This is a genomic window from Clostridium chauvoei (genome assembly GCF_002327185.1).
GTDB classification, from domain to species: Bacteria; Bacillota; Clostridia; order Clostridiales; family Clostridiaceae; genus Clostridium; species Clostridium chauvoei.
The window spans coordinates 2,133,846-2,249,188 of record NZ_CP018624.1; the positions used below are offsets into that span (position 1 = coordinate 2,133,846).

Consider the following 115,343-nt stretch of genomic DNA (forward strand, 5'->3'; position numbering starts at 1 on the left):
CTTTTGGAATATCAGCGTCTTCTCTTTGTCCAATTGCCTTATTCATTGTTTTTTTCAAACTAACATCTGGAACATCTACATATCCTTCTCTTACACCTTCATTTACTTCTTCTTGAACTACTTTTCCTTCAAATACTTTTGGATTCAATTCTTCTGCAAAGGTATTTGAAACTGGTAGTATACTAATACTTAACATTAAATATGTAAGTATTTTAAGTAATAATTTTTTCGTCATATACGCTCTCCTTTTTCGTTAAATTTTACTACAATTTATTAATTAACATTTTTTCAAACTGTTTGTTAACAATTAATTAATAAATTGTTAATTAATTGTTATTATATCCTATTTTCTGTTTTTTTTAAAGAATCTTTTTGAAAAATCGACATTTTTTTTAAGCATATATAACTTATTGGTAGTATTTATCTCTTTTTTTTAGATTTTCTATTTAATTATTTTACATACTTTAACCAAATCAAATATATCAATTATTCCATCTAAATTTAAATCATATTCGCTTTTCCATTCTTTATCTTTAGATGTTAAATTATATTTTAAAGATATTAACGCTAAATCTTCTATATCTACTATCTTATCCTTATTTAAATCCTCTTTTTTGAAGTTACTTTTTACAATAACATCTGTATCTACATTTAATATATTTCTACCTACTTTTATTGCATAAGTAAACTTTGTCTTACCTTCTTTATTAGCTTTTAACTTATAGTTAAGCTTTCCATCATATATTTCCAAAACATTAATAGAGTCTATAATTTCTTTATTCTCAATTAAAAATTCTCCATCAATTGATGTAATATCTGATTTATCACCTACTAATTTAAAACTTGCTTCTACCTCTTCTCCCTCGTTAACTTCTATATTTTTATTTGCTTTAACTCCTATCATACCCTTTGTTAAAGCTCCATCACCTTCTGCTGCTCCAACTTCTACTGAAGACTTTGTTATATCCCAATAGCTATTTTTTACAACACTTTCTTTTTCATAATTTCTTGCTGCTATTCCACCAATTTTGTTTCCTGATGTAATTTCTAATTTTCCTGAAAAAATTGTATTTTCAATAGTTCCAAAATAATTATTAGCAGCTATTCCTCCAATATAATCTCCACCTATAACATCACAAGTAGAAATACTATTTATTATTTTACCTGAATTATTTTCAGTTAATCCCCCGATATAATCCTTATCTGCTGATATTTTCCCGCTAATTTTAACATTTTCTATTATTCCATTATTATTTTCAGAAACTCCACCTACTAAACGATTCCCTACTATATTTACATTGCTAAAGTTTAAATTTTTAACTACAGCACCTTTATAAATAATATTAAATATTCCAATACACTCTTCTGCTTGTCTATTTATATTTATATTTTTAATTGTGTGTCCATCTCCATCTAAAACACCTTTAAACTCCTTAATAGGTGAAAAGTTTGTTATTTCTGACATATCTATATCTGCTGCTAATTTATAATAAGCATTTGAATTATTTCTTATGTTATTAAACTGCTCTGCTGTTGTTATTATAAATGGCTTTTCTTTTGAACCATCACCGTCTATCTTAGGAAACTTTACTTTAAAATCTAATTTCCCTTCATTAGTAAATTTAATATCATATATTTCTATTCCACTATTTGATCCATTTTGGAAGTATAAAGTTTCATCATCAAAATTTAATCTACTTGAAGCTTTTCCTATTTTAGTTTCGCCAAGGCTTGGACTAATTATTGCTTCATCTATATTTCCATCAGCTAATTCTGGTGATGTAACACCTGGTCTGAAAACATAAATGTGATCTGGATAACCCATTTTATTTCCTTCAAAAATACCTACTGACTCATCTATTCTATAAGCTAATAACCCTGGATTATTTATATTTAGCACTGAATCCCACTTATCATCACCTTTTCTAAACTCTACTACGAAGTATTGATTTTTGATAATGGTGATTTAATTTTATATGCTATTGTATCTCCTTTAATTTTTGAATTTGATGGACTTAACCTATATTCACCATCTGAAGTAATCTCTGGTATCACTGTTTCTGTTCCATCATATGTAAGTCTTGTATATGCTAAAGGCAATTGTGGATTTTTAGCTGTACCAGCCATTATATCCCACTTTCCAACTGGGTTTGAAGAATTACTACTATATCTATATAAATCTGGGAAAAAGAATGTATGTAAAAATTCATGAACAACTACTCCAACTAACCTCATATACTTGCCCATAACTCCTGTATTTTCTGTACCCTGGGTTAAAACATTATATTCTGTTATGCTTTTTCCATTAATATATGTAGTATTACTCATTGTGCTTTTATGTGGCCATAATAAATCACCATGTCCTTCTGGTAATCCCTTTATTACATAAGTTACATTATCTATAGAACCATCCTTGTTAAAATCAAGTTTATCTCCATCAACATTAACTTGTGATACAATGCTCCTAGCAGCATCTGATAACAATTCATTTTCTCTAGTAAATCTCTCCCCATCATCTTTATATCCAATTGGGTTAGTAGATGATTTTCTTTTATAATACTCTCTAGAATTTGGTGCTTCATAAGAGTAATGCTTGTTATCTTTATCTACAGGATAAAAAGTAGTGTTTGATTTTACTCTTCCATAAGTTAAGTCTGATAAATATTCTTTTAAAGATATATCGTTTCCATTGTAAATATCATTTATAACAGAAAAGCTTTTATCATTTACAAACTCTTTTTCACCTTTAAATCTAACAAATATAACAATATTATTTATTTCATCTGGAATGTTATATGTACTTTGATATGTTGGCTTGTCCATTCCTGCTGAATAAACATCAATTCCTAACATACTTCCTTCAACTTTATATTCTATTTCCTGCGCATAAATAATTGACTGACTAAAAATATTTATGCTAATAATAATAACTGTGAAAAATGACCAAAAATTTTTAATATATTTATTTCTATCCATATTATTCCCCCTAATTTTTACTTATTATTAATTAATACTATTATCGTTTACTCCCCTCTCATCTTAACATTTAGTATTCAATATTTTATATTTTTTTGTTAATTATATTAAAAATTTAATTATAATTTTCGTTATAATTTATGTTATTCATATTTTATACAACTTTTTTGTACTTTTTTTATAATTTTAATAGAAAAAAATATAAAATTATACTATAATTAAAATATACATATCTATGAATTTCATTTCTCGACAATTAACGCTCTAAAATGACTATTTATAGATAAATTACATACTAAAAAATTTAGGTAATATGCCTATTTTTTAATAATTAATTTAAAAGGGGGACAATCTGTGAAATTAAAAACACTAAAAAATTTCAAAAAACTTTCATTTTTACTATGCATTACAATTCTGTTTCAATTATGTGGTTTAGGGGTTATTAAAACTCATGCTGCTACACAAACAAAAGTTACATATACTATAAATGGTGAAGCTAAAGTTGGTAACATAATTGATATTATTGTAAATGTATCTGATGTTACTAACTTATATGCTGGATCTATAGACTTTGTTTACGATGAATCTTTATTAAAGGTTCAAAGTATTTCTAAAGGAAACATATTTGGAAATAATAATGCTCAAGAACCTATTAATCAAGTTAAAAATGGACAAGCAAATCTAGCTTTCACTTTAACTGGTGCAAATAATGGGGTTTCTGGAAATGGTACTCTTGCTGTAATAAAAGCAGAAGTATTAAAAGAAGGTACTGTAAACTTAAAAACATCTAACTCTAATGAGGGTATAGATTTAAATGGAAATACAACTAGAGTTAAATTAGTTAATTCTGATGAACATGCTATTGATTATAACTCTGAAGATACTAACATAAACTTAAAAGCACTTAATAGCTTTGATACTTTAACACCTGGTGTTTATAGCAACTCTAATTCTAATTTTAATTATACTTCTAATTGGACTAACGTTCCTGACTCTCAAGCTTATACTAATACAACTAACGAATCTATGTCTTTCACTTTCGAAGGTACTGGTTTTGCTTGGAATTCTGTTGTAGCTCCTAATAGAGGTATCGCTGATATTTATATTGATAATCAACTTGTTAAAACTGTTGATACTTACTCACAAGAGGTTGTTGCAGATTTTAGATCTTTCGAAATTAGTAACTTAAACTACAGTAAACATACTGCTAAAATAGTTGCTACTGGCAATAAATCTGAAGCTTCTTCAGATTTCTATATTTCAATTAAATCTATTGAAGTTTTTGCTAAAGAACAAAATACATCTTTAACTGTAGGATCATATAGTAATACAGCTGCAGGATTAAACTACACTTCTAACTGGAATAATGTTCCTGACTCTCAAGCTTATACTAATACAGCTAGCGAATCTATGTCTTTCACTTTTGAAGGTACTGGCTTTGCATGGTATTCTGTTGTAGCTCCTAATAGAGGTATTGCTGATGTTTATATAGATGATCAATTTGTTAAGAGTGTTGATACTTACTCTCAAGATGTTATTGCAGATTTCAAAGCCTTTGAAATTAGTAATTTAAATAATAGTAAACATACTGCTAAAATAGTTGCTTCTAATAGAAAGAATGATGCTTCTTCAGATTTCTATATTTCAATTAAATCTATAGATGTTTTTGATAAAATTCAATCTTTACCTCTAACTGTAGGTTTACATACTAATATGGATGCTGGATTAAATTATACTTCTAATTGGAATAACGTTCCTGATTCTCAAGCTTATACTAATACTTCTAACGAAGTTATGTCTTTCTCTTTTGAAGGTACTGGCTTTGCATGGTATTCTGTTGTAGCTCCTAATAGAGGTATTGCTGATGTTTATGTTGATAATAATCTTGTTAAAAGTGTTGATACTTACTCTCAAGATGTTATTGCAGATTTCAAAGCGTTCGAAGTTAATAACTTAGATAATGGTAATCATAACGTTAGAATAATTGTTACTAATAATAAAAACCAATATTCAAGTGACTATTATATTTCTATTAAATCTATTGAAGTTTTTGATAAAGCTCAATCTTTACCTTTAACTGTAGGTTTATATGATAATACTACTGACAGATTAAATTATACTTCTAATTGGAATAACATTCCTAACTCTCAAGCTTATACTAATATGCCTAATGAATCTATGTCTTTCAATTTTGAAGGTACTGGTTTTGCTTGGTATTCTGTTGTAGCTTCTAATAGAGGTATTGCTAATATTTATATAGATGGTCAACTTGTTAAGAGTGTTGATACTTACTCTCAAGATGTTGTTGAAAATTCTAAAGTTTTTGAAGTTAGCAACTTAGATTATAGTAATCACACTGCTAAAATAGTTGTTACTGGTAATAAGAATGATAATTCTTCAGATAGTTATCTTTCTATTAAATCTATTGAAGTTTTTGATAAGAATTTAAATAATTATTTAAAATCTGGTATATATAACAACGCTTCTCCAGATTTAAACTTCTCCTCTAATTGGACTAATGTTCCTGATTCTCAAGCCTATACTAATATAGCTGGCGAATCTCTAACTTTCGAATTTGAAGGTACTGGTTTTGCTTGGGATTCTATCGTAGCTCCTAATAGAGGTATTGCTAACATTTATATTGATGACGTATTAGTTAAAACTGTTGATACTTATTCAGAAAATGTTGTTTTAGATTCAAGAGTTTTTGAAGTTAGTAATTTAGAATATAAAATTCACACTGCTAAAATAGTTGTTACAGGTAATAAATCTGAATCTTCTTCAGACTCATTTATTTCTGTTCATAATATTGAAGTATTTGAACAATTACAATTACAATCACCTACTTTAAAGGCTGGATTATATTTAAATGATAATGAAGCTTTTAATTATACTTCTAACTGGACTAATGTAGCTGGTTCTCAAGCTTATACTAATACATCTAATGAATCTATTTATTTCAATTTTGAAGGTACTGGTTTTGCTTGGAATTCTGTTGTAGCTCCTAATAGAGGTGTAGCTTATCTTTATATTGATGGTAAGTTTATCCAAGCTATTGATACTTATTCAGAAAATGTTATATCAGACTTTAAAGTATTTGAAATTAATAATTTAGAAAATAAGAAACATACAGTAGAAATATATGTTCCTGGTGAAAAATCAGATTCTTCATCAGACTCATTTGTTTCTCTTCAATCTATTAACGTTCTAAATTAACACTAAAAAACACCTACAAATGTTATTTCTAAACATTTGTAGGTGTTTTATAATACCTTTTATTAAATAGTTTAATTATATCCTTTAGGATTTTTACTTTGCCATCTCCATGCATCTTCACAAATTTCTTTAATCCCTTTTTCTGCATTCCAATTTAACTCTTCATTTGCTTTACTCGGATTCGCATAACATGTAGCTATATCTCCAGGTCTTCTTCCAACTATTCTATAAGGTACTTCTACTCCACTAGCTTTTGAAAATGCTTCTACTAGTTCTAGTACACTATATCCTTTTCCAGTCCCTAAATTGTATGTTACAAGTCCTGGATTTTCATTTAGCTTTTCTAAAGCTTTTATATGTCCCTTAGCTAAATCTACAACATGAATATAGTCTCTTACTCCTGTTCCATCTACAGTATCATAGTCATTTCCAAATACACTAAGCTCTTTCAACTCTCCTACCGCTACCTTAGTTATGTACGGCATTAAATTATTTGGTATTCCACTTGGATCCTCTCCTATAAGCCCACTTTCATGTGCTCCAACAGGATTGAAATACCTTAAAATAGCTATGTTAAGTGAATCATCTGCTTTATATAAATCTCTTAACATATCTTCTACCATAAGCTTAGTTCTACCATATGGATTAGTTGCTGAAAGAGGTGCGTCTTCAGGTATTGGCATTATTTTTGACTCTCCATATACTGTTGCTGAAGAACTAAATACAAAATTCTTAACATTATACTTTTTCATAAGTTTTAACAGTATTAATGTACTAGTTAAATTATTATGATAATATTCAAGAGGTATAAAAACCGATTCTCCTACTGCCTTTAAAGCTGCAAAATGAATAACTGAATCTATATTATTTTCTTTAAATATATTATCAACAGATTCTTCTTCTAGTAAATCTACTTCGTAAAATTTAGGTTCTCTTCCCGTTATTTCTTTAATTTTATCTTTAACAACTATATTACTATTATATAAGTTGTCTACAATAATAACCTCATGTCCTTCATTTAAAAGTTCTATCGTAGTATGACTACCTATATATCCCATTCCACCTGAAATTAAAATCGCCATATTCTCCCTCCCATCTACTAATTATTTAACATTAAACTCATTTATAATTGCATCAACTATATATTTGCTAGAATTACCATCTCCATATGGATTAGATGCCTCAGACATACTTTTATATAATTCTAAATTTGTTAATAATTCTTTTGTTAAATTATATATAGTCTCATTTTCTACTCCTGCTAACTTTAAAGTTCCAGCTTCTACCCCTTCTGGTCTCTCCGTTGTATCTCTAAGTACTAAAACAGGTTTTCCAAGTGAAGGTGCTTCTTCTTGTATTCCTCCACTATCAGTCATTATTATGTGTGCTTTATTTAAAAAGTTATGAAAATCTATTACTTCTAAAGGCTCTATTATATGAACTCTTTTATTTTCACTAAAAATATCATTAGCTATTTTCCTTACTAATGGATTCATATGTATGGGATATACAACTTGAACATCACTAAATTCATCTAGAATTCTTTTAATTGCAGTAAACATATTATTCATATTTTGCCCTAAATTTTCTCTTCTATGAGCTGTTAAAAGAATCATCTTATCATTCCCTAATGACTCTATAAGTGGATGTTTATAATTCTTATCTACTGTAGTCTTCAATGCATCTATTGCTGTATTCCCAGTAACATATATGCTATTCTCATTTTTCCCTTCTTTAATAAGGTTTAACTTAGATGTATTTGTTGGTGCAAAATGCATATCTGCTATAATTCCTGTAACCTGTCTATTTACCTCTTCAGGATAAGGTGAATATTTATCATATGTTCTAAGTCCAGCTTCTACATGACCTACCTTAACTTGATTATAAAAAGCTGCAAAACTTCCTGCTAATGTAGTTGTAGTATCTCCATGAACTAAAACTATATCTGGTTTAACTTCTTTTATAACAACATCTAAATTTTGTAATGCTCTTGTTGTTATATCAACTAACGTCTGTCCTTTTTTCATAATATTTAAATCATAATCTGCTTTAATATTAAAAGTATCCATTACCTGATCTAACATTTCTCTATGTTGTGCTGTTACACAAACTATACTTTCTATTTCTTCTCTTGATTCTAGTTCTTTAACAAGAGGAGCCATTTTAATAGCCTCTGGTCTTGTACCAAAGATAGACATCACTTTAATCTTTTTCATTATTTTCTCCCCTTTCTTCTTTAAAATAATTATAATTTATATTTAATAATTTTCTTCTCTATAGTTTTATTTATTATAGTTGCTAATATTATAGTAATAATTAAATTTAATACTACAAATAATAAATAGTTATCTATATACTGATAATATTTACCTAAAAATAATAGAACTATAAAATGAATTGAATATATACTATAAGATATCCCTCCTATAAAGTTAAATATCTTATTATTCACTAATATATTTTTTCTATTTCCTTTGGAACATAGTATATAAATAAATATGCATGCAAATCCAAATAGAAGGACTAAGTCAATTTTCCCTATTGAAAATCTACTAAATATATTATAAAAAGTCCATCTAGATATGAAGGCTACTAACCCAATAATCAATAATATATACTTATATATGTTTCTTTTATTTACTTTTTCTATTATTATATGTTGATTTTTAGCTATCCACATACCCATTAAGAAAATATGTAAAACTCCTATTATTGGAAGCAACTTAGATATAACAAATGAAGCTATTAATACTAAAGTACTATTATACTTTTTCATTAATATTATAAAAATAGGTAATACAATAACTATTCTCATTTCATAAACCATTGTCCATATAGGAGGATTTATTAAATCTGTATTAAACTTTCCTATTATAAATATTTGATTTATAAATTCTTTTATTGTAAGTTTATTTGTCCAGAATTTTACAAACCATTCATTAAAATACTCTACATTGCTTCTAGTATATAACATATTACATAAAATAAATCCAATAAGTATAGCTATAAAATAAACTGGATATATTCTTAAAAATCTATTATATATATATTTGAAGTATTCCTTCGTTGTCATTTTTATATTAAATTCAAAATACTTAATTGATGCAAAATAACCACTAAATACAAAAAATACTATTACTGCTGCATGTCCATCCCATAATATATGTATCGGAGTCTTAGCTAAGTCTATATTTGCTAACATTAAAGCAAATGGTAGACATCCTAACACATGAGAAAAAACTACCATTAATGCTGCTATACCCCTTATACCTTCAATTTCTTTTATTCTTTTCAATATTTAATACCTACACTTTCTAAATTATTTTAACTTAATCATTTTTAATTTAAATACAGAAATATATAAATACCCCAAAAATACTGGTGTAGCTGTAAAAATAACAAAAATAATATTTTCAAGATAATTATCTATTCTTAATAATTTATTACTAAAGAATTTTATTGTTAACCAAATAATAAATAAAACTAGATTGTTTATTATTAACTTTATTGTGAATTTATTTTCTATTCTATTTATAAATTTTTCTTTTTATTTACATAAACAGAAATAATAAAAAATATTGCATATGCACTAGTTGTTGATAATGCTGCTCCATATATATTTAATTTAGTTATTAAACATATATTTAATACTATATTTATAAAAAGCATATTGTAATAACATTAGTTATTTTCATAGACTTTAACTTAAATTCATAAATTTTAAAATTATACAATCCATAATTAAATAAAAATATTCCTAAAAGTGTTATTGGTATTACTAAACTACCTACATCATAGGATTTAGATATAAAAATATTACTGGTATTTTTATGAAAAAGTGTTATATACATAATTATTGGGATAAATAATAATATACTTGATTTTTTTATTTGTAATAACATATTTTTAAGCTCTTCTATTTGATTTTTTTCATAAAGATTTATCATTAACGTATGAGCTGCTGTCATAATAGGCCCAAATAATACCATTGTTATATTTTCGCTTATCATATAATTTGATGTATATATTCCAACTCCAGAGTTTCCTAATATATATTTAATAATATATCTATCACCTATTTTTAATCCCATAGAACCTATTCCAGTAAGTATTATGGGAAACCCATATTTAAGCATTTCCATTAATATTTTTTTAATTTATCCTTTGTTATTTTAATTTCATCATTAGCTATTATTTTTGATTTATTTATTTCTCTTATTAGATATATTATTGCAATTATATTTGTTATAACTTTTGATATTACAATCATCCAAAAACTTTTAAAGTTTATTAATAATCCTATACTGATAACACAGTTTATAACGGATTGAAATAAACTTACTTTTAAAAAAAGTCCTGAATTTAGTTTAGCTCTTAATATAGATGTTAATATTAAAAAAACACCACTTGTTAGTACATAAAGTGCACCTATAATTAATTCGTCTAAAACGTTATATCTAATACATACCTTTTGTATTACAAAAAGCACAACAAATGCCAAAATTAAAGTATTTATAACCTTAACAATTTTCATTAAAATAGGTGTTGTTCCTTCTTTTTCATAGATAGGCATAAATCTCATTATCCCTTGTCCTATCCACTCAAATAAAAACATACTTATAATTGTATATGTTGATATTACAATATTATATTCACCAAACTCATCTGTTTTTAATATAGCTGTATATATGTACACTGCTAATAAATTCATTATTAATGGGACAAAGTTAGAAATGAAATAACTAACAAAATCCTTTTGTAATTTTTTAGAACTATTAATCATAGTTAATTAAATTCCTCCAGATATTTTTTAAATGTGTTAATATCTTTATTAAAAATATTTTTTTCTTTTATTTCTTTAATAACTTCTTCTGAAAATCTTTTCTTAATAACTTTTCCTTTTACTCCAACGATAATAGAATAATGTTCATAATTACCCTTGGTTACTACTGATCCCGCTCCAACAATACATCCATCTCCAATATTAACTCCTGGTAATATTGTTACTCCTCTTCCTATCCAAACATCATTTCCTATCTTTATATCCTCTATAATATGGTCTTTTTTTGAAGTATCGTAAATAAATTCAGTTGGATAAGTTATAAGATTATTCATGTTATGATTGTTCGTAACCATATAAACATCTGGTGCAATAGAACAAAACTTACCTATTGTAACTTTTCCAAGTCCAACAATTTGAGTAGGTCCACTTATTGTGCTAAAATCACCTAATTTAAAGCTCTTAACACCTATATTTACATTTTCATATATTCTTGAATTTTCGCCTAATTTAACTTCTTCTTTTATATCAACCTTAGCTTTATATGATACATAAGAATTTTTAAAAATTTTTTTATAAATATATACCTTACGTAATTTTTTAAAAAAACTTGGAATTATTATTTGTTTTATATCATTTATATAAAACTTAGTAAAATCTATATTTTTCATAAACTTCTCCCTTTTAATGATAATTCTAAATTTACTTTATAATTAAACCCTTATATAAATTTATATGCTTTTCTACAATTACATCATTATTATAATCACAAAATACAGATTCTCTTATTTTTTCTTTATCTATTTTATTATCTATTATCCAATTTACTCCTTGTAGTAACTCTTTAACATCTTTTTCTTTTGCAAGATAACCATTTTTCTTATGTTTAACTAAGTCTGAGATTCCACCGATATTAAATGCAACTACTGGAAGTCCACAAGCAAGAGATTCCATAACTACATTAGGTAAGTTATCTTCTAAACTTGGATACAATAATATATCACAATCATTATATAAATTCGCTAACTTCTCTTGTGATTTTATTTCCCCTATAGCTGTACAATTAACACCTAAATTTTTTATTTCTTCAATATCAGATGTTCCAAAAACTACAAATTGCATTTTATCTAATAGTTCTTTATTATCTCTCTTAAGTTTTTTTATAAATTCTATTATTATAGAATAGCCTTTATATTCAACACCTTTAGGATCTACAGCTCCAAATAGAACTTTAATTTTATTTGATTCTAACTCCTTAAATGAATTATTAGATTTTATATCGAAAATATCAAAGTCTAATGTATTTCCTATTACATAACTTTTTTTGCTATTGCAAACATTACTCTCTTTTAACTGCTTATTTATCCAATTACTTGGACATATAAAAGCTAGATCTAAATCTCTATAAATATCTTCTTTACGTTTATTTATATAGTAAGATATATCTTTTAATTTATTGGAATTTAACATTCTACAATTTCCACAACCTGTTTTATAATTTTCACACTTATACTTAACATGACATCCACCTGTAAATGGTAGACTATCATGACATGTATAAACTATAGGTTTATTTAGTTTTTTTAACGATTTTAAATCTATAAAGCTTCCACTTATCCAATGAAGATGAATTATATCCGCATCTTTTAATTCTTTAATTTTACTTATGTCATAACCAGAAGTTAAAGAATATAAAAGATTTTCTTTATCTTTATAAATTTTTAATATTAATTTATCTAATATAATATTTAAACTTCGTTTTAATTTCATAAACTTAGTATAACTTGTATATTTTATAGCTCTATCTATATTATTAGTTTCTCTTAATGTTATTAAATATGAATCAATACCTTTATTTAACATTGATTTATGTAATCTAGTTACAGCAGATGAATTAGAGATTCCTGTACTTAAATGTGCTACTTTCATTATTTCTCCTTAATTAAATTTAATAATTTAATGCTTTCAATTTCCCAATTATACTTTTCTATATGTAACTTATAATTAGTATTTCTTATTTCATTAATATTATATTTGCATAATTCAATTATTTTTTCGCTTAAATCTATATGATTTCCACTTTCATATATAACTCCAACTTTATTTTCATTTACAAATCTTTTTAATGGTATGGCATCTGTGGCTATAACTGCTAACCTCCAGGACATATATTCATATATTTTATTTGCCATAGTTGTATCTGTCATGGCTGTACGTCTATGAGGTACTACCCCAATATCATATTTGCTAACATAATTTTTTATTTCGCTATACTTTATAGCGCCCTCAAAAAACACTTTATTTTCTAGCTTTAAATCTTTAACAAGAGCTTCTAATTTATTTCTTTCTTTTCCATCACCTAAAATAAATAATTTATATTTATCTTCTATCAATGCCATAGCTCTAATTAAATCACTTGTTCCTCTAAGATTATCATCATCTAATGCTCCTATATAACATAAATTTATTCCTTCATGCTCAATAGAATTAAATTTTTCATTAATTGGAGGAACATTATATATTTCCATCATCTTATCTCTATTAATATTTTTATTTGCTATTCTATCTGTATTTTCTTCTATTACATTTATAGTAACCTTTGATTGGTTAACACAATAGTTTTCTAGATTCTCTAAATATCCCATCTTGTCTATAAGTTTGAAAATCTTTTTATCATATCTTGGGAAAAATCTTATGAATTCTGGATAATTTTCTGCATTATCAAAAATAACTTCTATATTATATTTTTTTCCTAATTTTATAGCTAATTTAGCTAATGGAAGATTTCTTACTATAATTAAATTAGGTTTTATTTCTTTTATTTTATTTTCAATGAATATTCTCCAAAAAACATTTAAATGTAATGGTTCACTTAAGTATCTCTTATTGCTCCATTTTATAGGGAATCTATGGATTTTGTAATTATCTTCTTCTATAAATTCTTCTTCTTTATTTTTTTTAGTATTTCTACAAAGTAAATGCACTTCATTAAATTCAGATAATGATTTCACAAACTTTTCTACTCTTATATCCCAAGGATATTCAGTTTGCCATATATATAATATTTTTTTCATACTAATCCTCCAAGATTATAAATTAAATTGTTGATATGAATTATGTTATTCTTTAATTATTAAGTTCATATAATCACTACTTAAATTTTTAAATGTAGCTATCTTTTTATAATTTCTTTGATTTTCTATATATCTACTTCTTATTTCCTCATAATTATCAATAACAAAATTTATTTTTTCATTAAGATCTATTACATTTTCACATTGGTATAATATACCTATATCATTACTTTTAACTGTTTCTCCAAGTTGAGCTATATCAGGTGCTATTAAAACTTTTTCGTAGTTTATAGCTTCTGTTAAAATACCACTTTGCCCACCAAAAATTTTTCTATATGGTAATACTACAACGTCTGAAATCTTATAATATTTATCCATTTCTTCATCACTTATATATTTCATGTCTAAAATACAATTTATATTTTTATTCTTTGATATTTTTTCACATATATATTCTTTTGAAAAATATTCTTCTTTACCTGCAATTATTAAATTAATTTTTTTATCTATATTTTTAATTGCTTCAATTAAAATATCTATACCCTTATCATATCTAGTTCCACCAAAATATAAAATTGTTATATCTTCATTTAATTTATTATAAGAAAGCTCTTTAAATTTATTATTTTCTATAATAGGATAATTAGTTGAATTAATATTATTAGTTTTTAATTCTAATCTACTTTCCATAGAATTTTTTATGTAATCTCCATGAACTATAATTTTAAATCCTGTACTTGATATTAAATGTCTTATTATTTTATACTTTATATTTTGTTTAGGAATCCAATGTATTGTCCCTGTTAATTTATACTTATTTCCCCAAAATAAAATACTTATAGGGATAAGCATATAGTCTAAAGTAAAAAAGTGAATTCTACTTATATTATTATTCTTACAGTATTTTTTCACTTTTCTTATGTTAATTAAAAAATCAAGTATCCTTTTGAACTTATTATTTGATACTCTTTTTCCTTCTATATGTTCTATTTTACTTTTTTTTAATTTATATTTCTTTTCATCATCTAAGTCTATACTATAATATACTTTTTCTATTCCATTCATATTCATCATAGTAAAATAGTCATAATCCCAGTGATGACCTACAATATTATAGTCATAAAATAACACTTTCTCCATTTACTTTCTCCTTATTATTAAAACATAGAAAAATTGAGATCCATATTAACATAGGTATAAATGCCATAAAATCTGATTGAATTATATTATATAAATTTAATAATAATATAACTGTAAATTCCCTATTATATTTTACTTTATTAAATAAACCTATAATGCTTATTAACATAAATAAACATCCTAATATCCCAGTCTCAACCATAAATCTACTATACATATTAAAAGAACTTAGCCATTCTCTATTATATACACTTACTAATTCATAATTTCCCATATAATTTTTATTAACTGATTTTATATTATCTCTATATGCATAAATGTAATTTCCAATTCCATATCCAAAAGGTTTTTCCTTTAATGAATATGGCCCAATTAGTGAATAAGATAATCTACATTCTGTTGATAAATCTTTTTTCCCTGAATCTTTATCAAATATAATTGCTATTCTCTCCTGTACATTTTCAATTTGACCGAAAACCTGATCAGGTTTTATAACAAACATAATTAGAATTGATAAAATAATTATATATGAACCTATAAATATTTTAGTTAGACTTATTTTCTTTATTATCTCTTTATAATATATAAACGTTAATACAACTATTCCTGCTGCTATATCAAAAACAATTCTTGTGGATCCTGATAAAATTCCTAAAATTATAAAAGCACAAATATATATATTATCACTCTTCTTTTTTTTCTCTATTAGTAATAAATATGGGATTATAATTAATAATATATATCTTCCTATAAATGATGGCTCTCCAAAATTCATAGATATTCTTCCCCAAAGTAAATACTCTGTATCAAGAGTTATTTTATCTAAAATATTAAAAATAAAGTTTAACTTCATAACATGAATATAAAAGAATTGTATTATCCCAAAAAATACAGATATCTTTATTCCATTGATAGCTAATTTTAAAATCTTTTTATAATCTTTTTTTACTTGTAGATATAACTTTATACTAAAATATCCTATAAAAGTTAATATAAATTCATTTATAAATTTATTTAACCCTAAACTAGAAAATGAATTACGATAATTGGTTATTATTGTGAATATAATCATAAAAAGTGCGTACATTATAATACTTAATTCGAATTTCTTTATTTTTAACTTTATCATATTATCTAAATTAGCTATAAAAAATAACCCTATAAATATGTATGATAATGGCATTGATGATAAACTTATTCCCAATTTATGAAATGGAAAGGCATCAAATGTTATCAATATAAATGCTAATTTAATTAAAATTTCAGCTCTCATCACATCTCCTACTTTATATTATAAAATTTAATATGTTCTTCTATCATATTATCTATTTTAAATTTATTAATTTCAGCTTTATATTCAACCTTAAATCTACAATTTAAAACTGATTCTGTTATACTATCACTAGATTTTACCGGTATATATTTTTTATACTTATAATCACATAGTATTTCATGAATTCCGCCTACACATGTTGTAATTATAAATAATTTATTAGTTAAAGCTTCTAATATCACTAATGGAAAACCCTCTGTAAAAGATGGATTAACTAAAACATCACAAAACCTCATGTATTTATAAACATTATCTTGATGTCCTTTAAAATCTATATATTTATTTAAATTTAATTCATTAGTTAAGTCCTGTAACCTTTTTTTATCCTCACCATCCCCAACTATAAGTAATTTATATTTTGGGTCAGTCTCAACTATAGTTTTCATTGCTCTTATTAAATAATCTACACCTTTTATTGGATCTAATCTTCCAACAAAAAGTAAATATACTATATCTTCTTCTTTTTCAATATCAACTGATTCATTGGATAATCTTTCTATTTTCTCTATATCTAAGCCATTATATATAACAATTTTACTTTTTAACTTATATATAATTTTTTCTATCTTGTTTAAGCCATTTTCTACAGCTTTACTAACACAAATTACTTTGCTTGATAATAATATAGATATCATGTTTAAGACTTTATGATGAGATTTTCTATCTGCAGTTAACCTATGAATTGTTATTATACTTTTTGCTTTAGTAAACTTAGTTGCTACTGTTCCAAAAAATTTAGCTATAGCTCCATGAGAATGTAATATATCTATTTTATTACCTCTTATAACTTTTATTAACTCTATAAAAGTTGATAATTTAAATTTATTCTCCCCATTTAATTCTATATATTCTATTCCTTGTTCCTTACATACTTCTTTTAGAGGTGCATCTTCTTTCATCCACACACAAATCTTAGTATTAAACCCTTTATTCTTAAGCCCATTTACTAAATTTAATACTACTTTTTCTCCGCCTCCAATTCCACCTCTCCATAAGAAATATAATATATTCATCTAATCACCTACATTTTTAATAATTTTTGCTGGGTTTCCAGCTATAACCACACCTTTAGGAAACTCCCCTGAAACTATACTTCCTGCTCCAACTACAGATCCATCACCAATCTTAGTCCCTTTTAGTATTATAGAGTTACATCCAATGAAACAATCTTTTCCAATAACTATTTCTCTAGTTCCAATCTTATCTTTATCATCTATATTTCTTGCTTCCACTTCTATCGGATGAAAATCATTATCTAATATTTTTACATTTCCCCCAATTAAAGTGTTATCTCCAATAGTTATCGCCTTTCTTGCATATATTGTTGCACCTGAAATTCCAACATTATTTCCTATATTTATCTTTGCTTCTTTTGTTCTTGTAACTATTATAGTTCTTTGACTTAATCCAATTAAATTTGAAAGAAAACTGCTCTTTATAGTGCAGTTTTCTCCTATATTTAGTTGTGACTCTTTTTTCTTAAAAATTACTGGAACTCCATAGAGATTTAATTTTTTCCCGAAATTAACTTTGTTTAATCTCAATATCATTTTAAAGTAGTTACTTTTAAACATAGTCACCTCTTAACCTTATTTATAATTTTCTAAGAACCATTCATAAGCCATCTTAATACCTTGATTTAAGCTAACCTTATGTTTCCATCCTAGTCCATTTAATTTTTCAACTGTTGTAAGTTTTCTTGGTGTTCCATCTGGCATATTTGTATTAAATACTAATTCACCTTCAAAACCTACAGCTTCTTTAACTGTTTCTGCTAATTGTCTTATAGAAACCTCTTCTCCTGTTCCTATATTTACATGTTGTTCTCCATCGTAGTTTTCCATTAAGAATACACATGCATCTGCCATATCATCTACGTATAAGAACTCTCTTAATGGTGTACCTGTTCCCCATATCTCAACTGTTTCGCTATTATTTATTTTAGCTTCGTGGAACTTTCTTATTAAAGCTGGTAATACGTGTGAATTCTTTAGGTCAAAGTTATCGTTTGGTCCATAAAGATTTGTTGGCATACAGCTTATAAAGTTATCTCCATATTGTCTCTTGAAGAACTTACACATTTCAAGTCCTGCTATTTTAGCTACTGCATAAGCTTCATTTGTTTCTTCTAAAGCTCCTGTTAAAAGATAATCTTCTTTTATTGGTTGTGGAGCCATTTTAGGATATATACAAGTACTTCCTAAGAATAATAGCTTTTTAACCTTTAAATCGTGTGCTGATTTTATAACATTGTTTTGAATCATTAAGTTTTCGTATATAAAGTCTGCTGGATATGTATTGTTTGCATTTATTCCACCAACTTTAGCTGCTGCTAAAAATACATATTCAGGTTTTTCTTCTTCAAAAAATCTTCTTACTTCATTTTGATTTGTTAAATCTAATTCTTTATGTGTTTTGCAAATTATATTTTTAAAACCTTTTGCTTCTAAATTTCTAACTATTGCTGAACCTACTAATCCTCTATGTCCTGCAACATAAATCTTGCTTTCTTTATGCATATCTCTAAACACCGTCCTTTAAATAATTAATTATCTTATTTCCTATATTTTCATAGTCATTAGTAAAATCATTTTCCTTATAATTAGGTTTAAATTTTTCTAATCTCTTTAATATTTTTTCTATATCGAAATTTTCATAACTTACTTCTAAAGCTAAATTTCTTTCTTTTAATTTCTTTATTGTGTTTCTATCTTCTGCTACTGTATCTCTTGATAAAACAGCTATTTTACTTCTACCTATTAAAGCTTCCGCTATTGTACCAAACCCAGCTTTTGTTATTATATAATTACAAGCCATTAAGTATTCATGAGTATTTTTAGTTTCTTTAGGTAAGTACTTTACATTATCCCCAATTAAATTTATACCTTCTGTTGCTATAAAGTAATAATCTAAACTACTTACATCTATATTGTCATTTAAACTTACAGATCTTCCTACACTTATAAAAACTAATGGTTTATCGTACTTACTTTTTATTTTATTAATTTTTTCTTTATTAAAATCTCTACAAACTACTCCTACCTCTTCATACTCTTTAATATAGCTTTTCATATTATCAATATATAACTTATATAGTAGAGTTTTATCTGCTAAATAATAACACTCTTCATATTTATCAATTATATCTTTCTCTAAATATTCTTTATAAATATCTACCCAAGTGAAATTTGAAATTAACATACTTTTTATATTAACTTTTTTGCAAGCTTTAAAAATCCAAGGTACTATATCACTTACTACTAAATCTACATTTTTATAATGTAGAAACTCTGATTCTTTTCTAATATTTTCTTCAAAGCTATCTATATATAATTGAACTTTTTCTTTAAGCTTATATGAGTCTATTTCTAAACTTCCTTCTTTCAAAATAAGTCCAACATCCATAGGTGAAAAATAATACTCTATTCTATTACTAAATTCCTCTAAAGAATTTTTCAAAAATTCTCCTTGAAATACTCCAGTTTTTATTATTATATTTATCTCTTTATTAGCACCAAGAATATACCTAATAATAGGTATATTCCTTGATGCATGACCAAATCCATGGTCTGATATATAAAAAGCAATTTTTTTATTTTTAGTCATTTGTAACTGCAGCTTCTGCTTTTTTTATAAATTCTTGTGAACCTATTCCAGCGATTTCTCTCATATCGCCATCTACCATCATTGATACTAGGCTCTTGAAGCTAACTTTTCTTTCCCATCCTAATTCTTTTTCTGCTTTTCTTGAATCTCCCCATAGAAGTTCAACTTCTGCTGGTCTAAAGTATCTTGGGTTAACATCTACTAATAATTCACCTGTAGCTTTGTTATATCCCTTTTCATCTACTCCAGTACCCTTCCATTCTATTTCTACTCCTACTTCTTCAAATGCAAGTTCAACAAATTCTCTTACTGTATGAGTTTCGTTAGTTGCAAGTACATAGTCTTGTGGCTTTTCTTGTTGAAGCATTAACCACATACCTTCTACGTAGTCTCCTGCAAATCCCCAGTCTCTCTTTGCATCTAAGTTTCCAAGGCTTAACTTTTCTTGCTTTCCTGCCATTATTGAAGCTACTGCTCTTGTTATCTTTCTAGTAACAAAAGTTTCTCCTCTTCTTGGTGATTCGTGGTTGAATAATATTCCGTTACAAGCAAACATATCATAGCTTTCTCTATAGTTTACTGTTATCCAATATGAATAAAGCTTAGCTACACCGTATGGACTCTTTGGATAGAATGGAGTCTTTTCACTTTGTGGAGCTGTATCAGGAAGTCCTCCGAATAATTCTGAAGTTGAAGCTTGATAGAATTTACACTTAACGCCTGTTTCTCTTATTGCATCTAGTAATCTTAAAGTACCTGTTCCTGTAGCTTCTGCTGTATATTCTGGAACTTCAAAGCTTACTGCAACGTGACTTTGTGCTGCTAAGTTGTATATTTCTTCTGGATTAATTTTTTCTATTAATCTATTTAAGTTACTTGAATCTGTTAAATCTCCATAGTGTAAGAACAGTTTCTTGTTTCCTATTTCAGGATTTTCAAATAAGTGATCTATTCTTGATGTATTTATAGTACTATGTCTTCTTATTATTCCGTGTACTTCATAACCTTTTTCTAATAATAATTCTGCTAAGTATGATCCATCTTGTCCTGTTATTCCTGTAATTAACGCTTTTTTCATAATCTAACTCCTTTATAACTCTAAAATATTATTTTTGTATTTTTCCATAGACACATCTCTAGTTAAATTCTTTTCTAGATACTCTCGTCCCTTTGGCCCCATAGCCTTTATATTATTTTTTTCTTTAACTATGTAATTTATGTTGTTAAAAATACCCTTATAATCGCCTGGTTCTGCACATATTCCACATCCAGCTTCTTCTATTATCAATCTTGCTTCTGAACCTTCTTCTAGTACTCCAAGAACTGGCTTACCTACAGCCATTACTCCATAAAGTTTGCTTGGTACAGATACTCCTTTTATGCCTTTTGCATTTACTACCCAATGTATATCTGCTGAATTTAAAGAATATATTAAATCTTCTTTAGGCTGATATGGTATAAATTTTACATTTTCTAATTTATTATCTATAGCATATTTTTCTATCTTCTCTTTTACTGTTCCATCACCAATAAATGCAAAAACTATATCTTTTTCATCTTTAAATTCTGCAATAACTTTAATTATATTTTCTAAGTCATAATATAATCCTATATTTCCTGAGTACATAATTATAAATTTATCTTCTAACTCATACTTTTTCTTAAATTCTATAATTTTTTTATTATTGCTATCTAAAGGATATGTTGTTTTTTCATCTATCCAGTTATTTATAAATACATTCCTTGGAACATTTTTCCCATTAAATCTATTTTTTAAAGTCTCTTGCATATCACGGCCAACAACTATAACTTTATCTGACATCTTGCAACTAAATTTATCTAACATCATAGTAAAGTTTAAAATAAATTTATTTTTAGCATAACCTATAGCCATAGTTTGCTCTGGGTTAAAGTCTTGGATATTATAAATTAACTTTCCGCCTTTAAACCATTTTCCTATTACTCCAAGGATTCCTCCTAATACTGGTGGTTGAGAAATAGTATATATATAATCTTGTTTTCCTATTTTGAATGTAGCTATTATAGAGTTTAAGAAATATGCTAATAAGTTTTTAACTCTACTTATCTTATTACTCTTTTGGAATTCAGGTACTCTAACTCTAACTACCTTTATTCCATTAAAATCTTCATGATAAATTCTATTAGTCTTATACTTTTCTGAAACTTTCCCATCATAGCTTGGAACTACACATATTACAGTTATATTGAAAGTATCTTTTAAACTATCTGATAACTCTGTAAGTATTTGTCCAGTTGATGCAACATCAGGATAAAAATAATGTGCATATATTAATAAATTTTTCTTATCTTGCATATCTTAATTCCTTTATTTGAGAAACTTTTTCTTTACTGCCTACTATTATTTGTCCATCATTTTCTATAACGTAAATACCACTTAATCCATCTATTATTATGTTTTGATTAGGTGCTATTACTAAATTGTCTTTTCCGCCCACACTACTTATATTTCCAACATGAATATTTCCCATAGTGTCTCTTTCTCTATATCTTTCAATAGCCTCCCAGCTTCCAACATCATCCCAACCTATTTCACTTGGAACTACATATATTTCATTAGACTTTTCTAAAATTCCGTAATCTATTGATGTTGAATCTGTTTTTTTATAATTATCAACTATATATTCTTGTAAGTCTTCTTCTTTTATATTCTCTATTTCTTTTAAAGCTTCATAAGTATTAGGTAAGTATGCTTTTATCTCTTTTAATATGTTTTCTATGTTCCATAAAAACATTCCACCATTCCATAAATATGAACCTTGCTTTAAATACTCTTTAGCTTTTTCTAAATTAGGTTTTTCTACAAAGGAATTTACTTTTATAACTTTATGCTCATTAACTTCTACTTCCTCTGTTCCGTAGTTTATATATCCATAACCTGTTTCTGGTCTATCTGGTTTCATTCCTAAAGTAACTATTGCATTCTTATTTTCATTTAAATAGCTATCTGCAGCTTTTACAATGTCTCTAAATTTTTCTTCATCTCTTATTAAGTGATCTGAAGGTAAAACTACCATATTGGCATCTTTGTAATATCTCTTTATAACTAATGATGATAAAGCTATACAAGGAGCTGTATTTCTTCCTTCTGGTTCAACTATTATATTTCTTTCTGGAAGATTTGGAAGTTGTTCTCTTACTAAATCTACATACATAGCCCCAGTACATACAAACACTCTTTCCATAGGAATAATAGGAAGGATTCTATTTACTGTCATTTGAATCATAGTTTCTTCCTCTATAAGGTTTAAAAATTGCTTTGGTTTTTCTTCTGTAGATAAAGGCCAAAATCTTGTTCCCTTACCCCCTGCCATAATTACAGCACATAACATAATATCTCTCCTTCCTTTTAACATGCATTATCATCTCCAAATAATACAAAAAATGTTTTAAATATAAGCTTTATATCTAATAAAAGACATCTCGTTTCCACATATTTAATGTCTAGCTTCATCCAATCTTCAAAATCAATATTATTTCTTCCTGATACTTGCCAGTAGCATGTAAGCCCTGGTTTTACTTCTAATCTTTTCATCATCCAAGGTTCAAACTCTTTTACTTCTTGTGGAAGGCTTGGTCTAGGTCCTACTAAACTCATTTCTCCCTTTAGGATATTGATTAATTGTGGTAATTCATCTATGCTTGTTTTCCTTATAAACTTTCCTATCTTAGTAATTCTAGGATCATTTTTCATCTTAAACATTGGACCTGACATTTCATTTTGCTCTGCAAGTTTCTTTTTAAGTTCTTCTGCATTTACAACCATTGATCTAAACTTGTACATATTGAATTCTTTACCATTTAAACCAACTCTTTTTTGTGAAAATATTATAGGTCCTTTTGATTCTAACTTTATTAAAGTAGCTATTACTATTAAAATTGGGCTAAGTAAAATCAAACCACTTAAAGAAGCAATTATATCTAGTCCCCTTTTAGATGCTTCATATAAATATCTTCTCTCTTTAATATTTTGAAGCACTATCTTATCCTCCTTAAGATTTAGCCTTTCCAAATTTCCTCACTCCCTCCCTAGTAATTAAAATATTTTTTATTATTTCCTAAAAATTCCAAATAAGCCTTTTTTCTTAGGCTTTATTTGTTCTCCGAAAAATTCTACTTCTTCATTATTTAATAATTTTTCCCCATTGTTCCTTAATGCTCTTAAATAAGAATCATCTATTTTTTTTATTATTTTTATTCCTTCACTTATATCCGTATTTCTCTTTTCGTCTCTATGAGCATCTGAACCTATAAAGCTATATATTTTATTTTCAAGAAAAGTTTCTGCTAATTTTTTAACATCTTTACCAAACTTACCTTCTATACTTCCTGAATTAAGTTGAAATAAATATCCTTCTCTTATGAACCTATTTATCAATCTAGGTTCTCTTATAAATTTTATATATCTTTCAGGATGTGCTATTACTGGCACTATCCCTTTTATTTGAAGTTCATATAAATTATCTAATATTTCTGTTGTTGAAAAATCTCTAATTGGAAATTCTATCAACATATATCTAGAACCATTTATTGTCCCTATTAAACCTTCGTTATAATAATCCAGAATTTTTTCTGTATAATATACTTCTTGCCCTAAATATATTGATAGGTTTATATTATTTTTTTCAGCTAATTCCTTAATTTTCTTTAAGTTGTTTTTTAATTCCCCTTGTGCAATTTCATAATGTCCCCTTAAAAAATGTGGTGTGGCAACTATTTTACTAGTGCCACATTTAACAGCTTGTCTTAGCATATTCAAAGTCATCTCTTCTGACTTTGACCCATCATCTACTCCCCATAAAATATGTGAATGTATATCTACCATATATTATCCTTCTCCGTAGTAATAATAGTACTTATTATGGCTAGCATCTACCCCGTTTAGAACTGTACCAATTATGTTAGCATTTACTTTTTTTAATAAGTTTACTGCGTTATGTACTGAATCTCTCTTAGTTTTTTCAGATCTGATAACAAGAATTGTTCCATCTGCTTTTGTTGATAAAATTTGTGAATCTGTTACGGCTTGTACTGGTGGAGTATCTAAGATTATATAATCAAATTGCTTTTTTAATTCTTCTAGTAGTGCTGTCATAGCTTTTGAGTTTAACATTTCTGATGGGTTTGGCGGTATTTTTCCTGCGGTTAATATTATTAAGTTATCTCCGTGCTTTTGTGCTGCTGCATATAACTTTTCTTTTCCTATTAATACATCTGATAAACCTATTACATTAGATATCTTAAATTTTCTATGTACTGACGGTTTTCTTAAATCACAATCTATTAATATTACTTTTTTATCACCTTGAGCTAAGGATATTGCAAGATTTCCTGATGTAGTTGATTTACCTTCTCCTGGTTCTGAGCTAGTTACAACTATTACTTTATATTCCTTATCAAAAGATGAATATTGTAAATTGGTTCTTAAAGTTCTATAGCTTTCTGCTGCTATAGATTTAGGATCTTTTTCTACTATAAACATAAACTCTCTCCTTTACTTTCTATCTATATTTGGAATAACTCCAATTACAGGTACCCCTAGTTCTTTTTCTAACTGTTCTTTATTTTTAAAAGTATTGTCTAAGAATTCTAATAAGAAACATAAACCTATACCTACTAAAAATCCTAGTGCAAAAGCTATTATTATGTTCATTTTTTTATTTGGGCTTATTGGTTTTTCAGGTAGTTCTACCTTTTCTATTACTTTTGTATTTCCATTTGGAACTAAATCTTTAGAAGTATTAATAAATTCCTTTGTAATAGCTTCTATAACATCTCTTGTTTCTTCTTTATCTTTTCCTTTAAATTTTATTTGAAGAATTTGTGTATCTGCTACAGGTAGTACTATTAAATTTTGTAGTATAGTATCTTCCTTTAAATTTAAGCTACTATTTTTTAAAGCTCTTCCTATAAGGTCTTTGGTCTTTATAGCTTCAGAGTATGTTTTCATAAGCTTTTGATACATAGCTACATCGCTTTGATCATAGTTTTGATTTTCTCCCTCTTCCTTACCTATAAATATCTTCGTGTTAGCCTCATACCTTGGCTTTATTATAAAAAAACTTATAATTCCTGATAAAAGTGTAGCTACTATTGTACATAAAATTACTAACTTCCATCTTTTTTTAATTGCTTGAAATAATTCTTCAATACTTATAACTCTTTCTTCCAATGTTATCCTCCATTATGTTTTATTTAGAATCAATCTATCTCTCCAAAGAATTAATATCTAGTATAACTCCAATTACAGGTAAACCTAATTCTTTTTCTATTTCCTCTTTACCTCTAAATGAATTGTTCATAAATTCTTTTAATAAAACTATTCCGGCACCTAACCCTAAGCTTAAAACAATAGATAATCCTATATTTAAAACTTTATTAGGGCTTACTGGTTTTTTAGGAATTTGTGCACTTTCTAAAACTTGTATATTACCTTTTTGAACTATATCCTCTGATAATTTAATAAATTCATCTTTAATAGAGTTTATTAAATTATATCCATCAGTAGGTGATGTGCTTTTATACTTTATTTCTAGTATTTGTGTATCTGCTACTGGAACTATTGTTAAGTTATTAAGAACCTCTGCTGGCTTTATATCTATATTTGCTTTTTTTATTGCAGCATTTGCTAAATCCTTAGTCTTAATAACTTCTGAATAAGTCTTAAGTAACTTTTGATACATATGTACTTCACTTTCGTTATATCCCTCTTTTTTAGTTTCCTCTTTTCCTATAAATAATTTAACCTGTGTTTCATATGTAGGTTTAATTAAAAAGAAAGTTGTGGTTGAGGATATTAATGTAATAGTTAGTACTGTTATAACTATTGTTTTCCATCCTCTTCTTATAGCTGTCAATATTCGTTGAAAATTTACGTCTTTTTCCATTTTCCCCTCACTTATCCCCTTTTTCTTTCATAAGCATAAAAATTATATCATATTTTTTATTTTATTAAAAATAAAAATTCAAATTATGAATTTTAAAATTTTTATTTTTTCACTTTCGTATGCTTATTTGAAATTTTTTATTTAATATGATTAAATTCAAGATTATAATATCATTTTTAGCTTATCTTTTCAATTGCCTCAATTCTTTTTTATTGCATTAATTGTAAATTTTTTGTAATTATCTTTGTCGATTTTTCTTTTACGATTTTGTAATCATAATTCATAAAACTTTAATTTTTTTAATAAATTTTCAATATTTACGCTTATAGCTCCTACATATTTTTTAATATTTCATATGAAAAATTATCTAAATTCACGCAAAAAAGGGATTTGAGTGTAAATGTTTACTCAAATCCCTTGTTTTTTTGATTATTTTATATTTTCACGTAAAACCCTTGTAACTCTTTGTTTTAACTTATATGCATCTATATATGACATTTTTCTAATATCTGCATAACGAGTTAATGGTTTCTCATTTAGGAAAACTATTTTAAATAGAAGTTTCTCTTCATACGATAGATTTTTTACTATCTTTATTAGTATTTTAATAAGATCTTTTTCTAATATCTCTTCTTCTATACTAGCCCTATTTTCTGCCACTTCTACCATAACAACTTTTTCATACTTTTCCTTAACATTTCTCCTTCTTTTTAAATCTATCATTTGATTTTGTATAGATTTTTTTATATATCCTAAAAGCTTATCCCCTCTATTTATATCAATTTTTTCTATAACATTAAGTATAACCATAACACAAATTTGTTCTATATCTTCCTTATCATAATCTATTAATTCAACTGACCTGTAAGTTTTAATTATAAGTGGTTTACACGCCATTATAATTAACTCTTTTGCTTTTTTATCGCCTAACTTTGCTCTCTTTAATAAATCCCTCATTTTCCAACCTTCCTTTATCTTATTTAAAGAACAGACGTTCTTTAAATATATTGTATCAAATTTTTATGCTTTTTGTATTATTTTTTCTATATTTTACAATTTATTCATTTATAAGTTTCTATAAAGCAAAAAAAGATATCTACAACTTAATAGTCATAGATATCTTTATAACTGAATTATACTTAAACTAAGTTAACTTCTGTAACTTCTTTAACTATAACTTCAGCCTTTTCTTTAGATGCTAAAGCTCCATATTCTGTTTCAATAACATTGTTTGCTACTATATTATCCATTAAAGCATTGATGTTATCTTCATTTATTTCAGGATTAACATCTCTTACAGATAATTTAAAAGTTTTTTCTACTGGATCTTTAAACGACATTACTATAGTAGTTGTTGTAGCCATACCCTTCCCCTCCTTTCTTTATTTTTTTACTTAAAGCTATATCCCTTTTGAGATTTTAAAGATTTGTTCTTTTCTTACTGTCTCAACGCTATGAGCTAGTAATTTTTCAATGCCATCAGATAGTTCAACTAATTGGTCATCAGTAGCTGATTCTGCAATGTTCTTAAAGCTTTGAGTCTTTGTTTTCTTTTCTCCAACAAGATAACTAAGCTTTAATGAGTTTTTTACTAATTCTGAAGTAGCTGCCATATTATCACCTCCTATACTTAATAAATATGCAGCTTTTGATTTTTTTGAGGGATTTTTATAAAAATTTTTCAAAATTTTTTTCGTATTTTTTTACTATTTTTCTTAAAACCTCCTACCAAGTGCGTATTTATTATATAGAGAGTCTTTTTTAGACTCTACATATAATAAATAAAGGGGTGCTTGATTTATGGATTTTTTAGAATTATTAATTCTTGCTAAGAAGGGAAATAAAATTGCAATGGAGGCAATAATAAAGTTATATCGTAATTTAATACTTAAAGAATCTAGAAGAGTTCATTTAAATGATTATACTTTAGATGATATTATTCAAATTGGAAATCTTAATATAATTAATGCAATTAATAAATTTAATTTAGATAAAGATATAGAAAGCTTTCCTTCCTATGTCTTTTGGGCTATACGTAATGGCTATGGTTATCTTTATAGAAGGGAAGCTAATAATAATAATGTATCTATAAGTTTAAATAGTGTTTCTGATGAAGGTTCTGAACTTTGTGATTTATTACCCTCTTGTGATGATGTTGAAAATGATTTTATATCTAGAAATGATTTATTAAATTTAAGTTTAGCCTTATGTGAGCTTGACCCTCAAGAGCTTGAATTAATAACTTTTCTTTATTTAGGTGATAAGAAAAACACATTAACTAATTATTGTAAAGAAACCTCTAAGGATTACTATAATTGTACTTGTATTAAAAAACGTAGTTTAGAAAAACTTAAGAACTTCCTTTCATCAAAATTATCTGAATAAATTTTTTAAATTCTACGTTCTTTTGTTATAATATAAATTAGATAATATTGTTAATAGAAACTTTATATATGACTTTTGTCTATATGTTGTTTTATAAATTAAATTACTACATTTTGAAAGATATGATATTTTAGGGAGGATATTTTTATGAGTAAATATAAATTAGTCTGTATAGATATGGATGGAACTCTACTTGATGATGATCATAGAGTTAGTGATGAAAATAAATTAGCTCTTAAAGAAGCTAATGACAAAGGAGTAAAAATTGCAATTACTACTGGTAGAATTTTTTGTTCGGCTAAGTTCTACTCTGATATGATAGGTGTAGATGCACCAATAATAGCTTCTAATGGTGCTTATGTAAGAGAAAAATCTTCAAATGAACCTATTTTTGCAAACCCTTTATCCTCAGATATTTTACATGAAGTATATGACATAATAAAACATTATGGACTTCACACCAATTTTAATACTTTTGATACTGTTTTAAGAGAAACTGAAGTACCTTTTAATCATGCTTATGCTAAGATGAATAGAGTTCTTCCAGATGATCAAAAAATTAAATTTGTTATAGAAAAAGACTTAACTAATGCTATAAATAGATTTGATGGACAAATTCTAAAAGCTATTACTATTGAAGAAAATTATGTGGATAAACTTTTTAAAGCTAAGGAAGAACTTAAAAATAAATTTAAAAATGACCTTCATATAGTTAGTTCAAGTCCTTATAACTTCGAATTAATGTTAGGAACATCTTCAAAAGGTAATGCTGTATCAAAGTTAGCTGAAAGCTTTAACCTTTCACCAGAGAATGTAATTTGTATAGGTGACTCTGAAAATGACTTATCAATGATAAAATATGCAGGTCTTGGTGTAGCAATGGGTAATGGCCTCGATATGGTAAAAAAAGAAGCCAATTATATAACTGATACTAATTTAAATAGTGGAGTTGCTAAGGTAATAAGAAAATTCGTACTTTAAAATTATTATTATAATAAGAAAAAAATCCGTTTGTATAAAAGAATGTTTTAACACATCTAAAATACATACGGATTTTTTATATTATCTTTTTAGACTAAAGATTTCTACTAATACTATCTACAATAAGTTTAGCCATTTGTTGTTGCTTAGCATTATTTGCTAAGTTTTTAGCTTCTTCTGGATTTGAAATAAATCCACATTCAACTAAAACTGATGGCATTAATGTATTTTTAACTACATAAAAATCTTCATCTTTTAATCCTCTGTTATTTATTCCCATCGTACTAGTTACAGTATTAACTATATCTGATCCAACTGCTCTACTAATAGCAATCTTTTCTTGTAATGATAATGTTTTGTTTCCTTCTCCTGCTCTCATATTTACTTCTCTACCGTCAGCTAACGTTGCTCCACCTGAAAGTGGCGCTGCTGTACTGTAGTATACTTCCATACCTGTAGCGGAATGAGGTACTATTCCTACTGTATTTTGGTGAATACTTACAAAGAAATCTGCATTTAAGCTATTTGCAATATTAACTCTCTTTTTTAAACTTTCTCTCATTTCTAGTGTTTCTCTATCTGTTGGTTTTCTAGTCATAACAACTTCAAAGCCTCTGCTTTCAAGCTCAGCTTGTACCTTAACTGCAACTTGCATGTTTAGGTCTCTTTCTGAATATGTTACTCCATTATGAGTTGCATAAGCTCCATCATCTCCACCGAAATTATGTCCTGCGTCTACAACTACTAATTTTCTATTTCTAACTACAACATCTACATATCTAAAATCATCGTATACTTTCTTAGATAATCTATGCTTAGCATGAACTACTAATCTATATGCACCTTCTGATTCTGGTGTAAATACAGCTTGATTAATTTCATCGAAATCTTTAACTGTTATCCATTCTCCAGTTGCATCATTTTTTACTATGAATTTATATAATGTATCTGCAGCTTGGTCTGCTGATGCAGACATTGTTATTTGTTTTCCAACACTTGAAACTCCTGTTGCATTGAAAGATGTTAACTTTGACTCTGAAACACTTACTACTACATCTCTATAATCAAAATCATCATAGCTATTTTCTGAAGTAGCGTGCTTTGTATGAACAACAACTCTATAGTTTCCTGGTCTTACAAAATTAAAGTTAGCTTTATTTCTAGCACTATAATCTTGAATAGTAAACCAGTTTCCTGTTGAATCTTCTCTAAGCATAAACTTAAATTCTGAATTAGCTTCTGTAGCTTCTGCCTTTAAGCTTATATTTGATCCTACAAAATTTTCACCAGTAACTTCAAAGGATTTTAGCTTTGTTTTTATTATTGAAGCTTTTACAGTTATATCTGTAAACTTGAAATCATCATAAGCCTTTTTTGAACCCTTATGTTTTATATGCACTACAAATCTATAATCTCCTGATTTAAGAGGTTTATAATCAGCAGTTGTCTTAGCGCTGAAATCTTGTACGTCTACCCATTTCCCTTCGCTATCTCTAACTATAAATTTGTAAAGTGTATCTGCTGCTGGTTGAGCTTTTGCTGTCATTGTCATAGTTGAACCTGCAATTTTGTCTCCTGTTACAGTAAATGATTCTATTTTTGATGTTAAATCTTCTCCTGTAACTTTTAAATCAGTATAAGTATAATCATCATATGCTTTTGCTGATGTCTTATGCTTAACGTGTACTACATATCTATATTCACCTGCTAATTGTGGTGTATATTTAACAGTATTTTTATTACTGTAATCTTGTATGTCTGTCCACTTTCCATTCGGATCTTTCACTATAAATTTATATAGTGTATCTGCTTCTGGAGTTCCTGTTGCTGTTAGTGTCATTTCTGCTCCTGCAACTTTCTCTCCAGTTACATCGAATTTCTTTACTGTTGAAACATTTCCTTTAACTGTTAAATCAGTATAAGTATAATCATCGTATGCTTTTCCTGATGTTTTATGCTTTACATGCACTACATATCTATATTCACCTGATAATTGTGGTGTATATTTAATTGTATTAATAGCGCTAAAATCTTGTATGTCTGTCCATTTTCCAGTTGGATCTTTGATTATAAACTTATATAAAGTATCTTCTGATGGAGTTCCTTTTGCTGTTAAAGTCATTTCTGTTCCAGCAATTCTTTCTCCAGTTACTGTAAACCCAGTAACCTTTGAATCTGCTCCAATTAACTTCATATCAGTATATGTATAATCATCGTATTCTCTTCCTGAATTTTGATGTTTTACATGTACAACATATCTATACTCTCCTGATGTAGGAGCCTTGTATTGTGCAGTATTCTTATTACTATAATCTTGTACTGTTATCCACTTTCCATTACCGTCTCTTACTATAAACTTATATAATGTACTTGCAGATGGATCTGCTGTTGCTGTCATTGTCATAGTTGAACCTGCGAATTTATCGCCTGTTACATTAAAACTTTTTAAAGTTGATTTTGCATCTTTTGCTACTATTACATCTACATCTTTATAAGTAAATGTGTCATAAGCCGCTGTTGAAGTCTTATGTTTAACATGAACTACATATCTATATACACCTGCTTTTTTAGGAGTATATTTAACAGTATTATTTGAACTGTAATCTTGTATATCTGTCCATGCTCCACTTGGATCTTTAACTATAAATTTATATAGTGTATCTACTTCAGGCTTAGCACTAGCAATAAATGTAACTTCTCCATTAACAACATTGTTTCCTTTTATCGTTAAATCAGTTACATTTGATACGCCTTTTACAGTTTTGTCTACATAAGTATAATCATCATATACTTCTGAAGAATTTTTGTGCTTAATATGCATTACAAATCTATATTCTCCCGCAGTTTCAGGCACAAAATTAACTTTAGTATTATTACTAAAGTCTTGAACTGTTATCCATTCCCCTGCTGGCGTTTTCACTATAAATTTGTATAGGCTGTCTGCTGATGGTTCTGCTTTTCCTGTTAATGTAACGTTTGAACCAGTTTTTAATTCTCCTGTTACATTAAATTGAGAAACTCTTGAAGCATCTACAACTACTTCACGCTTAAGCTCATTAACTATTCTTAATATGCTATAACCATAGCTTTGAGCTACTGCCCACCCTTTACCTTTAGGATTTTCTTTTATTCCTAAGTGTTCTACATATTTTGCACAGCCTCTTTCAACATATCCGAACCTTGTATCTACACATTCAAGTTTTAATGGTTCAGTTGAAGCATAGGCTTTTAAATGCTGAACTACTGCTCTAATTCCAATTTGTATGCTAGGGAAAGATTCTCCTGGTGCTCCATTACCTACAGCTCCTAACCCTGCGAAATTGTTTTGTTCTTCTTTAACGTCTCCACCGAATTTTAAGTATCCAGTTTCTAACATTATTTGAGCAAATAGTATATCTGCATTAATACCTTCAGTTGCTGCTTCTTCTAATGTCCAATCAACAAAATTAGTAATGTAGCTTAAAGACTTGCTTGAATTTTTCTTTTGTAAAAAAGAAATCATTTGTGATCTCTTAGCAACTCCCTCTGACATAATTACTGTTTTTGCATTGTTTACATTAATTATTGTAGAAGCTTCTTTTGTAACTCCCTTTATATCTGTTGCAACTACTTTTACAGTATGTGCTCCATTAGATATTCCGGTAACTTCTTTAGTAAAACCACTTTGTGAAGAGTTTGGATAATTTGGATATTTTTTTGAAATATCATTTCTTCGAACTCCATAAGTAGCTTGTCCAACAGATTGGTTGTCAACAAAAACTTCAACCTCTGATACATTATTACTACTTAAAGCCCATCCCTTAACAAAAAATGAATCTGTTAAGTTATGATCTACTAATGGATTTTCTAAGCTAATAATCATATCATTAGTTACTGGTTGCATTACTGTTTTTGCTTCCACTACTCCTGAACCACTTAGTTCTGTAGCTTGTTCTTCAGTATTACTTTTTTCTAATACTGAATCCTCCCCTTGACCATCTGTCTTCTCTAAACTCGGTTCCTTTTCTGTTTTAACATCATTACTTACTTTATTAGTCTCTTCTTTAATATTAGTTCCTTCTGTTACTGTATTTTGCATAACTGCATTTACATTTACAACTGGCATAATAATATTAAATATAAATACTAATACTGTTAAAAGTGTTAAATTTTTGATTTTTTTCACTTTCTATCTGCCTCCTTTGGTTTAGAAGAAAGTAAAAAACAAAACAAATTATCATATAAAACACCATTTTAATGGGATTTACATTTTAATTATACATTCTACCATAAATTATAGCAATAAAATTCAACTATATATTTACATAAATTTTTAAATTTAAATATAAATTTTACAACTTTATTACTTATTGTAAAAAGATGTTTTCATATGCCTTATATCTATAACAAAAGTCTTTTTACATTCATTAAATTTCACCCTATTATTAACAAAATATATAGGTATATTTTCCCTATTTTGATATATGTAATCTAATTAAATAAAGGGGCTATTCCTTTATTTAAATAGCCCCTTTTTTCATAATATATTTTGTGAAAACTATAAGTTAACTATATCATTTACAAATCTTAAAGTTTCTTTAGCCATTGTCCCATTTAGTAAAAATGAATATAGTAAATCATAATCATCTTCTATGGAAGCATTTCTTAAGTATTCTAGTAATTTTTCATAAGATACAATATGATACCTCTCTATATTTATAAGCTCTAAAAGTTTACTTTTGTCAGCTGAAGATATATTTTTTTCATTTTCTATTTTTCTTAATTTATCTATAGTCATAGTAACTTTTTCTTTTTCAGCTTCAATATTTTTAATTAAATCATCAATATTAGATTTTTTTTTAACTTTTCCGTCAAAGCCCTCTAATCCTAATTTCATCAATTTAGCATTTTCATTAGCAATATCATCTATTAATGATACTATAGTTTTTTCATTAATGTTTTTTTCTTCTATAGCAAATGTACTTCTAAACGGAGTTAACATAACTATTATAATAATAAAAATTAAAATTTTATATCTTTTACATCTCTTCATATTAGATACCACCTTTTAAAAACCGTTCTAAATTTGTTAGATTATCAAGACCAGTAGATTTATAAAATGTATACTTAGCAAAATAAATATACTCTTCTCTTGAAGTATCACTTTCTATAAAAGAAATTAAATTTTCACATGCTAGTTTATAATGGGATACTCCTATTAATAGTTTAACTTTATTTGGATCATAATTATTTGTATTATTATTTTCTGCTCTTAGATCCATTAATAAATCCCTTTCAAATTTGTTAATCTTATTGTATTCATATTTGATATTCTTTTTTCTATCATCCTTTAAATTTAACGCCTTGTTTTTATAAGCTAACTCTGCAAAAAAAGATATGTTTTTGTCTATTGATTTAAATTCATCAATCTTATTTAAAATTTCATTCTCCTCTTTAGTTAATGATGGATTAACAATAGTTAAATCTTCGGCAAAACAACTACATTCAAAAATAATAGATATAAACATGGCTAATAGAATAGTAGTTAATTTTTTCATAATATCCAGTCTCCTTTTGGTGCATTTAATAGTATTTTAACCGAAGCTATTTAATTTATTCTATTCACCTTAAAGCTCAAAAAAATCTCAAGAGAATGAAAATTATATTTCTCTTGAGATTTTAACTAATACTTTATTTATTCTTTTTTCTTAAAGCGCTTCCAGCTCCTATAGCTAATAATCCCATTAATGCTACAGCTACTGCTGGTGTACCACCTGTATTAGGTAGGTTACCCTTTGAATTATTTGAAGAATTTCCGTTGCTAGGTTTTCCTTGGTTTTGGTTATTTCCTGCAGTCCCTGTATTTACTTGTTCCTTTTCTACTAAACCTTCAATTGCTTTAATTATATTGTCTATAGCCTTTTGAACATCTTCATCTGTAACATTTTCATTTTCTATAAGTTTTTCTGCATTTTCTACAGCTTCCTTAAGAGCTTTTAATGATTCAGATGTATATTTGTCTTCTCCATTTATTATTTCTTTAGCTTTTTCAATAATATCTTTTAATGAAGTTAAATCAGCTTTTTTAACTAAAGCTTTACTCGCATCATTAATAGTTTTTATCGCAGCATCAATTTCTTCCTTTGTAGCATTTGAATTTGCTACAACCTTCTTTCCTTCTTCTATAGCTGAAAGGAAAGCTTTTGCAGAATCTTTAGTGTATGAATCTAAGTTAATTTTTTCTCCTTCTTCTATGGCTTTTCTTAACTCTGTAACATCTACTAAATTCTTTAATGCTGTTTCTAAATTATTATGAGTTTCTAAAATTTCTTCCTTTGTAGCATCTTCATTTTCTATTACCTTCTTAGCTAATTGTAGTTTTTCTTCTACTACAGTCCAAGTTGATTCTGTATAATTTACTTTTTCTAAAGCTTCTGTTTTACTTATTAAATCTTCTAGCTTTTCCTTACTTGGTTTTAATCTTAAATCTAAGAATGCTCTCATTAAATCCTCATAAGCTTCAGCAACTTCATATTCTAAAGCATTTTCATCAGCTATAACTGCATTGGCTTTTTCTAATTCTACTACTAAGTTATCCCATGTAGCTTTAATATACTCTTTGCTATCTAATTTACCAATCTTCTCTACTAATACTATTAAACTAGTTTTATCACCCTTATAGTAAGATAGATATTGCATTACATCACTTAAACTTTCAAAACTAGCATCTACTTCTTCTTGAGTTGCATCCTTATTCTTAGCTCTTTCTAAAATTTCTATAGCTTTTGTTCTTTCTTTTAAGAATAAATCTTTTACTACTGGCACTAATTTATCTATTTCTGAATCTGTAATTTCATTTGCTTCATCTACTACAATTTCTAAACCAAAAGTAAACTTTGCTCTTTCTTTTAAAGCCTCAATGGCTTTTTCTAAATTAACCTTAGCTTCATCAACTGCTGTTTGATTATTATTTTGTAAATCTGCTAAAATTCCTTTAGCTAAGTTTAATACTTCATTGTAAGAAGTCCATGAAGATACTGTGTATTTATCTTCTACAAAGTTGCATGAATCAACTAATTCTTGTAACGCACTACCATCAGCAATATTTAATACTAAGCCTTCTTCTGCAGCTATAAGATCTGCTAAAACTTTATCTATTTCTGTTTGTAATGCATTATTGTTATTTAATACTTCCTCAGCTGTCTTTAACGCATCTTGTAATACTTTAAAGCTTTCAGCTGTATAGTTTTCTCCATTAATAAGAGATAATTCATCAAACTTCGCTTTTAAATTATCTGAATTTGGTAGCTCATAATTATTTATTGTAATTATTTCATAAATAGTTGGTGCTACTCCATTCCATTCTATTTTGATTTCAAAAATATTTTCAAACTTAGGATTTAATAATTCTGTTAAGCTCTTACCTAATATTCCTAATTGATTCCATACTGGTTCACCTGCTTCATTATAGCCTGTTCTAACCATTACCTTAGCATTTGAAATAGAGCTTCCACTTTGAATAATATTAATCTTTTTAATATCTGTGTTTTCTGATAGACGATATGTGAAGCTTCCACTTGTTATAGCTCCATTGTTTGTATTTGGTTTATATGCAGTAGCTAAATTTCCATCTGATACTTTTTCTGGTTCGAAGCCTTTTAATTCAATTGGATCTGAAATATAAGTTGGATTATTTTCTGTTCTTACATACTCACCATTATTTATTAATATTTCATTTATTACAGACCAACGACCTGAGTTTGCGGCTGTAAATAATACTCTTACATATCTAGCTTGTAAATCTAGGTTTTCACCTTCTACATAGCTATGTGATATTGGAATTATTCCATTTGATATGCTACCATGCTTATATCCATTATCTCCTGGTCTTGCATCGAAATTGTTTGAGTTTTCTACTCCATCTCCAATAACTATAGAATCTGTCCAATCTTCACCATTTAATGATAATTGAATTTTAGCATCACGAATATGGTCTACTTCAGTATCTAACACAGCATATTTAATGTTATTTACCTTCATAACTTGTCCTAAATCATATAGGATAGTACTTCCACTTCTAGGAGGTCCCCCAAACTTAACTGATGTATTAAATTTTCCATCAAAAGCTAACTTTGCATCAGCTCCACCATAAGGTTCCACATAAGAACTTACTAAAGATGCTGGATACACTTCATTTGACGCTACTTCAAAAGCTAATACATTAAATGTTACAGTCTTGTCTGCAATTAATCTAATATAACGTGCATCCTTTAGATTTGAGTTATCTACTCCATCCCATTCAATTTCATTTATAGAGCTTTCTAGTCTTAATCCATCCATATTTGATATATCAGTTGTAACTCTATTTATATCTTTAATACGATTTAGCTTAAGTCCTATATATTCACCTGAATTAAGAGTAATATTATTTTGTGGAACTAGCTTAGTTAATGCTTCTGTTGAAAGTGATTTTATTCCTGAATTAACATTAGTATAAATGTTTTTAGTATCTCCAACTTCTTCATTTACAGCTCTTTCGATTCTTATTTCTGAGAATTTAATCCACTTATTTAATTGTTTCATATTAGTAAGTCTTATATATCTAGCTTGTACTCCTGATAAATTTTCATTAATAACATCTTTACCTGCTGTTGAATTATATTCTTTATAAGTTGTCCAATTACTATTATCTGTTGAATATTCTAATTTATATTCAGTCCACTTATCACTATCTCCTGCTCCAACTACAAAATGAACATTACCAACTTCAACAACTTCTCCTAAATCTACTCCTATATAGTCACCTACATGAGTTAAGTCACCTGAATGAGTTCTATACCATACATTAGTACTATCATTCTTATCGAATAGTGAACTTTCATTTCCACTATATACAGACCATCCTGGTGTTCTAATTAAGGTATGAGTTAATGGATCTTGATTTGTTCCGCCATTACCCTCTTCTTTATTTACAATGATATCCTTAACCCCAAGCCATGTATTTCCTTTATTTTGTGTTGAAATTAATCTAATTCCTTTTACTTTTAAATCTAAACCTTCCACTTTAACATCTTTAGGGTTTGCATAAACTTCTCCATTTAAATCTGTCCAAGCTTTTCCGTCTTCTGTATATTGTATCTTAGCTTCTGACATAGTATCATTTGGATTTGATGCTGCACCCATTAAAAATTGAACCTTATTTAATTGAATTGGATTGCTATATTTTACTCCAACATAAGTTCCTTCACTAATAGTGTTTGGTGTTTTATATACTATTTCAGTTGCTGGATTTCCATCTAATACATTTTTAATATCTCCTGAAGGCTTATCTGTACGATTAGTTATATAAGTAGCTATAACCTTATTAGGATCAACTATTGATGAAACAATATTACCTATATTTTGTTCCATAAAGTTTATAAATGGTACTATGTGTTGAACTCCAACCTCTGCTTTTTCATAATGATCTACATACCAGAAAGTGTATTTCTTTGACTGTTCAAAAGATGCTTGTGCCTTTGAATACTCTGTCCATATTGTAGCATTATCACCATCTTCAATAGCCATAGCTGCTCTTAAATATCCAATTGCAGCATTCATTGAATCTTCCCAACAATTTAACCAATATACTATTTGATCTCTTGTTCTAGGGTTTCCTGGATTTTCTTTATAATGTGCTGCTGCATCTTTTAACTTAGTAAATTCAGTAATTAATTCTTCAGCATCTGCTTTAGTGTTTGTTTCGCTTTCAAATTTTTGCTTATAAGCAGTTAGCTTTGGTGCTAATTCTAAAGATTCTTGTAATACAGTAACACGACTATCCATATTTTGATTTATCATGTGCTTACTTATTTCTCTTAAAGCCTTTGATGAATCTGTATCTTCAGCTGTTCCATGATCCATATACTTAAAAGAAGCTTCCCAGTTTCTATCTGCTTCAGCTTTATTTTCCCAAATGTTCCATGCATAATCTGCATTTGCAAATAATGCTGACTTATTAGCTTCTGCTTGTTGCATTGGATTTAAAACTATACCTTGTACTGAACCTGGAGTTACTCCTGGATGTAAAAATGTATCGTTACCTCCCATTATTAAATGTTGCTTTGAGTTGTCAGAACATGGCCAGTTAATCCACATATATGGAGCTCTACCCTCATATCCTTCTGAAGCAATATTATTTTTGAAGTTAGTTGCGAAGTTTTGGTCTACTTCACCCCATATTCTTCCTCCTGTAACTACTATGCTAACATTATCTCCAGCTTTATTTACTTCCTTTAATTGTGCTGAACCACCATTACCCATATAGTCATTTGGACAGAATATTAAATCTGTCTTTAAGTCTGTGTAAGTTTCTCTTTGTCCTTCTAGCCAAACTGTTAAATCATTTAACAACTTAACATAAGTTTGAGAACCTTGTGCTGGAACTCCTGCATCATCTGCTAATATTTCAAATTGTCTAACTCCAGCTCCTAATAATTGAGAGAATTTATTTTTAATTATTTGTAAGTCATCTTGGTAATTTTCTTCTGTATTAAATCTAATTGCATTATGCATAAATGGATGTAATGCATATACATATCTATTCTTAGTTTCATTACCAACTTGAGCTAATTTTTTTATACCTTCTAAAGCATCCTCTGGATAAAGCTCTCTCCACTTACTGTTATGATATGGATCATCTTTTGGTGCGAAGATATATTGATTCATCTTATAATCTCCACCATACTTCATAAGTTCAGCCCTATCTTCATTAGACCAAGGATTTCCATAGTATCCTTCTATAAATCCACGATACTTTACATCGGCATAATCATTAATTCTAAAATCTTTAATTGTTCCGTTTTCTAATTGATTAAATACATGTTTTAATGAAGTTACTCCATAAAAAGCACTATCTGCATCTTTTCCTAATATACCAATAACTCCATTATTAACATAAACTATATGCGAATCTAATTTGTCAAAGAAATTTTCTTGATGTGATACGTTTTCATTGAAATAATTATCTACAACTCCTTTTGAACCATTAATCCCAACTAAAATATTAGTTTTTCCTGATACTACTTCGCTAGAAGTCGTTAAAGTAATATTTTTACTAGATAATATCTCTTCTACACGCTTTTTAGTATAATCATCTACTCCTTCTTCATAGATAACATTTACATTAGTACCTACTTCAAATTCTCCTCCTGAATAATTTAATTCATGTGGATTTGGATAGATTTCATACCCTACTGATTTATTTTCCTTTTCTGTAGCTATAGCTGAAACATCTACTGATCCTGATATAGTACTAAAGGTTATAGCCCCTACAACCATAAGAGAAATAAATCTTTTTATTCTTTTTCCCATATATATCCCCCTTTGTATAACTTTAATTTAAACATATCTTAAATATTGTTATCTTTAGTGGAATCATTTTTTAAATTTCGTTTATTACCCTTTGCCCCTCCCCCTTTTGGTTTTATATTAGATTCTATAATGTATTAATACTTAAAAGTCCTATCTTATACCATTGTAACATTAGACATTTTTTTACACAATATCCATTTTGATTATTGTTTTATAATTTTTTACATATTATTAGTTATTTAGCTTTCATAATATAAATATATGTTCATCGCTCTAATTTATAACAAAAGTCTAATAAAAAAATAGCTAGTAAGATGTACACCCTACTAGCTATTTATTTATATTAATCTCTATAAATTATTCTTCACTTTTACCTACACCTGAAAGTACAAGACCTTTATTATGTTCTAGAGCCCAATTAATACCCCAGTCATTTTGGAATATTATAATGTTTCTATCTCTTAAATCTTTAACTTTCTTAGCATCTGATGTTAAGTTTAACTTTTCAACATCAACATCTTTATTTTCTATCCATCTAACATATCTAAATGGAAGTCTATCCATCTTAATATCTACATTGTATTCATTCTTTAATCTATATTCTAAAACTTCGAATTGAAGAACACCTACAACTCCAACGATTATTTCTTCCATACCTATGTATAGTTCTTTAAATACTTGGATTGCACCTTCTTGAGCTATTTGTGTAACACCTTTAACAAATTGTTTTCTCTTCATTGTATCTACAGGTCTAACTCTAGCAAAATGTTCTGGAGCAAAAGTTGGGATTCCTTCAAATTTAAATTTCTTTGAAGGTGAGCATAAAGTATCTCCAATTGAGAATATACCTGGATCAAATACCCCGATTATATCTCCTGCATAAGCTTCTTCAACTATTTCTCTATCTTGAGCCATAAATTGTTGAGGTTGAGCAAGCTTTATTTTCTTGCCTCCTTGCATATGCATTACATCTTCACCCTTATTAAATTTACCTGAACAAATTCTCATAAATGCAATTCTATCTCTATGGGCTTTATTCATATTTGCTTGTATCTTAAATACAAAAGCAGAGAATTTATCATCAAATGGATCAATTTCTCCTATGCTTGAGTTTCTTGATAATGGTGCTGTAGTCATTTCTAAGAAATGTTCTAAGAATGGCTCAACTCCAAAGTTTGTTAAAGCAGAACCAAAGAATACTGGTGTTAATTCTCCTGTTCTAACTTTTTCTATATCAAATTCATCTCCAGCTATATCTAAAAGCTCTATATCTTCCATTAATTTTTCATGTAAAGCATCTCCTAGAATTTCTCTAAACTTAGGATCATCTACTTCACCTTCTATAGCTTGAACTTCGCTTTGACCGTGATTTCCTCCATCGAAAGCTATAATTCTATTGTTATCTCTTTCATAAACCCCTTTAAACTCCTTACCTGAACCTATTGGCCAGTTCATTGGGTAAGTTTTAATTCCAAGTTCACTTTCTATATCCTCTAGTAATTGGAATGGATCTCTAGCTTCTCTATCCATCTTATTTACAAAAGTGAATATAGGCATTTCTCTTAATGATGCAACTTGGAAAAGCTTTCTTGTTTGATCTTCCACACCTTTAGCAGCATCTACAACCATAACAGCACTATCTGCAGCCATTAAAGTTCTGTAAGTATCTTCTGAGAAGTCTTGGTGACCAGGTGTATCTAGTATATTAATGCAATGATCATTATAATTAAATTGCATAACTGATGAAGTAACTGAAATACCTCTTTGTTTTTCAATTTCCATCCAGTCAGATACTGCATGCTTAGAAGCCTTTCTAGCTTTAACTGACCCTGCAAGTCTTATAGCTCCTCCATATAATAGGAACTTTTCCGTTAATGTTGTTTTACCTGCATCGGGGTGAGATATTATAGCAAAGGTTCTTCTTTTTTCTATTTCCTTTATATAATCTGCCAAAGCATTTTCCTCCTTAATATGTACTCTATTTTATATTCTAAATTATATCCCTAATTATTGATTATAACCCAATATAACTTAAGTTAAAAGTATAAGTTACAAAAAGCATTACTATTTTAAATACTAACTAATAATAATTATTTTTTAAAAACTATTGACTTTTTATTAAGTAATAATTATTATTAATACATAAGGTTAATTGATAGCAGTTATCAATTATAAAATTCAAATTTTAGGAGGACTTAATATGTCATTAATAGGAAAACAAATACCAGAATTTAAGGTTGAAGCATATCACAATGGAGATTTTACAGAAGTTACAACTTCTGATGTTAAAGGTAAATGGGGAGTATTCTTCTTCTATCCTGCAGACTTTACATTTGTTTGCCCAACAGAATTAGGAGACTTAGCAGATAACTATGAAAAGTTTAAAGAAATTGGATGTGAAGTTTATTCAGTATCTACTGATACTCACTTTGTTCATAAAGCATGGGCTGATGCTTCAGAAACAATAGCTAAAATAAAATACCCAATGCTTGGAGATCCAACAGGAAATCTTACTAGAGGTTTTGATGTTATGATTGAAGAAGAAGGTTTAGCTTTAAGAGGAACTTTCATTGTTAACCCAGAAGGTGAAATCAAAGCTTATGAAATTCATGATTTAGGAATCGGAAGAAATGCTGAAGAATTATTAAGAAAAGTTCAAGCTGCTCAATTCGTAGCTGAACATGGAGATCAAGTTTGTCCAGCTAAATGGACTCCTGGTGCTGAAACTATAGTTCCAAGCTTAGATTTAGTAGGTAAACTATAATTCTTATTCTTTTAAAAATAACTATGGCGTGGCTATTTGGCCACGCTTTATTTTCAAAACAAAATTAAGATTTTTAATTGAAAGTTTTAATTTTATTTTGAATTAATATAAAGGAGGAGTTAATTTAATGAATGATAAAATTTATGATTTAGTTATAATTGGTGCTGGTTCTGCTGGTCTTTCTGCTGGTATATATGCAACTCGTGCAAAGCTTAATACTTTAATAATAGAAAAATCTAGTCCTGGAGGTCAAATTACTAAAACTTCTGAAATAGTTAATTATCCTGGAATTAGAAAAACTTCAGGACATGAATTAATGGAAGAAATGAGATTACAAGCTGAAGATTTCGGAGTTAAATTTCAAAGAGCTGAAGTTAATGACGTAGACTTCTCAAAGGAAGTTAAAATATTAAAAACTGATATAGGTGAAATTAAAGGGAGAGCTGTAATTATAGCTACAGGTGCTACTCCTAGAAAACTTGGCTTCCCTGGTGAAGAAGAGTTTGGAGGAAGGGGGGTTGCCTACTGTGCTACTTGTGATGGTGAATTCTTTAAAAATCTTGAAGTATTAGTTATTGGTGCTGGATTTGCAGCTTGTGAGGAAGCCATATATCTAACTAGATTTGCAAAAAAGGTTACAATAATAGCTAGAGAACCTGATTTTACTTGTGCAAAATCAATAGGTGATAAAGTTAAGGCTCATCCAAAAATAGATATTAAATTTAATACTGAAGTAGTTGAAGCTGTTGGTGATGATTTATTACGTTCAGTTAAACTAATTAATAATGTAACTTATGAAAAGTCTGAATACTTCCCTCCAAAAGAAGATGGAACCTTCGGTATATTTGTATTTGCTGGTTACGTTCCTCAAACTTCTGTATTTAAAAACCATATAGAACTCGATAACTTTGGATACGTACTGACTAATGAAAATATGAAAACTAATATTGATGGTGTTTATGCAGCTGGTGATTTAAGACCTAAAGCACTAAGACAAGTAGTTACTGCCGTTTCTGATGGTGCTATTGCTGCTACTGATGCTGAAAAATATATATTTGAAGAAAAAGAAAGATTAGGTATCGCTTATGAAGTTACCTATGAAGCTCCTAAAGAAAAAGAAAATATCGGAAACACTAAAGCCTTTGATGGTAAAAGTCATTTATTAAATGATACATTAAGAAATCAATTAGCATCTATTTTAGCAAAAATAGAAAATCCCCTTACTCTTGTAACAATAGTTGATCCTAACAATGGAAAATCTATTGAACTAAGAGACTTAGTTTTAGATATAGCTAATCTTTCTGATAAACTTAAAGCAGAAGTTTATATTAAAAATGAAGCTAAAGCTATTGAAGAAAAAATTAATGCTGATAAATACCCTGTAGTTGCTTTACTTGACAAAGATAACAATTATAGCGGTGTTAAATTCCACGGTGTTCCAGGTGGTCATGAATTAAACTCCTTTATACTTGCAATATATAATTTAGCAGGTCCTGGTCAAGCTATTGATCCAAATAACTTAGAAAAAATTAAATCTATAAATAAACCTACTAATATAAAGGTATGTGTATCTTTATCCTGTCACCTTTGTCCTGATGTAGTAGTTTCAGCACAAAGAATCGCCATTGAAAATCCTAATGTAGAAAGTGAAATGTTAGATTTAGCAAACTTTGACGAGATAAAAACTAAATATAAACTTATGAGCGTGCCAGCAATAATAGTAAATGATTCTGATGTTTACTTTGGTGCTAAGAAATTAGATGAAATATTAAAGTTTATTAAGTAACAAAAAATGGTATTTTAGAAATTAATCTAAAATACCATTTTCTTATTTTATAATTATTATTTAGCTTTTGGGCTTATTTGGTCATAGATTGCTTTAACAGCTTCATTATCTATTTGCCATTGTTCGTGAGCTCCATTTGTAGCTTGGATAGCTTCTCCAACAACTTTTACTTGTATCTTCTTTCCTACCCATTCATTTTCAGCTGTTTCTAGTAATTTTACATTACTTAATAATGGGTGTGTGTTTCTTTCTGGATTAAGTTTTGTTAAATAGTAGTATGGAGCTGTATAGTAAGTTGCTGCTTCTTCAACTGCATCTGTATCTTCTACACCTGGCATCCAATGTTCAGTTGGTTTTGTTGCCTCATTCTTTATATTTACATCAGCAAATTGTAACTCAATATTTTTCTCTATAAATTCTGGAGTGAATACTTCTGCCATTTCTGGTGATAATTCAGTTCCATCTTCATTTAATACTTTAATTTCAATTGTAGCTTTAACTAATGCATCTGACTTTCCTATATTTCTAACCCAAGCTCTCTTTTCTACTTTATCACCTGGTAACCAGTTTGCCTTATCTCCACGCCAGTCTTCTTGAACGTCTATATTTACTAAACCAGTTGTAAAATTGTTAACTTCTGTGTCTGATGCTTCAAACCAAGCTAAAGTTCCTCCTGCAACTCCTACTACTACTGCTGCTGCAGCTATTAATGATACGATTTTCTTCTTTGACATTTTCCAATTCCCCTTTTCTTTTAACTTATTTATTTTAATAATTTTAATTATTAACACATTAATATATTAACGTTGTAACACTCTAATGTTATAACGTATTAATAGCAAAGCTATACTTCTTTATAATTCTTCAGATTTTATTTCATTATTTGATTTTTTCTTTTTATCTATAAATACTTTTATTCCAATTAATATAACAAAGATAGTTGGTACTAAAATTAATAGCTTATCCATATTATTTTGTATAAATACGATGAAGTATCCTATTACTGGAATATGAAAAATAACTTTTCCTATGACATTTGCTGATTTTATAGGTACTGGATCTATATTTTCATTTGCATCACCTTTAGTTACAAAGGCTAGTCCATTATCGTCAGTTAAATCTATAACTCTATGAGTTGCTATAGACCCTCCATCTGTTTTAAAAGTTATTACATCACTAGTTTTTATTTCTTTAGGATCAATAGCTTTAACAGCTACCACACTACCTGTACTTATAGCTCCTGTCATACTTCCACTTAATACACTATACAAACTATATCCAAAAATCTTTGGTGTTATTAATATAAATACAATCGCTATAAGAACAAAATAGAAAATACAATTTCCTATAAATTTAACTGTCTTATTCTTCATTGCCCACCTCTTTATTTAATTATGACTTTTTATTTTTAAATAAAAGTATTCCTGATGCAATTGCTAATAATGCTAATCCAAGTATTTTATAAATACCTTCTTGCCCTGTTGATGGTAATTTTCCTGATAATGAATTTCCTCCATTAGAGCTATCAACTTCTCCTGAAGAGTTAATATTAGTTGCTGTAAATACCCACTTTAAGTGAGATTTTTTATCTGCATACTCATTACCTACGCTCTTTCCATCTAAAGAAAGTTCAGCTTTTATTTTTTCTCTGTCTCCATTTTTGAAAACTCCTATGAAAATATTATTTTTCAAATGAGTCCCATCGCTTACTAAACCATCGTATATTTCTTTATTTCCAATTGTAAGCTTTAAATTAAGTTTATCTAAAAGATGATATTCATCTTTTTTATCTGGTTGCTCTATTCTCATATATAATTCAAAATGCTCTTCATGATTGCTTTCTATATCAACAATTCCTATATGCTTATCACCTGGCATTAAATTATCTATCTTTAAGAAATCTTCACCTTTAATTCTAATTCCCTCTGTATCCCCTATTAAAGTAATCTTAGATGGTATTTTAATAGCAAAGGCTTTTGTAGTACTTATACAAGTGATATTTAAAGTTAGAATTAATGTAAGAATTATAAATCTTAAAAATCTCTTCATACTTATACTCCTCCACCTTCATTACTCTTTGTATCTATAAGCTCTTTTAGCATATTTATTACTTCTTCACTTATTTGTCTCCAAACTTTTGTGAATGAATATTCATAATTACCATCTTCAATTTTATATTTATTTACTTGCACTGCTTCTGATTGAACATTAACTTGGAATTCCTTATCTTCAAGCTCTTGCTTCATATCTTCTGGAATATTTAAAATTACCTTTTCTAAAAGTGGTTCTGTAAGTTCATTGCTACCTAAAATCTTTTTATAATAGTAGTATCCATCTCCACCATCTAGCCAATTTTCTTGAAAATTATCGGCAAATTTTAGCTCTACCATATTTTCATCTATTCCATAAATATTCCCATCGTTATCAGTAAAGCTTTTAGTTATATTAACTCTAACTAAGGCTTCTGTAGAACTTTCATTTTTTATTTTGATATGCTTTATAAATTCATTTTCTTTATCAGTTTTTTCAAACTCTTCTTCTATATCTATATCTACATTACTAGTTATAAATATATTTTCTTCTGAATCTGAATCTGAAAAAAAAGCTGTAGTAACAAATATATATCCACTAAACAACATAATAGTTGCAATGAATAGAGTTGTTATAAGTCCTTTTCTTAATTTCATCTAAACCACTCCTCCTCTATTCATCTTTCTTGAATATTTCAAACTTTTCTAAGTTCCATTTGAAAACATTCTTTATTTTGTCATAATCGAAGAATAAACTATTATTTTCTTTACTATTTGTAACTTTTACAGTTTTACCATTTAAGTCTTTATTTAAAGTAAATTTAAGTTTATTATCCGTTCCATTATTAATTATATTTCCAGCTTTATCAGTAATTTCTATACCTTTTAATTCATAATTCATAGGAACTACTTCATTTATTGTATATTCCACTCCGTATAGTAAGTTTGATATAGTAACTGGTTCATTTTGGTTAACATCTAAAGTATAGGTTTTACCATCACTACCAGTAACTACTATAGTAAACTTGCTACCTAGATCTTCTACTTTAAAAATTCCTTCTAAAGCTTTAACTATATTAATACTTGGTTTAGCTATTTCTATATTTGCACTTGAAGTAGCCATGTCATGTCCACTTCTCTTTAAAGTTACAGTATTAGTTATTTTATAATTCCAACCTACTTTAGGTTCTGGAACTATAAAACCTTCAACTAGTACTTTTATCTTTTCATTTATATTCATACTAAAATTATTAGCATTAAAGTCTGATAAACTACCATCATTATTTACTAATTTGTAAACCCAATTTGGAGTACTATCTTTCCATTCATTTTCTAAGAAGTCTTCTAAGCTTAAGTTATTTACTGACATAGCTCTTTCCTTAATCTTAGTTTCATTTGATATATCAAATAAGAATTTAACTTCATCACCTGGTTGAACTATTTTAGTAGTACTTTCCTCTTGAGTTTCACCTCTTTTATATATTATTTCATTGCCCCTTTTTATTTCTTCTACATGCTTTTGCATAGTAAAGTTTAATGCTTCTAACGGTATATCTATAGCTTCTAAGTTAAAAGTAGCTTCTTTAGATATTGTTAATTTATCATTAAAATAATTACCTTTACCTACTACGGTATTTAGTACTTGCCCCATATTAATATCTACATCTGATACAACATACTTTTGTGAATTTAACCCCTTAACCTCTACAGCTTCTCCTAATTGTAAATTTTCTAGAAGCTCTAATCCACCTTGCTTTAAGCTGCCATCAGATAATGTTTTAGTAACTACATTACCTACACTACTTTCTATTTTTTCTTCTGAATTTAACTTATAAACCCCATCTTTTGTAACTTTTATTCCTAATAAGTTATCTTCAAATACTATATTAGTTAATGGTTGATCACCTGTATTTTGTAATTTGAAAGTGTAGTTAATTTCTTGAGATGCATAAACTTGTGAGTTTTCAACTAAAGTTTCTTCTATTCCATTTTCTAATAGATAAGCACCCTTTGATACTTCTACGTCTGGTTTATCTACAACAAATACTTCAAACTTACTAGTTCCACCACCTTCAGCAATGTCACCTGTAAATATTTCTATAGTTTGTTCTGTTTTGCTAGGATCTAAATATTTACTTATATCTCCTAAATTTAAATGTCCATTTTCATTTGTTGCACCTTCATTTAAGTGTACATGCCAACCATCTGTATGTTTAGACATATCAAGGTGATTTTTGTTATAACATCTATTATTATGATTACTCACTGCTTGCTTATATGATAATGTTTCTATTGAACCATCTGGCATTCTAAATTTCATACTATTTCCATTTGAATTTTGAGTTCCATAATTTATATTTGTTGGTTTGCCATTGATAAAAACCATTAAGAAGTCATTAACTGGAAGTATAAGTTCTGGAGAACTTCCACTTAAAACTCCTAAATATACTTCTTTATTGTTTATATCTCCATTTAAATTAAAATTTCCTCTAAACATTCTCCACTCATGTCCATCTATTCTTTTCCAAGTTGCACATTCTGGATAGTTAGAAGGTAATATCCCAACATACTTACTAAAATACGGATTGTTTTTTCCATCCCAAACTCTAGTTGTTTCTGTTGGATTCAAATATTGAGTCATAGCTTCATAATCAAATATTAAATTATAAGTGATGTTATTGTCTGCAATACTATAAGGTGTTCTTAAAACTCTACCTTTCTCAGTCTCCCCTGGATTATTGAGTATATACGTATTACCATCACTACTCCAATGATTAGAATCAGGCTTTTTATCTTCTCTAGTTTCTGTCACAATTTGATTATCTGGTATTTCTGGTGTTCTACTCCAACTTACATCCAAAGGCCTAGTGTTAACTTCTATTGCTTTTGTTTTTATTAGCCTCATATTAAACAAACTTAATGTAAAAACTAATGTAAGGCATATTGTTATAATTTTCTTTAGCTTGTTGAACACTTATTATCCCCCTTTCTGTTTTAAAGTAAATTTTATATTTATTAAATTTTTAAGCTTTTAAGTTGTGTTTTTTAACGTTTTAATATTTTTTCGACCCTTCTCTTGAATAATTATAAAATCCATCGTCCATTTTTACAATATTATTTTTTTTGCGCATATAAATTATATATTCATACTTTGTACATATATTTTTAATTCATCTACAGTTTTCAGCATTTTATTTTTATAAAATCTTTGACTTTTAGCAATATTTAAATTTAAGATTTATATTTTTCAGTTCCTTATAAAAACTATCAACAAATATTCATTATCCGCGACTATTTTCTCGTTAACTAATTCATAATTTTTTTATATTTTTTAGAAGTTAACTTTATTATTTAGTCTTTAATCCTAAACAAAAAAGGCAATGATATTTTATTTAAATCATAAAATATCATTGCCTTTATTTATAATTATTAGTTTTGTTTAGCCTTTGGACTTATTTTATCATATACTTTTAGTATATCTTCATTTTTAAGGTCTTCCCATGATGTATATGCTGCATTTTTTGCTTGAACTGCATCTGCTTTAACATCTATAACAATTTTCTTATTAGCCCATTCATTTCCTGCTTTTTCTGATAATTTTACTGAATCTAACAGCTTAGCTGTTTCTTGATATTTTCTTATTTTATCTAAATAGTAGTATTCTATTTTATATGATATACTCTTGTCATCATTTACTACAACTTCTGTTTCATTACCTTTAGCCCATTTTTCACCTTTTTCAATTTTATCAGTTGCTAAAGATTCATCTACATATTTTAATTGAACCATTTCTTTTAATTGATCTTTTAATTCTTCAGCATTTTGAACCTTTATTGTAATAGTAGTTTTAACTAAAGCATCTGTTTTTTGTGTATTTATCATTTTAACTTCTTTATTTACTTCAGTTCCTGGTAGCCAATGTTCTGCTATTTCGTCTTCAAAGTTTTGTTCCTCTATTTCTACCCCTACTTTTCCAGTTGTAAAGCTGTTTGAAACGCTATATTCACTAGTAAACCAAGCTAATGTGCCTCCTGCAACACTTACTACTACTGCTGTTGCAGCTAATAATGAAACTATTTTCTTTTTACTCATTTTCTTATGTCCCCCTACTTATGTTAGTTTTGTTTTTATTTATAATTAATTTAATATAATTATCACATTTTAAATTCTTACTTTTTCAGCTTTTGTTTTTTTACTAAAAAAGTTCTCAATTAAGTATCCTCCAACTATTAGAATAGTTAATGTAATTCCCACTACTACTAAATTATTTTGTATAAATACAATTAAATATCCCAAAAATGGCAAGTGAAAAATTACTTTTCCTATAACATTATCTTCTGAAGTCTTCATTGGATCTATTTGTTCATTTGCATCACCCTTAGTTGCAAATTTTAAACCATTTTCATTAAATACATTAACAACTCTATGGGTAACTACTGTATCCCCACCTGTTTTGAAAGTTATTACATCACTCTTTTTTATTTTACTTGCTTCAACTTTTTTAACTGCAATTATACTACCTGTATCTATTGACCCTGTCATACTTCCGCTTAATACACTATAAAAGCTAAACCCAAATAGCTTTGGACTTAGTGCAAAAACTATAATACCTACTATAACTACATAAAATATCCCATTTAAAATACCCTTTAATACCTTATTAAAAATAAAATCACCACCTAATTTTTAATGAAAATCTCTCTTTCTTTTTTTCATCATAATTAAACCAAGTATAATAGCAACTATAGAAGTGCTTACTATTATATAAATACTGTCATCCCCTGTTGATGGCAATCCCAATTTATTGAAATATTTATTTATACCATAATTTTTATTAATAACTTTATTAGGTTTTTCTTGTTTATCTACTGTATTTGCTGTAAATATCCAATTTATTTTAGATTTTTTATCTACGTATTCGTTTCCTATCTTGTTTCCATCAAGAAAAATTTCTATTGTTAATTTTTCTTTATCACCTTTTTTAAAAATGCCTAGAAATATATTTTCATTTAATTCATCTGCTTTGCTTATTACATCATTGTAAATTTCTTTTTCTCCAAGTTTAACTTTTAAATTAAGTTTATCTAGCAAATGATATTCTTCCAATTTAGGATCTTTTTCTAATCTCATATAAAGCTCTATAGGCTTACTATGTTTATTTTCTATATCTATAACTCCTTGGTACCAGTCTCCTGGTAATAAGTTATCAATATTTAAAAACTCATCTTTATTTTCTTGAAAGCTAATTCCTTCTGAATTTCCTTCTAGCTTAATATTTGATGGAATTTTCTCTAAGGCAAAGGTTTTTGTCGTAAATATAAAGCTAAAAATAAACGTGACCATTACGATTTTTAAAACTCTCTTCATATCTATTCTCCTTTACCTTTTTCAGTTTCATCTATTATGCTACTTAACAAGCTATCAATATTTTTATCATGTAATTCTCTCCAAACTTGTCTATAAGCATAGTCTTCTTTTCTGCTGTTTAAATAAGTTGGTTGTACACCTTCTGATTTAACATCTATTATAAAATTCTTGCCCTCATATAAAGGCTTTTTTTCCTCTGGTATATTAAAGGTTACTGATTCTAAAAGCATTTCTGTCTCTGCATTTTTATCATCTTTTTTTCCCTCTAATATTTTTTTATAATAATAATATCCATCATTACCTTTAACCCAATATTTTTCCCAATCCTTTGACATATTCAATTGAACTACATTTTCATCAAGACCTAGAACATTATCATTATCATCAATCCATCTTGTACTTATGCTAACTCTTACTAAAGCTTCTGTTTCACTATTATTTTTTATTTTTACTTTCTTTTTCAAGTTATCTTTATGATCTTTGTCACTTGAATCAAACTCTTCCGTAACCTCTGTATCTATTTTTCCTGTAGTAAATACAGATTCATTTGTATCTATATCACTAAAAAATCCTAGGGTTTTGAAAATCCCTCCAATAATAACTATGAAAAGTACTACTGAAAGAGTTGCTATAAGTTCTTTTTTTCTTCTCAACTTAATTACCCCTTTCCCCTATTCAACTTTAGTTTCAATGTTATCTTTAGAATATTTAAATATATTCTTTTTCACATTTGAATTAAAGAATAAGCTTTTATTTTCTTTTTTATTTATAATTTTCATAGTTCCATTATTTAAGCTACCTTGCATAGTTAGGTGTCCTGCTAAGAAACCTTCCCCTGTATTAATTTTCTCTGCTAGTTGTTTTTCTTGGTTAACTACTTCTCCATCATTATCTCTAAGTTCTATTCCATCTAACTTATAATTCATAGGAATTACCTCGCTTACTGTATATACAACTCCATATTTTAAATTAGGTATATTGTAAGTTTTGTTTGGTATAGCTTCTACTGTAACTTTTGAGTTATCGTCCCCAACTACTTTTATAGTAAAGGATTTATTTTCCTCTGGTGTTAACCCTTTATTGGATATAGCTTTCATTATATTTAAACTAGGTCTTGCTATTTCAACATCAACCTTACTTCTTGCTAATTCTATATTTTTTCTACTTAATACACCCTCATTTGTGATTATATAGTTATCTGAATCTTTATTTGGTTCTGGAACTACTAATCTTTTTAAAATAACTTTTATACTTTCATTAGGTTTAATTGTAAAGCTCTCATGATTAATATTTTCTCCCTTACCTTGAAAATCATAATTCCATCTTTCCATTTGGCAGTTTGGAGTTAATATATCTTGTAAGTCTAAATTATCTACAGCTATTGCTTTATCTCCATTTTTACTGTTATTTACTATATCAAAACCATAAGTTATTTCATCGTTAGGATTTACCTTAGGGATTTCCTCTTGTCCATTATTCTTATATATTGTTTTTCCGTCTCTAATTATTTCCTCTACATTTTTAGTCATTGAAATACTTATATCTTTTATATCTATATCTTTAACTTTTACTGAAAAGTTTGCTTCACTTATTGCTATTAATTGATCACCTAAGTAATTTGCTGTTCCTACTACTTTATTAGTTAAAATACCTCTATCTACATCTTTGTCTATAACTGTGTATTTCAAGTTTCCCTTATCTACAACTTCAATCTTTTCTTTTATTTGAAGATTACTTAAAAGTTCTAAGCCTCCAATTATCTCTTCATTATTAGCTGTGGTCTTTTTAACTTGGACTAATGAACTATTAACCTTTTCATAACTTGAATCTGACGCTTTCTTAAATACACCATTTTGATTTACCTTAATATTTAATAAGTCATCTACAAACTCAATATTTGTTAAGTTCTCATTCATTTTATTTTCCATTGCAAATTTATAATAAACATCTTCTGCTGAAGTTACTGTTGAAACATTATTTTCTAGTGAAATTTCCTTATCACCTTCTAATTTATAAGCACTCTTATTAACTCCTATATTAGGCTTTGAAACTTTAAATATTTCAAATTTACTAATTGCTCCGCCACCTGCATTGTCTCCTGAAAATATCTCTATTTTATGATTAGTAATATTAGGATTTAAATATTTATTTATATTTCCAAGTTTTAAATACTTTCCATCTACAACTTCTGTATTATCATCTAAGTGTACATGCCATCCATCAGTATGCTTACTTACATCTTGATGTAATCTATTTATGCAGATATTATCTATTCCATAAGGATTATTTCTATAGTGTGCTGTTTTAAAATCTAATGCTTCAATACTTCCATCTGGCATTCTAAACTTTATATTTTTTCTATTACTATCTGTAATTTCTTGAGTTCCATAATTTATATCAGTTGTATTACCATCTATAAATACCATAACAAAATCATTTACTGGGAATATAAGTTGTGGTGATCCTTTACTTGAAACTCCTATATATAAATCCTCACTTTTTATTTGGTCAGGATTTAAAGAAAATTCTCCTCTAAACATTCTCCATTCATCACCATTATGATTGCTATGATATTTCCAAGTAGCAAATCCATCTACTGGATAATTTTTTGCAAATTCTTTATTTATATATCCTTGATAATAAGGATTATTTCCCTTACCATCCCATACATTATCTGTTTGAGTTGGATTTAATAATTGACAGAAGGTTGAATAATCAAAAATTCTATTGCTTGTACATTTATATTGATTTGAATTTATAATATTCGCTGTTCTAACTATACTTGAACTTCCATTTAAATTACCCTTATCTAATATCCGTTCCTTTCCCCCATTATATTGGTCCCAATATGAAGAGAAATTATTTCCCTCTGTATCTACAATTCCATTTCCTTCTGGGGTTCTTGACCAATTAACAGGTATAGCTTTTTCTATTTTACTTTCAGCTTCTGTCTTAATTCCTCTTAAATTAATAAATGCTATTGTAAAAATTATTGAAAGAAATAATGATATATATTTCTCTCTCTTTTTCCTCATTATCTTCTCCCCTCCTATCTAATATCTTTTGTCTAATTTATTTACACAAAATAAAAAACCGACCTATCTAAGGATATTCCCCTTAAAATAAGCCGGTTGCACTATTATCTCCTTACACTTCAAGTGCCCATATACAAAGTGTAATTCTTAGATTCTTAATTAATATTTTGTTTTTTTTCTGCAACAATTTTATTATAATAACTTTTTGAAAAAAGTAAAGTATTTTTTGTTATTTTTTACATATTTTATATTAATTTTAGCATTATTTTTTAATTAAATTAATATATTCTTGTAATATCTTTGTTTATAATGGTTATTTTTAGGATAATATTTTTTTGTTTTGCTAATAATAGCATGAAAATTTTATGAATTAAAAAAAGAAGATACCTTCAATAAAAGGTATCTTCTCTAAAATTTCTTTAAAAACTATTTGTTTCCAAATGCCTTTTCATAGTCAGCTATGAATTGAGCCATTCCAACATCTGTTAAAGTGTGCTTAGTCATTTGAGCTATAACTGAATAAGGAATTGTTGCAATGTGTGAACCAGCTAAAGCAACATCTAAAACGTGCATTGGGTTTCTAACACTTGCAGAAATAATTTCTGTTTCTATTCCGTGTATTTCAAATATTTCAGATATATTTCTTACTAGGTCTATTCCAGGATTTCCGATATCATCTAATCTTCCTAAGAATGGGCTTACATAACTAGCACCAGCTCTAGCAGCTAATAAAGCTTGAAGTGGTGAGAATATTAATGTTACGTTAGTCTTTATGTTTTCTTTTGATAATACGCTTACTGCTTTTAAGCCTTCTTCACACATAGGTATTTTTATAACTATGTTCTTGTTCATCTTTGAAAGTTCTCTACCTTCTTCTATCATTTCAGGAGCTTTTAATCCCATAACTTCTGCACTGATTGGTCCGTCAACTATTGAACAGATTTCATCGATAACTTCCTTTAAGTCTCTTCCTTCTCTAGCTATTAATGATGGATTAGTAGTTACACCACATATAACTCCAAGGTCATTAGCTTTTCTAATATCTTCAACATTAGCTGTATCTACGAATAATTTCATTTCATTCACTCCTTAAATTCTGAATCTTAAAAATATTTTAAACAATTTTATTTTATGGTTAGTTAGGGTATCTTTTCAGATACCTCTAACCTTCCTAAAAAACTTAATATTATTTTATCTAATTATTAGTATTAAAATACTACTTTAATATAGCTTTTGCTTGTTTTACTATTTCAGCAGCTGTTAATCCGTACTTTTCCATTAATTCGTTTGGAGTACCTGATTCACCAAATGTATCTTGAATACCAACCTTTTTAACTACTGTTGGACATTCTTCACAAACTACTGATGAAACCATAGCTCCAAGACCACCTATAACTGAGTGTTCTTCAGCTGTAACTATACCCTTAGTTTCTTTAGCAGCTTTTATTATTATTTCTCTATCTATTGGTTTGATAGTAGCCATGTTTATAACTCTAGCTTTTATTCCTTCAGCTTCTAATTCTTTAGCAGCTTCAAGAGCCTTTGCAACTAACATACCAGTAGCTATGATTGCTACATCGTTACCTTCTGTTAATTGTGAACCCTTACCAATTTCAAACTTGTAGTTTTCATCATAGATGTCTTCTGTTGCACATCTTCCGAATCTTAAGTAAACTGGTCCATTCATTTCTGCTGCTGCTTTTACAGCTGCCATAGCTTCTCTATGGTCTGCAGGAACTAAAACAGTCATGTTTGGTAGAGATGTCATAAGAGCGATATCTTCTACTGATTGGTGTGATCCACCATCTTCTCCAACTGTGATACCAGCATGAGTTGCTGCTATTTTAACATTTACTTTTGGGTAACAGATTGAGTTTCTGATTACTTCAAAAGCTCTTCCTGATGCAAAAACTGCAAATGTACTTGCAAATGGAACTTTTCCAACATTAGCAAGACCTGCTGCCATACCCATTAAGTTTTGTTCAGCTATACCTACATTGAAAAATCTATCACTAAAGTCCTTTTTGAAATCTGCTGTCTTTGTTGATTTTGAAAGGTCTGCGTCTAAAACAACTACATTTTCATTTTCCTTTCCTAATTCAACTAATGCCATTCCATATGATTCTCTCGTTGCTTTTCCCATTTTTTTATTCCTCCTTATTTAGCAATCTCAGCTAGAGCTTGATCTTTTTGTTCTGCACTTGGTGCTTGTCCATGCCATCCAGCTTGGTTTTCCATAAAGCTAACACCCTTACCTTTAACTGTGCTTGCTAGTATAAGATTTGGCTTTCCGCTTACAAGTGAATTGAAAGCTCTATCTATTTCTTCAAAGTCATTTCCATCGCACATTATAACGTTCCAACCAAAGCTTCTGAACTTTTCATCTACTGGTGAAACTGTCATAACATCTTCATTTTTTCCGTCTATTTGTAAGCCATTGTAATCAACAACAGCAACTAAGTTATCTAATTTGTAATGTACAGCAGCCATTGATGCTTCCCACACTAAACCTTCTTGTAATTCTCCATCTCCTAAAACAGTATAAACCTTAGCATCGCTCTTTTGTGTCTTTAATCCAAGCGCCATACCTACAGCATTTGATATTCCTTGTCCTAATGAACCAGTTGAAACGTCAACTCCTGGAATATGTTTTGCATCTGGATGTCCTTGTAATAAAGCTCCAATTCTTCTTAAGTGCTTTAATTCTTCTTTTGGGAAGAATCCTTTTTCTGCTAATACTGAATAAAGTGCTGGTGCAGCATGTCCTTTACTTAAAACAAATCTATCTCTATTCTCAGCCTTAGGATTTTTCACATCTACATTCATTTTTTCATAATATAAATATGTAATTATATCTGCGCAAGATAATGATCCACCTGGATGACCTGATTTAGCCTCATAGATCATTTCAATAATATTCTTTCTAACGTCTTTTGACTTGTTAACTAATAACTCTTTATTCATAATTTCTCCCTTCACTCGCTTGAGCAATTTGATTTAAATTATTCTTGTTTTGGATATTTTCAATAGCCTTACAGCTAAATGTTAACATAAAATACATTATCTTTTCAACAAAAATTCACAAACTCTAATCTTGTCTACGAATTTAATTTGGTAAGAAATATCTTATGTAATCCTTGCCTTTCAAAGGATTCTTAAGGTTTTAGTGTATAAAATCCTTTCGAAAAAAATTTTAATTTTATTGAAAAAATTTTCATAATTCCGTTTTTTTAATCACACTCTTTTTATATACACCATAAATTAATCTTAAGCTTATTAATATATTGTTAATATCTCCCAAAACCTTTTACAAGAAAAACTACTAAGACCTAAGTTTTAGTAGTTTTTTATTAATTGGAGTTTTAGGTTATGTTATCCCTATTTAGGGTTATGGGCATTTTTAAACTTTTCATCCATAAAAACTTTTGTCTCTTTTAAGACATTTTTCCAATTATCATTACCTACATACCAAAACTCTGCTACATATCTTCTAACACCTAATTCCCATGAAGTTCTTATTATCTCTTCAAAGTTTACATGTCCTGTACCAAAAGGTATTTCTCTAAACTTTCCTGGAACTGTTTCTTTTAGATGAACTGCTGCAATATGTCCTGCTCCTGTCTTTAAATCATCTAAAACATTAGTATTATATGTTACTGCTGCATTTTTTATATTTCCACAATCAGGATATACATGTAAATATGGTGAGTTTATTTTATTTACATATTTCATAGCCTTTTCTACTGTATTCATAAATTCTGTTTCCATAGTTTCAAAAGCTAATATTATTCCTTTTTTTGCAGCCATTTCAACAGCTAGCTTTAAGTTTTGTGAAAATAACTTCTCTGTTTCTTCTGTAGACTCATCATAGTAAACATCATATCCTGCTAATTGGATTATTCTTATACCTAAATCGCAAGCAAAATCTATAGCTTTTTCCATAATTTCCATGCCACGATTTCTTACATTTTCATTTAAACTTCCAAGTGGATATTTTCTATGACCACTAAGGCACATAGTTCTAATTGGAATACCAATTTCATACATAGTTTTTATAAGCTCTAATCTTTCTTCCTTTGAGCTTTCAAGTCTTGAAAGCTTCTCATCTGTTTCATCTATACTTATTTCAACAAAATCATAACCAGCTTCCTTTGCAAAAGTTAGCTTTTCCCTCCATGTAAGGGTATTTGGCATTGATTTTTCATACAATCCTAATGTATATTCCTTCATAAATACACCTCTGACTTCTTATTTTTGTCCATAATAGGCATTTGGTCCATGCTTTCTCATAAAATGCTTATCTAAAAGAGTATTTGGCATTGATCTTACCCCTGAATTCATTATCATCTCTGTAGTAAATGCCATCATAGCTACTTCTTCTAAAACTACTGCATTATGCACTGCTTCTGAAGGGTCTTTCCCCCAAGTAAATGGTCCATGATTTTTAACTAATACAGCTGGCATATATTTTGGATTTAAATCCTTAAATCTTTCAACTATAACTTCACCAGTATTGTATTCATAATCTTTTTCAATTTCTTCTCTAGTCATATCCCTAGTACATGGAATTTCTCCATAGAAATAATCAGCTTGAGTTGTTCCATATGGATTTATCCCTCTACCTGCTTGTGAAAAAACTGTTGCCCATTTAGAATGAGTGTGGACAATGCCTCCAACTTCTTTAAACTCTTTATACAATCTAACATGTGTTGGTGTATCTGATGATGGCTTTAAATCACCTTCAACCACATTTCCTTCCATGTCTACAACTACCATATCTTCTGGCTTCATAACATCATACTCTACTCCTGATGGCTTAATTACTATAAGACCTTTTTCTCTATCTATTCCTGATACATTTCCCCAAGTAAAAGTAATTAAATTATATTTTGGAAGAAGCATATTAGCTTCATATACTTTTTGTTTTAATTGTTCTAACATTTAATCCACTCCCATTCCTTTTATATTTTTAGCTATTAATCTGTAACAATATATAATGCTGCTTCTCCTAATTCACGATTTGCAGAAATTATAATATCTCTATCTTTTTCATTTAATACAGCAACGTTACTAGGTCCTACTCCAGCTTCTATTGTTGTAGCCTTGAATTTAAGTGGGTTTGTGCTTTCACATTGAATATAGAATAATTCCTTTTCGTTTCTTCTATATCCACCAATTATTGTTGGAACTCCTCTAAGCTTTCCACCCCAAACAACATGACCAAAATCCATTTCCTTTGGATATTTATAAACTTCTTCGTATTTATCTCCGATTTTTTTATTTATTATAAAGTTTCCACCATGGAATTCTTCTATTGTTACTAATTCATCTACTCCATCGCCATCTATATCTACAACTGCCACATCACTTACCGGCTTGTCCATAATTTGTTCTACTTTCCAATCTTCACCTTCTACTTGTGGTGGTGTTACAACAAATACACCTTCTTGTGATGTAACCATTCCAACTTCTTTTCCATTCCACATTGCTCTACAATAGCCATGGTTTTTTGTAAGTCCTTCTTTTATAACTTTTAATTGTATTGGCTCATTAAGATCCTCTGGAAGAACTCCTACATAAATTTTACCTGGATCTGACCAATCATCTTTACAAGTTTTTGTTGTACAAAGAGTAGCGCCTAAGAAGTAGTTAACTCCATTAGCTTTTAAGATATCAAAACGATGAACATATGGTAAATCTAATATTGTTTTAACTTCAAATTCATCATTTTCTTTAGGTCTTGCCCAAACTATAGTTGCTTTTTCTGATTGGAATGTTGGGAAGAAATTTTGAACTGCTAAAAAGTCTCCATTCTTTCCTGGTACAGGTATCATTGACATTGTTCCACCTGGGCCATCCCATACAGTAGATTGTTTAAAGTCTTCACCTGAGTACATATAACATGCACCTTCACCTTCAGTTGCTAATAATATCTTTGTTTCATTATCTATTACTGTGCTTGATGTAGCGTAGCATCTATGCAAATTTGTTAAAAACTTCTTTTCTATATTCATTTTATTTCTTCCTCCTAGATTTTTAATATTGTTTTCCCATAACACCATATAACTCTCACGGTTAAAATTTGAGATTTATAGGTCTGTACTCCCATAAATCTCAAAGCTTCTACTTATATTATTTTTGTATTACATGCTCTTTAATTTTTTCTTCTATTTCTTGTTCTGATAAAAGGTTCTTAAGTCCTATTACTTTAGTTCCATTCTTTGCTGCATTTGCAAAGTTTCCTTTTAATGCTTCTGAACAAAATACTACATCGTAGTTTGATGCTTGAGTTTTAGCTTCTCCTACACTACTATGATGAATTGAAACTGGAACTCCTAACTTTCTAAAGATTTTTTCAATCTTCATTTTGATTATTTGACTTGATCCCATCCCATTTCCACATGCTGCTATTACTTTTAACATAACAATCCCTCCAAAACTTATCCATAATTTTTTATTTAATTTAAAATATTTGTTTTTATTAACTAACTAAGTCTTTCCTTTTAGAAAAAACTTACTTAATTAATAATCTAAGTATTAATTAGGCTTTTGTTTTAATTTCTGGTAAGTGGACTTTTATGCCCACTTACCATAAACCCATGGAAAATTTTTATTAACTTTAAGCAGTTACTTCTTGATTTATTGTTGCTTCATAATCTTCTGCTACTTTAAAGTAATTTTTCTTATTTTTTCTATATTGTATTTGTGGAATAGCTAACATAATTATTAATACTGCTGCCACACCAATATATTGACCATATTTCATCATTACACCAAATAGTGGCCAAATTGTATCCCAGTCGAAGTTTCCATGCCATCCACCATATTGTGATAATTGGAAGAAGTGTGCTGAGAAAGCTCCTCCTAAAACTTGAATCATACCTGCTGCGAAAGGTATTGTAATTGCTGCTTTTAATCCACCTTTTCTATTTGCAAATACTGCAAATGTAGCATTATCAAAGAATACTGGTACGAAACCTGTGATTATTAATACTGGACTCTTGAATACGATAAGTCCTAATATTGCTATAAATTGTCCAAGTGCTCCGAATAAGAATCCTATTGTTATAGCATTTGGATGTCCAAATCCATATACTGCTGCACAGTCTACAGCTGGCATTGAACCTGGTAGTAATTTATTTGATATACCTTGGAAAGATTCAGTAAGTTCTGATACGAACATTCTAACTCCAAGTTGTAATATGCTTAGATAAACTGCAAAGTTAAATGATTTCTCCATTATGTAGAAGAAAAAGTTTCTTTCTGGTTTAAAGGATTTATCTATTTGTTGTAGTAAATCAGGTCCTAATATTGTCATTATAGTACCGAAGAAAATTAACATTAGTACTCCTGTTGCTACAACGTTATCATTAAAGATTGAAAGGAAGCCTGGAAGCTCTAAGTCTTCTATCTTCTTGCTGTTTTTAGGGAATTTACCTGCTATCTTATCTGTTAACCAAACACCAAACATTTGTTGATGTCCTATAGCAAATCCGCCACCTTCTGTAAGTTCTTGACATGCTTCAACAGTTAAATTAGATGATACTGACCAGTATGTTCCTAATAGTAAACCTAGCATAAGAACTATCTTTGTATCTTGTAATTGTGGGAAACAGAATAATAGCATCCAAAGTGCTGTTGATGATTGTTGTACCATAATATGTCCTGTTATAAATACTGTACGTATTTTAGTCCATTTACGGAAGAATACTAGTAAAAGGTTAAATAAGAATGCTACTAGTAATACAAGCATCATTAGTGAGAAGGATCTTCCAATGCCTTCAATAGCTGTTTGTGCTGCTGTTTGTCCAAAATACGGATCAATAACAGCTGCTGTTAAATTAAAACGGTCTTTAAGTCCTGCAAGTATAGGTCTAAAATTACTAACTAATCCACCTGCCGCTACATTTAATATTAAATATCCAACTGTAGCCTTTACAAATCCTGCAAATGCCTCATAAATAGGTCTTCTTAAAAGTAAATAACCTAAAAGTACTATAAATCCAATGAAAAATGCCGGTTGAGTAAGAATATTTACCTGAAAGAATTCCCAAATCTTAATTAAAAAGTCCATTTTACCATCCTCACCTTCTTAATTTTTTAAATAGTTACATATTATTATCTATTTTAAGCTTCTCCCTACTCCCCCGTAGGGAGAAGCTTTAAAGACTATTTACCCTTGGATTTTTTTAAGATCTTCAAAAGATTTAGCATTTAATAATTTCTCTACTACTTCCTCGTCTGATATCAATCCAACTAATTCTGTAAGATTATGCAGATGTAACTCACTATTTTCTGATGCTAATACAAAGAATAATCTTGCATCATGTTCTGGGTCATCACTAAAATGTACTGGTTTTTCTGTTTTCATAAAGCAAATTGAAGTTGTTTTAACGTCACCATCAATTCCTTCTTGAGCATGTGGAATACAAATGTTAGGTGCTATAACTATATATGGACCATATTCATTTACACATCTTATAATTGAATTTACATAACTAGGAAGAATTGCACCTTCTTCTATAAGCGGCTGACATGCAGCCTTTACAGCATCTTCCCAATTGTCGAATCCCTCATGAAAGGAATATCTTTTCTTTTCTAATAATTCATTAAACATATATCTCTCCCCCTAGTTTTTATCCATTTAATTGCTATATCTTCTACATTCAATTCCTTACTTACTTTTTATAGGAATGATGTATATGGTGTATTTATATCTTTTGCGAAACAATCATCAAAACCTCTTGGATAGTGATATTCTCTCTTATCCTTATCAACTGGGAATGTAAACTTTCCGCCTACTTGCCAAATGAATGGAACAAATTTATATTGAAGTCTGTTTTTTCTCATTTCAAATAATACGTTTATTTCATTTGTATCTGCTTGGAAGTTTGACCATATATCATGATGGAATGGAATTATAACTTGTGTATTTAATGCTTCCCCCATTCTTAAGATATCTGATGAAGTCATCTTATCTGTAATACCTCTTGGATTTTCACCAAAAGAACCTAATGCTACATCAATCTTGTGATCATTTCCATGTTTTGCATAGTAGTTTGAGTAATGTGAATCTCCACTATGATAAAGATTTCCACCAGTTGTCTTTATTAAGTAGTTAACAGCTTTAATGTCCATATTTATTGGCATTGTTCCAACTAAGTTTCCTTCTGGAGGACTTGTTATTAATGCTGTTCTATCAAATGATTCTAAAGCAACTAATTCTACATCTTTAATTTTTATTGTGTCGCCTGGTTTAACAACTATACATCTTTCTTTTGGAACTCCCCAGCCAACCCACTTGTCCACACAAGCTTGTGGTCCAATGAAAGGAACTTTTTCATCACAATTTTTCAATACTGCTGATGCAACGTTTACATCAATGTGATCATTATGATCATGTGTAGAAATTACTGCATCTACTTCCTTTATTCTAAATGGATCTAAAACAAATGGTGCTACTCTTAAGTTAGGTTGTAACTTCTTTCCTCCACACATTCTTGACATTTGATGTTGTGGATCCATATATGGATTAGCGTGTGTTCTTTTACCACTTCCACACCAGAAATCTATACAAAGGTTTGCTCCACCTTCACTCTTTACCCAGATTCCTGTACATCCTAACCACCACATTGAAAATGTATTTGGTGCTACTACTTCTTGTTCAATTTCTTCGTTTAACCAGCTTCCCCATTCAGGAAAAGTTCCTAACACCCATGATTCTCTTGTTATTTCATCTACTTTTGACATTTTTTCTCCTCCTCGTCTACTGTTAAGATTATTTTGATTGTTTTGATTAATTTTCATACTTAAAATTTCATTTAAGTTTAATTATCATTATTTTTTATTTATTTGTTTTTATTTTTTGTTCGTTTGTATCGTTTCCCTGTGTCTTTATAGTAATACATTTTGCTATTTTTTTCAATAGATTATTTAGAATTTTATAAATTTTTTAATTTTTCTCATGTTTTTCACTTAAAACCCACTTTATTTTAACTAATGTAAAGGTTTAATTACCATTTTTTCAATGGGATTGTATTAAATATTCTTAAAATTCATTTTATGAATGTTTTAGATATTTTTTGTTCATTTTGAGCATTTAGTCATTGATTACTTCTAGGTTTACGGTGTATAATGAACATATAAATTAAATATTTTATACTTTAGCTTAATAATTGGCTATATTTTTAGGAGGTATCTTTATGAATAGTAGAAAATGGTTCTCTTTAAGTAGAAAAGGAAAGTTCATTTTGAGCATTAGCTTCTATATAATATTTTTAATCTACTTAATTCATCTAATAATTAATGCTAATAGTACAGCTGTTAAAGTACTATATGGAGTAATTTTAGTATTTTTCGGCTCCTTTGCTTTCTTATATGAAGTCTTAAAAAAATTAAATGATAAAGCTATTTATACTTTAATTGAATTGTGTGATCCTTATGAAGCAGAAAAGCTTATGGAAAAACTTCAAAAGTATGATTACTTAAAAGGATTTAAATCATCTAATAAAGTTTTTAAACTTCTATTATATAAAGACATGGGAAAATATGAAGAGATTATAGCTTATTTAGATGAAGAAGGTAAAAAATCATTTTCAACTTCATTAGACTTGCTTCTTGTTTATTACTATTTCTATTTCTTTGCTTATGCATCTCTTAAGGATGTAGAAAAAGCAAAGATATATTATGAAAATGTAATGAAGCTTAAAGACGCTAAAATAGGAAGAAAAAAGATATTACCGCTATTTTCTTGGAATGAAATCACTGGTCAATATATGTTATTATTAAAGAAGTATAAGGATAGTAAAAAGGCTTTCAAGGCAGTGTCTGTAGACAATATGAATAAGCATGAAAGAGTAAATTACTATATGTTATTATCTAAATTATATATTGAAACAAAAGATAAAGGTTTAGCAGAAAGAAATTTAAAATATGTTTTAGCTGATGGCAATAAGATGTATGTTACAACTGAAGCCTCTAAGCTAATTAAAAATTTAGAATAAATATTTAGGAGGAAATTATGAAACAAGCAAAAGGTATTGTTCATAAAAGACAACAAGCTATATTACAATATCTAAAAGAGAACAAAACCATAAAAACTGATGAACTTTCAAAAATATTATCTGTTTCACCTATTACTATAAGAAGAGATATTCAACTTTTTGAGGATCAAGGCATAGTTGAGAGATTTTACGGTGGTGCTACTTTAATAGAAGGAGCATTAAACGATGATCCTTCTCTACTTGATTCATCTAATGAATATTTATCTCAAAAAGAAGCCATTGCAAAATATGCTTCTGGTTTAATAGAAGATGGTGATACTATTTTTATTAATTCAAGCTCTACAGCGCTTTTAGCTTTACAGTATTTAGAAGATAAACGTGTTACTGTAATAACTAATAATGGTAATGCCTTATCAATTCCAAAAGGACCAAATGTTGAGCTAGTATTAACAGGTGGAGAAGTTAATGATAGAAAGAAAACTATGGTAGGCGACTTTGCCACTCATATAATAAATAAAATAACTGCTGATAAATGTATTCTTGGAGTAAGTGGAATTAGTGCTGAATACGGAATAGGTACTTCTATTCTTCAAGAAACAACTATTAATGAAATGATGCTTCGAAGATGCAAAGGAGCTAAAATAATAGTTGCAGATAGCTCTAAAGTTGGAAAAGAACATAATTTTTCTAGTGGAAGAATTGAAGATATATCCTATTTAATTACAGATATATATGCAGATGAGACACAACTAAACTTACTTAATAATAAGGGTATCACTGTTAAAACTGTAAAAACAGAGAATAAATAATTTAAAATATGTTTACTAAAAAATACGTCTAGCAAATTTAATGATTTTATTTGCTAGACGTATTTTTTTATTATTAATTTATTTAAATTCATTATATTCTTTTTTTGAATATTTATGATGTTTCATACAAGCTGTTAATAAATATTTATGTCCGTTATCATCAAAATCTATTTCTGTTAAGCTTGTCTGTTTTATAAATGGAGGTTCCCACAAAGTATCTATATCCTTATTTTCTAATGCAATTAAGAAAGTCTTTAAAGCAATTGTATGAGTTACTACTAATATATTTCTTCCCTTTTCTTTTTGTAAAATCTCATTTATTGCTGCAAATGATCTTTCTTTAACTTCCATAAAAGTTTCACCATTACCTGTTGGCACATACTTAGATGGAGTATTCCAGAAGTTATTATAGTTTTTTTCATCTAACTCTCTAAGTTGATCTTGGTTTAAGCCTTCCCAATTCCCAACTCTTATTTCTCTTAATCCATCATGAGGTATTATTTCTATATTTTTATTTCCTCTAACTATTTTTGCTGTATTATAAGCTCTTCCTGTAGGGCTTGTATATATTACATCAATAGGAGTTTCTTTTATTCTCTCTGCTAACCATTCACCCTGTTTAATTCCAAGTTCACTTAAAGGTGAATCTCCCCATCCTTGCATTATCCCTTGAGTATTCCACTCTGTTTCACCATGTCTTGTTAAATATAATTTAGTCATACCTTTTTCTTAGCTAATACTTTTTAAAAGTATTAAACTAAAGTCACCTCCCTTATTCTAATTATAAAGATAAATGCAACAAATCTGATACATAAAAGATTTACACATTTTTAATTGCGTAGTTACTCTAAAATGTACCAGATTTATATACTTTTATATATTATTTATCCTTTACAGGCTTTTTAACTTCATTATCTATTCCAACTATTTCAAGAATCTTTTCTGATCTTTCTTTAGTTGATCCTGTTATTACAGTATATTTTACGTTTTCAGCTTCTAAGAAACTTAAGATAGCTTTATCTACAGCCTTTGCAATTTCTTCATCTTGCCATCTTACTCCATCCTTTGCGTAGCCAAATTCTCTTGGTACAAAGAATATATGATCATATTTAGGTAAATCTCTTAACGCTAAAACATATAAATCCTTTAAGATTTCTATTTCTTTAATAGTTCTTTTTTTATCTCCTAGCATAAATCTACCGTATATGTAAGGTACAAAAGTAGCATAATCAGTTAATGCATAGTCAAAAGAATTTAGGCTCTCTTCTATATGAAGTTGTCCTAAATATATACCATACTGTTCTGCTATAGTTTCTATCATTCCTTTATCTCTTAGATAGTCTGTACTATACTCTGTAGCAACGCCTACGCTTAAGTCTCTGATTTTCATTTCTACATATAATTGTTGAATTAAAGTAGTTTTACCACATCTTGGTCCACCTAAAATAGCTATTCTCTTTGGCATTGGTTTCCCCCTACAAATTTTCATCATAATTATAAGCTCATCCAAAATCTAGTATTTAACAGTTTTATATGTAAAAAATTAGCCCTAAATTTAAGATTCACTTTAATATTCGTTAATTCTAAAATTTTAATTGGAGATTATATTATACCAATCCTCTCCATTTATTTCAATGTATAATAAGTGGAAAGCTTTCTAAAATTATATTAATTCTAATTTTTCTAAAGCCTTTGTTATTCCTTCATGCTCTACGTTTTCAGTAAAGTCATAAGCAACAGCTTCTAGTTTCTCATGATATCCACCCATTGCTATTCCGTGTTTTACAACTTGGAACATTTCAATATCATTTTCACCATCGCCAAAAGCATAAGTCTTGTCCATATCTATACCTAGCTTGTTTACTAATTGCTCAACTCCATATCCTTTAGTATATTTGCTTAAATACATTTCAAAAGAGAAGCCTGTTGGATGTTTCATAAATGCAAAGCTATCCTTATATTTTTTAGATACCTTTTCAAAAATCTCATTATTTTCATCATTAACTATTATAAGTTTACTTGTTTTAACTTCACTTCTATCCCATTTGTCAGTGATATAATCCATATTAAGCTTAGCGCCTTGTAGTAATTCCATTAATTTCTTATTTTCATAACTTGAAACATAATTCATTTCATGGCCTTCTAACATATAATCAATATTATTTTCTTTGAAATAATCTAATATTTCATTAATCTTATCACTTTCTATAGGATAATCGAATATTATGTCTTCCTTAAAATCTGCATATGCTCCATTAGAAGCTATGTAACCATCAAGTCCTAAGTTAAGTAAATTCTCATCTATACAGCTTTTGGGTCTTCCTGTTGCAAGTATAGTTAAAAAGTTATTTTCCTTTAATTTTTTTATAGATTCTCTTGTTCTTTCAGTAGGACTAGCTATCCCCTTAAAACAATCTATAAGCGTTCCATCTACATCAAAAAATACTATTCCTTTACACTCTTTCATTTAAGCCTCCTAAATTCATACCATTATAATTTACTCTACCTATTATAACATTCTCTTATTATATTCACAAAATATAATAGATAAGTATTTTTGCCGATTATGATATAATAAACATGTTAAATTTTTAACTATTCGGAGGAAAGCATGAAGAAAAACTTTAAACTTAAAGACTTTTTAGGAGTTGGTATAGCTTTATCAATATTTGCAGTAGTGATTTTTTCATTAATATTCTTTTTTGGTGGAGCTTTGATGATGTTATTTGGACTTAAATACTCTTCTATAAAAGTCTTATTTAAATTCTTTTTAATTTATTTTATTGTTGACTTATTTATAGACAATATACTGGAAGGACTTGCAATGGCAGTAAAAGAAGTAAAAGAACTTAGTGATAAAGAATATAATTTACTATACTTTCTTATAGATGTTCCTGTTCAAGTTTTAATTTTAGGCCTTATTAGCTCTAGTATAAGTGGTATATATATGCCTGTTATAACAATGGTTCTATTTGCAATAAGTTGCCACCTTATAAGTTACTTTATTGATAAAAAATTAGAATAACCATTTATAGGTAATTATATTAATATAAAGAAAAAGCTGTTTCTAAAAATTTAGAAACAGCTTTTTTTAATTTTCATTATTACTATTACTAAGTATCCAATTTTCAATGTTTTCTAATGTTGTGTTTGTCTTTTTATTAAAACTTCTTCTATAAAAACTATTTAATAACTTATAATTTAAAGTCTTACTTTTACTACTTCCTTCAAAGCCTTCTGTATATGTTACTTCAATTTTATTTTCATCAATTTCATTTATTTCATATTTTAAATAATTTTCCCCTTGTGCACTACTAAATCTAGCAGCATAAATTCTATTCTCTTCTAAGTCTTCTATTGTTACAAGTATATTTCCCTTTGCTGACATTTTAGTTTTCATCTCTTTAGTATAACTAAAGCCTTTAACTATTTTTTTCTTTGATATTTTTGCTTCATATGAAATAGAGTCAAGTATTGCATCGTAAAGTTGATCTGCTCTTACATTCATAACCTTTTTAAATTCCATTATTTATTTCCTCCTGAGACTTTTTTTCTTCTTGTTAATAAAAAACAACCTATTAATACAATTAAAATTCCTTGTACTATTAAAACATATTGAAACCTTTACCCCTTATTGATATTTTAGCATTGCTATTAGTTAAATTCATTTATTTAGCCTATAGTTTTCAAAATGTTTTCAAAGAATCTTATATCTCTAAAAAAATATAATAAAATTTAATTCTATAAATAAAAAAGATTATATCCAAAGGAGTTTTGGATATAATCTTTTTTCTATTTTTTATATTTTTTATCGCCTATTAATAAACAAGTAATAAGAGATACTACTAATATCCAGTCTGCTGCTGATATTATAGTTCTATTTTTAGAAAAATAACTAACAAGTGCTGCAATTATTACTGCTACCCCTGCTATCATTTCACTATTTCCTACCCATTTTGCATAGCCACTTTCATTTTTTATGTTTTTCTTGCGATAATTAGTAATTAGATTTAAGTCTTTTTTTACTTTAACTTGATAACCTAAATATATCAAGAAAGCTCCCCCTAAGATGTGAACTGCATACAACATAGTAAATCCCCTCATATTTCGATTTAATTTTCCTAATAATTTAAAAAATCTAATTTAAATATTACCACTTAAATCTAAAAGATGCAAAGCTTTACTAACTGTACCATTTTTCTTGACTTAAATACATTTTCTTATAGCTACTATTTCCTTGCATTAAATCTTCATGACTTCCTATTTCTTTTATGCTTCCATCTTCCATAACTATAATTCTATCTGCAATCTTTACTGTTCCCATTCTATGGGTTACTATTATGGCTGTTCTTCCTGCTGCTAACTCTTTAAATTTATTAAATATTCTACTTTCCTCTAAGGGATCTATAGCTGCTGTTGGTTCATCTAAAATTATAATATCCTTAAAGGCGTATAAACCTCTTGCTATAGCAATTCTTTGCCATTGACCTCCTGATAAATCTACTCCATCAAATTCCCTAGAAAGCATAGTTTCTAATCCATCTGGAAATCTTTCTTTATTTAATTCTACATCAGCTTTTTCTAAAACTTCTTTTAATTTTTGATTATTAAAATTCTCTATATCACTTATGCTTACATTTTCTGATAAGGTCATTTTATATTTTTGATATTTTTGAAAAACTGCTGATACTTTACTATAAATAGATTCTGGCGAAATCTTTTTGGTATCATATCCTCCAAACTCTACCTTTCCTTCTGTTGGCAGATATAATCCTAAAATTAACTTAGCTAAAGTACTCTTTCCAGCTCCATTTTCTCCAACTATAGCTATAGTTTCTTTTGGAGAAATATCTAAATTAATATTACTTAAGGATGGTTTAGAAGCACCAGGATAAACAAACCCTACATTTTTTAAAGATATATTAGGAACACCTTCTATCTCTACAGGTTCCCCTTGTCTTTCTTGTAAATCTAAAAATCTATCTAAGTTTCTTACTGCTCCAAACATTTTTGTAATATCTCCAACTTCTCTACATATAAATTCCTCCATAGTTGAAAACATCGTTCCAATAGCTGATAATACTGCTCCAAAGGCACCTACACCTATCTTTCCACTCATAAGACTTGTGAATAACAAATATAATATTCCCATATAACAAATTAATGTAAATACTTTCATACCAAGCTCTATTAAATTTGCCTTTTTTTCAGCTTGCCATAATTTTTTATTAAGTAACAATAAAGCTGATGAATATAAGTCTTTAAAATATGAAAATGCTCCTAAAAGTCTTGTTTCCTTATAATATTCTCTATCTATCATACATTTTTCATAGTACTCAAATTCTCTTCTAATATTAGCTGATTGATTTTCTAAATCTGTAAAAATCTTAAGTCTAATAAATTGATTTAAAGCAACTGGTATAAATATAAGTATTATAGAAAATGTAAGTATAGGATTTAACCTATATAAATATATCCCCATAAATATGAAGTAAGGCAAATATAAAGTTAACATCATATTTATTATTCCATTAAAAAATATACTTCCTCTTACCCCTATATGAGCCTTATTTATATCATCTAGAGTCTCTGAATACTCAAAGTTTATTGGATCTATCTTACTAGCTTTTTCATTTACAAAGTTTGTTATATACCCAGCTGCAATAAAGAAAAATTTATTTGCCAGCATATTTACAAGTCCATTTAAAAAATGAGTTAATATTAAAACAGTTCCTAAAAATAAAGCTGCTAATATTACCATTGCCATAGTAGTATTTCCACCTGCTAAAGCGGCAACTGAATTAAAAAATTTCTCTGTAGCTACAGTACTAAAAGCAAATAATCCACTACTTATAAGGCTTAAAATTGATAGAAAAATAAAATCTTTAGGAGAAGATGCTATTACCATTGGTAATATTTTTTTTATTACTTGAAAAGTTGAAGATTTCCTTCTTTCATTTAACATGCATACCACTCCTTTTGACTTTCATACATTTTTGCATAAACTCCATCAAGCTCCATAAGTTCTTCATGAGAACCCTTTTCTACTATAGCTCCATCTCCTATAACAAAAATTTCATCTGAAAGCTTAGTTGAGCCAAGTCGATGACTTATAAATATAGTTGTCCCACCTCTACTTATCTCTTCAAACTTTTCATAAACCTTACTTTCACTAATTGGATCTAAAGCAGAAGTTGGTTCATCTAGTATTCTTAATGAAGTATTGCTTACTATAGATCTTGCCATGGCTACTTTTTGCCATTGTCCACCTGATAAATCAATTCCATCTTCTTTAAGCTTTCCAAGCATTGAATTTAAACCATGTTCTAAAGATTTTACTTTTTCATCAAGCTCTATAGTTGTTATTACTTTTTCAATATCTCTATCTATAAAGTTTCCATTTAACCTTAAAACATTTCCTAAAGCTATATTATCTCTTAAAGATATATTGTATTTAGCAAAATCTTGATAAACTACTGAAGTTAAAGCTTTTAACTCTGCTTGAGAATAATTTCTTATACTAACTCCATTTATTAAAATATCACCTTCAAAATTACTATATAATCCTGTTATTAACTTAGTTAGTGTTGTTTTACCTGCTCCATTTATACCAACTACTGAATAATGTTTTCCTCCCTTTATAGTGAAGGATAAATTTTTAAGTATATAATTTTCAGTACCTGGATATTTGAAATATACATTTTTAAATTCCAAAGTCTTTAAGATTACAGGTTCTTGAGCTGGCTTATCTATTGCTCCTTCACATTCTTCTAATATAAAGAAATCACATAATTCATTTATATATTCCTTATTTTTAGCTAGATCTTCCATAAGATAGGTTAAGGTCCATGACATATCTCCAACAAGATTTAAAATTGCATTACTTATAGAAATAAATATACCAACAGACATACTTCCTTCTTGAACAGGCTTTAATAAAATAATAAGTATAAAGATAGATAGGCAAGCTGTTATAACACTTCCCATCTTATTTCTTATAAACCATTTCTTTTGAGTTTTATATTGCATTATTCTTACTTTTTCATAAAAACCTAACCATATTTCATTTAATTTATGAGCATAATTAAATAATGTTCTTTCGTCAACAGAATCTCTATCTGTAAGAACTGCACCTATATAATCAGATCTTCTTCTATAATTACAAGCATCTTTATAAGTTTGATAATTTGCTTTTCCACTTTTAATAGCTAAAACAAATAATGGAATTGAAACTATTAATATAATAATTCCTGTCCACCAAGCTTTGCTAAATAGTATAGCTAATATTCCTGAAATTTTAATTACTAAGGCTAAAATTGAAAATAAATTAACATATCCTTGCTTAATATCTATCTCTGGTTGTTTAATTACTCTAGATATTAAATTCCAACTTGCTTCACTCTCTATATGTCTATATTCTAGCTTGGCTATTTTTTCAGTAATATCTACTCTTATAGTCTCTTTTAATTTTATTTCTAATCTTGTTTGTACAAAACCTAATAATTTATCAGAAATCCAAGTATATGCTACTGCAGAACCTAATAAAATTATTGGTAAAAATATTTCATTGTAACTTCTATTACCATTTAATATTTCAACTGCTTTATCTAAAAAGTCGGCTACAAACATTACTTCTAAAGTTGGTACTATACCATCTAATATCTTTTGCATAGCTATAATTAAAGCATCTATAGGTGCACAATTAAATACTATTTTTATAACTTTACATATATACCCCAAATACCCTTTCTTCTTCACATTCATCCCCCCAGTTAAAACCTTCTTAAATAATTATACCCATTATCTGTAAATGTTTTTAGTGGATTTTTATGATATTTAGTGCATATATTCAATAAACACAAAAAGTTGGATATTATAAACATCCAACTTTTCAAACAAATTATTTTATTACAGGATAACTTTTTAATATTGTAAGCTTTCCTTTTATTTCATACTTACCTAAAGTTGCAGGGATTAAATAACTATCTCCCATCTTTATTTTTTCATTAAAACCTTCGCCTTCTATTGTTCCATCACCATCTACACAAGTAAACATAAAGAATCTTTCTTTATCGCTTTCTTCCTTTAAAGATTCTTCTATTAAATATTTTTCGATTCCAAAATACTCATTTTCACATAGAAGAGCTTTCTTATAACCATTAAAGTTTTCTAACTCACCTTGAAGATTTTCACATTGAAGATCAAAGTTAATTACATCTAATGCTTTTTTTACATGGATTTCTCTTGGTCTTCCATAATCATATACTCTATATGTTACATCACTATTTTGTTGTATTTCTGCAATTATAGTTCCTTCACATATAGCATGTACAAGCCCACTATTTATTAAGAAACAATCGCCTTTTTTAACTTTTATTTTATTTAAATATTTTTCTACTTCATTATTTTCTATTGCAGTTTTAAACTCATCTCTAGTACAATCCTTTGTACCTACGATTAAACTTGCATCTGGCTTTGCATCTATAACATACCAAGCTTCTGTCTTTCCATAATCACCTTCGTATTTAGCTGCATATTCATCACCTGGATGTACTTGTACTGAAAGTTTCTCTCCTGAATTTATTAATTTAATAAGTAATGGTAGTTTTTCTAAAGTTACCTTTGTACCAACTAAATCATGTCCTTGCTCTTTTATTAAGTCATCAAATTTAGTTCCTTTAAATTCTCCATTTTCAACTATCCCAGTACCATTAGGATGACAAGCTATATCCCAGCTTTCTCCTATGTTTCCATCTGGAAGGTTATCTCTAAACTCCTCGAAGTCTCTACCTCCCCATATTTTTTCGTAGTATAAATTTTCAAATCTAATTGGATACATCTCTCTTCCTCCTGTACTACTTCTAAGCCATAATTCCTATTATTGCAATTAAAAAACTTAAATTTTTATCTTATTTACAGTATATACAATTATAAAGTTATTTCATAGCTTAATAATTTCCTTTAATAGTTGAAATTGTTTACTATTTTATTTACTTCACTTATTGCTAAAGCTGCTGCTCCTAAAACTCCTGATTTACCTTCTAAGTTAGATTTTTCTATCTTACAATTTTCTGCTACAATACCTAAACATCTATTCTTAACAACCTTTTTAACTGTTTCTAAAACAATGTCTCCACCATTTATAACTCCGCCCCCTAAAACTATCATATCTGGATCAAAAGTATTTGCTACATTTGCAACTATAATTCCTAAATATGATAATGCTTCATCTAAAATGTCTTGAGCTACTGTATCTCCATTTTTAGCTTCATCAAAAACTTCTTTAGCTGTTACTTTATCGTATTTCTTTAATGAAGTTTCTGCATTACTATTTACAGCTTCTTCTGCTCTTTTCATTATTGCTGTTCCTGATGCCATTCTTTCTCCACAGCCTTTGTTTCCGCATCCACATCTTGGCCCATCACCTTTAACAGTTGTATGTCCAACTTCTACAGCATTCGATGTACTTCCTCTATATATTTTTCCATTTAATATAGCACCTCCACCAATACCTGTGCTTACTGTTACATAAACCATATTTTCAGTACCTTTACCTATACCAAACATAAACTCTGCTAAAGTTGCTGCGTTAGCATCATTATCTAAAAATACTGGAAGATTAAATTCATTATTTAAATTTTCAACTATATTAAAGTTTTTAAATGGTAAATTAGGTGGTGCTACTATAAGACCTTTCTTAACATCTAAAGGTCCTGGTGAACCTATTCCTATTGCTTTTACATCTTCTATATTAACTCCATCTAAAACAAAATTAATAGTAGATTTTATATTAGAAACTATAGCTAAGTCACCCTTTTCAGCTTCTGTTTTAACTACCTTTTCTTTAACTATATTACCTTCTAAATCAACTAAAGCTGTATAAATTTTAGTTCCTCCTAAATCAACAGCAACAACAAACTTCTTATCCATAATAAACTCTCCTCCACTTCTAATTATTGTCTTTGTATAAAATTATAAAGTGCTCCTAATTTGTTTGCGTTATTTCCATATTTGCACTTTCTTATAACAGGTCTTATCTTACCATCTACATTTCTTTGCATTATTTCATCTATTCTTATATATACTTCTTCTATAAAATCATTTCTCTCTGATACTGCTCCTCCTAAAATTATAACTTCAGGATCATAAGTATATTGAATGTTGTAAATTCCAACAGCCATGTAAGTAAAATAATTATTAACCTCTTCTATAGCTATTTGATCCTTATTTTCATAAAGTTCAAAAGCTTTTACTCCGTTAATGTCCTTTTCAGCTATTCCTTTTCTTTTAGCAATTCTTCTTGCAAGGGCAGCTGTAGATCCTACATTACTCCAAGTTAAATATTTATTTCCTGAATTTTTATCTACATCTACTATGCAATATCCAAATTCTCCACCATGTCTATTAACACCTTTATGGATTTTTTTATCTTTAACTATAGCTCCACCTATACCTGTCCCACAGACTATGAAAGCTAAATCTTTTTCTTCTTTTCCTGCCCCTAACCAACATTCTCCTAAAGCAGCACAGTTAGCATCATTTTCTATCTCTACCTTTAATCCAGTCTTAGCTAGTAATATTTCTTTAAAATTAGGTCCATGAATATAAGGTATTGCACTTGCTCCATAAACTATTCCACTTTCGCTATCTACTGCTCCTGGAGAACTTATAGCAATTCCCTCTAATTTAAACTCTTCTTTATTTTCCTTTGCAATTTCTACAAGCTTATCGAAAAATTCCTCTACTGTTTCAGGAATTTCTATAATTCCATTTTTAAAAAACTCTCCATCCTCTGTGATAATTGACCACTTAACTGCAGATCCACCTATATCATAAACAACAAAATTTCTCATAAACTTCTCTCCTGTTAAAATCCATTATTTTCGGATACTTCTTTTATCCATCTACCTGATTTCTTTATTGTTTTCTTTTGAGTTTCTAAATCTACTGAAATATATCCATATCTATTTTTATAAGCATTACACCAGGACCAACAATCTATTGGTGTCCAAGCGTGATATCCAAAGCAATTTGAACCTTCCATAATTCCTTTATGAAGATATTCTAAATGTTCTTTATAAAAATCAATTCTATAATCGTCTTCTATTACACCTTCATTATTTATATATCTACTTTCACCTTCAACACCCATTCCATTTTCTGAAATATACCATGGGATGTTGTTGTAATTTTCTTTTATATTTTTAGCTATATCGTACATGCACTCAGGATATATCTCCCAGCCTCTATAAGGATTCATTCTTCTACCTGGCATTTCATAGTTATCAAAATACTTATCTGGCATCCATGTACTTTCCTTATATTCACTTTCTTTAGCCTTTACTCTTCTTGGTTGATAGTAATTTACTCCTAAGAAATCTATAGTATTTTCTTTTATAATTTTCATCTCTTCTTCTGTAGCTTCAAAGATAATTCCATCTTTCTCTAGAACTTCTGTAAGAACCTTAGGGAATTCCCCTTTTACTGCTGGATCTAAAAATGAATTGTTGAAGAAACTATTTGCAAATTCTGCTGCTTTTAAATCTTCTTGACTATTACTTCTTGGATAAGCAGGTGTTAAATTTAAAATAATTCCTATCTTTCCACCATCTTTATTGCATCCAAGCTCTCTAAAACCTTCTATAGCCTTTGCTGAAGCTAAGTTTAAATTATATAAAGCTTGTACAGCTTTTTTACCATCTACAACTTGAGGATAATGGAACTTATAAAGGTATTGTCCTTCCACAACTACTATTGGCTCATTAAATGTTGCCCAATATTTTACCCTATCTCCAAATAGCTTAAAGGCTGTCTTTGCAAATTTAACAAATAAATCAACTACGTGTTTTGATTCCCAACCACCATATTTATCATATAATTCAACTGGCAAATCAAAATGATGTAAATTCATAACTGGAATTATTCCATTTTTTATACTTTCATCAATTACATCATTATAAAATCTAACTCCATCTTCATCTGGCTCTCCAGTTTCAAAATCTTTAATAAGTCTGGTCCATTGTATTGATGTTCTAAAGCTATTAAGTCCAATTTCCTTAAGCATAGCTAAGTCTTCTTTATAGCTATTATAAAAATTTGAAGCTATATCTGGTCCTACACCATCAAAGAAAACTTCTGGTGCTATATCAAACCAGTGGTCAAAAACGCTTTTATGATTTTTATTAAATCTTCCTTCTGATTGTGGCCCTGATGTTGCAGCTCCCCACCAAAAATTTTTAGGGAATTTATATTGTATACTCATTCTATCCACATCCTTTTAATCAAAAATAAATTCAAATTTTTCTTCTTCTAATTCTTTTCTTATTGCTTCTACTTCTCCTATATTATTAGTTGCTTTTAGTAAATATAAGTTATACTTTCCTTTTGTATAGTCCATAGTTTTTCCATCATCATAATAATGGAATCCCTTTGCATTTTCCCCAAATACTTTATAAGTTACTTTATTTGGTCTGTTCTCTACATTCATGAATTTTTCTTGATAAGTTGGAATTATACTTCCATCTTTAACAAATACTAAGACTTCATCTAACTCACATTTAATCTTATAGCTTTTTCTACCTATAAATTTTTCATTAGTGAAGTAATTATGCCATATTCCCTCTGGAAGATATAAAACCTTTGTTCTTTCTCCCTGATATACAACAGGTGCAATTAATAAGTTTTCTCCTAACATAAACTGTTCTTTTATATTTAAAAGATTTTTATCTTTTGGATATTCCATTATCATAGGTCTAAATATAGGTAAACCCTCTTTATGTGAAATATAATATAAATCATAAATGTAAGGTAATAATTCATATCTTAACTTAATTGATTTTTTAGCAATAGCTTCTGCTTTCTTACCAAAAGCCCAAGGCTCTTGCCTTCTAGTGTACATATTAGAATGGTTTCTAAATATAGGAAGAAAGCTTCCTATTTGCATCCATCTTATAAATAATTCTTCTGAAGAATCTAAGCCAAATCCGGATACATCATTTCCTACAAATGAAAATCCACTTATTCCAAGATTTGAATTCATAGATAAAGACATTCTCATTTGACTCCAAAGACTCATATTATCCCCAGTCCACACTGAAGAATATCTTTGTCCACCTGCATAGGTAGCTCTAGTCATTGAAAATTCTCTCTTATTTTCATCTAATTCTTTTTGTGCTTCATGAGAACATCTACTCATTTCAAAGCCATATCTATTATGAAATTCTTTATGTTCTATAACTCCATAGTCTCCATTGTGAATACAGCTTTCTAACATTGTTTTGTGATCATTATTAAATACACATGGCTCATTCATATCATTCCATATTCCATCTATATTATGTTCTGATATGAATTTCTTTAACTCTTCTTTCCACCACTCTCTACAATCTTTATTTGAGAAGTCTGGAAAAGCACTATCCCCTGGCCACACAGCTCCAATAAATATTTCACCATCTAATTTCTTAGTAAAATGATTTCCTTCTTTTCCTCTTTTATATACTCCGTACTCTTCGTCTACCTTAACCCCTGGATCTAATATGGTTATAGTTTTTATTCCCTTTTCTTTTAACCCTGTAATAAGTCCCTTTGCATCATCAAAATGTGGTGTCTTGAAAGTCATTACTCTAAAACCATCCATATAATCTATATCTAAATAAACTACATCTAGTGGTATTTCCTTTTCTTCAAAGGTCTTTACTAAATCTTTTACTTCCTCTTGAGTGAAATAACTAAACCTACATTGTTGATATCCTAAACTCCATAATGGTGGCATCTCCATTCTTCCTGTTAATGAAGTATAATTTCTAACTACTTCTTTTATATCCTTTCCTAACATAAAGTAGTATTCTATATTTCCACCTACTGAACCAAAAATATTCTATCCTCATAGCTTTTTCCCATATCAAAATAGCTTCTATAACTATTGTCAAAAAATAGTCCATAAACATTTTCTTCTTTTAAACCTACATAAAATGGAATTGTTTTATAATACATAGTTGAGTTGTCATCTGTTTCTGGATCATCTGTATTATAATTTTCTGTATAATACCCTTTTTTATTTAAATTGCCACCCTTTTCACCTAAGCCATAATACGCTAAACAATCATTAAACTTTGATATATATATATTTCCTTCATCATCTTTAAAGCTTGGTTGAAAATCCTTACAAACTATATTTCCCTTTTTATCTTTAAAAGTAATTTCTTTTGTAGCCTTATTTACTAAAGTAACTACTTTATTTCCTTTTATAATTATATATTTTTTATCTTCATCTATTATAAAATTTGAAGGCTTTAAGTTATCTAAAACTGCTCCTGTTTTTAATTGTTCTTCATATTTATCACCTATAAATACCTTCACTATATCTTCTTCTAAATAAGATATAGCTATTTTATCTATTGATGAAAAATAAATATCTATAACATTATTTTTAACTTCATAATTTCTAAAAGTATTTTCTATTCCATTAACGGCTTTAAACTTCATATCTAAAGTTTCTCTATAATTTAATTGTTTCAAATCTAACCACCTCATATTATCGCTTAGTTAAAACTATAGGTGATATGATACTAGAATTAATAAATCTAGCATCATTATCACCTATTATTTAGCTTATATTATTGTTTATTTGTCTTTGCCCATTCATCAATTTGTTTTTGCATTTCAGCTATTATTTTATCTACACCTTGTTCTTTTAACTTAGCATTTAACTTAGGTAGATATTCATCAATATCCATTGATCCACTGTATATTGTTGACTTGAATTCTTCAAGAACGTTATTTACAGCTGCTATTTCAGTACTTACTGCTGCTGGATCAAACTTAAATCCTAAAGCTGGTGAATTTTTAGCTTTGTTATTGAAATCTTCGAATTCATCCCATTTAGTTAATGGTTCTTTATCTAAAACATAAGTAAGGAATAAGTTACCTACTGTATAGTATCCAACTCTATAGTCTTCTTCTTTTGGTAGTAACTTAATTTGCTTATCTCCAACTTTTTCGTAGTGAGTTCCTTCAACACCATAGTTGATTAAGTTTCTTAAGTATTCATCAGTATTTAAAAGATTTAAGAATTCAACTGCTTTTTCTGGATTCTTAGAGTTCTTTGATATTCCTATCATTGATCCTGTTGTTGAAGCATTTGTTATATAAGTATCCATTATTGTTGAAGCTACTACATCATATTTTAAATCTTTTGACCAAAGATTTTCTGCATATGGTTGACCATCTGCTTTTGTTACAAATCTCTTAACTGATTTATCATCTTGAGCTGTAGCTGCATCAGCATTTATATATCCTGCTTGATAGTATTTTCTTAAAACTTCTAATTGTTCCTTCATTTTGTCTGTTTCGAACATATTCTTAATCTTTAAGCTATCATCATTATGTTCAACCCCAACTGGATCAACTAATTGATCGAAATATTGTGGAGCTGAGAACCCTTTTGTTATATAAAGTGGTGTTACTCCTGGTTCATTTTCTTTTATAACCTTTAACCATGGTTCTAAATCTTGAATTGTGTGAATGTCTTGATAAGGTATGTTATATTTGTCTACATATTCCTTTGTAAATACCCACATTGGTGCTGTTGATATTTCTTTTTGGTTTGGTACAGCATAAATCTTTCCATCTATTGTTGCTCCATCCCAGAATCTTTGGTCTATAGCTTCTTTCATATCTTTTCCAGTTGTATCTAAGTAATCATTTAATTCTAAGAAAGCCCCTTTTCTTGAATTTCCTAGATAGTCACCTGCCCATGAACAAGTAAATGCTAAATCAAAAGATTCTCCTGAATTTATGATTACTGAAAGCTTTTGGTTATAATCACCATAATCTATAAATTTCATATCAATTTTTGCATTTATCTTTTCTTCTAGGTACTTATTTGCTTCGTCTTCTACCATTTGTAAGTCTTTTGGTTCTTGTCCAATTGTGTACCAAGTTAATGTAACTGGTTCATCACCTTTATTTCCTGCTTTAGCACCTGAATTACCACATCCTGTTAACAAAGTTGTTGTTGTTAATGTTGCACATGCTGCTAATGCTAGTAATTTTTTAAACTTCATAGTTAATCAGCCCCTTTTTATCTATTCGTTTTAATAACGTTTACAATATGATTATAAAATATTTATTTTCTTTTTTATAGTGAACTTTTTTATATTTACTTGCTTAAATCTACATTATTTTATCAAAATTCTTAAAATTCTATCTTTTTTCTAGAATGTTCTTAATTCCTTTGAAGTATATTTTATAACCTCTCTAATTCTATTTAATTCACTTTCTTTAGAATCCTTTTTCCAAATATATGAATAGTCATAAAACCATTCTTCAAGCTCTTTTGCTAGAGTATTATTATCAAAATCAAAGCCTATACATTCTTGTTTAAATTTAGCTTTTAATAATGATATAAAGAATTTATTTATAAGTATTATCCCTCTTGTACAAACAATAAATTCTTGTAATGCTTCTTTATTTTTTACTTTATTTAATAAAGCTGTTAATTTAATTTCTATTTCAGTTGCATTATTGTAGCCTTCAATAATATCTTCTATATTTAAATTTTTAATACCTTCTCTTACTTCTGAATTTTTATCAAATAACTCTTTCCATCTTACTAAATCTGACCAAGTCACAACTTGTGTTTTACTTAAATCTCTTAGTATAGAAACTACAGTTAATGAAGTGTCTCCATATTCAAGTAATGATAATCCTTTATATATAGTTTCAAATTCTTTTTCTCCCTTTGGATTCCAGGATAAAGCACCACCATAAGCCATTCCTGGTATTGAAGCTTCAAGTATGTTTATATGTCCATAATCACCCCAGTTTGTATTTAAAACACCTTTTGCTTCATGTTTTACTCCATAGCTTATCATTCTAGTTATATTTTCAAATCCATTATCCATAAGGTTCATAAGATGACTCCAACCTGCAACCCCTGGACATACGTATTGTTCTCTTCCTGCTTCATGGATTTTTCTTGTACCTTCTTCAGTTGCTTCTGCTCCGTAATTCCAATTTAAACATATAACATCCTGTGGTATATCCTTTATCACCTCTGTATGATTTAATATAACATCACCCCAGAACATAACTTCCTTATTATATCCCTTTACAATATCAATTATTTTATTTAAAAATCCTGTATAAAGCTTTCCTTGTCCTAACTTTTCTCCAAGCTCTTTACTTTTGCCTTTTCCTAAATCAAAAGTTTCATCACCACAAATATTGAACTTATCTGAAGTGAAAAGAGGGATAAATTGCTTTAGCATATTTTCAACAAGCTTTAAGCTTTCAGCGTTACTTACATCTAAAGTATGATGAGCCATTCTATCTACAAATGAGTATTCATCATCCTCCATATTTTCTAATTCACATAAATTACTATAAGATTTTGTTCTTAAAACTTCATATAAATGTCCAAAAGTTGCTAAGGATGGTATTAGTTCAATATGACGACTTTTACAATACTTATCTAAAATCAATATTTCTTCTGCTGTTAACGGATCTTTATCTATCCAAACTTCACTCATACCTTTAAAAGCAAAAGTATGCTCTATATATAATTGAATTTGATTTATTTTATATAAAGCAGCCTTATCCACTAGCTTCTTTAATGTTTCTAACTTAGGTACTCTACCTCTTGTAACGTCATGATAAAATCCACGATTTTTAAAGTACGGTTCATCATTTATTTTTACATTGGACAAAATAGCCCCTTCTTGTCTTAATATTTGTCTTAATGTTTGAATACCATAAAATAACCCTGAATCTCCATAACCTATTATAGTTATAGAATCTTTGTTTATCTCTAATTCATAACACTCTTCATTGCCTACAACCTCTGATTTTATAAGCTTTATAGCATTTTTAGACTTTTCGTCTATATATGCCTTATTTATTTTTATATCAAAACCTAAATTATCTTCAATTTCCTTTTTAAGAATTAAAGCCCCCTCAAAATCATTAAAATTGCAATTATAATTTAAAATTATTTCTGTATCTCTTCTAATATTAAAACTTCCACTGCTATTAACTAACTTTTTAGGACTTGGTATTAAGTACATCTATATTTACCCCCTTCTTTTAATTCTCTCAATAGCCTTTTTTAAATCATCTTTTAAAGATAATTCATAGGCTCTCATATCTCCACTTTCATTAATTAAAATCACTTGCTTTTCTTTATTTACATATTCCTTTGTATAAAGCTTTACTACTTTAACATTTGAATATCTTTGTGGACTAAATTCTGATGCATCTTTAAAAAACTCTGCATTTCTAAGATTTATAGTCTTTATTAATTTTCTTTTCTTTTTACTCATTATTTTTGATAAATCTAACTCATCCTCTGTTAATTCATACTCATATTCAACAAAGAAACTTAAAGTTAAAAAATGTACAATAACATATACTAGTAAAATAAGAACGGCTAAAGTTAAACTTTCAAATATATAAGTTAAGGCTGCAAATACTAATATTAATGTTTTTACTGCTGTTATTACTTTTAATATTTTATCATTGTTATTTTCTATAAATTGTTCTTGATGCATTTTTTATTCCTCCATTTATAGATGTATTTTTTATATCTATACTATTATTATAGATTCTATATAATCTTGAATATAGTGTACAAACTATATATTCACTTAAAAAACTCTATATAGGAGTAACGTTTTCACAAATATTACATACAAGTTATTTGGTCTACAAACATAAAAGCTGGTCCTTCACCCTTCATTATGCTCCACGGAGGACAAACTCCTTCATTTTTTGCAAACACTCTTATATATCTAGCTTTAATTTTATTTTGTATAGATATATTTTCAACTCCAACTTCTTGTCTTGGAACTCTATTTTTATAATTTACTCTATCTAGCTTTTCAAAGTTTTCTCCATCAATAGATACAGAAAAATCTACATATCTAGGATAGTATATCCACGCTCTAGTATCTTGAAGGAAGCCTACTGTTATTTTATTTATATCTAAAACTTCTCCTAAATCAACTATTACATCCATATCATCTGTGTAGCCAAGCCATCCACCTTCTCTATAAGATGTAGTTCCTTTTTGTCCATCTATAAGGTCATAAACTCCATTATTATTATATTTTTTATTTTCTGTAGCCTTAGTTAACCCTTTAATATCCTTAATAGGCAATGTTGTATAAAGTCTTCCTTCTATTATGCTACTTTCCTTAAAGCCTTCATTATAAGCAATGGCTTTAATTATAGTTTCTCCCTTAACTTTTATAGGTGTTTTATATAAGCTAGAGTTTTTATTAGGCTCACTACCATCAAGAGTGTAGTAAACTTCTCCACCCTTATTAATATTTTCTATTCTAAATTCCCCTTCATATGGAGCTTCTTTTAGTATAACTTTAGGTGTAATTATTGGTGCAAAGGCTCTTGGCATAACTTTTGATGTGCTTTTAATTCTCTTATATTTAGGAATATAATTATCTATAGTTTCTTTATTCTCTACGTATTCTTTATTAAAGAAATCATATTTTTTATTGCCTTCTCCTTTTGAAAAAGTAAAAGTGATTTTATTATTTTCTGATAAAACAATAACCTTATTCTCCTTTAACTTAAACTCTCCATTTTCAGCAATTAGACTATAATTAAACCCATTATGACTACATTTTAAAACTTTAGTATCTGAATTTTTTAAAACTGGTAAAGTATTTATATATAAAGCTAATTTTTCATTATTTTTAAAACTTTCTATAGCTTCAAAGGTTATCTTAGCTTCATCACAAATTATCTTTATTTTTCCTTGACTACATTTCCAAACTATCTTGTAAGTAGAATCATCCTCTATATAAAATTCAGGCTCCTCCCCTTTTAACTTTTCTATATTTCCATCTTCATCTACTAAAACTACATCTATTGAAGCTCTAAAATCCCCATCACTCCAACGGTGAGCATCTAATATAGGTAATGTATCAAAAACACTTTCATTACCATTTAAAACATCATTGTAATATCTTGATTTATAATCTTCATTAAATAAATGTAAATCCCTTATTGAAAGTTCATTATCATCCCAAAGTAAACTAACTCTATAAAAACGACTATTGTACCAAAGAGTCCTTAAATCTTCTTCCTTGTTCCAATCTTCTGAAGCAACAAAGGTTGTTGGTGGAGTAAGTTTATATTTTTTCTTAAACCACTTTCCTGACTCTTCTAAGGTTTCAACTCTAACCTTTCCTTCCTTTGCTAATTTCGCTACATAAGGTATTTGAATTTCATACCCTTTCATCATTGTATTCCATAAAAACGTATTTTCTTGACCTACTTGTGCATAAGAAAAACCTAAAGTTTTCTCTTTTGTTAACCTATCAAATATCCATTCTATCCACTCTTTAGTTCCCCCCATTCTACCTGCTGGTTCTAAAGTGTAAACATCACTTATTCCCTTTCTTAAACCATCTTCAAAACAATATATTGGATCTGGTCCTAAAAGTCTAAATATAGGTAAGTCTACTTGATTTTCTTTATTTTGAGCTGGCATATATTCGTTTAATTTGCTTGGATAATATCCTTGATTAAAATATCCACCCCATAAGGTAAATCCATCTGTACCTATTTGATCACGGCATATAGCTGCTGCAACTACACCATATTTTTCTTTAAAATAATTTAAAGTAACTATATCAATTACCCATGAACCTACAGACTTTGGATAATATCCAAATATACTTTTAAAGTCTTCCATATAAACATCTACCATTTTTATTCTATCTTCAGGTAAATATCCTAATGAGTACCCCATATCAACATGATCATCTACAGGAGTTTCTCCCTTCCACTTTACTCCCGCCTTTTCTGCAAGCTGTTTATCAAATTCCCACCATACACCAACTTCATCATATTCATCTACACTACTTTTAATTAAATTACTATATCTTTCATCCATTAAAGCATCATATTTTAATGCATAAGTAGAAGGTAATCCATATTGCTTTAAGATTTCTATCTGTCTTACTACAGTTTCATAATCATCTAAAACAAACTCCCCACTTGGATAAACAGTTTTTCTTATAAAATTATATATATTTACTATAGATATCATTAATTTTAACCCCTTTCTTAAATGCTTATTTTCTATGTAATAAAAAAATATCAAGGGATTTTAAACCCCTTGATATTCTATAACCTTATTTATTTTCTTTTTTCCACTCATCAAGTTGTTTTTGCATTTCCTTCATAACTTCATCCATACCTTGTTCTTTTAGCTTAGTATTTAATTTTTCAATGTATTCATCGATATCAACTGATCCACTGAAAATTAATGCTCTAAATTCTTGGTAAGCATTACTTATACCAGCTATTTGAGTACTTACTGGTTCTGGATTGAACTTAAATCCTAATGCAGGTGAAACCTTTGAATTCTTGTTGAATTCTTCAAATTCGTCCCACTTAGTTGTAGGTTCAGTATCTAAAACATAAGTCTTAAATAAGTTTCCTGTTGAGAAGTATGCAACTCCATAGTCAACACTTCTTGGTAATAACTTAATTTGCTTGTCAGCAACCTTGTCATAATGAGTTCCTTCAATACCATAGTTAACTAGGTTTCTTAAATGTTCATCAGTATTTAGAAGATTTAAGAATTCAACTGCTTTTTCTGGATTCTTAGAGTTCTTTGAAACTGCTATCATTGATCCAGTTGTTGAAGCACTTGTTATATGAGTATCCATAATTGGAGAAGCAACTAATTCATATCCAACGTCCTTAGCCCAAATACCTTCTGCATATGGTTGTCCATCTGCTTTAGTTACAAATCTCTTAATTGACTTATCATATTGAGCTATAGATGAATCAGTATTAATGTAACCTGCTTCATAGTATTTTCTTAAAGTCTTTAAAGTGCTCTTAAATTTATCTGTATCGAATATATTCTTAACTGTTAAACCTTCATCTTCATATTCAACTCCAAATGGTTCTGAGAAGAAATCGAAGTATTGTGGTGGTGATAAATTCTTATCTATATATAGTGGAACTACTTCTGGTTCCTTTTCTTTTATAACTTTAAGCCAAGGCTCTAAATCTTCTAATTCGTGGATATCTTGATAAGGTATGTTATATTTGTCTACAAGCTCTTTTGTGAAAACCCACATAGGTTGTACACCAAGTTCTTTTTGGTTAGGTACTGCATAAGTTTTTCCTTCAACTTTTGCTCCATCCCAGAATCTTTGGTCTATTTCCTTTTTCATATCCTTACCTGTAGTTTCTAGGTAATCATCTAATTCAAGGAATGCACCTTTTCTAGCATTTCCAACATAGTTTCCTGCCCAAGAGCAAGTAAATGCTAAGTCATATGCTTCTCCTGAATTTATAACTACAGATAATTTTTGATCATAATCACCAAAGTCTGCAAACTTCATATCTATAGTGGCATTTATTTTGTCCTTTAGATACTTGTTTATCTCATCTTCTACTAATTGAAGATCCTTTGGCTCTTGACCAATTGTGTACCAAGTTAAATTAACTGTTTCATCACCCTTTGAGCCAGATGATGAAGAGTTTCCACAACCTGTTAATGCTAACGAAGTCGTTAAAACTGCACAAGTTGCTAAAGCTAATAGCTTTTTGACCTTTCTCATAATTAACCCCTCCTGTAATTTGGCTTTATCCTTTACAATTCAAATTATACACCCCTATATAAAACCTTTACAGTGAAAAAATTCCACATTAACTGGACTAAATTCATAAATTCTATTTATTACCTTTTACTCTTTAATTTTCTATTTTTAATTTGCTTAATTTTACTGGTAAAATATTTTTTGGTATTACTATTGAAAAATAATTAATTTTATGTAAAAATATTAATTAATTATTAACATATTGATTATGTATTGGAGGAATTTAGTTGAAAATATCAAAAGGAAATAAATATCTTTTAACAATAACAATTTTATTCTGTTCTTTTTATACCCTTATGATTAGTCCTGTTAAAGAAGACAGACTATCTATGGGATTTATAGTATTATTTATCCCTGCTTTAACTATTTTTATTTTGCTTATGGAAAATAGTAAGTTAAAGAAAGTACTTCTTTCAATATTATTAGTGCTTACTGCATTATTTATTATTGTAGTTGTATATCTTATAGCTATATCAGGTAACTTTTATCCTATAAATGGTGATAGATTTAACTTTTCAATGTTCTTACAAGTTTGTTTATTTACTAGTCCAATTCTTATATGTTACATACTTTTACTTAGAAGTATATTCAAAGAAATTGTTTCAATATAAAAAAAACTGGCATTTAAGCCAGTTTTTTTATTATTTTAATTTAAATTTGAAAGTCTTAATTTCATATGGTTTAATTGTAAATTCAATTTTATTTCCATGAGCTTCTATAGCTTCTAGGTTTCTTTCCATTAAGTTACATTCGAATATTTCTTCAATATCACTTAAGAACTCTAAAGTAGCTGTAGTTCTCTTATTATGGAATTCATACATTCTTACAACTAAATGATCTGTGTCTTCTGCTTTCTTTATAACTTCAATCATAACATTATTTTTATTAACTTTAACTAAGCTTAATTCATCTGAAAGTTCACCTTCATGAGCTTCTTCAACCTTTGTATATAAAGGTACATTTAATTCGTAAGCTTTTTGAGTTGTTTCAGCATCTTTCCATGTTCCTAAATGTGGATAAATTGAATAAGTGAAGTAATGTTCTTCTTTGTCCGCATCTGGATTTGGATCTGTTGATGATTTAATTAAAGTTAATCTCATATTTCCATCTTTAATGTCATGGCCATACTTGCTATTATTTAGCATAGATACTCCAAATTCACCTTCTGAAAGATCTGCCCACTTATGTCCACAAACTTCAAATTTTGCAACATCCCATGATGTGTTATTGTGAGTTGATCTAGTAACATTTCCATATTGAATTTCATAAGTAGCTTCATTTGCATTAACTTCTATTGGGAAAGCAGTCTTTAATAGAACATCAAATTCTTTCCAGTCAGCATATGAATCAAAATCTACTCTTTGAAGGTCATTGTATATATAGATTTTTTGTACTATAGTTGATTCTAAGAACTTTCTTTCAATTCTTAAAGTACTTCTTACTGGTCCCTTTTCTACAACTTCAATGCTTCTTACGTCATCTACCTTCCACATTTTTTCTTTGTAGTATATATCTATATCCCAGTTATCAAAGCACATTGGCTTATCTTCAAAAGCTTGTAGCTCGTTACCTATAGCACCATCTTTTAATATTTCTCTACCTGATGCTTTATCTATAAAGGAAACTATTTGTCCCTTATCATCAAACTTAATCTTAACAAATTTATTTTCTGCTTCTTTATCAGTTAAAACTGTATCTAAAGTAACTTCTTTAGTACTTTCAACAATCTTAAATGATTTATGTCCATTAGCTGGAACATTTTTTGCAAAGAATATAGCTTTATTTTCTTCTATTCTTTGACATACTAATTCTTCTCCATTATTATCAATAACAGCTGGATTCTTAATATCTTCTGGAACTTCAAAAGTTGCAATATCACTTCTTTCAAAGCCTAGTGTATTTGATACAACAACACTTCTATCTTTTAAGTTAATCTTTGAAGCTATATAATCTACACCTTCGTTAACTAACTTACTACCATTTTCAAGTAATTCCTTATATTCAACTTCTGTTACATCATAAACTTCCTTAATAGAAGAGCCTGGAATTATATCATGGAATTGATTTAATAAAACAGTTTCCCATGAATCTGTTATACTTCTATATGGATAGTTCTTTCCATATAACATTGATAATGAATTAATTTTTTCTGCTGAAGTATATAAGTTTTCACAAGCTCTATTATCTCTCTTATTTCTAGCCATTGAAGTATAAGTTCCTCTATGATATTCAAGATATAACTCTCCAACCCACTTTGGTAACTTACTATTATTTTTAGTTTTTTCATCTAACCTCTTGAAGTAGTCTAATGCTGTACCCATCTTAACTCTTGGAGCTCCTGGAATACCTTTTGCAAGTCTTCTTCCATTTTCAAGCATTTCTAAAGTGGCACCACCACCACCATCTCCCCATCCAAAGGAAATTAGTACATCATCATTTATATTTTTATTTTGGTATCTTCTCCAAGCTCCCATTATAGCATCTGGTTGAATATGTCCATTATAAGTTGTAAAATGTGATGCTCTATCTTGTCCTGGACAAGTAGTAGTTATAAAGTGTGTTAATACTTCTGTTCCATCAATTCCTCTCCACATAAATGTATCATTTGGAATTTTATTAAATTGGTTCCATGCAATCTTTGTAGTCATGAAGTAATCTACATCAGATTTCTTTAATATTTGAGGAAGTGCTGCTGAATATCCAAATACATCTGGTAACCAAAGCACTTTATTATCAACATTAAATTCTTCTTTAAAGAATCTCTTACCATGTAATATTTGTCTAACTAATGATTCACCTGACGTTACATTACAATCAGCTTCAAGCCACATAGCCCCTTCTGCTTCCCAAACGCCTTCTTTAACCTTTTCTTTAACTTTTTTATATATCTTTGGATGATCTTCCTTTAAGAATTTGTAAAGCTGTGGTTGTGATGACATAAAGATATATTCAGGATATTCTTCCATTAGCTTTAATACTGTTGAGAAACTTCTTGCAACTTTTTCTCTAGTTTGAGCAACTGTCCATAACCAAGCTACATCTATATGAGTGTGTCCAACACATGTAGCTGTTACATATTCATGTCCACATAATTCTCCATAGAACTTTTCATTTAAGAATTCATTAGCTTTAATTACACTTTCATTATATTCCTTTGATTTTGGCCTTCTTAAATCTATTAAATTTATAGCATCATTTAAAACAGTTATCATATCAATTCTGTTTTTATCTTCTTTATCTAATTCCTTACAAACATCTACTGGAACTTTTAAGTTAAAGTATAAATCTCTAGCAACCATATCTATAACTACTAATTTCCCATGTAATGTTGCCAATTTATCTGCTAACATTCCTGCATAAGCATGTAAGTCTATATCATATCTTGTTCCAGGTACTGCATCATGAGTTAATATTATTTCTCTATGATTTATATCTACTCCTTGGATTTGTTCTCCATTAACATATAAGATAAATTGAGGGTTTGTTGCATCCCAACCTTCTTCAAATGTATGGAAGTTTAATGCTATAGTTTGTCCTTTAAAATGTTCTGGAACTTCAACTGAACATTTGAACCAACCATGACAATCTTTTCCTCCCCAAAGGTCTCCAGTTTTAAATTCTCTCCAACCTTCTTCTGGTGCTTCTTTTATTAAATCTATATTATGATAGTTTCCATCTATGTACTTATAATCCTCAAGGTTAATTTGATCTCTGTACACATACTTTGCTATTTCTCCACAAGTTTTTTCTATTCTTTCTAATAAATAATGCATCTTAACACCTCTTTTAATCTTTACTAATCTTTATTATCCTATGTTTAAACTTTGTATTTTATAATTAAGTTATATTTTAAGGTGGCATTTAGTACCACCTCAAAATATTAAATAATTTATTGCTTACTATTCTTTTACAGCCCCAATTGTTAATCCATTTACAAAGTATCTTTGGAAGAATGGATATGCAAATATAATTGGTAAAGTAGTAATTACTACTATTGCCATCTTAGCTGTATCCTTTGGCATATTTGCACTAGCTTCTATAGCATTTGCTCCCATCAATGCTGCATTATTAGATAAGAATTCCATTGAACTTTCTATTCTAATAAGTAAGTATTGTAATGGCATTAAACTATTATCATCAATATATAACATAGCGTTAAACCAATCATTCCAGTATCCTAAGGTTAGGAATAATGCTATTGTCGCTATACCTGGAAGGGATATAGGTAATACTATTTTTAAGAATAATTTCCATTCTGATGCACCATCAATCTTAGCTGATTCTACAATTGCATCTGGTACTGTTGTTTTAAAGAATGTTCTAAGAATTATTATATTAAAGGAACTTACACACATCGGTAATATAAGTGCTAATATACTATTCTTTAATCCTAAGAATTTTGTAACTACTAAGTATGATGAAACCATACCACCTGAAAATAACATTGGTATGAATATTAACTTAGTGAAGAATTTTCTATATGCAAAGCTTTTTCTTGATAATGCATATCCATACATTGACATTATAGCTAATCCTAATAATGTACCTGATACAGTTACTATTATTGTTACTCCATAAGCTCTCATTATTTGGCTTCCTGATGAGAATATATATTTGTATGCTGCAAAACTCCATTCTTGTGGCCAAAATCTATAACCATTTGCTTGAAGAGCTTGTTCACTTGTAAGTGAAATAATAACAACAAATATAAATGGGATTATACATAAAGCTGCCAATATCATAAATAATATATTAAATCCTACGTTAGTTCCCTTTGATATAGAATTAAATTTACTTATCTCCTCTGCTGGCTCCTTTGATTTCTTTCCTCTGAAACGAGCTGTTTTCCTATTCATTTCTAACATTTAATACACCACCTTTATCTTAGAAGAATGCGTTTTCGTTATCTACTTTTCTAACGATTCCATTTGTTACTAATATCAGCACAAGTCCTACAATTGATTGGTATAAACTTGCTGCTGAACTCATTCCTATATTACCTAAATTCATAAGTCCTCTATATACGTAAGTGTCTATAACGTTTGTTACTGGATATAAAGCTCCTGAGTTTTTAGGTAGTTGATAGAATAATCCAAAGTCTGATTTAAACATTCCTCCAACTGCAGTTATAAACATTATAATTAATACTGGTTTTAATAGTGGGATTGTTATATGTTTAATTTGTTGCCACTTACTAGCCCCATCAATTATTGCTGCTTCATAATAAGTTTTATCTATACCACATATTGCTGCTAGATATACAACAGTTCCATATCCAATTCCTTTCCATTGACTCATAAATATTATGATAAATGGCCAAAACTTAGGTTCTGTATACCAAGATATCTTGTCCATTCCAAATGAAGTTAAAAGTCCATTTATATATCCTTTTTCTGGGCTTAAGAATGCATATAAGCAATAACTTACTACAACCCAAGATAAAAAGTATGGTAAAAACATTGAACTTTGATAGAATTTTGATCCCCTTTTGTTTAATAACTCTTTTAACAATATTGCAAGAGTTACTGGAATCACTATCCCTAATACTATAAATACAACATTATAAGCTATTGTATTTTTTGTTATTAGCCAAGCATCACTACTTTGGAATAAGAACTTGAAATTATCAAATCCTACCCATTCACTTTTAACTAAGCTCTCTAGGAATCCCCCATGTATTCTCCAATCTTTAAAAGCTACAACCACCCCAAACATTGGTAAATATGCGAATATTAGAAACCAAATAGCTCCTGGTATAGTAAGTAGTAATAATTCTTTATTACTCTTAAATGTTTTAAATCTGTTCTTCTTAGTTGACTCTTCTTTTTTTGACTTTTTTAACATATTAACCCTCCCCTTCCTTTGTAAACGTTTCTCCATATTTAAAATATATCATATTTAATATTTAATCTTAAAGTTGAAATACTTTAGATTTAGTGTATAAATTAGAGATTATTATTTTTTATATAGAAAAAAGCCAATGTTTCTATATAATGAAACATTGACTCTTTTATTCATAAAAAACTCCTACCGATAAAATATTCAAACTTATATAATTTTCAAAGAGCGATTTGAACTAGAAGTTAGAGTATGTACATCTTGCTTGAAAATTATGATAGAATGTTATGTTATTCACCTTTATTATCATGAACAAAACCTAATGCACCTTGAATATTACCTGCAAGAACTTCAGTAAATAATTTGGGACTACAATCCTCAAATTCACCAATCATTCTAACATGGTCTTTAAAATCCATTAAGCTAGGTAAAACTAGTAATTTTAATTCTGTAGTTCCATCAGTTCGTAATTCAAAATCATTAACGGATAGTTTACCACTAAGAGCCTTCTTATAAAGTTTAGCAGAAGAAATTATTGTTTTTAAAACATCCTTTTTATTTAACTTTGCCATATAGACCCCCTATGCAAAAATGGAGTACCTGTACCAAGTACAAATACTCCATTACTGATTTTTCTGTTGTCTGCCAACGGCGTGCAATTAAATCACGCAAATCTTTTAGGTTTTTCTGTTGCCTACCAACGACGTGCAATTAAATCACGTAGATATTTCAGATTATTAAGGTGTCAGTACACCCAAATAAAAATTATTCTTTATTTATAATATTATAATAGCACTATAACAATAAAAATCAACTGAATAATTTTATTTTACTTTATATTAGTATGTCCAATTTTAGAATATATAACCTTGATATTAGCACATTAATTCTAGTCCGGTAATTAAAATCTTAATAGTTATTTGCTTGAAATTAATGGTTATATATACTATTATTAGTAGTATAATACTCTATACATGCTTATAGTAGCTTCAGTATTAAAAATAAAAGAAACTATTACGGCTTCTAAAATTGTAGCTGCATTATCTAAACCTAAATGGTTAGGTGAAGAATGTAATAGAAAAGCGTTTAAGGGTGCATATGAACAAGATAAATATAAGACTTTGACTGAATTCCCTGTATATACTGGTACTACTTCTAAATCAAGAAGAATAGATGTCTTAGTAGCAGAGAATTTAAGAGTTAAGGAACACTTTAATCTAAATCTACATGGTATTGAAATTAAAGTATCTAAGAGTGATTTAGTTAATGATATGAAGTATTCAGAGTATGCCGAGTTCATAAATTATCTATGGTTAGAGTTATTAAGTATTTGTTTATTTTTAATATTAATCAGATTGTAATGTATAAAGAATACAAATTATTTACTTGATAATTTGATATGTATTAATTTTAGCAATGCTTAAAATTATATAATAGTGGTATAAATAAAAGCACTTCATGTAAAGAAGCAATGATAGATATTAGGTTATTTAACAGAGTATGTCGGTGAAATTAATGAGTATATAACTTCTTCAAAGTTGCCTTTTAAAGAGATTGAGGTTAGGATAAGAAATCATGGATATTCAGGGTCTACTAGCTTACTTAGACGGCATATATCCAAGCTTAAAGCTGATAGTAAACAACAGTACAAAAAGGCAAAAAACAACAATTTATGTTGAAAGAAAATTAATATTAAAACTTCTTTATCAACCATTATCTACAGTTAAAGGTTTAGATACGAAATTATTTGAATTATTATGTAGTCAATATACAAATGTATCTAAAATTTTAGAGTTAGTTAATAGATTTAGATCTATATTAAAAGCCAAAGATATCACTAAATTAGATTTATGGAATATTCTGAGTATATTAGACATATAGAATATACGATTTTCTATGCTTTTCTTAGGATTACTCCTAGTCTTAGATTTTTCTAAAATTATAATAATATGTAAGTTGATAATATAGATTCTCAGAACAAAGTAAAATTTAATTTTAAGCAGCCTCATCTAAGTTATTATAATAATCATTTCTGTACTATTTAGGGCTAAAGATGAATATCACATATAAACTGATATTTTACTTCTCTGGCTTTGTGAAGATGCGTATGGCTTTTTTTAATATTGCATTTTCTTCTTCTATATCAGCCAATCTCTTTTTTAAAGATTCTTAACTCTTCATCTTCAGGACTTAAGTTGCCGCTATCCGGGAAGGCATTGTTACCATACTCTTCATGTTTCTTAACCCAGCCTCTAATAGTTGACTCACTAACCCTATATCTTTAGCAACATGAGTTGCTCTTCTTCCTTGTTCAGTTAATAATTTAATTATTTCCTTTTTATATTCTTTTGCTACCTATTAATAAACACATCATTCTTGATTAGTATTAATGGTAAAGATTTTAGAAAGTATTTTTAGTTTTATACTCTAAAATTAACTTTATAAATTTCTCTACTACTCTTCCCCCTTTTCCCCCATGCTCACTACATTATTAGAATTATGAATTAAGATTATTATTTATCTTTTATTCATTTAATAATATTCTAAAATACTCCTTATTATGAAGTGAGAATTTTATTGGTTTTGCAGTAACCTGTAAACTATACTAATGCTTCCTTAAGTATAGCTTTATTTTCCTCACTAATATTATTAACGCTTAATCCTACAAGTGATTTATTAGCATCTAGATAGAAATCAACATTATCATTTTGTAAGCAATCACTAATTTCATTTTCTGAAAATATTATACTCACATTTTTACTTTCTATATATACTTTCAATGTCCCCTTTTCATCTGTATATATTTCATCATTAATATTTTCTAATTCTAATATGGGACTTCCTTTAAATATATTAAAGTTGTTTTCAGAATAATTATCTAATTCATATACATTTTTACATATAGTTAATGTTATAGAACGTATATCTTTCTTATACTGCCCTATTCCTATTTCAATTAACGAGCTACTAAAATCTCCTGTTCTCCAGTATATAGTTGGTTCTTTTGAAATATTCCATACTCCGAATTCTATATTTATTGGTGTATATATATCAAATTCTATATTTTCTTTTTTAGTTCCTTCATTTTTAAATACCTTTAACATATTATATAACTACCTTTCGTTTGGTTATTGTTTGTAAACAGCATGTTTTATTACTGGCAATAATCCCTCTCCTCTTGGTTTACTAAAAATTAATTCCCAATTTCCTACATTCATAATTTCATCATACTTAACACCCTTCTTAACTGCACCTGAAACTGAGTTTTGAAAACTTGAAAGTAAAGTTTGACTATTTATAGGCATTCCGTGTGACATAGGGTCTCTTGTTATATATTCAACCATATGCTTCGTACCATTTGGATGTACCCAGAACTTTTCTCCACCAACTATTAACTCGAATGATTTAGGTATTTTAGTACCATCATACATAGGCTGAGTAATCTTTATATTATCCCATACTGTCTTACTAGCATTACCCGCCCCCTTAGATGCCTTAATGGACTCTAATATTTCTCAACTTTCCCACCATTTTTTACTTGATTTGCTATTTGGGGTAGATGCTCCATTATAGATTCTGCTATTCCATCTGTCGCTACTATTATTAGTATCTCTCCTACTATTCGTCCTAACACTCTAGATTTTTCATTTAAATTTGAATCTATAAAATTATTTACTGCCTCTACAATAATTTTATCTAATATTATAGCTTCCTCACAATTTGGATTACTTATTACTTTATTTAGAAATTGGATTCCATTTGCAACTCCTATTACTCCATCTATTGGATGACTTACAAATTCAAACACTCCTTTTACAGCTCCTATAAGTGCATCTCCTATTCCTAAATAAAAGTTTTCTCTAATACTCTCTAAAGTTATTACTTCTTTATGTGTTTTATTATTTGTTCCTTGTGACCCAGTATCTCTTTGAACTTTGATTATTTGTCCATTTACTGCTTGACTTATCCAAACATAAAGTTGTGTCTTCTTATTTCCACCTAATTTATCATACTTATCTTTCAATCCAAAATCAGATATAAATTGATTTACTACTTTATTAAATTGTTCATTCCATTCTGCTGTTATTTGGCCATTATAGTTTCTAAGGTTTCCATATCCTAATTTTTCTAAGTTTAATTTATTTTCTATTAACTGATCTTGTTCATCAGTAATTGAATTATTATGGGTAGCAGCTCCATCTAAACTAAAAACCCAATATTCTTGACATTCTCTTGTAAAAATGTTTGCTGATGCCTTAACAGAATCCATTATTCAATGAGTAATTTGCTAATTCAACAGGATTTACACCATTTCTTTTAATAGTTGTATATTCATATTAACTTTTTTGTTTCTTTTTTCCTAATCTTTTATTCATACAAATTTTCTCTAAAAATTTGTATGAATATGTCGAATTAAAATACAATATATACTACAAATAATTACAAAAAAAACTATATTATAATGATAAAGTAATATTTGTAAATTATTATTACAAATATTTATAAACGATAGTGTAAAGTTTCGTATGAAAAAATAGCTTACAGCTAATTTGGAATAATAGTTAAAAATATCTTTGCAATATCTAAGAAAATTTTAAAATTGAATATGCTAAAAAGACCTTCGGTAACGGAGGCAAAAACTTAATCAATATTTGATTTTATGATTTATCAAGAAGTTTGTGATTCTTGCATATGTAATATGGTTTGTTGACCGAGACTGATAAGAATTTGCCACTTTGCAGGCATATTGTCAATACCATCTAGTTGCTTTAATTCGTTTAAAGGACGCCAGTAATTGTAAGGATGCGGGCGTAAGAAATTGTAATAAGCAACCCAAAGGGAGAAGCCATAAAGAGCACCTTCATCACTTCCATAACCACAGGTACCCCTGTAGGAAGATTTAAAGGTACGGTTTAAACGCTCTACAACTTGCTCAACCCAACGAAATTCTTCAGATACTGGATCATCGTTAGTAAGTCCGATAACTTGAGTTAGATTAAATTCTTTATTTTTTTCTAATTCAAATTGTTGCTTCGCTAACGGATATGAACTGTAACCATCGGCAACAAAGTTTAAAGCTTTTCCAGAGAAGTCTTTAAACTTATCAAAAGCCATACGCATTGTTAGTATACAAGGGTCAGTAGCTCTTGTATCAGATACTTGATAACCTAGAATAGACATTTTACAATTAACGTGATAAGTCAAGCATAGTCCCATTATATGCGGGCTAAACTTCTTAAAACTAAATCCGGTAGCATGTTTTGATATTGGATTTAGTTTTAAGAAGTTAATATTAAATTCACGATATATGTAATGAAGCTTATACTTGTATTTATCACAAGGATCAATATTCTTTGGAAGATTCTTAAGATTTCTTTGATAGTATAAGCATTTAGAATTATTACATTTATGTATTTTAAAGTGCTTGCGTTGCTTTTGTTCCGTAAGCGTAGCACCGCAATAAGGACATATAAATACTATTGGTTTAGTTGTGTAATTAGTTTCTTTAAATGTAAGACCACAAACTTTACATTGAAACTGTCCTTTACTGCCATTGTTATCGTATATATATTCATGTGGTGCACCACACTTAGGACATTTAGTTTTTTTAGGGATAGACTTCCCGTTCCGTCTTTGGGCGGGTTTTACGGTCTTGTTATATTTATGTTTGTAATAAGCTAAAAGTAATATATAGTCTACTTTTTCAAATCTAATAATTGTGGGTAGCTTATCTACTTTGAATTTTTGGTATTCTGGGCTATTAGAATCATCAAATATCATCTGGTTAAGTGGAATATGTTGTGAGATGAATAAAAGTAATTGACCGATAATGGCAATTAAATATTGATTATAAGTAATTAAATAAGTTATAATTGAATCTATAATAACGATATCCTTTCATGTGTGATTTTGTTTGGTGAGAGATTCAATTTTAACATGAAATTAGGGGGTCGTTATTTTTTTATACAAAAAAACTGGCGAAACCTTGATATATAAAGATTTAAAAAGAAAAGTAGGGTAAAAAACTTTACACTAACTTATAAACTTAGGGGGAATAAAAATGAAAAAATATTATTAGGTTTATTATTAACAACCTCAATAGTAGGAGGAAGTTCAATAATCGCTAATGCAGCAACTGGTCAATGGAAAATGGATGGAACTGGAACAGTTATCGGAGGGTCATTATACAATACAAATGGTGCTAAAAATAGTGCAAATGCCTCAACTGCAAATAAAAGTAATAATAAATATAGGGCTTATGTACAACTCTATGCATACAAAACTAATGGAGTAATTGATAGAAATAGTACAAGAACAGGTGCTGAATCAGGAGATGTTGGTGTATCTAGTTATGCTGCAAATGTTGGAATTTGGGAAAGTTTACATTCTACAGATCAATCAATTGATCAAAATTGTGGACTTAGATTATATATGTAATATATGATTTAAATCTTAACTTGAATTATTAAAGATATATTCAATTTAAATTAATTGAATATATCTTTATATTTTATGATAGGGGGAACTATGAAAAAAAATATTAACACTCTACTTACACTTGGTTTTTCTATAGCACTTTTTACAATTAGCTTTATAATTAGTTCAAATTATATAAATATAAAATATGTTATAGATGAAAATAAGTTTAATGATACTTTTAGCTACTTAGATATACACCTTCAAACTCCATTAAGTTTACTTGAATCTAATAAATTATTAAAATCTATCGGAATTAATAAATACGCTACACAACCATCCTTAGTTGTGAATAGAATTGGTGAAACGGATTATGCAAATAAACTAATTGGAGTATCTGAAAATTTTAATATAGAAGATTATTTTAATATAGAATGGCTTTCAAATGGGAAAAATGATTTTTATAATAGAACGGATGTTGTAATTATTGGTAATTCATTAATGCAAGCTTTAAATAAACTAAACAGTTCAACAGAATACATAGAGATTCAAGGTGAAAACCGTAAAATTGCAGGAGTATTAAAAGATTCACAATATGCTTCATTTATGACATTTATGCCAATTGAATATCTTAGAAAAGAAAATGAATTGTCTAATATAATCCAATGTTTTGTTGATAAAAATACAAATATTGCATTTGGAAATTTAAAAGGAGCAATTCATAATAGCCCTGCTAAAAATGTATTAAAATTTGCAATTGATAAATCAATGACTATTGAAGGTGAAATAGTAGATATAATTTTAGGAATACTTACAATAGTAATTTTTAGTATATGTTATGTTCAAATAAATAAAAGAAAATTTTCTATAATGCGATTAGTTGGTGCAAAGCAAAAACATATCTTATATGAATACATAAGATGTTTATTACCAATGTTTTCAATAGCATTTTTTATTGCAATATATTTTTCAAGTATAACAATAAATTATATCAGTAATAATATAGATGATATTTTCTTTAAAGTAGACTTAATTAACATTTGTATGACAGGTATTATCGGATTTATATTAATTTTATTAACATCTTTATTATGTATGATTAATACTTTAAGATTTAGAATTTTGGAGGATATAAGATAATGATGAAAGATAAACTTTTTTTTACTTTTAGAAAAGATAAAGTAATAAATATAATACTAATAATCCAATTAACATTATCTATATTTTGTATCTATAATTTTTTAACAACATTCTTTTTCAAAACTGAATATACAAAATTATATAATTCAAGCTATGATATTGAAAATGGAATAATAATAAAATTTACTCCTGCTAATATTTCAGGACAAAATGTAAATCCATTACCTATATTAAAAAGCTTAGAAAAAAATAATATAAAAGGTGGCATTATGCTTGAAATGCCTGATGAAAAATATAGTATACCTCTTAAAACGTTAAACATTAGTCCTAAATTGTTGATGAATAGAGAAGAATATATATTTGGAGATAATACAGCTATTCTGCCTATTAAAATGAATTATACATCATTAAATAGACATAGTGATAAAATAAATGGTCAAATCGAAGAAAATATGTGGAAAATTGAAGGAAATACTATTCCAGTAGTTGTTGGAGTTAATTTTTCTAATAAATTTAAAATTGGAGATATAATTAAATTCAACGGAAATGATTTTCACATTATAGGTGTTATGTCAGAAAGTATACTATATCAAACACACTATGATAGTATTTTAACTGCTAAAGATACTAGTGGAAAATTTATTATACCTATTGAAGATAAAGACTATACTTCAAGTTATAACAATGATCCTATAATCATCTCAAATAGTGATATAACAAGTGTTGAAACTGCATTGAAAGATTTTTCAAATTTATTTGAAATAAGAAATTATGGAGAAGACTATGAATGGTTTTCTAAAGAAATTAAATATGATCTTTTTAAAAAAAATATTAGGACACTAATTTTGATGTTAGCAACAATAGGGTCATTGTTCATTACATTATTGATAAAAATTCTATCTAGTAAAGATAGATTTGGAATTTTATATTCTTTAGGATTTAAACAAAAAGAAATTAATAATATATTCATTTTAGAATTTAGTCCAATTCTATATATAATAATCATTACTAGCTTTATTTTAACTAATACTGTTGGCAAATTTTCTTTCAGAAGATTTTTAGTACAAAATAAAGTCTGTTATTGGGGAGTATCTATTTCTATAGTAATTCTATTAATTATAATTTGTTTCAAATTTATTTTTAATAAAATAAATAAATTATCACCTAAGGAAATGATGGAGGATTTTAATAAATGATTACACTACTTAATATTGAAAAAATATATGGTAAAAATGAAAATCAAACAATAGCTCTAAAAAATATAAATTTACAAATTAATGAAGGAGATTTTATATCTATAATGGGTTCATCAGGTTGTGGTAAAAGTACTCTTTTAAATATACTAGGTATGATAGACAAGCCAACTAAAGGAGATTATATATTTGAAAATCAAAAAATCAACTTTAATAATATAAACTCATTATCAGAGATTAGAAATACAAAAATATCCTTTATTTTTCAAAACTTTGCTTTAATAAATGATATGACTGTTTTAAATAATTGTTTACTACCTTTAAAATTTAGAAAAGGAAAAAAATCTGATAAACATAACTTAATTGATAAATATCTATCAGAACTTGGAATTCTTAATATAAAAAATAAATTAATAAAAGAATTATCTGGAGGTCAACAGCAAAGGGTTGCTATTGCTAGAGCTTTAGTTCAAGATACTAAAATAATTTTAGCTGATGAGCCAACAGGTGCTTTAGATGAGGAAAATAGTATAAAAATATTAGAAATATTCAAATTATTAAACGAAAAATATAAGAAAACAATTATATTAGTAACACATGATCTAGATGTTTCAAAGTATGCACATACTACTTATATAATAAAAGACGGAAAATTTATTAGTAATTCTAAAGATTTCATATTAAATGAGTAATTTCTATAACTAAAATCATATTTACCCTAATTATCATTTGTCGAAATAATCTAAGAAATTTATCTCCATAAAAATTTCTTAGATTATTTCCATTTTTTAAATACTATTTAAATTACATTTTTAATCGTGAAATCTAAAACTTTATTTATCTAATTAATTTCTATAATATAATAATCTCACTACAAAACTACCTCTATCATATAGATTATATTCAATTAAATTGTCTTTTTTTTCTTTTTTAAAGCTATCTTATAATTGCATCTACATCATTTATATTCTCTCTATAACAATTTTTCATAAAAACTCCCCCTAAAAATAATCGTTAGTGTAAAGTTTTTTACACTACTTTTCTTTTTAAATCTTTATATATCAAGGTTTCGCCAGTTTTTTTGTATAAAAAAATAACGACCCCCTAATTTCATGTTAAAATTGAATCTCTAACCAAACAAAATCACACATGAAAGGATGTCGTTATTATGGATTCAATTATAACTTATTTAATTACTTATAATCAATATTTAATTGCCATTATCGGTCAATTACTTTTATTCATCTCAAAACATATTCCACTTAACCAGATGATATTTGATGATTCTAATAGTCCAGAATACCAAAAATTCAAAGTAGATAAGCTACCCACAATTATTAGATTTGAAAAGGTAGACTATATATTACTTTTAGCTTATTACAAACATAAATATAACAAGACCGTAAAACCCGTCCAAAGACGGAACGGGAAGTCTATCCCTAAAAAAACTAAATGTCCTAAGTGTGGTGCACCACATGAATATATATACGATAACAATGGCAGTAAAGGACAGTTTCAATGTAAAGTTTGTGGTCTTACATTTAAAGAAACTAATCACACAACTAAACCAATAGTATTTATATGTCCTTATTGCGGTGCTACGCTTACGGAACAAAAGCAACGCAAGCACTTTAAAATACATAAATGCAATAATTCTAAATGCTTATACTATCAAAGAAATCTTAAGAATCTTCCAAAGAATATTGATCCTTGTGATAAATACAAGTATAAGCTTCATTACATATATCGTGAATTTAATATTAACTTCTTTAAAATGGATCTATATCCAATATCAAAACATGCTACCGGATTTAGTTTTAAGAAGTTTAGCCCGCATATAATGGGACTATGCTTGACTTATCACGTTAATTGTAAAATGTCTACAAGACAAACAGCTCATGTTTTAAAAGAAGTTCATGGAATAAAAATTTCACATAGAACTGTTGCTAATTATGCTCTAACAGCAGCTGCTGTTATTAAGCCGTTTGTTGATACCTTTGATTACAAACCCTCTAAAATACTTTCTGCCGATGAAACTTATATAAAAGTAAAAGGCATTAAGCATTATGTCTGGATTGTAATGGATGCTTGTAAAAGGTCTATTCTAGGTTATCAAGTATCTGATACAAGAGATACTGGCCCTTGTATACTAGCAATGCGTATGGCTTTTGATAAGTTTAAAGACTTCCCTGGAAAAGCTTTAAACTTCGTTGCCGATGGTTACAGTTCATATCCGTTAGCGAAGCAACAATTTGAATTAGAAAAAAATAAAGAATTTAATCTAACTCAAGTTATCGGACTTACTAACGATGATCCAGTATCTGAAGAATTTCGTTGGGTTAAGCAAGTTGTAGAGCGTTTAAACCGTACCTTTAAATCTTCCTACAGGGGTACCTGTGGTTATGGAAGTGATGAAGGTGCTCTTTATGGCTTCTCCCTTTGGGTTGCTTATTACAACTTCTTACGCCCGCATCCTTACAATTACTGGCGTCCTTTAAACGAATTAAAGCAACTAGATGGTATTGACAATATGTCTGCAAAGTGGCAAATTCTTATCAGTCTCGGTCAACAAACCATATTACATATGCAAGAATCACAAACTTCTTGATAAATCATAAAATCAAATATTGATTAAGTTTTTGCCTCCGTTACCGAAGGTCTTTTTAGCATATTCAATTTTAAAATTTTCTTAGATATTATAAAGATATTTTTAACTATTATTCCAAATTAGCCATAAGCTATTTTTTCATACGAAACTTTACACTATCAAATAATCATATGGCCATATAATTTATTAATAATCTATTTAAAAAAATTTGAATAGATACTTTAAAATAGATTATTTATTATATAATTATCTTTTTAAGATAAAAATTAGATATAACTTCGCTAAAATAATCTTTAGTGAATAAAAAAGGCAGAATAAAACTGCCTTTTTTTAATTTCTGTAAAACAATAATCTTATTATAAATTTTTCTTTTTCATATAAATTATATTCGATTAATTTATTATTTTTTTCTTTCTTAAAATTATCACCAATAAAAACCTCTGTTCTATCATTGTAAATTTGAGTCATTTTAATTTTATTACCATCATATGTTATTATTCTAAATACTGGCTCTCCCTCTATTGTGTGTGTTAAAACTTTTATAGAATCTGGTTTACCTAAAATAACATTGTCAAAAAAATTACATATTGGTAACTTATTATCAACAATACCAATAGAATCTATGATTGCGTCAACCTGCCTTTTTTCTCTTTTAAAAAATTTCCACATCATCCATCCTCCTTAATTCATATATAAACTACTTTTTATTTTAATGTATGAATTACTTTCAATAACATTTCTTCGTTAAATGGAATTTTTGCGAAGTTATTTAAATTATTATAATAATTTTTTCTATACTCCCTTAGTGACTTATAGTCTAAGGTGGAGTGTAATCTTTTTGCATTATAAAATAATTCAATATATTCAACTATAGCTTGTTTTGATTCCGCTCTCCTTTTAAATTTTCTTCCATAAAGAAAGTCTTTCTTTAAAGATGAGAAGAATGATTCTGCACAAGCATTATCATAACAACATCCTTTAGCACTCATACTTTGCATACATCCAGTATCTCTTAATAAATCTTGATAGTCACAGGATGCATACTGAACCCCTCTATCAGAATAAAAAAAATAAATGAGCAATATCTATTCTGCCATATTTGCTCATTTATTTATATTAGTCTTAATTTATTATATTCACATACTTACCTTAGATTAGATAAATTTATTCTTATAGTCTGGTTAGCTAGTAGTTCTAATAACTTAGGATGATCTAATCTTATATATATTCCAGTTTCTTTATCTAACTTTGGGAATATATAGTCAGCCTTCATATCTAAATCACCGTACACTTCCTTGTTTGTTGTTTGTGAAGCTAGATATTTCTGATCTCCATTAATAATTGATAGATGATTAACTGAGATATATCCTGTAGTTCTCATTGTAATTATAGTTTTATCATTCTTATTGACTATACTTTCTACTTCTAATTTCCCTAAATCCCCTAAATCTAATTGAATTCCTTCATCTAATTTATAAGTAACATTTCTATCTTCGCCATTACCTACTGGTCCTGACTTACTAACAAAAGAGATTATTGACAATTCCCCATCTTCACTAGGATTTTCGTATTGCTCTCTTATTATTATACCATCATCGGAAGTATCATTCGTTTTATCTTTAAAATCTAAAACTCCTTTTTTACTATCCCATAAATAAGTACGAAAATATACTTCACTATTTTGGTTCCACGGATTACTGTTTAAAACTTCCATAGTTATGCCTGTTGGGGATTTTGTTAGCTTAGTGACTTCACTTTTTAATCCCTTATACGAAATAATCTTATTAATTAAAAGGTCTTTACTCTTTATATTCTTACTATCTAAATTAATTTTAAATGGTTCTTCGTTAATTTGTATAGTTTTTATGATATTATCTTTATCATATATATCTATACTATTAATAGTAATAGTTCCATCTAGTATCTCTGGCCAGGTTTCACTACTGTTTGAGTTTATTCCATAACTAATCATACCATAATAAGTATAATCATCAATAAATTCTTTCTCCTCTAATGCTCCAGTAGCATCAATATTTGCATTAACCTTCAAAGTTGTATTTAAATAGTAAACATTTGATTTATCGAGAACTTCGGTGCTTTTTATTTTATAAAAAAACACTAATTTCCCCCCATCAAAATATACATCCTCAATACCTACAGTGTATTTATCTTCAATTGCTGAGTAGTTTTCTTTAACTGTATTGCCTTCATATCCTTTATCTATTTTATTACTTTTTGTGAAATACTCTAAAACCTTATTTATTATAGGGATTTCCTGAACATTAGCACTTACAAATATCCCAAATGATGCTGTACACAATATTAACATGCTTGCAGCTATTATAAATTTTTTAGGTTTTGAAAATTTATTTATTTTCTTATTATTTTTACATGCATTTTCAACTAATTCCTTTATATCCCATGGTTCTTTGACATTGGATTTTTTAGCCATTCCCTTTAACTCTTTATCAAAATTATCATCCATACTGCTAATCCTCCTTTAAAATTTCATATAACTTCTCTTTTGCTCTAAAAACTCTAGATTTTACAGTTCCTTCAGGAATTGATATAATTTTAGAAATTTCTTTATATGATAAATCATCAAAATAAAACAGTATAGTGGGTATTCTTAAATCCTTTGATAATGTTGAAATTGCATTATAAAGATCTATTTCATCATCTGAATTAATTGTATATGATGAAATATTTTCAACTCTTTCTAAATTAACAACCTTTTTATTTGCATTATAAATCTTATTACATTCATTAATTAAAATTCTAATTGACCAAGTTTTAAATAAATTTATATTTTTTAAGGTATATAATTTATTATATATAATTATTATTGTATTTTGAATTGCATCTTTAACATCTTCCTCAGATGATAAAACTCCTTTTGCTATTCTATAATAAGCAGTTGCATTGAGTTCTATTAAAGATGTAAAGGCATCTTCTTCCCCCTTTTGAGCCAAGAATGTTATATGTTCAGGGTTGTTTACTCTTCTATCAGAATAATTTATAGTTTTCAAAATATCCCTCCTTCTACTCATTAGATATATAATTTTTATGAATAGTTCCATATAACTCATATTATAAAAAATAAATTATATCTCTAGCTTCTAGACTTGTCTTTAACTAAAGATTAATAAATACTATTTTACAAATCTCCTTTTAGTCGTATTAATAAACCAATTATAGTACTATTTTGGGTTTATACTTACTATAAAGAGTATTTATACTGAAAAGTAAACTATAAATTTAAAAATATGTTTTCATGATGAGAATAATTTGCACGATTCTTGTATTAAAATTATAATTTTTAATTTTAAAAGTGTATAATATTAAGAGTAGAACCTACAAATGATTATTTATAGGTTCTACTCTTTTTAACTAATAATTTTTCATTTCTCTTAAGGTGGATGGGCAAACCCCATAGTATTTTTTGAACTTTCTATAGAAATAGCTAGTATCAAAATACCCTACAGCTTTTGCAATATCATTTATTTTCATATTCGTGTTTAGTATAAGTTCTTTTGCTTTCATATTTTTAACTTTATTTAGATAGTCTGAAAAAGAGCTTCCTACTTCTTTAGTAAAGATTTGTCCTAAGTATGAGCTATTTATATTGTAATAATGTGCAAGGGTTTTTAGGCTTAACTCTTCGCAGTATTTTTCGTTAACTGTATTTACAACCTGCTGTACTACAGGGCTATATTTTACTGTATTTGAAGTCATAAGCTCCATTAGCTCATCTATTTCTCCTAAGATAAAGGATTTTATGTTATCTATTGCACTTTCATTGCAAAGTTTTACTAAGGTATCTCTTAAGCTATCTTTACGATATTTAACATCAAGTCTAAATTCTTCTGAAACCTTATCCATAAGAAAAATTGTTTTTATAGATAAATCGTATATATTTCTTGGTGTTAGTTTTTGATCAAATAAACTTAAAATATATTTTTCTAATTCTGGTTTGTTTTTTTCTATAACAAGTTTATTTATAGTTTCTATTTCATCATGGAAGCTTCTATTTTCTTTTTCTAAGTTCCAAACATCTTCTTTACTTAAACATATATTAAACCCTTCTGTTAATACATATTTCTTTAAGTTATTAGAAACTCTGTAGCTTTCTTCTAGCTTCTCTATAGAGTCTACTTTTTCGCCTATTGCTATAAATACATCTGCATTTAATTCATTTGAAAGTTTTTCTCTTACTTTGTTATAATACTTTAAAATTTCTTCTTTATTAACATCTCTATTCCATGTATTAATAAGTATTATATGTCCATCAAATTTATATAAAACTTCATATTTTCCTTCTGTAATTTCTTCTAATATTTCATATATATTGTTATTTTCGTTAGTATCTCTATTATTAACATTTATACTACTTACAATATAGCTTTTTTCATCAAGTCCAATATTTATTGAATCTTTCATATGACTTAATTCATCTTTGCTTATTTTTCCGTTTATAAATTGTAATAGTACGCTATTTTTCTCTAAAACCCTCATATCTATTGATCTTTCTTCTTCAATTTTATTTCTAAGTTTTTTTAGAGTAGCTTCTAATTCTTCTTCATCTATAGGTTTTAATATATAATTTTCTACTCCTAATCTTATAGCTGTTCTTGCATAGTTAAATTCATCATACCCACTTAAAATTATAAATTTTACGTTATTATTTAACTTTTTAACTTCTTTTAAAAGTTCAAGACCTGTTAATCTAGGCATATTAATATCTGTTACTATAATATCAACTGGAGTCTCTTTGAATTTTTCTAGTGCTTCCTTCCCATCTTCTGCTGAATGTATAACTTTTAAGTCTAACTTATCCCATTCAATAATATTTAATAGCCCTTGTAATATTAATTTTTCATCATCAACCAACATAACTTTATACATTATATTCTTCCACCTCTCTACATGGTATCTTTACAGAAATGACAGTTCCTCGTTCCTCTCCATTTGCTATTTTGATTCCATACGTATCCCCATAGTGTATTATTATTCTTTTATGAGCATTTAAAATCCCTATAGATTTTCCAAACTCCTCCTTGTTTTCTATCATTCTATTTATAGAATCTAATTTTTCCTTTGGTATTCCTCTTCCATTATCTCTGATGATTATTTTTATATTTTCATCTTCTTTTACTATTTTTATATTAAGCTTATTGTCTTTATCTTCTAGTCTTATCCCATGAACAAAATAATTTTCTATAAGGGGCTGTAATGTAAATTTTATTATCTGCTTATCTAAAGCCTCTTCATCACAATCTATATTAAACTCAAACTTGTCTTCATATCTGAATTTAAATATTTCTATATACTTTTGACAGTAATCTATTTCACTTTTAATAGTTATAAGATCCTTTTCTTTTAACTGATTTCTAAATAAGAATGCTAATATATAAAGCATTTTACCAACTTCTTTATCTCCATTACATATAGCCTTCATTCTTATTGATTCTAAAGTATTATATAAAAAGTGTGGATCTATTTGATTTTGAAGAGCCATCATTTCAGCTTTCTTTTGATTTAACTCTGCTTCTTTTTGATTTAATTCTGCTAAATAACTTTTCTTTATATGTTGATCTAGCTTTTCACACATATCATTAAAGCTTTGAGATATAAAGTTTAGTTCATCCTTTTCGTAGCTTATTGGTATGGAAACATCGGTTTTACCCTGCTTTACCTGCTCCATAACAACCATTATATTGTCCATTCTTTCTGCTAATTTCTCAAATTTTATATAAAGTAGAATCTCTACTATTACAAATAATAATATGTCTATAAAAATTAAAGAACTATAGAAATTAATAGGCAAACTTTTTATTTCATTACTTTTTATTTTCCCTATAGTCATAATTCCTGAATTAGTGTCTACCATAGTATTAATCTCATATGCTTCATCTAAATATACTTGTTTTTTTGTATCTGATAATAATTCAAAGTATGGATAATGCTTATTTTTATATTTTTCAGTAGAATCATAAATGACAAACCCCTTATTGCTTAAAAGCATAAGTTCATATTTATCTTCATAATTATTAAGTATATTTTTTATATAAGATAAATCATACTTAATGAATATTAAACCTTTTGGCTTTAGAGTTATTGGCTCTCTTATCGCTCTAATATAGGTTATAAATTTATCATTACAAATGATATCTGGATATCCAAAGTTTGAATCTGCTTTTAATTCCAAATCCCTAAGTTCTTTTACAGTAATTAGCTTATTTCTAGTAAAATTCGTTATGCTTTCTGTATCGTAACTTATAAAAGATATACTTTCTATATATGGATTTCCATTGAAAGTCATCTCTGTAAAGTACTCTATCCCCTTATAATAATAATCATCACTTTTTGCAAATCTATCAATTTTCCACTTTAAGTAAGATAACATATCTGTTGATAAAAAGCCTAAAATATCATCCATAAGCTTTTGATCTTTATACATGTTATTTATTATTATATTTGTAGAAGTACTTACTTTATGTATTTCATCATTCACATCATGTACAAGTTTTTCGTTTATATACAAGCTATTTTCCTTAATGTCATTAGCTGACTTTTTTATAAAATAAAAATCTAAACTTACAAGCAAAAAAACTACAACTATTGTGTAAATAATAAATAACCTTTTGTATATCATAGATTGCTTTATTAACATATTATCCCTCTCTTTTTATCCCCTTTTTAAATTATTGTTTTCCTCCCCCTTTTAAAATCAGTTTATGATAATATTTTTATTAAATTTTTTATAGATGCCATTTTATTGATTTAATGAAGTTTTTATAGAATTTTTCTGAATTGTTGTATAAAACTTTGAATTCTGACATCCTATAAATTATACTATAATCATCTCGGGTAAACAATTACAAAAGGAGTGACTAATTTATGAACGAAGTTTTTAATATCCAAAAGTTACTTGATTTTTTCAACTATGTCTTTTGGTTCTT

99 protein-coding genes, 3 pseudogenes and 1 riboswitch (2 of these 103 cut by a window edge) are annotated in these 115,343 nt (G+C 28.0%); of the genes and pseudogenes, 17 read left to right on the plus strand and 85 right to left on the minus strand.

Annotated elements, in window-relative coordinates; translation table 11 throughout:
• From BTM21_RS10030 to BTM21_RS10040, 3 genes are all read right to left on the minus strand, one after another.
• Window positions 1–235, minus strand: partial view of a leucine-rich repeat domain-containing protein gene (locus tag BTM21_RS10030; protein WP_079481102.1) — the 5' end (the start) only. 1,208 nt of this gene lie to the left of the window's left edge; the window shows 235 of its 1,443 coding nt (coding positions 1–235); its start codon is at window positions 233–235; the stop codon falls past the left edge of the window.
• 207 nt (window positions 236–442) lie between these two features.
• The gene (locus BTM21_RS10035) at window positions 443–1,900 is read right to left on the minus strand and encodes a ZmpA/ZmpB/ZmpC family metallo-endopeptidase-related protein (RefSeq protein ID WP_096145428.1); all 1,458 of its coding nucleotides are present in this window, start codon (window positions 1,898–1,900) and stop codon (window positions 443–445) included.
• A gap of 35 nt (window positions 1,901–1,935) precedes the next feature.
• A complete protein-coding gene (locus tag BTM21_RS10040; RefSeq protein ID WP_096145429.1) occupies window positions 1,936–2,976 on the minus strand; it encodes a metallopeptidase domain-containing protein in 1,041 nt (346 codons plus the stop codon).
• 354 nt (window positions 2,977–3,330) lie between these two features.
• Between BTM21_RS10040 and BTM21_RS10045 the strand changes: the two genes are divergently transcribed.
• Entirely contained in the window at window positions 3,331–6,192 is a 2,862-nt protein-coding gene (locus BTM21_RS10045) for a cohesin domain-containing protein (protein WP_021874819.1), read from the plus strand.
• 71 nt (window positions 6,193–6,263) lie between these two features.
• Here BTM21_RS10045 and galE read toward each other — a convergent pair whose 3' ends face one another.
• The 25 genes from galE to BTM21_RS10175 form a co-directional block, all read right to left on the minus strand.
• Complete coding sequence (gene galE, locus BTM21_RS10050; protein WP_021874818.1) at window positions 6,264–7,274, minus strand: UDP-glucose 4-epimerase GalE; 1,011 nt, start codon at window positions 7,272–7,274, stop codon at window positions 6,264–6,266.
• 21 nt (window positions 7,275–7,295) lie between these two features.
• Entirely contained in the window at window positions 7,296–8,408 is a 1,113-nt protein-coding gene (gene wecB / locus BTM21_RS10055) for a non-hydrolyzing UDP-N-acetylglucosamine 2-epimerase (RefSeq protein WP_079481100.1), read from the minus strand.
• 29 nt (window positions 8,409–8,437) lie between these two features.
• Window positions 8,438–9,487 (minus strand): acyltransferase family protein, encoded by a 1,050-nt coding sequence (locus tag BTM21_RS10060; RefSeq protein ID WP_021874816.1) that lies wholly within the window; start codon window positions 9,485–9,487, stop codon window positions 8,438–8,440.
• A gap of 361 nt (window positions 9,488–9,848) precedes the next feature.
• Window positions 9,849–10,283: a polysaccharide biosynthesis protein gene (locus tag BTM21_RS10070; protein WP_161493126.1), complete on the minus strand. Its 435-nt coding sequence runs from the start codon at window positions 10,281–10,283 to the stop codon at window positions 9,849–9,851.
• 50 nt (window positions 10,284–10,333) lie between these two features.
• A complete protein-coding gene (locus BTM21_RS10075) occupies window positions 10,334–10,975 on the minus strand; it encodes a lipopolysaccharide biosynthesis protein (protein ID WP_096145432.1) in 642 nt (213 codons plus the stop codon).
• Between the two features lie 2 nt (window positions 10,976–10,977).
• Window positions 10,978–11,643 carry a CatB-related O-acetyltransferase gene (locus BTM21_RS10080; protein ID WP_021874814.1) on the minus strand — a complete coding sequence of 222 codons (666 nt, stop codon included), beginning with the start codon at window positions 11,641–11,643 and terminating at the stop codon, window positions 10,978–10,980.
• A 31-nt stretch (window positions 11,644–11,674) separates the two neighbouring features.
• The gene (locus tag BTM21_RS10085) at window positions 11,675–12,901 is read right to left on the minus strand and encodes a glycosyltransferase (protein WP_021874813.1); all 1,227 of its coding nucleotides are present in this window, start codon (window positions 12,899–12,901) and stop codon (window positions 11,675–11,677) included.
• Window positions 12,901–14,046, minus strand: coding sequence for a glycosyltransferase (locus BTM21_RS10090; protein WP_021874812.1), 1,146 nt, complete (start codon window positions 14,044–14,046; stop codon window positions 12,901–12,903). Before BTM21_RS10090 ends, BTM21_RS10085 begins: the two co-directional genes overlap by 1 nt.
• Window positions 14,047–14,091: 45 nt before the next feature.
• Window positions 14,092–15,186, minus strand: coding sequence for a glycosyltransferase family 4 protein (locus tag BTM21_RS10095; protein ID WP_079481098.1), 1,095 nt, complete (start codon window positions 15,184–15,186; stop codon window positions 14,092–14,094).
• Window positions 15,164–16,459, minus strand: a complete 1,296-nt coding sequence (locus BTM21_RS10100; protein ID WP_021874810.1) for an O-antigen ligase family protein — start codon at window positions 16,457–16,459, stop codon at window positions 15,164–15,166. Before BTM21_RS10100 ends, BTM21_RS10095 begins: the two co-directional genes overlap by 23 nt.
• 8 nt (window positions 16,460–16,467) lie before the next feature.
• Window positions 16,468–17,532 carry a glycosyltransferase gene (locus BTM21_RS10105; RefSeq protein ID WP_021874809.1) on the minus strand — a complete coding sequence of 355 codons (1,065 nt, stop codon included), beginning with the start codon at window positions 17,530–17,532 and terminating at the stop codon, window positions 16,468–16,470.
• A complete protein-coding gene (locus tag BTM21_RS10110; protein ID WP_096145433.1) occupies window positions 17,533–18,093 on the minus strand; it encodes an acyltransferase in 561 nt (186 codons plus the stop codon).
• A gap of 15 nt (window positions 18,094–18,108) precedes the next feature.
• The gene (gene fcl / locus BTM21_RS10115) at window positions 18,109–19,038 is read right to left on the minus strand and encodes a GDP-L-fucose synthase (RefSeq protein ID WP_021874807.1); all 930 of its coding nucleotides are present in this window, start codon (window positions 19,036–19,038) and stop codon (window positions 18,109–18,111) included.
• Window positions 19,039–19,042: 4 nt separating this feature from the next.
• A complete protein-coding gene (locus BTM21_RS10120; protein WP_079481096.1) occupies window positions 19,043–20,125 on the minus strand; it encodes a hypothetical protein in 1,083 nt (360 codons plus the stop codon).
• Window positions 20,118–21,203 carry a GDP-mannose 4,6-dehydratase gene (gene gmd, locus BTM21_RS10125; protein ID WP_021874805.1) on the minus strand — a complete coding sequence of 362 codons (1,086 nt, stop codon included), beginning with the start codon at window positions 21,201–21,203 and terminating at the stop codon, window positions 20,118–20,120. The genes BTM21_RS10120 and gmd overlap by 8 nt, the downstream gene beginning before the upstream one ends.
• Window positions 21,204–21,215: 12 nt before the next feature.
• Window positions 21,216–22,460, minus strand: coding sequence for a glycosyltransferase family 4 protein (locus BTM21_RS10130; protein WP_079481095.1), 1,245 nt, complete (start codon window positions 22,458–22,460; stop codon window positions 21,216–21,218).
• A complete protein-coding gene (locus tag BTM21_RS10135) occupies window positions 22,450–23,496 on the minus strand; it encodes a mannose-1-phosphate guanylyltransferase (RefSeq protein WP_021874803.1) in 1,047 nt (348 codons plus the stop codon). Before BTM21_RS10135 ends, BTM21_RS10130 begins: the two co-directional genes overlap by 11 nt.
• 17 nt (window positions 23,497–23,513) lie before the next feature.
• Window positions 23,514–24,143, minus strand: coding sequence for a sugar transferase (locus tag BTM21_RS10140; RefSeq protein WP_372450476.1), 630 nt, complete (start codon window positions 24,141–24,143; stop codon window positions 23,514–23,516).
• Window positions 24,144–24,215: 72 nt separating this feature from the next.
• Entirely contained in the window at window positions 24,216–24,989 is a 774-nt protein-coding gene (locus BTM21_RS10145; protein ID WP_021874801.1) for a tyrosine-protein phosphatase, read from the minus strand.
• Window positions 24,990–24,992: 3 nt separating this feature from the next.
• Complete coding sequence (locus BTM21_RS10150; RefSeq protein WP_021874800.1) at window positions 24,993–25,646, minus strand: CpsD/CapB family tyrosine-protein kinase; 654 nt, start codon at window positions 25,644–25,646, stop codon at window positions 24,993–24,995.
• A 12-nt stretch (window positions 25,647–25,658) separates the two neighbouring features.
• The gene (locus BTM21_RS10155) at window positions 25,659–26,336 is read right to left on the minus strand and encodes a YveK family protein (RefSeq protein ID WP_021874799.1); all 678 of its coding nucleotides are present in this window, start codon (window positions 26,334–26,336) and stop codon (window positions 25,659–25,661) included.
• Window positions 26,337–26,370: 34 nt separating this feature from the next.
• Window positions 26,371–27,051, minus strand: coding sequence for a YveK family protein (locus tag BTM21_RS10160; protein WP_079481094.1), 681 nt, complete (start codon window positions 27,049–27,051; stop codon window positions 26,371–26,373).
• Window positions 27,052–27,480: 429 nt separating this feature from the next.
• Window positions 27,481–28,008, minus strand: coding sequence for an RNA polymerase sigma factor (locus BTM21_RS10165; protein WP_021874797.1), 528 nt, complete (start codon window positions 28,006–28,008; stop codon window positions 27,481–27,483).
• Window positions 28,009–28,190: 182 nt separating this feature from the next.
• The gene (locus BTM21_RS10170) at window positions 28,191–28,415 is read right to left on the minus strand and encodes a DUF2922 domain-containing protein (RefSeq protein WP_021874796.1); all 225 of its coding nucleotides are present in this window, start codon (window positions 28,413–28,415) and stop codon (window positions 28,191–28,193) included.
• A gap of 36 nt (window positions 28,416–28,451) precedes the next feature.
• A complete protein-coding gene (locus BTM21_RS10175) occupies window positions 28,452–28,664 on the minus strand; it encodes a DUF1659 domain-containing protein (protein ID WP_079481093.1) in 213 nt (70 codons plus the stop codon).
• Between the two features lie 187 nt (window positions 28,665–28,851).
• On the opposite strand from BTM21_RS10175, the gene BTM21_RS10180 reads away from it, so the two are divergent.
• The gene (locus BTM21_RS10180) at window positions 28,852–29,436 is read left to right on the plus strand and encodes a sigma-70 family RNA polymerase sigma factor (RefSeq protein ID WP_021874794.1); all 585 of its coding nucleotides are present in this window, start codon (window positions 28,852–28,854) and stop codon (window positions 29,434–29,436) included.
• Window positions 29,437–29,583: 147 nt separating this feature from the next.
• A complete protein-coding gene (locus tag BTM21_RS10185) occupies window positions 29,584–30,417 on the plus strand; it encodes a Cof-type HAD-IIB family hydrolase (protein WP_079481092.1) in 834 nt (277 codons plus the stop codon).
• A gap of 94 nt (window positions 30,418–30,511) precedes the next feature.
• On the opposite strand, the gene BTM21_RS10190 is transcribed toward BTM21_RS10185, so the two are convergent.
• From BTM21_RS10190 to BTM21_RS10210, 5 genes are all read right to left on the minus strand, one after another.
• Window positions 30,512–34,582: an N-acetylmuramoyl-L-alanine amidase gene (locus BTM21_RS10190; protein WP_021874792.1), complete on the minus strand. Its 4,071-nt coding sequence runs from the start codon at window positions 34,580–34,582 to the stop codon at window positions 30,512–30,514.
• 372 nt (window positions 34,583–34,954) lie between these two features.
• A complete protein-coding gene (locus BTM21_RS10195) occupies window positions 34,955–35,449 on the minus strand; it encodes a hypothetical protein (protein WP_079481091.1) in 495 nt (164 codons plus the stop codon).
• A gap of 1 nt (window position 35,450) precedes the next feature.
• Window positions 35,451–35,954: a hypothetical protein gene (locus tag BTM21_RS10200; protein ID WP_021874790.1), complete on the minus strand. Its 504-nt coding sequence runs from the start codon at window positions 35,952–35,954 to the stop codon at window positions 35,451–35,453.
• A 133-nt stretch (window positions 35,955–36,087) separates the two neighbouring features.
• The gene (locus tag BTM21_RS10205; RefSeq protein WP_021874789.1) at window positions 36,088–41,748 is read right to left on the minus strand and encodes a beta-N-acetylglucosaminidase domain-containing protein; all 5,661 of its coding nucleotides are present in this window, start codon (window positions 41,746–41,748) and stop codon (window positions 36,088–36,090) included.
• Window positions 41,749–42,105: 357 nt separating this feature from the next.
• The gene (locus tag BTM21_RS10210) at window positions 42,106–43,701 is read right to left on the minus strand and encodes a peptide chain release factor 3 (protein WP_021874788.1); all 1,596 of its coding nucleotides are present in this window, start codon (window positions 43,699–43,701) and stop codon (window positions 42,106–42,108) included.
• 247 nt (window positions 43,702–43,948) lie between these two features.
• Here BTM21_RS10210 and ahpC point away from each other — a divergent pair, with 247 nt between their 5' ends.
• Complete coding sequence (gene ahpC / locus BTM21_RS10215; protein ID WP_079481090.1) at window positions 43,949–44,512, plus strand: alkyl hydroperoxide reductase subunit C; 564 nt, start codon at window positions 43,949–43,951, stop codon at window positions 44,510–44,512.
• Between the two features lie 127 nt (window positions 44,513–44,639).
• Entirely contained in the window at window positions 44,640–46,298 is a 1,659-nt protein-coding gene (gene trxB / locus BTM21_RS10220; RefSeq protein WP_021874786.1) for a thioredoxin-disulfide reductase, read from the plus strand.
• 56 nt (window positions 46,299–46,354) lie between these two features.
• On the opposite strand, the gene BTM21_RS10225 is transcribed toward trxB, so the two are convergent.
• The 20 genes from BTM21_RS10225 to ulaG form a co-directional block, all read right to left on the minus strand.
• Window positions 46,355–47,032, minus strand: a complete 678-nt coding sequence (locus BTM21_RS10225) for a BsaA family SipW-dependent biofilm matrix protein (RefSeq protein ID WP_079481089.1) — start codon at window positions 47,030–47,032, stop codon at window positions 46,355–46,357.
• Between the two features lie 120 nt (window positions 47,033–47,152).
• Entirely contained in the window at window positions 47,153–47,671 is a 519-nt protein-coding gene (locus tag BTM21_RS10230) for a signal peptidase I (RefSeq protein WP_021874784.1), read from the minus strand.
• 19 nt (window positions 47,672–47,690) lie between these two features.
• On the minus strand, window positions 47,691–48,347 hold the full coding sequence (locus BTM21_RS10235; RefSeq protein WP_021874783.1) for an LPXTG cell wall anchor domain-containing protein: 657 nt from the start codon (window positions 48,345–48,347) through the stop codon (window positions 47,691–47,693).
• Window positions 48,348–48,349: 2 nt separating this feature from the next.
• Entirely contained in the window at window positions 48,350–48,985 is a 636-nt protein-coding gene (locus BTM21_RS10240; RefSeq protein WP_021874782.1) for a hypothetical protein, read from the minus strand.
• A 16-nt stretch (window positions 48,986–49,001) separates the two neighbouring features.
• Window positions 49,002–51,302, minus strand: coding sequence for a hypothetical protein (locus BTM21_RS10245; protein WP_079481088.1), 2,301 nt, complete (start codon window positions 51,300–51,302; stop codon window positions 49,002–49,004).
• A gap of 455 nt (window positions 51,303–51,757) precedes the next feature.
• Window positions 51,758–52,420: a BsaA family SipW-dependent biofilm matrix protein gene (locus BTM21_RS10250; protein WP_021874780.1), complete on the minus strand. Its 663-nt coding sequence runs from the start codon at window positions 52,418–52,420 to the stop codon at window positions 51,758–51,760.
• Window positions 52,421–52,489: 69 nt separating this feature from the next.
• A complete protein-coding gene (locus BTM21_RS10255; protein WP_079481087.1) occupies window positions 52,490–52,996 on the minus strand; it encodes a signal peptidase I in 507 nt (168 codons plus the stop codon).
• An 18-nt stretch (window positions 52,997–53,014) separates the two neighbouring features.
• Window positions 53,015–53,695, minus strand: coding sequence for an LPXTG cell wall anchor domain-containing protein (locus BTM21_RS10260; RefSeq protein WP_021874778.1), 681 nt, complete (start codon window positions 53,693–53,695; stop codon window positions 53,015–53,017).
• Between the two features lie 2 nt (window positions 53,696–53,697).
• Entirely contained in the window at window positions 53,698–54,348 is a 651-nt protein-coding gene (locus BTM21_RS10265; RefSeq protein WP_021874777.1) for a signal-mediated exported protein, read from the minus strand.
• An 18-nt stretch (window positions 54,349–54,366) separates the two neighbouring features.
• The gene (locus BTM21_RS10270) at window positions 54,367–56,730 is read right to left on the minus strand and encodes a hypothetical protein (RefSeq protein ID WP_021874776.1); all 2,364 of its coding nucleotides are present in this window, start codon (window positions 56,728–56,730) and stop codon (window positions 54,367–54,369) included.
• An 81-nt stretch (window positions 56,731–56,811) separates the two neighbouring features.
• Window positions 56,812–56,895, minus strand: a riboswitch (cyclic di-GMP riboswitch).
• 261 nt (window positions 56,896–57,156) lie between these two features.
• Window positions 57,157–57,807: a fructose-6-phosphate aldolase gene (gene fsa / locus BTM21_RS10275; RefSeq protein ID WP_079481086.1), complete on the minus strand. Its 651-nt coding sequence runs from the start codon at window positions 57,805–57,807 to the stop codon at window positions 57,157–57,159.
• 139 nt (window positions 57,808–57,946) lie between these two features.
• Window positions 57,947–58,873 carry a transketolase family protein gene (locus BTM21_RS10280; protein ID WP_021874774.1) on the minus strand — a complete coding sequence of 309 codons (927 nt, stop codon included), beginning with the start codon at window positions 58,871–58,873 and terminating at the stop codon, window positions 57,947–57,949.
• A gap of 14 nt (window positions 58,874–58,887) precedes the next feature.
• Complete coding sequence (locus tag BTM21_RS10285) at window positions 58,888–59,694, minus strand: transketolase (RefSeq protein ID WP_096145434.1); 807 nt, start codon at window positions 59,692–59,694, stop codon at window positions 58,888–58,890.
• A 414-nt stretch (window positions 59,695–60,108) separates the two neighbouring features.
• On the minus strand, window positions 60,109–60,960 hold the full coding sequence (locus BTM21_RS10290; protein WP_021874772.1) for an L-ribulose-5-phosphate 3-epimerase: 852 nt from the start codon (window positions 60,958–60,960) through the stop codon (window positions 60,109–60,111).
• Between the two features lie 18 nt (window positions 60,961–60,978).
• The gene (gene araD / locus BTM21_RS10295) at window positions 60,979–61,671 is read right to left on the minus strand and encodes an L-ribulose-5-phosphate 4-epimerase (protein WP_021874771.1); all 693 of its coding nucleotides are present in this window, start codon (window positions 61,669–61,671) and stop codon (window positions 60,979–60,981) included.
• A 35-nt stretch (window positions 61,672–61,706) separates the two neighbouring features.
• The gene (locus tag BTM21_RS10300) at window positions 61,707–62,744 is read right to left on the minus strand and encodes a hypothetical protein (protein WP_079481084.1); all 1,038 of its coding nucleotides are present in this window, start codon (window positions 62,742–62,744) and stop codon (window positions 61,707–61,709) included.
• Between the two features lie 118 nt (window positions 62,745–62,862).
• A complete protein-coding gene (locus BTM21_RS10305) occupies window positions 62,863–63,153 on the minus strand; it encodes a PTS sugar transporter subunit IIB (protein ID WP_021874769.1) in 291 nt (96 codons plus the stop codon).
• A gap of 196 nt (window positions 63,154–63,349) precedes the next feature.
• Window positions 63,350–64,804 carry a PTS ascorbate transporter subunit IIC gene (locus BTM21_RS10310; protein ID WP_021874768.1) on the minus strand — a complete coding sequence of 485 codons (1,455 nt, stop codon included), beginning with the start codon at window positions 64,802–64,804 and terminating at the stop codon, window positions 63,350–63,352.
• A gap of 99 nt (window positions 64,805–64,903) precedes the next feature.
• Complete coding sequence (locus tag BTM21_RS10315) at window positions 64,904–65,347, minus strand: PTS sugar transporter subunit IIA (RefSeq protein ID WP_021874767.1); 444 nt, start codon at window positions 65,345–65,347, stop codon at window positions 64,904–64,906.
• Window positions 65,348–65,415: 68 nt separating this feature from the next.
• Window positions 65,416–66,480 carry an L-ascorbate 6-phosphate lactonase gene (gene ulaG / locus BTM21_RS10320; protein ID WP_021874766.1) on the minus strand — a complete coding sequence of 355 codons (1,065 nt, stop codon included), beginning with the start codon at window positions 66,478–66,480 and terminating at the stop codon, window positions 65,416–65,418.
• A gap of 452 nt (window positions 66,481–66,932) precedes the next feature.
• Here ulaG and BTM21_RS10325 point away from each other — a divergent pair, with 452 nt between their 5' ends.
• A complete protein-coding gene (locus BTM21_RS10325) occupies window positions 66,933–67,733 on the plus strand; it encodes a hypothetical protein (RefSeq protein WP_021874765.1) in 801 nt (266 codons plus the stop codon).
• A gap of 17 nt (window positions 67,734–67,750) precedes the next feature.
• Complete coding sequence (locus tag BTM21_RS10330; protein WP_021874764.1) at window positions 67,751–68,542, plus strand: DeoR/GlpR family DNA-binding transcription regulator; 792 nt, start codon at window positions 67,751–67,753, stop codon at window positions 68,540–68,542.
• 78 nt (window positions 68,543–68,620) lie between these two features.
• On the opposite strand, the gene BTM21_RS10335 is transcribed toward BTM21_RS10330, so the two are convergent.
• From BTM21_RS10335 to BTM21_RS10345, 3 genes are all read right to left on the minus strand, one after another.
• Window positions 68,621–69,262, minus strand: coding sequence for a histidine phosphatase family protein (locus BTM21_RS10335; protein WP_021874763.1), 642 nt, complete (start codon window positions 69,260–69,262; stop codon window positions 68,621–68,623).
• A 160-nt stretch (window positions 69,263–69,422) separates the two neighbouring features.
• Window positions 69,423–70,007, minus strand: coding sequence for an AAA family ATPase (locus BTM21_RS10340; protein ID WP_079481083.1), 585 nt, complete (start codon window positions 70,005–70,007; stop codon window positions 69,423–69,425).
• Between the two features lie 198 nt (window positions 70,008–70,205).
• The gene (locus BTM21_RS10345; RefSeq protein ID WP_021874761.1) at window positions 70,206–71,009 is read right to left on the minus strand and encodes a Cof-type HAD-IIB family hydrolase; all 804 of its coding nucleotides are present in this window, start codon (window positions 71,007–71,009) and stop codon (window positions 70,206–70,208) included.
• Between the two features lie 144 nt (window positions 71,010–71,153).
• Here BTM21_RS10345 and BTM21_RS10350 point away from each other — a divergent pair, with 144 nt between their 5' ends.
• A complete protein-coding gene (locus tag BTM21_RS10350; protein WP_021874760.1) occupies window positions 71,154–71,567 on the plus strand; it encodes a YrvL family regulatory protein in 414 nt (137 codons plus the stop codon).
• 66 nt (window positions 71,568–71,633) lie between these two features.
• On the opposite strand, the gene BTM21_RS10355 is transcribed toward BTM21_RS10350, so the two are convergent.
• The 14 genes and pseudogenes from BTM21_RS10355 to BTM21_RS10420 form a co-directional block, all read right to left on the minus strand.
• Window positions 71,634–72,068 (minus strand): DUF3284 domain-containing protein, encoded by a 435-nt coding sequence (locus BTM21_RS10355; protein WP_021874759.1) that lies wholly within the window; start codon window positions 72,066–72,068, stop codon window positions 71,634–71,636.
• 266 nt (window positions 72,069–72,334) lie between these two features.
• Window positions 72,335–72,631 (minus strand): DUF3784 domain-containing protein, encoded by a 297-nt coding sequence (locus BTM21_RS10360; protein ID WP_131431563.1) that lies wholly within the window; start codon window positions 72,629–72,631, stop codon window positions 72,335–72,337.
• A 94-nt stretch (window positions 72,632–72,725) separates the two neighbouring features.
• On the minus strand, window positions 72,726–74,507 hold the full coding sequence (locus BTM21_RS10365; RefSeq protein ID WP_079481081.1) for an ABC transporter ATP-binding protein: 1,782 nt from the start codon (window positions 74,505–74,507) through the stop codon (window positions 72,726–72,728).
• Window positions 74,501–76,300 (minus strand): ABC transporter ATP-binding protein, encoded by a 1,800-nt coding sequence (locus tag BTM21_RS10370; RefSeq protein WP_242944828.1) that lies wholly within the window; start codon window positions 76,298–76,300, stop codon window positions 74,501–74,503. Before BTM21_RS10370 ends, BTM21_RS10365 begins: the two co-directional genes overlap by 7 nt.
• A 142-nt stretch (window positions 76,301–76,442) precedes the next feature.
• A complete protein-coding gene (locus BTM21_RS10375; RefSeq protein ID WP_021874755.1) occupies window positions 76,443–77,381 on the minus strand; it encodes a type I phosphomannose isomerase catalytic subunit in 939 nt (312 codons plus the stop codon).
• 122 nt (window positions 77,382–77,503) lie between these two features.
• Complete coding sequence (locus tag BTM21_RS10380; RefSeq protein WP_021874754.1) at window positions 77,504–78,472, minus strand: ROK family protein; 969 nt, start codon at window positions 78,470–78,472, stop codon at window positions 77,504–77,506.
• Window positions 78,473–78,495: 23 nt separating this feature from the next.
• Window positions 78,496–79,395, minus strand: coding sequence for an ROK family protein (locus BTM21_RS10385; protein ID WP_021874753.1), 900 nt, complete (start codon window positions 79,393–79,395; stop codon window positions 78,496–78,498).
• A gap of 14 nt (window positions 79,396–79,409) precedes the next feature.
• Window positions 79,410–80,804: a glycoside hydrolase family 1 protein gene (locus BTM21_RS10390; protein WP_079481080.1), complete on the minus strand. Its 1,395-nt coding sequence runs from the start codon at window positions 80,802–80,804 to the stop codon at window positions 79,410–79,412.
• 15 nt (window positions 80,805–80,819) lie between these two features.
• A pseudogene (locus tag BTM21_RS10395) lies at window positions 80,820–83,059 on the minus strand (glycoside hydrolase family 31 protein).
• Window positions 83,060–83,157: 98 nt separating this feature from the next.
• Window positions 83,158–84,606 (minus strand): ABC transporter substrate-binding protein, encoded by a 1,449-nt coding sequence (locus BTM21_RS10400; protein ID WP_021874750.1) that lies wholly within the window; start codon window positions 84,604–84,606, stop codon window positions 83,158–83,160.
• Between the two features lie 150 nt (window positions 84,607–84,756).
• Complete coding sequence (locus tag BTM21_RS10405) at window positions 84,757–86,607, minus strand: beta-N-acetylhexosaminidase (protein ID WP_021874749.1); 1,851 nt, start codon at window positions 86,605–86,607, stop codon at window positions 84,757–84,759.
• 6 nt (window positions 86,608–86,613) lie between these two features.
• Complete coding sequence (locus BTM21_RS10410; RefSeq protein WP_021874748.1) at window positions 86,614–87,090, minus strand: ABC transporter ATP-binding protein; 477 nt, start codon at window positions 87,088–87,090, stop codon at window positions 86,614–86,616.
• A 134-nt stretch (window positions 87,091–87,224) separates the two neighbouring features.
• A complete protein-coding gene (locus BTM21_RS10415; RefSeq protein ID WP_021874747.1) occupies window positions 87,225–89,615 on the minus strand; it encodes an FN3 associated domain-containing protein in 2,391 nt (796 codons plus the stop codon).
• Between the two features lie 85 nt (window positions 89,616–89,700).
• A complete protein-coding gene (locus BTM21_RS10420; RefSeq protein ID WP_021874746.1) occupies window positions 89,701–91,146 on the minus strand; it encodes an ABC transporter substrate-binding protein in 1,446 nt (481 codons plus the stop codon).
• A 266-nt stretch (window positions 91,147–91,412) separates the two neighbouring features.
• Here BTM21_RS10420 and BTM21_RS10425 point away from each other — a divergent pair, with 266 nt between their 5' ends.
• Complete coding sequence (locus BTM21_RS10425) at window positions 91,413–91,796, plus strand: hypothetical protein (protein WP_079481079.1); 384 nt, start codon at window positions 91,413–91,415, stop codon at window positions 91,794–91,796.
• A 30-nt stretch (window positions 91,797–91,826) separates the two neighbouring features.
• Here the strand turns inward: BTM21_RS10425 and BTM21_RS10430 are convergent, their stop codons facing one another.
• The 4 genes from BTM21_RS10430 to BTM21_RS10445 form a co-directional block, all read right to left on the minus strand.
• Window positions 91,827–94,958 carry an alpha-mannosidase gene (locus BTM21_RS10430; protein ID WP_021874744.1) on the minus strand — a complete coding sequence of 1,044 codons (3,132 nt, stop codon included), beginning with the start codon at window positions 94,956–94,958 and terminating at the stop codon, window positions 91,827–91,829.
• 126 nt (window positions 94,959–95,084) lie between these two features.
• Window positions 95,085–96,041 carry a carbohydrate ABC transporter permease gene (locus BTM21_RS10435; protein WP_079481772.1) on the minus strand — a complete coding sequence of 319 codons (957 nt, stop codon included), beginning with the start codon at window positions 96,039–96,041 and terminating at the stop codon, window positions 95,085–95,087.
• 28 nt (window positions 96,042–96,069) lie between these two features.
• Window positions 96,070–97,029 carry an ABC transporter permease gene (locus BTM21_RS10440; RefSeq protein ID WP_021874742.1) on the minus strand — a complete coding sequence of 320 codons (960 nt, stop codon included), beginning with the start codon at window positions 97,027–97,029 and terminating at the stop codon, window positions 96,070–96,072.
• Window positions 97,030–97,313: 284 nt separating this feature from the next.
• Window positions 97,314–97,595 carry a PBECR4 domain-containing protein gene (locus BTM21_RS10445; RefSeq protein ID WP_021874741.1) on the minus strand — a complete coding sequence of 94 codons (282 nt, stop codon included), beginning with the start codon at window positions 97,593–97,595 and terminating at the stop codon, window positions 97,314–97,316.
• Between the two features lie 402 nt (window positions 97,596–97,997).
• On the opposite strand from BTM21_RS10445, the gene BTM21_RS10450 reads away from it, so the two are divergent.
• Together BTM21_RS10450 and BTM21_RS10455 are read left to right on the plus strand one after the other, a co-directional pair.
• Window positions 97,998–98,384, plus strand: coding sequence for a hypothetical protein (locus tag BTM21_RS10450; RefSeq protein WP_021874740.1), 387 nt, complete (start codon window positions 97,998–98,000; stop codon window positions 98,382–98,384).
• 214 nt (window positions 98,385–98,598) lie between these two features.
• Window positions 98,599–98,904 (plus strand): hypothetical protein, encoded by a 306-nt coding sequence (locus tag BTM21_RS10455; protein WP_079481078.1) that lies wholly within the window; start codon window positions 98,599–98,601, stop codon window positions 98,902–98,904.
• 178 nt (window positions 98,905–99,082) lie between these two features.
• On the opposite strand, the pseudogene BTM21_RS14245 reads toward BTM21_RS10455, so the two are convergent.
• The 5 genes and pseudogenes from BTM21_RS14245 to BTM21_RS10475 all read right to left on the minus strand — a co-directional run.
• Window positions 99,083–99,354: pseudogene (locus BTM21_RS14245) on the minus strand (transposase); the annotation flags it as partial.
• Window positions 99,355–99,623: 269 nt separating this feature from the next.
• Window positions 99,624–100,127: a hypothetical protein gene (locus BTM21_RS10460; RefSeq protein WP_021874739.1), complete on the minus strand. Its 504-nt coding sequence runs from the start codon at window positions 100,125–100,127 to the stop codon at window positions 99,624–99,626.
• 24 nt (window positions 100,128–100,151) lie between these two features.
• A complete protein-coding gene (locus tag BTM21_RS10465; RefSeq protein ID WP_021874738.1) occupies window positions 100,152–100,454 on the minus strand; it encodes a hypothetical protein in 303 nt (100 codons plus the stop codon).
• A 74-nt stretch (window positions 100,455–100,528) separates the two neighbouring features.
• Entirely contained in the window at window positions 100,529–101,293 is a 765-nt protein-coding gene (locus tag BTM21_RS10470; RefSeq protein WP_021874737.1) for a hypothetical protein, read from the minus strand.
• 398 nt (window positions 101,294–101,691) lie between these two features.
• A complete protein-coding gene (locus BTM21_RS10475; protein WP_079481077.1) occupies window positions 101,692–102,906 on the minus strand; it encodes a DDE-type integrase/transposase/recombinase in 1,215 nt (404 codons plus the stop codon).
• A gap of 267 nt (window positions 102,907–103,173) precedes the next feature.
• On the opposite strand from BTM21_RS10475, the gene BTM21_RS10480 reads away from it, so the two are divergent.
• The 5 genes from BTM21_RS10480 (at window position 103,174) to BTM21_RS10500 (ending at window position 108,381) form a co-directional block, all read left to right on the plus strand.
• A complete protein-coding gene (locus BTM21_RS10480) occupies window positions 103,174–103,461 on the plus strand; it encodes a hypothetical protein (RefSeq protein ID WP_021874736.1) in 288 nt (95 codons plus the stop codon).
• Window positions 103,462–103,551: 90 nt separating this feature from the next.
• The gene (locus tag BTM21_RS10485) at window positions 103,552–104,580 is read left to right on the plus strand and encodes an ABC transporter permease (RefSeq protein ID WP_161493077.1); all 1,029 of its coding nucleotides are present in this window, start codon (window positions 103,552–103,554) and stop codon (window positions 104,578–104,580) included.
• Between the two features lie 2 nt (window positions 104,581–104,582).
• Entirely contained in the window at window positions 104,583–105,776 is a 1,194-nt protein-coding gene (locus tag BTM21_RS10490) for an ABC transporter permease family protein (protein WP_131431558.1), read from the plus strand.
• The gene (locus BTM21_RS10495) at window positions 105,773–106,465 is read left to right on the plus strand and encodes an ABC transporter ATP-binding protein (protein WP_079481076.1); all 693 of its coding nucleotides are present in this window, start codon (window positions 105,773–105,775) and stop codon (window positions 106,463–106,465) included. The genes BTM21_RS10490 and BTM21_RS10495 overlap by 4 nt, the downstream gene beginning before the upstream one ends.
• Before the next feature lie 476 nt (window positions 106,466–106,941).
• Window positions 106,942–108,381, plus strand: a complete 1,440-nt coding sequence (locus tag BTM21_RS10500) for a DDE-type integrase/transposase/recombinase (protein WP_079481036.1) — start codon at window positions 106,942–106,944, stop codon at window positions 108,379–108,381.
• A 330-nt stretch (window positions 108,382–108,711) separates the two neighbouring features.
• Here the strand turns inward: BTM21_RS10500 and BTM21_RS10505 are convergent, their stop codons facing one another.
• From BTM21_RS10505 to BTM21_RS10530, 6 genes and pseudogenes are all read right to left on the minus strand, one after another.
• Window positions 108,712–109,050 (minus strand): DUF4362 domain-containing protein, encoded by a 339-nt coding sequence (locus BTM21_RS10505; RefSeq protein WP_242944827.1) that lies wholly within the window; start codon window positions 109,048–109,050, stop codon window positions 108,712–108,714.
• A 35-nt stretch (window positions 109,051–109,085) separates the two neighbouring features.
• A pseudogene (locus BTM21_RS10510) lies at window positions 109,086–109,448 on the minus strand (IS3 family transposase); the annotation flags it as partial.
• Between the two features lie 77 nt (window positions 109,449–109,525).
• Window positions 109,526–110,866, minus strand: coding sequence for a DUF4179 domain-containing protein (locus BTM21_RS10515; protein ID WP_021874730.1), 1,341 nt, complete (start codon window positions 110,864–110,866; stop codon window positions 109,526–109,528).
• Window positions 110,867–110,870: 4 nt separating this feature from the next.
• The gene (locus BTM21_RS10520) at window positions 110,871–111,410 is read right to left on the minus strand and encodes an RNA polymerase sigma factor (RefSeq protein ID WP_079481074.1); all 540 of its coding nucleotides are present in this window, start codon (window positions 111,408–111,410) and stop codon (window positions 110,871–110,873) included.
• A 361-nt stretch (window positions 111,411–111,771) separates the two neighbouring features.
• Window positions 111,772–113,286 (minus strand): response regulator transcription factor, encoded by a 1,515-nt coding sequence (locus BTM21_RS10525; RefSeq protein WP_079481073.1) that lies wholly within the window; start codon window positions 113,284–113,286, stop codon window positions 111,772–111,774.
• On the minus strand, window positions 113,279–115,054 hold the full coding sequence (locus BTM21_RS10530; protein WP_079481072.1) for a sensor histidine kinase: 1,776 nt from the start codon (window positions 115,052–115,054) through the stop codon (window positions 113,279–113,281). The genes BTM21_RS10525 and BTM21_RS10530 overlap by 8 nt, the downstream gene beginning before the upstream one ends.
• Window positions 115,055–115,281: 227 nt before the next feature.
• Here BTM21_RS10530 and BTM21_RS10535 point away from each other — a divergent pair, with 227 nt between their 5' ends.
• On the plus strand, window positions 115,282–115,343 hold the 5' portion of the coding sequence (locus BTM21_RS10535) for a DUF624 domain-containing protein (RefSeq protein WP_021874726.1). The gene runs 613 nt beyond the window's last position; 62 of the gene's 675 nt are visible here — the first part of the coding sequence; the start codon lies at window positions 115,282–115,284; its stop codon lies off the right edge, out of view.

Coding starts and splice junctions, on each gene's coding strand:
- BTM21_RS10040 (WP_096145429.1), bottom strand. CDS start 2,976: ATGGATAGAAATAAATATATTAAAAATTTTTGGTCATTTTTCACAGTT.
- galE (WP_021874818.1), bottom strand. CDS start 7,274: ATGGCGATTTTAATTTCAGGTGGAATGGGATATATAGGTAGTCATACT.
- wecB (WP_079481100.1), bottom strand. CDS start 8,408: ATGAAAAAGATTAAAGTGATGTCTATCTTTGGTACAAGACCAGAGGCT.
- BTM21_RS10070 (WP_161493126.1), bottom strand. CDS start 10,283: ATGGGATTAAAAATAGGTGATAGATATATTATTAAATATATATTAGGA.
- BTM21_RS10075 (WP_096145432.1), bottom strand. CDS start 10,975: ATGATTAATAGTTCTAAAAAATTACAAAAGGATTTTGTTAGTTATTTC.
- BTM21_RS10080 (WP_021874814.1), bottom strand. CDS start 11,643: ATGAAAAATATAGATTTTACTAAGTTTTATATAAATGATATAAAACAA.
- BTM21_RS10085 (WP_021874813.1), bottom strand. CDS start 12,901: ATGAAAGTAGCACATTTAAGTACAGGAATCTCTAATTCATCTGCTGTA.
- BTM21_RS10090 (WP_021874812.1), bottom strand. CDS start 14,046: ATGAAAAAAATATTATATATATGGCAAACTGAATATCCTTGGGATATA.
- BTM21_RS10095 (WP_079481098.1), bottom strand. CDS start 15,186: ATGGAGAAAGTGTTATTTTATGACTATAATATTGTAGGTCATCACTGG.
- BTM21_RS10100 (WP_021874810.1), bottom strand. CDS start 16,459: ATGAGAGCTGAAATTTTAATTAAATTAGCATTTATATTGATAACATTT.
- BTM21_RS10105 (WP_021874809.1), bottom strand. CDS start 17,532: ATGAATATATTATATTTCTTATGGAGAGGTGGAATTGGAGGCGGAGAA.
- BTM21_RS10110 (WP_096145433.1), bottom strand. CDS start 18,093: ATGTTTAAAAGTAACTACTTTAAAATGATATTGAGATTAAACAAAGTT.
- fcl (WP_021874807.1), bottom strand. CDS start 19,038: ATGCATAAAGAAAGCAAGATTTATGTTGCAGGACATAGAGGATTAGTA.
- BTM21_RS10120 (WP_079481096.1), bottom strand. CDS start 20,125: ATGACTAAAAATAAAAAAATTGCTTTTTATATATCAGACCATGGATTT.
- gmd (WP_021874805.1), bottom strand. CDS start 21,203: ATGAAAAAAGCGTTAATTACAGGAATAACAGGACAAGATGGATCATAC.
- BTM21_RS10130 (WP_079481095.1), bottom strand. CDS start 22,460: ATGCAAGATAAGAAAAATTTATTAATATATGCACATTATTTTTATCCT.
- BTM21_RS10135 (WP_021874803.1), bottom strand. CDS start 23,496: ATGTTATGTGCTGTAATTATGGCAGGGGGTAAGGGAACAAGATTTTGG.
- BTM21_RS10145 (WP_021874801.1), bottom strand. CDS start 24,989: ATGGTAGATATACATTCACATATTTTATGGGGAGTAGATGATGGGTCA.
- BTM21_RS10150 (WP_021874800.1), bottom strand. CDS start 25,646: ATGTTTATAGTAGAAAAAGATCCTAAATCTATAGCAGCAGAAAGCTAT.
- BTM21_RS10160 (WP_079481094.1), bottom strand. CDS start 27,051: ATGGAAAAAGACGTAAATTTTCAACGAATATTGACAGCTATAAGAAGA.
- BTM21_RS10165 (WP_021874797.1), bottom strand. CDS start 28,008: ATGAGGGATTTATTAAAGAGAGCAAAGTTAGGCGATAAAAAAGCAAAA.
- BTM21_RS10170 (WP_021874796.1), bottom strand. CDS start 28,415: ATGGCTACAACAACTACTATAGTAATGTCGTTTAAAGATCCAGTAGAA.
- BTM21_RS10175 (WP_079481093.1), bottom strand. CDS start 28,664: ATGGCAGCTACTTCAGAATTAGTAAAAAACTCATTAAAGCTTAGTTAT.
- BTM21_RS10180 (WP_021874794.1), top strand. CDS start 28,852: ATGGATTTTTTAGAATTATTAATTCTTGCTAAGAAGGGAAATAAAATT.
- BTM21_RS10185 (WP_079481092.1), top strand. CDS start 29,584: ATGAGTAAATATAAATTAGTCTGTATAGATATGGATGGAACTCTACTT.
- BTM21_RS10195 (WP_079481091.1), bottom strand. CDS start 35,449: ATGAAGAGATGTAAAAGATATAAAATTTTAATTTTTATTATTATAATA.
- BTM21_RS10200 (WP_021874790.1), bottom strand. CDS start 35,954: ATGAAAAAATTAACTACTATTCTATTAGCCATGTTTATATCTATTATT.
- BTM21_RS10205 (WP_021874789.1), bottom strand. CDS start 41,748: ATGGGAAAAAGAATAAAAAGATTTATTTCTCTTATGGTTGTAGGGGCT.
- ahpC (WP_079481090.1), top strand. CDS start 43,949: ATGTCATTAATAGGAAAACAAATACCAGAATTTAAGGTTGAAGCATAT.
- trxB (WP_021874786.1), top strand. CDS start 44,640: ATGAATGATAAAATTTATGATTTAGTTATAATTGGTGCTGGTTCTGCT.
- BTM21_RS10225 (WP_079481089.1), bottom strand. CDS start 47,032: ATGTCAAAGAAGAAAATCGTATCATTAATAGCTGCAGCAGCAGTAGTA.
- BTM21_RS10230 (WP_021874784.1), bottom strand. CDS start 47,671: ATGAAGAATAAGACAGTTAAATTTATAGGAAATTGTATTTTCTATTTT.
- BTM21_RS10235 (WP_021874783.1), bottom strand. CDS start 48,347: ATGAAGAGATTTTTAAGATTTATAATTCTTACATTAATTCTAACTTTA.
- BTM21_RS10240 (WP_021874782.1), bottom strand. CDS start 48,985: ATGAAATTAAGAAAAGGACTTATAACAACTCTATTCATTGCAACTATT.
- BTM21_RS10250 (WP_021874780.1), bottom strand. CDS start 52,420: ATGAGTAAAAAGAAAATAGTTTCATTATTAGCTGCAACAGCAGTAGTA.
- BTM21_RS10260 (WP_021874778.1), bottom strand. CDS start 53,695: ATGAAGAGAGTTTTAAAAATCGTAATGGTCACGTTTATTTTTAGCTTT.
- BTM21_RS10270 (WP_021874776.1), bottom strand. CDS start 56,730: ATGAGGAAAAAGAGAGAGAAATATATATCATTATTTCTTTCAATAATT.
- fsa (WP_079481086.1), bottom strand. CDS start 57,807: ATGAAATTATTCGTAGATACAGCTAATGTTGAAGATATTAGAAAAGCT.
- BTM21_RS10280 (WP_021874774.1), bottom strand. CDS start 58,873: ATGGGAAAAGCAACGAGAGAATCATATGGAATGGCATTAGTTGAATTA.
- BTM21_RS10285 (WP_096145434.1), bottom strand. CDS start 59,694: ATGAATAAAGAGTTATTAGTTAACAAGTCAAAAGACGTTAGAAAGAAT.
- BTM21_RS10290 (WP_021874772.1), bottom strand. CDS start 60,960: ATGAAGGAATATACATTAGGATTGTATGAAAAATCAATGCCAAATACC.
- araD (WP_021874771.1), bottom strand. CDS start 61,671: ATGTTAGAACAATTAAAACAAAAAGTATATGAAGCTAATATGCTTCTT.
- BTM21_RS10300 (WP_079481084.1), bottom strand. CDS start 62,744: ATGAATATAGAAAAGAAGTTTTTAACAAATTTGCATAGATGCTACGCT.
- BTM21_RS10305 (WP_021874769.1), bottom strand. CDS start 63,153: ATGTTAAAAGTAATAGCAGCATGTGGAAATGGGATGGGATCAAGTCAA.
- BTM21_RS10310 (WP_021874768.1), bottom strand. CDS start 64,804: ATGGACTTTTTAATTAAGATTTGGGAATTCTTTCAGGTAAATATTCTT.
- BTM21_RS10315 (WP_021874767.1), bottom strand. CDS start 65,347: ATGTTTAATGAATTATTAGAAAAGAAAAGATATTCCTTTCATGAGGGA.
- ulaG (WP_021874766.1), bottom strand. CDS start 66,480: ATGTCAAAAGTAGATGAAATAACAAGAGAATCATGGGTGTTAGGAACT.
- BTM21_RS10325 (WP_021874765.1), top strand. CDS start 66,933: ATGAATAGTAGAAAATGGTTCTCTTTAAGTAGAAAAGGAAAGTTCATT.
- BTM21_RS10330 (WP_021874764.1), top strand. CDS start 67,751: ATGAAACAAGCAAAAGGTATTGTTCATAAAAGACAACAAGCTATATTA.
- BTM21_RS10335 (WP_021874763.1), bottom strand. CDS start 69,262: ATGACTAAATTATATTTAACAAGACATGGTGAAACAGAGTGGAATACT.
- BTM21_RS10340 (WP_079481083.1), bottom strand. CDS start 70,007: ATGCCAAAGAGAATAGCTATTTTAGGTGGACCAAGATGTGGTAAAACT.
- BTM21_RS10345 (WP_021874761.1), bottom strand. CDS start 71,009: ATGAAAGAGTGTAAAGGAATAGTATTTTTTGATGTAGATGGAACGCTT.
- BTM21_RS10350 (WP_021874760.1), top strand. CDS start 71,154: ATGAAGAAAAACTTTAAACTTAAAGACTTTTTAGGAGTTGGTATAGCT.
- BTM21_RS10355 (WP_021874759.1), bottom strand. CDS start 72,068: ATGGAATTTAAAAAGGTTATGAATGTAAGAGCAGATCAACTTTACGAT.
- BTM21_RS10360 (WP_131431563.1), bottom strand. CDS start 72,631: ATGTTGTATGCAGTTCACATCTTAGGGGGAGCTTTCTTGATATATTTA.
- BTM21_RS10365 (WP_079481081.1), bottom strand. CDS start 74,507: ATGTTAAATGAAAGAAGGAAATCTTCAACTTTTCAAGTAATAAAAAAA.
- BTM21_RS10375 (WP_021874755.1), bottom strand. CDS start 77,381: ATGTATCCAATTAGATTTGAAAATTTATACTACGAAAAAATATGGGGA.
- BTM21_RS10380 (WP_021874754.1), bottom strand. CDS start 78,472: ATGGATAAGAAGTTTGTTGTTGCTGTTGATTTAGGAGGAACTAAAATT.
- BTM21_RS10385 (WP_021874753.1), bottom strand. CDS start 79,395: ATGAGAAATTTTGTTGTTTATGATATAGGTGGATCTGCAGTTAAGTGG.
- BTM21_RS10390 (WP_079481080.1), bottom strand. CDS start 80,804: ATGAGTATACAATATAAATTCCCTAAAAATTTTTGGTGGGGAGCTGCA.
- BTM21_RS10400 (WP_021874750.1), bottom strand. CDS start 84,606: ATGAAGTTTAAAAAATTACTAGCATTAGCAGCATGTGCAACATTAACA.
- BTM21_RS10405 (WP_021874749.1), bottom strand. CDS start 86,607: ATGTACTTAATACCAAGTCCTAAAAAGTTAGTTAATAGCAGTGGAAGT.
- BTM21_RS10410 (WP_021874748.1), bottom strand. CDS start 87,090: ATGCATCAAGAACAATTTATAGAAAATAACAATGATAAAATATTAAAA.
- BTM21_RS10415 (WP_021874747.1), bottom strand. CDS start 89,615: ATGATATCTATAGTAAATATATATAATTTTATAAGAAAAACTGTTTAT.
- BTM21_RS10420 (WP_021874746.1), bottom strand. CDS start 91,146: ATGAGAAAGGTCAAAAAGCTATTAGCTTTAGCAACTTGTGCAGTTTTA.
- BTM21_RS10430 (WP_021874744.1), bottom strand. CDS start 94,958: ATGCATTATTTATTAGAAAGAATAGAAAAAACTTGTGGAGAAATAGCA.
- BTM21_RS10435 (WP_079481772.1), bottom strand. CDS start 96,041: ATGAATAGGAAAACAGCTCGTTTCAGAGGAAAGAAATCAAAGGAGCCA.
- BTM21_RS10440 (WP_021874742.1), bottom strand. CDS start 97,029: ATGTTAAAAAAGTCAAAAAAAGAAGAGTCAACTAAGAAGAACAGATTT.
- BTM21_RS10445 (WP_021874741.1), bottom strand. CDS start 97,595: ATGGCAAAGTTAAATAAAAAGGATGTTTTAAAAACAATAATTTCTTCT.
- BTM21_RS10450 (WP_021874740.1), top strand. CDS start 97,998: ATGCTTATAGTAGCTTCAGTATTAAAAATAAAAGAAACTATTACGGCT.
- BTM21_RS10455 (WP_079481078.1), top strand. CDS start 98,599: ATGGATATTCAGGGTCTACTAGCTTACTTAGACGGCATATATCCAAGC.
- BTM21_RS10460 (WP_021874739.1), bottom strand. CDS start 100,127: ATGTTAAAGGTATTTAAAAATGAAGGAACTAAAAAAGAAAATATAGAA.
- BTM21_RS10465 (WP_021874738.1), bottom strand. CDS start 100,454: ATGTATGATGGTACTAAAATACCTAAATCATTCGAGTTAATAGTTGGT.
- BTM21_RS10470 (WP_021874737.1), bottom strand. CDS start 101,293: ATGGATTCTGTTAAGGCATCAGCAAACATTTTTACAAGAGAATGTCAA.
- BTM21_RS10480 (WP_021874736.1), top strand. CDS start 103,174: ATGGATGGAACTGGAACAGTTATCGGAGGGTCATTATACAATACAAAT.
- BTM21_RS10485 (WP_161493077.1), top strand. CDS start 103,552: ATGAAAAAAAATATTAACACTCTACTTACACTTGGTTTTTCTATAGCA.
- BTM21_RS10490 (WP_131431558.1), top strand. CDS start 104,583: ATGAAAGATAAACTTTTTTTTACTTTTAGAAAAGATAAAGTAATAAAT.
- BTM21_RS10495 (WP_079481076.1), top strand. CDS start 105,773: ATGATTACACTACTTAATATTGAAAAAATATATGGTAAAAATGAAAAT.
- BTM21_RS10500 (WP_079481036.1), top strand. CDS start 106,942: ATGGATTCAATTATAACTTATTTAATTACTTATAATCAATATTTAATT.
- BTM21_RS10505 (WP_242944827.1), bottom strand. CDS start 109,050: ATGTGGAAATTTTTTAAAAGAGAAAAAAGGCAGGTTGACGCAATCATA.
- BTM21_RS10515 (WP_021874730.1), bottom strand. CDS start 110,866: ATGGATGATAATTTTGATAAAGAGTTAAAGGGAATGGCTAAAAAATCC.
- BTM21_RS10525 (WP_079481073.1), bottom strand. CDS start 113,286: ATGTATAAAGTTATGTTGGTTGATGATGAAAAATTAATATTACAAGGG.
- BTM21_RS10530 (WP_079481072.1), bottom strand. CDS start 115,054: ATGTTAATAAAGCAATCTATGATATACAAAAGGTTATTTATTATTTAC.